This window comes from Raineyella sp. LH-20 (assembly GCF_033110965.1).
Classification (GTDB): Bacteria; Actinomycetota; Actinomycetes; order Propionibacteriales; family Propionibacteriaceae; genus Raineyella.
Genome location: NZ_CP137003.1, coordinates 3,224,469 through 3,337,955 on the forward strand (window position 1 = coordinate 3,224,469; position 113,487 = coordinate 3,337,955).

Annotated in this window: 109 protein-coding genes, 1 tRNA gene, 3 pseudogenes and 1 riboswitch (2 of these 114 running past the window's edge); of the genes and pseudogenes, 30 read left to right on the plus strand and 83 right to left on the minus strand. The window is 70.7% G+C overall.

The features are described 5' to 3' along the window. The 11 genes from tyrS to pheS all read right to left on the minus strand — a co-directional run. Nucleotides 1–1,182, minus strand: partial view of a tyrosine--tRNA ligase gene (gene tyrS, locus R0146_RS14225; protein WP_317690510.1) — the 5' portion only. It extends 87 nt beyond the left edge of the window; 1,182 of the gene's 1,269 nt are visible here — the first part of the coding sequence; the start codon lies at nucleotides 1,180–1,182; the stop codon falls past the left edge of the window. Nucleotides 1,183–1,192: 10 nt separating this feature from the next. Next, nucleotides 1,193–2,644, minus strand: a complete 1,452-nt coding sequence (gene argH, locus R0146_RS14230) for an argininosuccinate lyase (RefSeq protein WP_317690511.1) — start codon at nucleotides 2,642–2,644, stop codon at nucleotides 1,193–1,195. Next, on the minus strand, nucleotides 2,641–3,144 hold the full coding sequence (locus tag R0146_RS14235) for an arginine repressor (protein WP_317690512.1): 504 nt from the start codon (nucleotides 3,142–3,144) through the stop codon (nucleotides 2,641–2,643). The genes argH and R0146_RS14235 overlap by 4 nt, the downstream gene beginning before the upstream one ends. A 45-nt stretch (nucleotides 3,145–3,189) precedes the next feature. Next, nucleotides 3,190–4,200, minus strand: a complete 1,011-nt coding sequence (gene argF / locus R0146_RS14240) for an ornithine carbamoyltransferase (RefSeq protein ID WP_317690513.1) — start codon at nucleotides 4,198–4,200, stop codon at nucleotides 3,190–3,192. A 1-nt stretch (nucleotide 4,201) separates the two neighbouring features. Further along, nucleotides 4,202–5,413, minus strand: a complete 1,212-nt coding sequence (locus R0146_RS14245; RefSeq protein ID WP_317690514.1) for an acetylornithine transaminase — start codon at nucleotides 5,411–5,413, stop codon at nucleotides 4,202–4,204. Nucleotides 5,414–5,423: 10 nt separating this feature from the next. Next, nucleotides 5,424–6,329 carry an acetylglutamate kinase gene (gene argB / locus R0146_RS14250; protein WP_317690515.1) on the minus strand — a complete coding sequence of 302 codons (906 nt, stop codon included), beginning with the start codon at nucleotides 6,327–6,329 and terminating at the stop codon, nucleotides 5,424–5,426. A gap of 78 nt (nucleotides 6,330–6,407) precedes the next feature. Then, complete coding sequence (gene argJ, locus R0146_RS14255; protein WP_317690516.1) at nucleotides 6,408–7,559, minus strand: bifunctional glutamate N-acetyltransferase/amino-acid acetyltransferase ArgJ; 1,152 nt, start codon at nucleotides 7,557–7,559, stop codon at nucleotides 6,408–6,410. Next, complete coding sequence (gene argC / locus R0146_RS14260) at nucleotides 7,556–8,584, minus strand: N-acetyl-gamma-glutamyl-phosphate reductase (protein WP_317690517.1); 1,029 nt, start codon at nucleotides 8,582–8,584, stop codon at nucleotides 7,556–7,558. The genes argJ and argC overlap by 4 nt, the downstream gene beginning before the upstream one ends. A 271-nt stretch (nucleotides 8,585–8,855) precedes the next feature. Next, entirely contained in the window at nucleotides 8,856–9,179 is a 324-nt protein-coding gene (locus R0146_RS14265) for a hypothetical protein (RefSeq protein ID WP_317690518.1), read from the minus strand. Nucleotides 9,180–9,201: 22 nt separating this feature from the next. Further along, entirely contained in the window at nucleotides 9,202–11,706 is a 2,505-nt protein-coding gene (gene pheT / locus R0146_RS14270; RefSeq protein ID WP_317690519.1) for a phenylalanine--tRNA ligase subunit beta, read from the minus strand. After that, the gene (gene pheS / locus R0146_RS14275) at nucleotides 11,703–12,812 is read right to left on the minus strand and encodes a phenylalanine--tRNA ligase subunit alpha (RefSeq protein WP_317690521.1); all 1,110 of its coding nucleotides are present in this window, start codon (nucleotides 12,810–12,812) and stop codon (nucleotides 11,703–11,705) included. The genes pheT and pheS overlap by 4 nt, the downstream gene beginning before the upstream one ends. Before the next feature lie 193 nt (nucleotides 12,813–13,005). On the opposite strand from pheS, the gene bioA reads away from it, so the two are divergent. The 4 genes from bioA (at nucleotide 13,006) to R0146_RS14295 (ending at nucleotide 17,360) form a co-directional block, all read left to right on the plus strand. Next, nucleotides 13,006–14,379: an adenosylmethionine--8-amino-7-oxononanoate transaminase gene (bioA, locus tag R0146_RS14280; RefSeq protein WP_317690522.1), complete on the plus strand. Its 1,374-nt coding sequence runs from the start codon at nucleotides 13,006–13,008 to the stop codon at nucleotides 14,377–14,379. Continuing rightward, on the plus strand, nucleotides 14,376–15,068 hold the full coding sequence (bioD, locus tag R0146_RS14285) for a dethiobiotin synthase (protein ID WP_317690523.1): 693 nt from the start codon (nucleotides 14,376–14,378) through the stop codon (nucleotides 15,066–15,068). The genes bioA and bioD overlap by 4 nt, the downstream gene beginning before the upstream one ends. Further along, nucleotides 15,061–16,431 (plus strand): APC family permease, encoded by a 1,371-nt coding sequence (locus tag R0146_RS14290; protein WP_317690524.1) that lies wholly within the window; start codon nucleotides 15,061–15,063, stop codon nucleotides 16,429–16,431. The genes bioD and R0146_RS14290 overlap by 8 nt, the downstream gene beginning before the upstream one ends. Nucleotides 16,432–16,559: 128 nt before the next feature. After that, the gene (locus R0146_RS14295; protein WP_317690525.1) at nucleotides 16,560–17,360 is read left to right on the plus strand and encodes a hypothetical protein; all 801 of its coding nucleotides are present in this window, start codon (nucleotides 16,560–16,562) and stop codon (nucleotides 17,358–17,360) included. Nucleotides 17,361–17,435: 75 nt separating this feature from the next. On the opposite strand, the gene R0146_RS14300 is transcribed toward R0146_RS14295, so the two are convergent. From R0146_RS14300 to R0146_RS14320, 5 genes are all read right to left on the minus strand, one after another. Then, entirely contained in the window at nucleotides 17,436–18,263 is an 828-nt protein-coding gene (locus R0146_RS14300) for a TrmH family RNA methyltransferase (protein WP_317690526.1), read from the minus strand. 31 nt (nucleotides 18,264–18,294) lie between these two features. Beyond that, nucleotides 18,295–18,681, minus strand: coding sequence for a 50S ribosomal protein L20 (rplT, locus tag R0146_RS14305; RefSeq protein WP_317690527.1), 387 nt, complete (start codon nucleotides 18,679–18,681; stop codon nucleotides 18,295–18,297). Between the two features lie 42 nt (nucleotides 18,682–18,723). After that, nucleotides 18,724–18,918 (minus strand): 50S ribosomal protein L35, encoded by a 195-nt coding sequence (gene rpmI, locus R0146_RS14310; RefSeq protein WP_317690528.1) that lies wholly within the window; start codon nucleotides 18,916–18,918, stop codon nucleotides 18,724–18,726. Between the two features lie 32 nt (nucleotides 18,919–18,950). Further along, nucleotides 18,951–19,700: a translation initiation factor IF-3 gene (infC, locus tag R0146_RS14315; protein ID WP_317690530.1), complete on the minus strand. Its 750-nt coding sequence runs from the start codon at nucleotides 19,698–19,700 to the stop codon at nucleotides 18,951–18,953. 222 nt (nucleotides 19,701–19,922) lie between these two features. Beyond that, nucleotides 19,923–20,585 (minus strand): SseB family protein, encoded by a 663-nt coding sequence (locus R0146_RS14320; protein WP_317690531.1) that lies wholly within the window; start codon nucleotides 20,583–20,585, stop codon nucleotides 19,923–19,925. 105 nt (nucleotides 20,586–20,690) lie between these two features. Between R0146_RS14320 and R0146_RS14325 the strand changes: the two genes are divergently transcribed. Continuing rightward, nucleotides 20,691–21,245, plus strand: a complete 555-nt coding sequence (locus tag R0146_RS14325; RefSeq protein ID WP_317690532.1) for a hypothetical protein — start codon at nucleotides 20,691–20,693, stop codon at nucleotides 21,243–21,245. Nucleotides 21,246–21,527: 282 nt separating this feature from the next. On the opposite strand, the gene R0146_RS14330 is transcribed toward R0146_RS14325, so the two are convergent. After that, nucleotides 21,528–21,947 (minus strand): Hsp20/alpha crystallin family protein, encoded by a 420-nt coding sequence (locus tag R0146_RS14330; RefSeq protein ID WP_317690533.1) that lies wholly within the window; start codon nucleotides 21,945–21,947, stop codon nucleotides 21,528–21,530. A gap of 210 nt (nucleotides 21,948–22,157) precedes the next feature. Here R0146_RS14330 and R0146_RS14335 point away from each other — a divergent pair, with 210 nt between their 5' ends. Then, a complete protein-coding gene (locus R0146_RS14335) occupies nucleotides 22,158–22,691 on the plus strand; it encodes a hypothetical protein (RefSeq protein ID WP_317690534.1) in 534 nt (177 codons plus the stop codon). Continuing rightward, nucleotides 22,691–23,518, plus strand: a complete 828-nt coding sequence (locus R0146_RS14340) for a Cof-type HAD-IIB family hydrolase (RefSeq protein WP_317690535.1) — start codon at nucleotides 22,691–22,693, stop codon at nucleotides 23,516–23,518. The genes R0146_RS14335 and R0146_RS14340 overlap by 1 nt, the downstream gene beginning before the upstream one ends. Before the next feature lie 138 nt (nucleotides 23,519–23,656). On the opposite strand, the gene R0146_RS14345 is transcribed toward R0146_RS14340, so the two are convergent. From R0146_RS14345 to R0146_RS14380, 8 genes and pseudogenes are all read right to left on the minus strand, one after another. Beyond that, the gene (locus tag R0146_RS14345) at nucleotides 23,657–24,106 is read right to left on the minus strand and encodes a PH domain-containing protein (protein ID WP_317690536.1); all 450 of its coding nucleotides are present in this window, start codon (nucleotides 24,104–24,106) and stop codon (nucleotides 23,657–23,659) included. 17 nt (nucleotides 24,107–24,123) lie between these two features. Next, nucleotides 24,124–24,984 carry an ATP phosphoribosyltransferase gene (hisG, locus tag R0146_RS14350; RefSeq protein WP_317690537.1) on the minus strand — a complete coding sequence of 287 codons (861 nt, stop codon included), beginning with the start codon at nucleotides 24,982–24,984 and terminating at the stop codon, nucleotides 24,124–24,126. A gap of 65 nt (nucleotides 24,985–25,049) precedes the next feature. Then, the gene (locus R0146_RS14355; protein ID WP_317692421.1) at nucleotides 25,050–25,313 is read right to left on the minus strand and encodes a phosphoribosyl-ATP diphosphatase; all 264 of its coding nucleotides are present in this window, start codon (nucleotides 25,311–25,313) and stop codon (nucleotides 25,050–25,052) included. 60 nt (nucleotides 25,314–25,373) lie between these two features. Further along, nucleotides 25,374–26,609, minus strand: a pseudogene (gene mshC, locus R0146_RS14360) (cysteine--1-D-myo-inosityl 2-amino-2-deoxy-alpha-D-glucopyranoside ligase); the annotation flags it as partial. Nucleotides 26,610–26,619: 10 nt separating this feature from the next. Further along, complete coding sequence (locus R0146_RS14365) at nucleotides 26,620–27,411, minus strand: Rv2133c family protein (protein ID WP_317690538.1); 792 nt, start codon at nucleotides 27,409–27,411, stop codon at nucleotides 26,620–26,622. A gap of 99 nt (nucleotides 27,412–27,510) precedes the next feature. Next, the gene (locus tag R0146_RS14370) at nucleotides 27,511–28,083 is read right to left on the minus strand and encodes an Rv2134c family protein (protein ID WP_317690539.1); all 573 of its coding nucleotides are present in this window, start codon (nucleotides 28,081–28,083) and stop codon (nucleotides 27,511–27,513) included. A gap of 9 nt (nucleotides 28,084–28,092) precedes the next feature. Then, nucleotides 28,093–28,962, minus strand: a complete 870-nt coding sequence (locus R0146_RS14375; protein WP_317690540.1) for an Rv2135c family putative phosphatase — start codon at nucleotides 28,960–28,962, stop codon at nucleotides 28,093–28,095. Nucleotides 28,963–28,977: 15 nt separating this feature from the next. Beyond that, nucleotides 28,978–29,487 carry a flavin reductase family protein gene (locus tag R0146_RS14380; protein ID WP_317690541.1) on the minus strand — a complete coding sequence of 170 codons (510 nt, stop codon included), beginning with the start codon at nucleotides 29,485–29,487 and terminating at the stop codon, nucleotides 28,978–28,980. Nucleotides 29,488–29,627: 140 nt separating this feature from the next. Between R0146_RS14380 and R0146_RS14385 the strand changes: the two genes are divergently transcribed. Next, a complete protein-coding gene (locus tag R0146_RS14385) occupies nucleotides 29,628–30,626 on the plus strand; it encodes an aldo/keto reductase (protein WP_317690542.1) in 999 nt (332 codons plus the stop codon). 11 nt (nucleotides 30,627–30,637) lie between these two features. On the opposite strand, the gene R0146_RS14390 is transcribed toward R0146_RS14385, so the two are convergent. Beyond that, a complete protein-coding gene (locus tag R0146_RS14390; RefSeq protein WP_317690543.1) occupies nucleotides 30,638–30,865 on the minus strand; it encodes a DUF5703 family protein in 228 nt (75 codons plus the stop codon). Nucleotides 30,866–31,003: 138 nt separating this feature from the next. Between R0146_RS14390 and R0146_RS14395 the strand changes: the two genes are divergently transcribed. From R0146_RS14395 to R0146_RS14405, 3 genes are all read left to right on the plus strand, one after another. Further along, nucleotides 31,004–31,089 (plus strand) — tRNA-Leu (locus R0146_RS14395). A gap of 137 nt (nucleotides 31,090–31,226) precedes the next feature. Beyond that, on the plus strand, nucleotides 31,227–32,057 hold the full coding sequence (locus R0146_RS14400) for a class I SAM-dependent methyltransferase (protein WP_317690544.1): 831 nt from the start codon (nucleotides 31,227–31,229) through the stop codon (nucleotides 32,055–32,057). A 162-nt stretch (nucleotides 32,058–32,219) separates the two neighbouring features. After that, the gene (locus R0146_RS14405; protein WP_317690545.1) at nucleotides 32,220–33,860 is read left to right on the plus strand and encodes a glycosyltransferase family 39 protein; all 1,641 of its coding nucleotides are present in this window, start codon (nucleotides 32,220–32,222) and stop codon (nucleotides 33,858–33,860) included. A gap of 91 nt (nucleotides 33,861–33,951) precedes the next feature. Here R0146_RS14405 and R0146_RS14410 read toward each other — a convergent pair whose 3' ends face one another. Genes R0146_RS14410 through R0146_RS14425 form a run of 4 tightly spaced genes read right to left on the minus strand, consistent with a single transcriptional unit; the run spans nucleotide 33,952 to nucleotide 37,384 of the window. Further along, nucleotides 33,952–35,529 carry an ATP-dependent DNA ligase gene (locus R0146_RS14410; RefSeq protein WP_317690547.1) on the minus strand — a complete coding sequence of 526 codons (1,578 nt, stop codon included), beginning with the start codon at nucleotides 35,527–35,529 and terminating at the stop codon, nucleotides 33,952–33,954. A gap of 7 nt (nucleotides 35,530–35,536) precedes the next feature. Beyond that, nucleotides 35,537–36,862, minus strand: coding sequence for a tocopherol cyclase family protein (locus R0146_RS14415; protein ID WP_317690548.1), 1,326 nt, complete (start codon nucleotides 36,860–36,862; stop codon nucleotides 35,537–35,539). After that, complete coding sequence (locus tag R0146_RS14420; protein WP_317690549.1) at nucleotides 36,843–37,193, minus strand: metallopeptidase family protein; 351 nt, start codon at nucleotides 37,191–37,193, stop codon at nucleotides 36,843–36,845. The genes R0146_RS14415 and R0146_RS14420 overlap by 20 nt, the downstream gene beginning before the upstream one ends. Beyond that, nucleotides 37,193–37,384, minus strand: coding sequence for a hypothetical protein (locus R0146_RS14425; RefSeq protein WP_317690550.1), 192 nt, complete (start codon nucleotides 37,382–37,384; stop codon nucleotides 37,193–37,195). Before R0146_RS14425 ends, R0146_RS14420 begins: the two co-directional genes overlap by 1 nt. A 204-nt stretch (nucleotides 37,385–37,588) precedes the next feature. Between R0146_RS14425 and mqo the strand changes: the two genes are divergently transcribed. Beyond that, nucleotides 37,589–39,145 carry a malate dehydrogenase (quinone) gene (mqo, locus tag R0146_RS14430; protein WP_317690551.1) on the plus strand — a complete coding sequence of 519 codons (1,557 nt, stop codon included), beginning with the start codon at nucleotides 37,589–37,591 and terminating at the stop codon, nucleotides 39,143–39,145. Nucleotides 39,146–39,283: 138 nt separating this feature from the next. On the opposite strand, the gene R0146_RS14435 is transcribed toward mqo, so the two are convergent. The 3 genes from R0146_RS14435 to R0146_RS14445 all read right to left on the minus strand — a co-directional run bounded on the left by R0146_RS14435 (nucleotide 39,284) and on the right by R0146_RS14445 (nucleotide 40,513). Beyond that, nucleotides 39,284–39,502, minus strand: coding sequence for a hypothetical protein (locus R0146_RS14435; protein WP_317690552.1), 219 nt, complete (start codon nucleotides 39,500–39,502; stop codon nucleotides 39,284–39,286). Nucleotides 39,503–39,759: 257 nt separating this feature from the next. Then, on the minus strand, nucleotides 39,760–40,242 hold the full coding sequence (locus R0146_RS14440) for a hypothetical protein (protein WP_317690553.1): 483 nt from the start codon (nucleotides 40,240–40,242) through the stop codon (nucleotides 39,760–39,762). 10 nt (nucleotides 40,243–40,252) lie between these two features. After that, nucleotides 40,253–40,513, minus strand: coding sequence for a hypothetical protein (locus R0146_RS14445; RefSeq protein ID WP_317690554.1), 261 nt, complete (start codon nucleotides 40,511–40,513; stop codon nucleotides 40,253–40,255). 214 nt (nucleotides 40,514–40,727) lie between these two features. Here R0146_RS14445 and R0146_RS14450 point away from each other — a divergent pair, with 214 nt between their 5' ends. Beyond that, a complete protein-coding gene (locus R0146_RS14450) occupies nucleotides 40,728–41,759 on the plus strand; it encodes a metallophosphoesterase (RefSeq protein ID WP_317690556.1) in 1,032 nt (343 codons plus the stop codon). 88 nt (nucleotides 41,760–41,847) lie between these two features. On the opposite strand, the gene R0146_RS14455 is transcribed toward R0146_RS14450, so the two are convergent. Continuing rightward, nucleotides 41,848–42,996 (minus strand): cystathionine gamma-synthase, encoded by a 1,149-nt coding sequence (locus R0146_RS14455; protein WP_317690557.1) that lies wholly within the window; start codon nucleotides 42,994–42,996, stop codon nucleotides 41,848–41,850. Here R0146_RS14455 and R0146_RS14460 point away from each other — a divergent pair. Next, nucleotides 42,995–43,441 carry a GNAT family N-acetyltransferase gene (locus tag R0146_RS14460; RefSeq protein ID WP_317690559.1) on the plus strand — a complete coding sequence of 149 codons (447 nt, stop codon included), beginning with the start codon at nucleotides 42,995–42,997 and terminating at the stop codon, nucleotides 43,439–43,441. The genes R0146_RS14455 and R0146_RS14460 overlap by 2 nt on opposite strands. Nucleotides 43,442–43,559: 118 nt before the next feature. On the opposite strand, the gene dprA is transcribed toward R0146_RS14460, so the two are convergent. From dprA to R0146_RS14580, 24 genes are all read right to left on the minus strand, one after another. Continuing rightward, nucleotides 43,560–44,723 carry a DNA-processing protein DprA gene (dprA, locus tag R0146_RS14465; RefSeq protein ID WP_317690560.1) on the minus strand — a complete coding sequence of 388 codons (1,164 nt, stop codon included), beginning with the start codon at nucleotides 44,721–44,723 and terminating at the stop codon, nucleotides 43,560–43,562. After that, the gene (locus R0146_RS14470) at nucleotides 44,720–46,303 is read right to left on the minus strand and encodes a YifB family Mg chelatase-like AAA ATPase (protein ID WP_317692422.1); all 1,584 of its coding nucleotides are present in this window, start codon (nucleotides 46,301–46,303) and stop codon (nucleotides 44,720–44,722) included. The genes dprA and R0146_RS14470 overlap by 4 nt, the downstream gene beginning before the upstream one ends. A 179-nt stretch (nucleotides 46,304–46,482) precedes the next feature. Next, entirely contained in the window at nucleotides 46,483–46,866 is a 384-nt protein-coding gene (locus R0146_RS14475) for a YraN family protein (RefSeq protein WP_317690561.1), read from the minus strand. 231 nt (nucleotides 46,867–47,097) lie between these two features. Then, nucleotides 47,098–47,406 carry a DUF2469 domain-containing protein gene (locus R0146_RS14480; protein ID WP_317690562.1) on the minus strand — a complete coding sequence of 103 codons (309 nt, stop codon included), beginning with the start codon at nucleotides 47,404–47,406 and terminating at the stop codon, nucleotides 47,098–47,100. Further along, nucleotides 47,403–48,053, minus strand: a complete 651-nt coding sequence (locus R0146_RS14485; RefSeq protein WP_317690563.1) for a ribonuclease HII — start codon at nucleotides 48,051–48,053, stop codon at nucleotides 47,403–47,405. The genes R0146_RS14480 and R0146_RS14485 overlap by 4 nt, the downstream gene beginning before the upstream one ends. Beyond that, the gene (gene lepB, locus R0146_RS14490; protein ID WP_317690564.1) at nucleotides 48,053–48,820 is read right to left on the minus strand and encodes a signal peptidase I; all 768 of its coding nucleotides are present in this window, start codon (nucleotides 48,818–48,820) and stop codon (nucleotides 48,053–48,055) included. Before lepB ends, R0146_RS14485 begins: the two co-directional genes overlap by 1 nt. Before the next feature lie 79 nt (nucleotides 48,821–48,899). Next, on the minus strand, nucleotides 48,900–49,250 hold the full coding sequence (gene rplS / locus R0146_RS14495; RefSeq protein ID WP_317690565.1) for a 50S ribosomal protein L19: 351 nt from the start codon (nucleotides 49,248–49,250) through the stop codon (nucleotides 48,900–48,902). 221 nt (nucleotides 49,251–49,471) lie between these two features. Then, nucleotides 49,472–50,341: a carbon-nitrogen hydrolase family protein gene (locus R0146_RS14500; RefSeq protein ID WP_317690566.1), complete on the minus strand. Its 870-nt coding sequence runs from the start codon at nucleotides 50,339–50,341 to the stop codon at nucleotides 49,472–49,474. A 110-nt stretch (nucleotides 50,342–50,451) separates the two neighbouring features. Beyond that, a complete protein-coding gene (locus tag R0146_RS14505) occupies nucleotides 50,452–51,222 on the minus strand; it encodes a succinate dehydrogenase/fumarate reductase iron-sulfur subunit (RefSeq protein WP_317690567.1) in 771 nt (256 codons plus the stop codon). Next, nucleotides 51,219–53,222 carry a fumarate reductase/succinate dehydrogenase flavoprotein subunit gene (locus R0146_RS14510; protein ID WP_317690568.1) on the minus strand — a complete coding sequence of 668 codons (2,004 nt, stop codon included), beginning with the start codon at nucleotides 53,220–53,222 and terminating at the stop codon, nucleotides 51,219–51,221. The genes R0146_RS14505 and R0146_RS14510 overlap by 4 nt, the downstream gene beginning before the upstream one ends. 10 nt (nucleotides 53,223–53,232) lie before the next feature. After that, nucleotides 53,233–53,976 (minus strand): succinate dehydrogenase cytochrome b subunit, encoded by a 744-nt coding sequence (locus R0146_RS14515; RefSeq protein WP_317690569.1) that lies wholly within the window; start codon nucleotides 53,974–53,976, stop codon nucleotides 53,233–53,235. Between the two features lie 89 nt (nucleotides 53,977–54,065). Then, nucleotides 54,066–54,797, minus strand: a complete 732-nt coding sequence (gene trmD / locus R0146_RS14520; RefSeq protein ID WP_317690570.1) for a tRNA (guanosine(37)-N1)-methyltransferase TrmD — start codon at nucleotides 54,795–54,797, stop codon at nucleotides 54,066–54,068. Nucleotides 54,798–54,804: 7 nt separating this feature from the next. After that, the gene (gene rimM / locus R0146_RS14525) at nucleotides 54,805–55,386 is read right to left on the minus strand and encodes a ribosome maturation factor RimM (protein ID WP_317690571.1); all 582 of its coding nucleotides are present in this window, start codon (nucleotides 55,384–55,386) and stop codon (nucleotides 54,805–54,807) included. A gap of 89 nt (nucleotides 55,387–55,475) precedes the next feature. Then, nucleotides 55,476–55,733 carry an RNA-binding protein gene (locus R0146_RS14530; RefSeq protein ID WP_317690572.1) on the minus strand — a complete coding sequence of 86 codons (258 nt, stop codon included), beginning with the start codon at nucleotides 55,731–55,733 and terminating at the stop codon, nucleotides 55,476–55,478. A 2-nt stretch (nucleotides 55,734–55,735) separates the two neighbouring features. After that, nucleotides 55,736–56,182: a 30S ribosomal protein S16 gene (rpsP, locus tag R0146_RS14535; RefSeq protein ID WP_317690573.1), complete on the minus strand. Its 447-nt coding sequence runs from the start codon at nucleotides 56,180–56,182 to the stop codon at nucleotides 55,736–55,738. 194 nt (nucleotides 56,183–56,376) lie between these two features. Next, the gene (locus R0146_RS14540) at nucleotides 56,377–57,609 is read right to left on the minus strand and encodes an amidohydrolase family protein (RefSeq protein WP_317690574.1); all 1,233 of its coding nucleotides are present in this window, start codon (nucleotides 57,607–57,609) and stop codon (nucleotides 56,377–56,379) included. An 85-nt stretch (nucleotides 57,610–57,694) separates the two neighbouring features. Next, nucleotides 57,695–59,293 (minus strand): signal recognition particle protein, encoded by a 1,599-nt coding sequence (ffh, locus tag R0146_RS14545; RefSeq protein WP_317690576.1) that lies wholly within the window; start codon nucleotides 59,291–59,293, stop codon nucleotides 57,695–57,697. 152 nt (nucleotides 59,294–59,445) lie between these two features. After that, a complete protein-coding gene (ftsY, locus tag R0146_RS14550; RefSeq protein WP_411567210.1) occupies nucleotides 59,446–60,726 on the minus strand; it encodes a signal recognition particle-docking protein FtsY in 1,281 nt (426 codons plus the stop codon). Between the two features lie 70 nt (nucleotides 60,727–60,796). Next, complete coding sequence (locus R0146_RS14555) at nucleotides 60,797–61,261, minus strand: hypothetical protein (protein WP_317690577.1); 465 nt, start codon at nucleotides 61,259–61,261, stop codon at nucleotides 60,797–60,799. Nucleotides 61,262–61,390: 129 nt separating this feature from the next. After that, entirely contained in the window at nucleotides 61,391–61,987 is a 597-nt protein-coding gene (locus R0146_RS14560) for a GtrA family protein (protein WP_317690578.1), read from the minus strand. Nucleotides 61,988–62,061: 74 nt separating this feature from the next. Next, the gene (gene mutM / locus R0146_RS14565; RefSeq protein WP_317690579.1) at nucleotides 62,062–62,913 is read right to left on the minus strand and encodes a bifunctional DNA-formamidopyrimidine glycosylase/DNA-(apurinic or apyrimidinic site) lyase; all 852 of its coding nucleotides are present in this window, start codon (nucleotides 62,911–62,913) and stop codon (nucleotides 62,062–62,064) included. Between the two features lie 11 nt (nucleotides 62,914–62,924). Next, a complete protein-coding gene (gene rnc, locus R0146_RS14570) occupies nucleotides 62,925–63,740 on the minus strand; it encodes a ribonuclease III (RefSeq protein WP_317690580.1) in 816 nt (271 codons plus the stop codon). Nucleotides 63,741–63,742: 2 nt separating this feature from the next. Then, the gene (gene rpmF, locus R0146_RS14575; protein WP_317690581.1) at nucleotides 63,743–63,934 is read right to left on the minus strand and encodes a 50S ribosomal protein L32; all 192 of its coding nucleotides are present in this window, start codon (nucleotides 63,932–63,934) and stop codon (nucleotides 63,743–63,745) included. Between the two features lie 124 nt (nucleotides 63,935–64,058). Then, nucleotides 64,059–64,721: a YceD family protein gene (locus R0146_RS14580; RefSeq protein WP_317690582.1), complete on the minus strand. Its 663-nt coding sequence runs from the start codon at nucleotides 64,719–64,721 to the stop codon at nucleotides 64,059–64,061. A gap of 122 nt (nucleotides 64,722–64,843) precedes the next feature. Here R0146_RS14580 and R0146_RS14585 point away from each other — a divergent pair, with 122 nt between their 5' ends. After that, nucleotides 64,844–67,033, plus strand: coding sequence for an ATP-dependent DNA helicase RecG (locus tag R0146_RS14585; protein WP_317690583.1), 2,190 nt, complete (start codon nucleotides 64,844–64,846; stop codon nucleotides 67,031–67,033). Between the two features lie 87 nt (nucleotides 67,034–67,120). Here R0146_RS14585 and R0146_RS14590 read toward each other — a convergent pair whose 3' ends face one another. Further along, nucleotides 67,121–67,552, minus strand: a complete 432-nt coding sequence (locus R0146_RS14590; RefSeq protein WP_317690584.1) for a pyridoxamine 5'-phosphate oxidase family protein — start codon at nucleotides 67,550–67,552, stop codon at nucleotides 67,121–67,123. Nucleotides 67,553–67,669: 117 nt separating this feature from the next. Here R0146_RS14590 and rsmD point away from each other — a divergent pair, with 117 nt between their 5' ends. The 8 genes and pseudogenes from rsmD (at nucleotide 67,670) to R0146_RS14630 (ending at nucleotide 76,337) form a co-directional block, all read left to right on the plus strand. Further along, nucleotides 67,670–68,230 carry a 16S rRNA (guanine(966)-N(2))-methyltransferase RsmD gene (gene rsmD / locus R0146_RS14595; RefSeq protein ID WP_317690585.1) on the plus strand — a complete coding sequence of 187 codons (561 nt, stop codon included), beginning with the start codon at nucleotides 67,670–67,672 and terminating at the stop codon, nucleotides 68,228–68,230. Then, nucleotides 68,227–68,742, plus strand: coding sequence for a pantetheine-phosphate adenylyltransferase (gene coaD / locus R0146_RS14600; RefSeq protein WP_317690586.1), 516 nt, complete (start codon nucleotides 68,227–68,229; stop codon nucleotides 68,740–68,742). Before rsmD ends, coaD begins: the two co-directional genes overlap by 4 nt. Beyond that, entirely contained in the window at nucleotides 68,739–69,926 is a 1,188-nt protein-coding gene (argE, locus tag R0146_RS14605) for an acetylornithine deacetylase (RefSeq protein WP_317690587.1), read from the plus strand. The genes coaD and argE overlap by 4 nt, the downstream gene beginning before the upstream one ends. A gap of 109 nt (nucleotides 69,927–70,035) precedes the next feature. Further along, nucleotides 70,036–70,221, plus strand: a complete 186-nt coding sequence (rpmB, locus tag R0146_RS14610; protein WP_317690588.1) for a 50S ribosomal protein L28 — start codon at nucleotides 70,036–70,038, stop codon at nucleotides 70,219–70,221. Between the two features lie 220 nt (nucleotides 70,222–70,441). After that, on the plus strand, nucleotides 70,442–70,705 hold the full coding sequence (gene rpsO, locus R0146_RS14615; RefSeq protein WP_317690589.1) for a 30S ribosomal protein S15: 264 nt from the start codon (nucleotides 70,442–70,444) through the stop codon (nucleotides 70,703–70,705). Nucleotides 70,706–71,896: 1,191 nt separating this feature from the next. After that, nucleotides 71,897–74,113: pseudogene (locus R0146_RS14620) on the plus strand (polyribonucleotide nucleotidyltransferase); the annotation flags it as partial. Nucleotides 74,114–74,345: 232 nt separating this feature from the next. Further along, nucleotides 74,346–75,737, plus strand: a complete 1,392-nt coding sequence (locus R0146_RS14625) for a M16 family metallopeptidase (protein WP_317690590.1) — start codon at nucleotides 74,346–74,348, stop codon at nucleotides 75,735–75,737. A gap of 225 nt (nucleotides 75,738–75,962) precedes the next feature. Further along, entirely contained in the window at nucleotides 75,963–76,337 is a 375-nt protein-coding gene (locus tag R0146_RS14630; protein WP_317690591.1) for a hypothetical protein, read from the plus strand. A gap of 97 nt (nucleotides 76,338–76,434) precedes the next feature. Here R0146_RS14630 and R0146_RS14635 read toward each other — a convergent pair whose 3' ends face one another. The 3 genes from R0146_RS14635 to R0146_RS14645 form a co-directional block, all read right to left on the minus strand. Beyond that, the gene (locus R0146_RS14635; RefSeq protein WP_317690592.1) at nucleotides 76,435–77,334 is read right to left on the minus strand and encodes an aminoglycoside phosphotransferase family protein; all 900 of its coding nucleotides are present in this window, start codon (nucleotides 77,332–77,334) and stop codon (nucleotides 76,435–76,437) included. 3 nt (nucleotides 77,335–77,337) lie between these two features. Next, the gene (gene dapB, locus R0146_RS14640) at nucleotides 77,338–78,075 is read right to left on the minus strand and encodes a 4-hydroxy-tetrahydrodipicolinate reductase (protein ID WP_317690593.1); all 738 of its coding nucleotides are present in this window, start codon (nucleotides 78,073–78,075) and stop codon (nucleotides 77,338–77,340) included. Nucleotides 78,076–78,198: 123 nt separating this feature from the next. Next, complete coding sequence (locus R0146_RS14645; RefSeq protein ID WP_317690594.1) at nucleotides 78,199–78,747, minus strand: GNAT family N-acetyltransferase; 549 nt, start codon at nucleotides 78,745–78,747, stop codon at nucleotides 78,199–78,201. A 34-nt stretch (nucleotides 78,748–78,781) separates the two neighbouring features. On the opposite strand from R0146_RS14645, the gene R0146_RS14650 reads away from it, so the two are divergent. Next, nucleotides 78,782–80,470 carry a ribonuclease J gene (locus R0146_RS14650; RefSeq protein ID WP_317690595.1) on the plus strand — a complete coding sequence of 563 codons (1,689 nt, stop codon included), beginning with the start codon at nucleotides 78,782–78,784 and terminating at the stop codon, nucleotides 80,468–80,470. A gap of 34 nt (nucleotides 80,471–80,504) precedes the next feature. Here R0146_RS14650 and R0146_RS14655 read toward each other — a convergent pair whose 3' ends face one another. The 7 genes and pseudogenes from R0146_RS14655 to rimP form a co-directional block, all read right to left on the minus strand. Next, nucleotides 80,505–81,476, minus strand: a complete 972-nt coding sequence (locus R0146_RS14655; protein WP_317690596.1) for a bifunctional riboflavin kinase/FAD synthetase — start codon at nucleotides 81,474–81,476, stop codon at nucleotides 80,505–80,507. A gap of 113 nt (nucleotides 81,477–81,589) precedes the next feature. Next, the gene (truB, locus tag R0146_RS14660; protein WP_317690597.1) at nucleotides 81,590–82,549 is read right to left on the minus strand and encodes a tRNA pseudouridine(55) synthase TruB; all 960 of its coding nucleotides are present in this window, start codon (nucleotides 82,547–82,549) and stop codon (nucleotides 81,590–81,592) included. Between the two features lie 205 nt (nucleotides 82,550–82,754). Further along, nucleotides 82,755–83,177: pseudogene (gene rbfA / locus R0146_RS14665) on the minus strand (30S ribosome-binding factor RbfA); the annotation flags it as partial. A gap of 173 nt (nucleotides 83,178–83,350) precedes the next feature. Further along, entirely contained in the window at nucleotides 83,351–86,317 is a 2,967-nt protein-coding gene (infB, locus tag R0146_RS14670; protein ID WP_317690598.1) for a translation initiation factor IF-2, read from the minus strand. A gap of 137 nt (nucleotides 86,318–86,454) precedes the next feature. After that, nucleotides 86,455–86,763, minus strand: coding sequence for a YlxR family protein (locus R0146_RS16200; RefSeq protein WP_411567158.1), 309 nt, complete (start codon nucleotides 86,761–86,763; stop codon nucleotides 86,455–86,457). Between the two features lie 408 nt (nucleotides 86,764–87,171). Further along, nucleotides 87,172–88,149: a transcription termination factor NusA gene (nusA, locus tag R0146_RS14675; protein WP_317690599.1), complete on the minus strand. Its 978-nt coding sequence runs from the start codon at nucleotides 88,147–88,149 to the stop codon at nucleotides 87,172–87,174. A 2-nt stretch (nucleotides 88,150–88,151) separates the two neighbouring features. Beyond that, a complete protein-coding gene (rimP, locus tag R0146_RS14680; protein WP_317690601.1) occupies nucleotides 88,152–88,658 on the minus strand; it encodes a ribosome maturation factor RimP in 507 nt (168 codons plus the stop codon). 153 nt (nucleotides 88,659–88,811) lie between these two features. Between rimP and R0146_RS14685 the strand changes: the two genes are divergently transcribed. Continuing rightward, nucleotides 88,812–89,702 (plus strand): DUF4439 domain-containing protein, encoded by an 891-nt coding sequence (locus R0146_RS14685; RefSeq protein WP_317690602.1) that lies wholly within the window; start codon nucleotides 88,812–88,814, stop codon nucleotides 89,700–89,702. Between the two features lie 74 nt (nucleotides 89,703–89,776). Here the strand turns inward: R0146_RS14685 and R0146_RS14690 are convergent, their stop codons facing one another. The 8 genes from R0146_RS14690 to dxr form a co-directional block, all read right to left on the minus strand. Beyond that, nucleotides 89,777–90,568, minus strand: coding sequence for a sulfite exporter TauE/SafE family protein (locus tag R0146_RS14690; RefSeq protein WP_411567159.1), 792 nt, complete (start codon nucleotides 90,566–90,568; stop codon nucleotides 89,777–89,779). Nucleotides 90,569–90,570: 2 nt separating this feature from the next. After that, nucleotides 90,571–92,316, minus strand: a complete 1,746-nt coding sequence (locus R0146_RS14695; RefSeq protein ID WP_317692425.1) for a proline--tRNA ligase — start codon at nucleotides 92,314–92,316, stop codon at nucleotides 90,571–90,573. 197 nt (nucleotides 92,317–92,513) lie between these two features. Then, the gene (locus R0146_RS14700) at nucleotides 92,514–93,689 is read right to left on the minus strand and encodes a CapA family protein (RefSeq protein WP_317690603.1); all 1,176 of its coding nucleotides are present in this window, start codon (nucleotides 93,687–93,689) and stop codon (nucleotides 92,514–92,516) included. Between the two features lie 220 nt (nucleotides 93,690–93,909). Further along, nucleotides 93,910–94,776, minus strand: a complete 867-nt coding sequence (locus R0146_RS14705; RefSeq protein ID WP_317690604.1) for a GNAT family N-acetyltransferase — start codon at nucleotides 94,774–94,776, stop codon at nucleotides 93,910–93,912. Between the two features lie 16 nt (nucleotides 94,777–94,792). Then, a complete protein-coding gene (gene ispG / locus R0146_RS14710; RefSeq protein WP_317690605.1) occupies nucleotides 94,793–95,956 on the minus strand; it encodes a flavodoxin-dependent (E)-4-hydroxy-3-methylbut-2-enyl-diphosphate synthase in 1,164 nt (387 codons plus the stop codon). Between the two features lie 488 nt (nucleotides 95,957–96,444). After that, complete coding sequence (locus R0146_RS14715; protein WP_317690606.1) at nucleotides 96,445–98,862, minus strand: ExeM/NucH family extracellular endonuclease; 2,418 nt, start codon at nucleotides 98,860–98,862, stop codon at nucleotides 96,445–96,447. Between the two features lie 204 nt (nucleotides 98,863–99,066). After that, the gene (locus tag R0146_RS14720; RefSeq protein WP_317690607.1) at nucleotides 99,067–100,365 is read right to left on the minus strand and encodes a M50 family metallopeptidase; all 1,299 of its coding nucleotides are present in this window, start codon (nucleotides 100,363–100,365) and stop codon (nucleotides 99,067–99,069) included. A gap of 99 nt (nucleotides 100,366–100,464) precedes the next feature. Beyond that, nucleotides 100,465–101,706, minus strand: a complete 1,242-nt coding sequence (gene dxr / locus R0146_RS14725) for a 1-deoxy-D-xylulose-5-phosphate reductoisomerase (RefSeq protein ID WP_317690608.1) — start codon at nucleotides 101,704–101,706, stop codon at nucleotides 100,465–100,467. 243 nt (nucleotides 101,707–101,949) lie between these two features. Here dxr and R0146_RS14730 point away from each other — a divergent pair, with 243 nt between their 5' ends. The 5 genes from R0146_RS14730 (at nucleotide 101,950) to ribH (ending at nucleotide 107,383) form a co-directional block, all read left to right on the plus strand. Continuing rightward, the gene (locus R0146_RS14730; protein WP_317690609.1) at nucleotides 101,950–103,407 is read left to right on the plus strand and encodes an MFS transporter; all 1,458 of its coding nucleotides are present in this window, start codon (nucleotides 101,950–101,952) and stop codon (nucleotides 103,405–103,407) included. A 185-nt stretch (nucleotides 103,408–103,592) separates the two neighbouring features. Beyond that, nucleotides 103,593–103,723, plus strand: a riboswitch (FMN riboswitch). Nucleotides 103,724–103,878: 155 nt separating this feature from the next. Then, nucleotides 103,879–105,018, plus strand: a complete 1,140-nt coding sequence (gene ribD, locus R0146_RS14735; protein ID WP_317690610.1) for a bifunctional diaminohydroxyphosphoribosylaminopyrimidine deaminase/5-amino-6-(5-phosphoribosylamino)uracil reductase RibD — start codon at nucleotides 103,879–103,881, stop codon at nucleotides 105,016–105,018. A 2-nt stretch (nucleotides 105,019–105,020) separates the two neighbouring features. After that, nucleotides 105,021–105,650, plus strand: a complete 630-nt coding sequence (locus tag R0146_RS14740) for a riboflavin synthase (protein WP_317690611.1) — start codon at nucleotides 105,021–105,023, stop codon at nucleotides 105,648–105,650. Next, nucleotides 105,643–106,902, plus strand: coding sequence for a 3,4-dihydroxy-2-butanone-4-phosphate synthase (gene ribB / locus R0146_RS14745; protein WP_317690612.1), 1,260 nt, complete (start codon nucleotides 105,643–105,645; stop codon nucleotides 106,900–106,902). The genes R0146_RS14740 and ribB overlap by 8 nt, the downstream gene beginning before the upstream one ends. 1 nt (nucleotide 106,903) lies before the next feature. After that, entirely contained in the window at nucleotides 106,904–107,383 is a 480-nt protein-coding gene (ribH, locus tag R0146_RS14750) for a 6,7-dimethyl-8-ribityllumazine synthase (RefSeq protein ID WP_317690613.1), read from the plus strand. 195 nt (nucleotides 107,384–107,578) lie between these two features. On the opposite strand, the gene gdhA is transcribed toward ribH, so the two are convergent. The 6 genes from gdhA to tsf form a co-directional block, all read right to left on the minus strand. Next, nucleotides 107,579–108,916: an NADP-specific glutamate dehydrogenase gene (gdhA, locus tag R0146_RS14755; protein ID WP_317692426.1), complete on the minus strand. Its 1,338-nt coding sequence runs from the start codon at nucleotides 108,914–108,916 to the stop codon at nucleotides 107,579–107,581. Between the two features lie 104 nt (nucleotides 108,917–109,020). Further along, a complete protein-coding gene (gene rlmN, locus R0146_RS14760; protein WP_411567211.1) occupies nucleotides 109,021–110,169 on the minus strand; it encodes a dual-specificity RNA methyltransferase RlmN in 1,149 nt (382 codons plus the stop codon). A 114-nt stretch (nucleotides 110,170–110,283) separates the two neighbouring features. Next, nucleotides 110,284–111,078, minus strand: a complete 795-nt coding sequence (locus tag R0146_RS14765; RefSeq protein ID WP_411567160.1) for a phosphatidate cytidylyltransferase — start codon at nucleotides 111,076–111,078, stop codon at nucleotides 110,284–110,286. A 110-nt stretch (nucleotides 111,079–111,188) separates the two neighbouring features. Then, a complete protein-coding gene (gene frr, locus R0146_RS14770) occupies nucleotides 111,189–111,743 on the minus strand; it encodes a ribosome recycling factor (protein WP_317692429.1) in 555 nt (184 codons plus the stop codon). A gap of 151 nt (nucleotides 111,744–111,894) precedes the next feature. After that, nucleotides 111,895–112,605, minus strand: a complete 711-nt coding sequence (gene pyrH, locus R0146_RS14775; RefSeq protein ID WP_317690614.1) for a UMP kinase — start codon at nucleotides 112,603–112,605, stop codon at nucleotides 111,895–111,897. Between the two features lie 143 nt (nucleotides 112,606–112,748). Continuing rightward, a protein-coding gene (gene tsf, locus R0146_RS14780) for a translation elongation factor Ts (protein WP_317690615.1) crosses the window boundary here: on the minus strand, nucleotides 112,749–113,487 show its 3' portion. 77 nt of this gene lie beyond the right edge of the window; only the last 739 of its 816 coding nucleotides appear in the window; its start codon lies beyond the right edge, outside the window; the stop codon is at nucleotides 112,749–112,751.

Genomic DNA, 113,487 nt, shown 5'->3' on the forward strand with positions numbered 1-113,487 from the left:
GAGACGGGCCTCGGCGTCGGTCACCTTGATGTTGTTGATGTAGGCGCCGCCCTCGTTGATCGCACGACGCGCCGCGGACTTCGAGCCGACCACACCGGCGGTCTCCAGGACGTCCACGACGGTGGGCAGATCCGCCCCGGTGGACAGCGGCGTCAGGGAGATGTCACTGAGGACGGCCTTGAGCGTGCGGGCGTCCAGGTCGGCAAGATCGGAGCGGCCGAACACGGCCTCGGCGGCAGCGACCGCCTTGCGGGTCTCCGCCTCGCCGTGCACCAGCGTCGTGACGTCGTCGGCCAGCGCGTGCTGGGCGGCTCGCTTCCACGGCTCGTTGTGCAGGCTCTCCTCCAGCGCGGCGATCTCCTCCGCACTGCGGGCGGTGAACACCTTCACGTAGTCGATCACCTTCTCGTCCTCCGCGTTCAGGAAGAACTGGTGGAACGAGTACGGACTGAGCATGTCGGCGTCCAGCCAGATCGCCCCACCTTCCGACTTGCCGAACTTCGACCCGTCGGCCTTGGTGATCAGCGGCGTCGACATGGCGTGCACGTGCGCCCCGTCCGAACGGCGGATCAACTCCACCCCGGCGGTGAGGTTGCCCCACTGGTCGTTGCCGCCGGTCTGCATCGTGATGCCGTACGTACGGTGCAGGTGTCGGTAGTCCATCGACTGGAGCAGGACGTAGGAGAACTCGGTGTAGGAGATCCCCGACTCCAGCCGCGACCGGACCACCTCTCGGGCCAGCATCCGGTTGACCGGGAAGTGCTTGCCGATGTCGCGGAGGAACTCGATGACGTTCATCGTCGAGGTCCAGTCGTAGTTGTTCACCACCCTCGCCGCGTGCGGTCCCTCGAAGTCCAGGAACCGGCTGACCTGGGCCCGGATCTTCTCCGTCCACTCCCGTACGGTCTCCTCCGGGTTCATCACCCGCTCCCCCACCTGCCGGGGGTCACCGATCATGCCGGTGGCCCCGCCGACGAGGAGGAACGGGTTGTGGCCGGCCTCCTGCAGGCGCTTGGCCAGGATGATCTGGACGAGGTTGCCGATGTGGATCGAGGGCGCGCTCGGATCGAAGCCGACATAGAAGTTGACGGGCCCGGCCTCCAGGTGGTCCCGCAGGGCCTCCTCCTCGGTCGTCTGGGCCACCAGGCCCCGCCACTTCAGCTGATCCAGGACGTTGTTCACGGGGGCCACCCTATCGAGCCAGGAACTCCCGGGCCGATCCCATCTCGCTCGCCAGCTCCTCGAGCTGCGTACGGACCGCCGACTCCGCTGTGCCACCGCGGGCCGCACGGGAGGCGATCGCCCCCTCCACGCTGAGCACCTGGAGCACGCCCTCGCCGAGCTCGGGCGCGATCTGCGGCAGGTCCTCGGGGGTCAGGTCGGGCAGGTCGATGCCGGCCTGCTCGCAGTACCGTACGGCCGCACCGGCGATCTCGTGGGCCTGGGCGAACGGGACACGCTGACGCACCAGCCAGTCGGCGACGTCGGTGGCCAGCGAGAACCCGCGAGGGGCGAGCTCCTCCGTACGTTCCGGATGGAAAGTGAGGGTGGCGACCATCCCGGCCATCGCCGGCACCAGGACGCGCAACTGGTCGAGGGAGTCGAAGATCGGCTCCTTGTCCTCCTGCAGGTCCCGGTCGTACGCGAGCGGCAGGCCCTTGAGGGTGGCGAGCAGGCCGGCGAGGTTGCCGATCAGCCGGCCGGCCTTGCCGCGGGCCAGCTCGGCGACGTCCGGGTTCTTCTTCTGCGGCATGATGCTCGAGCCGGTGGACCACGCGTCGTCCAGGGTGGCGAAGCCGAACTCCACCGTGCACCAGGTGATCACGTCCTCACTGAGCCGGGACAGGTCGACGCCGACCTGCGCCAGGACGTACGCGCACTCGGCGACCTGGTCGCGGGCCGCGGTGCCGTCGATGGAGTTGGCGACCGAGGAGGCGAAACCGAGGTCGGCCGCGACCGCCTCCGGATCCAGCCCCAGCGAGGTGCCGGCCAGCGCCGAGGAACCGTACGGGCTCACCGCCAGGCGCTTGTCGAGATCGCGCAGCCGGTCGATGTCACGCACCAGCGGCCACGCATGGGCCAGCAGCTCGTGGGAGAGCAGGATCGGCTGGGCGTGCTGCATGTGCGTACGCCCCGGCATCGCCACTCCCAGATGCCGGTCCGCCTGGGACCGCAGTGCCTCGATCACCCCCAGCAACTCCTCGGCGACCACCCGGATCTCGTCGCGCAGGTAGGCGCGGATCAGGGTGGCGATCTGGTCGTTGCGGGACCGCCCGGCGCGCAGCCGGCCGCCGAGCTCGGCGCCGACGACGTCCATCAGGCCGCGCTCGAGGGCGCCGTGGACGTCCTCGTCGCTCGGCGCCGGACCGAACTCCCCGGTGCTGACCCGGCGGTCCAGCTCGTCCAGACCGGCGAGCATCGCGGCGTGCTCGGGACCGGTGAGCAGGCCGGCGCGGTGCAGGGCGTTGGCGTGCGCCTTCGACCCGGCGATGTCGTAGTGGGCGAGCCGCCAGTCGAACTGCGTCGACTTGCTCAGCGCGAACATCGCCTCGGCCGGGCCGCCGCTGAACCGGCCGCCCCACAGCATCCCCTCCCCGGCGTGGACGGGACCGGACGACGACGCGGCGGAGGTGGGCTGGGTCATGGGTTTCCTCCCAGGGAGAGCAGGCGGGCGGCGATGTCCTCACCGCCGGAAGGGTCACGGGTGATGACGGCGACGGTGTCGTCGCCGGCGATGGTGCCGAGGATCTCCGGCCAGGCCGCACGGTCCAGCACGGAAGCAAGGTACTGCGCCGCCCCCGGCGGCGTCCGCAGCACGACCAGGTTGGCCGAGGCGGCCGCCGAGACGAGCACGTCGGCGCACATCCGCGCCAGCCGGTCGTCGGCCTCCGCCGGGCGCGGGCGCAGGCCGGGCACCGGCCCCTCGTTGGGGACCCGGTAGACCGTCTGGTCGCCCTCCCGGACCCGCAGAGCCCCCAGCTCGACCAGGTCGCGGGACAGCGTCGACTGGGTGACCGCCAGGCCGTCCGCGGCCAGCAGGTCGGCCAGCTGGGTCTGCGAGGAGACCGGGCGGGCGGTGAGGATCTGGCGGATCCGGGACTGGCGCGCCGTCTTCGTCAACGGCACCCGGGCGGGTTCGTTCATCGGGGCACCTCGACGATCAGCAGGGCACGGATGGCGGGACGTGCTTCAGTGCCGAGCAGCAGTCGCGGCGGGATCTGCCGACCCGGCGGCGGGCGACGTGGGCACAGCCGACCCGGCGGCCGACAGGGCGCCGGGCAGACCAGCGGCCGCGGCCATCAGGTCGAGTACGGCCTTCTGGGCGTGACGGCGGTTCTCCGCCTCGTCCCAGATCACCGACTGCGGCCCGTCCAGGACCTCTGCGGTGATCTCCTTGCCGCGGTAGGCCGGCAGGCAGTGCATGACGATGGCGTCCTGGGCGGCCAGCGCCATCAGCTCGGCGTTGATCTGGTAGGGCCGGAACACGGTCTCCCGGCCCTCGCCCGACATGCCCATCGACACCCAGGTGTCGGTGACCAGCACGTCGCTGCCCTCGGCGGCGGCGCGGACGTCGGAGGTGACGCTGACGCTGCCGCCGGTGGTCGCGGCGATCCGTTCGGCGCGGGCGACGACCTCCGGGTCCGGCAGGTAGCCCTCCGGGCCGGCGAGCCGGACATGCATCCCGGCCAGCGCCATCCCGAGGGCGTACGAGTTGCCCATGTTGTTGGCCGCGTCACCCAAGTAGGTGAAGGTGAGACCGCGGGTGCCGCCCTTGTGCTCACGGATCGTCTGCAGATCGGCGAGGATCTGGCAGGGGTGGTACTGGTCGGTCAGCGCATTGATCACCGGGACACCGGCGTACGCCGCCATCTCCTCGACGCGCTCCTGGCCGGCGGTCCGCCACACGATCGCAGCGACGTGACGGCCGAGCACCCGGGCGGTGTCGGCGATCGACTCGCCGCGGCCCATCTGTGAGGCGTTGCCGTCGAGGATCATCGGGTGGCCGCCGAGCTCGGTGATGCCGACCTCGAAGGAGACTCGGGTCCGGGTCGACGCCTTGTCGAAGATCACCGCGACCGTACGTCCCTCGAAGGGGCGGCTGGCGGTCGGGTCGGCCTTGAGGGTGGCGGCGAGGTCGAGGACGGCCGACTGCTCGGTTGCGGTCAGGTCGTCGTCGGCCAGGAAGTGGCGCAAGGTCATGTCAGCCTTCCAGAAGGGTCGGGAGGACGGCGACGAAGGCGTCGATCTCCTCGGTGGTGATGATGAGCGGCGGGGCGAGGCGCAGCCGGTTGGGACGCGGGGCGTTGATCAGGAAACCGGCCGCCAGGGCCCGGTCGCTCACCGCGGGGGCGATGTCGCGGGCCAGCACGATGCCACGCAGCAGTCCGGCACCGGTGACCTCGACGATGTCGGGATGTCCGAGGGCCAGCACGGCCTCGGCGAGATGGTCCCCCATCGCCTGGACGTGCTCCAGCAGGCCGTCGCGCTCGATCACGTCCAGGACGGTCAGGCCGGCGCGCGAGGCGAGCGGGTTGCCACCGAAGGTCGAGCCGTGCGAGCCGGGGCCGAGCAGGTCGGCGGCCGGGCCGGTGGCGATGCAGGCGCCGATCGGGATGCCGGCGCCGAGGCCCTTGGCGAGGGTGACCACGTCGGGGGTGATCCCCGACGGCAGGTAGGACAGCCACCGCCCGGTGCGGGCGATGCCGGTCTGCACCTCGTCGATCCACAGCAGAGCGCCGTGCTGGTCGGTGATCCGCCGGGCCGCGCGCAGGAAGTCGTCGGAGCCGACGATGACGCCGCTCTCCCCCTGGATGGTCTCCAGGACGACCGCCGCGGTCTTGTCGTCGACCGCCTCGGCCAGGGCCGCCTCGTCGCCGTACGGCACGAAGACGACGCCGCCGGGCAGCGGCTCGAACGGCTCGCGGTAGGCGGCCTTCGACGTCAGGCTGACCGCCCCGAGCGTACGACCGTGGAAGGAACCCTCCATCGCGACGATCTTCGTGCGCCCCGTACGCCGGGTGAGCTTGAAGCCGGTGTCGTTGGCCTCCGAGCCGGAGTTGCAGAGGAACACCCGCGCCGGCGTGCCGGGGGCGTTCGCCGTGACCATCGCATCGAGCCGCTCGGACAGCTCCACCTGCCAGGGGCTGGTGAAGAGATTGGAGATGTGGACCAGCGTGCCGGCCTGGTCGCTGACCGCCGCGACGACGTCGGGGTGGGCGTGGCCGAGGGAGTTGACGGCGATCCCGCCGAGCAGGTCGAGGTACTCCCGTCCGTCGGCGTCCCAGACCCGGCAGCCCTCGCCGCGGACGAGGACCCGCTTGGGCATGCCGAAGTTGTGCATGTAGGCGTTCTCATAGCGGTCCAGCCAGCCGGCCTGGTCCGTCGTCCCGCTCGTCCCGGTGGGTTCGGTCATCCTCGTCACCTCAGTCATCGATGTTCTCCTTGTCCGCGACGACCATGGTGCCCATGCCCGCATTGGTGAAGATCTCCAGCAGCAACGCGTGCGGCACCCGGCCGTCGATCACCGTCGCCCGGTTCAGGCCACCGCGGACCGCCCGCAGACAGGCCTCCATCTTCGGGACCATCCCCGAGGCGAGCCCGGGCAGCATCTCCTCCAACTCGGAGGCGGTGATCTCGGTGATGATGTCCTCGCTGTCGGGCCAGTCACGGTAGAGGCCCTCGACGTCGGTGAGCATCACCAGCTTGTCCGCCTTGAGCGCGACGGCCAGTGCCGAGGCCGCGGTGTCGGCGTTGACGTTGAGCACCTGCCCGTTGTCGTCCGGCGCGACCGTCGCGACCACCGGGATGCGTCCGGCGTCGATCAGGTCCTGGATCGCGCGGGGACGGACGTGCACGACGTCGCCGACCAGACCGAGGTCGACGGCCTCCCCGTCGACGCTGGCCGTGCGCCGCTCGGCCCGGAACAGCCCGGCGTCCTCCCCGGAGGACCCGACGGCCAGCGGCCCGTGCTGGTTGACCAGTCCGATCAACTCGCGGCCGACCTGGCCCATCAGCACCATCCGGACGACCTCCATCGTCTCCGGCGTGGTCACCCGGAAGCCGCCGCGGAACTCCGAGGGGATGTCCAACCGCTTGAGCATCGCCGAGATCTGCGGACCACCGCCGTGCACGACGACCGGGTGGACGCCGCAACGGCGCAGGAAGACGATGTCCTCGGCGAAGGCCCGCTGGAGGTCCTCGTTGATCATCGCGTTGCCGCCGTACTTGATCACGATGGTCCGGCCGGTGTAGCGATCAATCCACGGCAGCGCCTCGATCAGGATGGACGCCTTGTCGGTCAGCGTCAGCGCCTCGACCGCCTCACTCATCACAGCCCCGTTCCTCGGCACAGGCTCGTTCCTCGGCACAGGCTCGTTCCTCGACGACGTCGGTCGGCACGGACGCGCTCACGAGGAGTACTCCGCGTTCTCCTTGACGTAGTCGTACGTCAGGTCGTTGGTCCACACGGTCGCCTCGGTGTCGCCGGCATGCAGATCCACCAGCACGTCCACCGCCCTCGGGTGCAGGTCGACCAGCTCGCGGGGCTCGCCGATCGCGCCGCCGCGGCAGACCATCACCCCGTTGAAGGCCACGTCCACCTGGTCCGGCTCGTACGCCGCGCTCGTCGTGCCGAGGGCGGAGAGCACCCGGCCCCAGTTCGGGTCGTTGCCGAAGATGGCGCACTTGAAGAGGTTGGAGCCGGTGATCGAGCGGGCCACCTGGACGGCGTCGGCCTCGGAGGCGGCGTTGACGACCCGGACGGCGATGTCGTGGCTGGCGCCCTCGGCGTCGCCGATCAGCTGCTGGCCCAGGTCGTGGCAGACCTCGGTGAGTGCGGCCCGGAAGGCTGCGGCATCGGGGGTGATGCCGGAAGCGCCGGAGGCGAGGGCCACCACGGTGTCGTTGGTGGACATGCAGCCGTCGGAGTCGAGGCGGTCGAAGGTCAGCCGGGTCGCCTCGCGGAGCGCGGGCTGCAGCTGCTCGGCCGGGACGACGGCGTCGGTGGTGATCACCACGAGCATGGTGGCCAGTCCTGGGGCGAGCATCCCGGCGCCCTTGGCCATCCCGCCGACGGTCCAGCCGTCGACCGTACGGGCGGCCTGCTTGGGCCGGGTGTCGGTGGTCATGATCGCCTCGGCCGCGGCCAGGCCGCCGTCGGTGGACAGTCCTTCCGCCGCAGTCGCCACACCGTCGAGCACGGCGTCCATCGGGAGCCGTACGCCGATCAGGCCGGTGGAGCACACCACGACGTCGCCGGCGGAGACGCCGAGCGCCTCGCCGACCTGCTCAGCGGTGCGGTGGGTGTCGGCGAAGCCGTCGGAGCCGGTGCAGGCGTTGGCACCGCCGGAGTTGAGCACGACCGCGTCGATCCGGCCGTCGGCGATCGCCTGGCGCGACCAGGTGACCGGGGCGGCGCAGATCCGGTTGGAGGTGAACACGCCGGCCGCGTCGAAACGGGGGCCGTTGTTGCGGACCAGAGCGAGGTCCTTGCGGCCGGAGGCCTTGATCCCGGCGGCGATGCCGGTGGCAGTGAATCCCTGGGCGGCGGTGACACTCACGGGGCGACTCCGATCAGTGGGAGGCCGGTGGTCTCGGGCAGACCGCAGGCCAGGTTCATGGACTGGATGGCACCGCCGGCGGTGCCCTTGGTGAGGTTGTCGATCGCCGACACGGCGACCAGCCGGCCGGCCGCCTCGTCGACGGTGACGTTGACGTGCACCACGTTGGAACCGACGATCGCGGCGGTGGCGGGCCAGGTGTTCTTCGGCAGCACGTGCACGAACGGTTCGTCGGCGTAGGCAGCGACGTACGCGTCGTACGCCTCGTCGGCGGAGACGCCGTGGATCGGTGCGGTGACCGTGGACAGGATGCCGCGCGGCATCGGCACCAGCAGCGGCGTGAACGACAGGCTGGGGTGGGTCGCGCCGAGGCGGGCCATGTTCTGCAGGATCTCCGGGGTGTGCCGGTGGACGCCGCCGACACCGTACGCGCTGGTGGAGCCCATCACCTCGGAGCCGAGCAGGTGCGGCTTGGCGGACTTGCCGGCCCCCGACGTGCCGGACGCCGACACCACGACGACGTCGTGGCCGTCGACCAGGCCGGCGGTCAGCGCCGGAAGGATGGCGAGGGTGGCGCCGGTCGGGTAGCAGCCGGGCACCGCGATCCGCGTGGTCGCGGCGAGCACCTCGCGCTGGCCGGGGAGCTCCGGCAGGCCGTACGGCCAGGTGCCGGCATGCGGGGTGCCGTAGAACGTCTCCCAGGCGAGCGGATCCTCCAAACGGAAGTCCGCGCCGCAGTCGACCACCACGGTGCCGGGGTCGAGCTGGGCGGCCACCGCGCCGGACGTGCCGTGCGGCAGCGCGAGGAAGACGACGTCATGGCCGCGGAGCGCGTCGACGGTGGTGTCCTCGATCCGTCGGTCGGCGAGCGGGGTGAGGTGACGCTGGTGCTCGCCCAGCGTCGAACCGGCCGACGAACCGGCCGTGAGGGTCCCGATCTCGACGTCGGGATGGCCGAGCAGCAGGCGGAGGACCTCCCCGCCGGCGTACCCGGTGCACCCGGCTACAGCTACGCGCAATGACATGCGCATAACTATGCCACAACATGAATGAATATGCAGCTGGTTGGAGGGATTCAGCAGGCAGCAGGCCGGAGTGCTCCGCAGACCGTACCCGTCGTGTTCATTCCCGCACGGGCGACCGAGTGGGAATGAACACGACGGGTACGGTCTGGATGCGGGGGCCGGCAGTCCCCGGGCAGAGACGATGGCTTGCCGGCCTCGGGCGGTGAGCAGCGGCCGTTGTCGGCCAGCGGGAGCGGCCGTCAGCGGGAGCAACGATCAGCGGGAGCGACGATCAGTAGCGCGCAGCGACGGCTCGGCGTCGTGCGACATGGGCCAACCAGCCCATCACGATCGCCAGGGCCGCGTTGACCACCAGGTAGACCACCCCGAAGGGCGAGGACCCAGCCGTCAGGTTGACGACCAGCGGACCGACGGCGACCAGGGCCGCCGCGGCGTACGCCCCGGACACGCTGCGTGCCAGGACGTACGCCACGACGCCGACCGCCGCCGCCCAGAAGACCAGCGCCGCCCACAGGCTGAAGGAGAAGCTCCCCACCGCCAGCAGCAGTGCGTAGAGCCCGTAGACGGCCCAAGCGACCCTGATGGCGACGGTCATCGACCGGCCCTGATCGCGGGGCTCATGCCCGCTGCACCGCCCCCAGCTCGGTGGCCACGGCCGCGACCGCGGCGTCCCGGGCGGCGATCGCCTCCTTGTCCTTCAGGGTGCGGTCGGCGGCACGGAAGCGCAGGGCGTACGCCAAGGACTTCTTGCCGGCCGGGATCTGCTCGCCCTCGTAGACGTCGAACAGCCGCACCGACTCCAGCAGCTCGCCGGCGCCGCGCACCAGCGCGGCCTCGACCGCGGCCGCGGGGACCGTGCTGTCGACGATCAGGGCGACATCCTCCTTGGCCACCGGATGGGTGGAGATCGCGGTGACCGAGCCGCCGGTGGGGGCGAGCTCGATCAGCAGGTCGAGGTCCAGCTCGGCGGCACAGGTGCGAGCCGGCAGACCGAAGGCCTCGCAGACCGTCGGGTGCAGTTCACCGGCGTGTCCCACCACCTGCCCGTCCACCGAGAGCTCGGCGCACCGCCCGGGGTGCCACGGGGCGAGGGCGACAGCCGTCCGGGTCAGCCTGAGCCCCAGCGTCCCGGCGGCGGTCTCGGCGAAGTGCACCGCGTGCACCCAACCGACCGGTTCGCCCTGGCCCGCCCATCCGGCAGGCCGCCAGGTGCCGGCCAGGACGCAGGCGAGATGGCGGGGCTGCACGGGAAGAGCAGCGGTCAGCCGGGCGATCTCCGCCTCGCTGGGCCGCTGAGCGACCGACAGTCGCGGCGCGGCGGGCCGGTCGGCTCCGCGGAAGACCTCACCCTGCTCGTACAGGGCCAGGTCGTCGAGGCCGCGGGAGGTGTTGCGCGCAACAGCGCCGAACAGCCCCGGGAGCAGCGTGGAGCGCATCGCCGGCTGGACGTCGGACAGCGGGTTGGCGAGCCGGACCAGGTCGCGGCGCGGGTCGTCGGCGGGCACGCCCATCTTGTCCAGGTCAGTGTCGGCGAGGAACGGGAAGCTCAGCACCTCGGTGTAGCCGGCGGTCGGCAGCGCGGTGTCCAGGGCACGCCTGGCCCGCTGCGAGGCGGTGAACCCGCGCCCGGACGGAGCCGGTGGCAGGACGCCCTCGATGGTGTCCAGGCCGACCTTGCGGCCGACCTCCTCGACATAGTCGTACGGGTCGACAAGGTCGGGGCGCCAGGTCGGCGGGGTGAGGGTGAGACGGTCACCGTCCCGCTCGACCCGGGTGCCACCACCCTGCAGGTAGCGGATGGTCGCCTCCTCGGACACGTCGGTGCCGAGGATCCGGGCGGGCAGGTCGAGGTCGATGGTCTGCACCGGCGCCGCCGGCACCGCGCCGACGATCGTCTCGGCGGTGTCGAGGGTGGCCCCACCGAACTCGACGAGCAGGGCGGCGGCCCGGTGGGCGGCGGCGTACGTCGCGTTCGGGTCGACACCGCGCTCGTTGCGGCGGGCGGCCTCGGAGGCCAGGCCGTGGCGACGCGAGGTGCGGGCCATCGACAGCATGTCGAAGTGGGCCGACTCGAGGATGATCTCGGTCGTCGTCTCGCGCAGCTCGGTGTGCTCCCCGCCCATCACGCCGGCCAGGCCGATCGGCCCGGAACCGTCGGTGATCAGCAGGTCGGCCGGGTCGAGGGTGCGCTGCACCCCGTCCAGGGTGGTCATCGTCTCGCCGGGCTGCGCCCGACGGACCACGATGCCGCCGCTGAGGGCGGCCGCGTCGTACGCGTGCAGCGGCTGGCCGGTCTCCAGCATCACGTAGTTGGTGACGTCGACGCCGAGCGAGATCGGACGCATCCCGCTCAGGGCCAGCCGGCGCTGCATCCAGCGCGGGCTCGGGGCCGCCGGGTCGAAGCCGGTGAGCCGCAGCGCCACGAAGACCGGGCAGCCGTCCGCGTCCTCGACGGTGACCGGGAAGCCCGCGTCGCTGGGGGCAGGCACATCGCGATCGATCACGTCGGTGAACGCCGCACCGGTCGCCTCGGCCGCCTCGCGGGCCAGGCCGCGGATCGACAGACAGTAGCCCATGTCGGGGGTGACGGCGATGTCGAGGACGTCCTCACGCAGGTGCAGCAACGGCTTGGCATCCTGGCCGACGACCAACGGGCGCCCCTCGTCGTCGGTGGCGCCGAGCACGATGATCCCGTGACCGCCGTCGTCACCGAGGCCGAGCTCGGCGGACGAACAGATCATCCCGTCGGAGAGGTGACCGTACGTCTTGCGGGAAGCGATGGCGAAGTCGCCGGGCAGCACGGCACCGGGCAGCGCGACGACGACCAGATCGCCGGCGACGAAGTTGTGCGCGCCGCAGATGATGCCGCGGTTGCCGGTCTCCGGGTCGTTGTGCTCGCCGACGTCGACATGACACCAGTTGATGACCTTGCCGTTCTTCTGCGGGGTCTTCTCCAGGTCGAGGACCCGACCGACCACCACCGGACCGGTGACGTCGGCGCCGGCCGACTCCACCTGCTCGACCTCGTGGCCGTACGTGATGAGTTCCTCGGCGAGCTCGCGGGCCTCGAGGGCCTCGGGCAGTGCGACGTACTCGCGCAGCCAGGACAGCGGGGCCTTCATCGGGCACCTCCCAGGAGAGAACGGCTGAAGCGGATGTCGCCCTCGATCATGTCGCGCATGTCGGCGGCGTCGTTGCGGAACATCAGGGTCCGCTCGATCCCCATGCCGAAGGCGAAGCCGGAGTAGACATCGGGATCGACCCCGGCCGCACGCAGCACCCGCGGGTTGACGACCCCGCAGCCGCCCCACTCGATCCAGCCCTCGGAATTGCAGGTCCGGCAGGGTCGCTCCGGGTTGCCCACAGACTCGCCGTGGCAGACGAAGCACTCCAGGTCGACCTCGGCGCTCGGCTCGGTGAAGGGGAAGTAGTTGGGACGCATCCGGGTCTTCACGTCGCCGAACATCGCCCGGGCGAAGTGCTCCAGGGTGCCGCGCAGGTGGGCGAAGGTGATGCCCTTGTCGACACACAGGCCCTCGACCTGGTGGAAGACGGGCACGTGGGTCGCGTCCAGTTCGTCGGCCCGGTAGACCTTGCCTGGGCAGATGACGTAGATGGGGGGTTCCCGGTCGAGCATCGTACGCACCTGCACCGGCGAGGTGTGGGTGCGCAGCAGGGTGTTGTTCTCCACCGGCGCCAGGTAGAGGGTGTCCTGCATCTGGCGGGCGGGATGGTCGGCGTGCAGGTTGAGGGCGTCGAAGTTGGTCCACTCGGCCTCGGCCTCGGGTCCCTCGGCGATCTCCCAGCCCATCGCCACGAAGACCTCGGCGATCCGGTCCATCAGGCCGGTGATCGGGTGCACCGCACCGGCGGGGGCCAGCTCGACGGGCAGCGTGACGTCGACCCGCTCCTCGGTGAGGACCCGTTCCAGTTCGGCGGCGCGGACGACCTCTTCGCGGGCCTTGAGGGCCTTGTTGACCTCACCACGGGCCTTGCCGATGCGCTGACCGGCTTCCTTGCGGGCCTGCGGCGGGAGCGCACCGATCTCGCGATTGGCGAGAGCGAGAGGCGAACGGTCTCCGGTGTGGGCGATGCGCGCGGCCTTGAGATCGGCGACGGTCACCGCCCCGGCAAACGCCGCCGTGGCCTCGGCAACCATCTGCTCGAGCGCCTCCGACTGCAGCGGCGTCGTTTCCACCGGGTCATAGTTCGTGTTCGGCCCTGACATGGGCTCCCCTCGCGTTCCGTACGGTCTCGGCACCGTGCCGATACCCCGGCCAAGTCTAGAAGCCAGGGACATCGGCGGCGAACCGGTGGGACCCACCCGGGGCAAGACCGACGACATGAACACTGTTCAAGACGACCTGAACAGTGTTCAATCACGGTGTTACGGTGACGCCGTCCTACGTCCGAGGAGCCCGATGTCCCTGTCGCCGACCACCGCCACCGCAGTCCGTCCCAGCACCTGTCCGCCGCCACCTGCCGACGACCTGATCCGGCGCGACCGGGCCCGGCTCTGGCATCCGTACGCCTCCACCACCGCCCCCGGACCGCTGCAGGCGGTCACGGATGCCGAAGGCGTCCGTCTCACGCTGACGGACGAGGCGGGCGTCTCCCGCCGTGTCATCGACGGCATGAGTTCCTGGTGGTGCATGATCCACGGCTACCGCCATCCGGTGCTCGACGCGGCGGTGCACGAGCAGGCCGCGCGGTTCACCCACGTGATGTTCGGCGGCCTCACCCATGCGCCGGCGGTGCAGCTGGCCGAGTCGCTCGCGGACCTGGCACCCGGCGACCTCGACCGGGTGTTCCTCGCCGACTCCGGGTCGGTGACGGTGGAAGTGGCCCTCAAGATGGCCCGGCAGTACCAGATCAGCCGCACGCAGGCGGTGGGCGGCCGACTCACCCGCACCCGGTTCGCCGCCCTGGAGGGCGGCTACCACGGCGACACCCTGGGGGCGATGAGCGTGTGCGACCCGGTGACCGGCATGCATGCCGCATTCGCGGACTCCCTGCCCCGAGAGCTCTTCCTCCCCCGCCCGCCCCGCCTCGGCGCGGCGCCCGAGGCCGTGGCGGTCTGGGCCGACCGGGTGCGGACCGTGCTGCACGACCACCGGGACGTCCTGGCCGGTGTGATCTGCGAACCGGTCCTGCAGGGCGCCGGCGGCATGTGGTCGTACGATCCGGAGGCCTTGCGGGTGCTCCGCGAGGTCACCCACGCGTACGACCTGGTCCTCGTCGTCGACGAGATCGCCACCGGCTTCGGGCGCACCGGCCCGCTCTTCGCCTCCGAAGGGGCCGGGATCGTGCCCGACGTGCTGTGCGTGGGCAAGGCGATGACCGGCGGCTACCTGACCCAGGCGGCCGTGCTGACCAGCGACCGATTCGCCCGGGCGGTCAGCGCCGGTCCACAACGCGCACTGATGCACGGCCCGACCTTCATGGCCAACCCGCTGGCCAGCGCGGTGGCTCTGGCCAGTCTCGAGCTGATCCGGGCGGGCGCCTGGCGGGCCCAGGTGCCCCGGATCGAGCAGCGCCTGGCGGCGGGCCTCGCGCACCTCACCGACTCCCCGATCGTCACCGACGTCCGGGTCCTGGGCGCCACCGCCGCCGTCGAGCTCGACCATCCGGTCGACCCGTGGATCGCCGCCCGGGCCGCCCTCGACGCCGGGGTCTGGCTGCGGCCCTTCGGCCGCCTCGTCTACACCATGCCGCCCTACATCGTCACCGACGACGACATCGCCACCATCACGGCCGCCATCGCCGCGGTCGTCCACGCCGAGGAGGCACGATGATCATCCTCGAACCGGGCGTCACCATCGTCACCGGGACGGGAACCGATGTCGGCAAGACCATCGTCACCGCGGCCCTGGCGGCGACGCTGGAGGCTGCCGGCCGGCATCCGGTCCTGGTCAAACCCGCCCAGACGGGTCTGGTCGCGGGCGCGCCGGGTGACGTCCACGAGGCTGCCCGACTCGCCGGCATCCCTGCCGATCGCCGCCACGAGTTCGTACGCCTCCCGGAGCCGCTCGCTCCCACCACTGCGGCCCGCCGCGCCGGCATCACCCCACCGACCGTCGCGGAGCATGCCACCGCCATCGCCGCACTGGCCGAGCAGCACCCGACCGTCCTGGTCGAGGGCGCCGGTGGGCTGCGGGTAGGACTCGACGCCGCGGGCGACGGCCTGGTCGAGCTCGCCGCCGCCCTCGGCGCACGGGGGCACCGGCCACGCTTCGTGGTCGTCGCCCGGCCCGACCTCGGCACCCTCAACGTCGTACGCCTCACCTGTGACGCCATCCGCGACAACGGCGGCACCGTCGCCGGCGTGGTGATCGGCTCCTGGCCCGACGAACCCGACCTCGCGATGACCTGCAACCGTGCTGAGCTCGCGGCGGCGGCCGGCGCTCCGCTGCTGGCGGTCCTACCCGCCGGCCTCGGGGCCTGCACGCGCGTCGACTTCCTCGAAAGGGTCTCCCGTGCTTGACACCACCCCCGGTCCCGTGTCGTCCGAGCAGGACGACGCCGCACTCCTGCGTCTCGGATACCGGCCCTCACTGGGGCGCAGCCTCGGCATCGGCGCCATCCTCACCTACGGCCTGTTGTTCTTCGTCCCGATGGCCCCGGTCGCCGTGTTCGGCTACGTCGCGACGATGTCGCACGGTGCGCCGGTCCTGGTCTACCTGGTGGCCGCCCTGGTGATGGGCCTGTCGGCGATCAGCTTCCGCGAGATGGCCCGGCGATTCCCGGTCGCCGGGTCAGTCTACGGCTACACCCGGCTGTCCACCGGTCGCCACCTCGGCTTCGTGGCGGGCTGGCTGGTGCTGCTGGACTACCTGCTGATGCCGGCCACCCTGGTCGTACTCGCCGCGGTGGCACTCGAGAAGGTGCTGCCCGGCGTCCCGGTGTGGGCCATCGTGGTGGGCTTCATCCTGGTCTCGATGGGGCTCAACCTCGCCGGCATCACCGTCACGACGCGTGCCGGCGTGGTGCTCCTCGCCGTCCAGTTGGTGGTCCTCCTCGTCTTCGGGGCGTACGTGGTGCGGGCGCTGGCCGCCGGGCACGCCGAGCCGGCCCTCGCCGCCGTCTGGCACCCCGGTGTCGACGTCGGCGCGGTCCTCGGGGCCGTCTCGATGGCAGCCCTGAGCTATCTGGGCTTCGACGCGGTGAACACGCTCAACGAGGAGGCCCGCGGCGGCGGCCGCACGGTCGGGCTGGCCACCGTCATCCTGCTGGTCACCATCACCGTGCTGTTCTGTGCGGAGGTGTGGGCGGCGGCCCTGGTCACGCCAGTCGCCGACCTGGCGGAGACCGACGTGGCCCGTGCCTTCTACCTGGCGGTGGAATCCGTGGCACCCGGCTGGTTCAGCACGGTGTTCACCCTGACCAGCGCGGTGCTGGCGATCTTCTCCTGCCTGGTGGTGGCCCATGCATCGACCGCCCGGCTGCTCTTCGCCATGGCGCGGGACGGGGTGCTGCCCTCGGCCCTGGCCCGCACCGACCGGCGCGGAGGGCCGTACGTCGCTGTGCTGGTGGTGTCGGCGGTCGCACTGGGCCTCGGGCTGGCCCTCGCCGGCCGGTCCGCGCTGGCGACCTCCCTGGTCACCTTCGGCGCCCTGGGGTCCTACGTCCTGCTGCACGTCTCGGTGATCGTCCGATGCTGGTGTCAGGAGCGGAGCGGCCGCTGGCTCACCCATCTCGCGGTGCCCCTGCTCGGCGCCGCCGCACTGCTGGCGGTGCTGTCACGGACCGCTCCGTTGACCCGTACGGTCGGCCTGCTCTGGCTGGCCGCGGGCGGGATCGGCTACGCACTGTCACTACTGCTCCGCTCGAAGGCTGCTCGTGGCTGACCTCCGCACCGACCCTGCCGCTCGGGCCGGCGATCCCCCCGACACCCTGCGGCACGGTGACGCCCGACGCGGTTTGTCTGCGACCTCTGCCGCCACTACGGTCGAGGTGACTATCCCCAGGAGGCGACATGGGTCAGGACGACCAGCCGACGCAGGCCTTCGGTGAGCCCGGTCGCTCCCCCGGATCGCCCACCGGCGGCGGCCCGACGCGCCGGAGCGGCGACGAACAGCAGACGCACGTGTTCGGCGGCTCCGACCAGGCCACCCGCGCCTTCCCCGGTCCGGCCGCACCGAGTGGGACCGGCCCGGCCCGAGCGTACGACGCAGGCCAGGGCGGACCGTCGTACGGCGCCGGGGAGACACCCACCGCTCAGTACGGCGCCGATGCCACCCGGGCCGCTTCCGCCGCGGACGAAGCCGACACGGGTCGGCTGCCGAGCTACCACGAGGGTGTCGACGACCAGCCGTACCGGGAGGTGCGGCACAGCTTCTACGACGCGGACTACGTGGCCCGACAGCAGGCCCAGGCCTACAACGCCCAGCCGTACGGTTCGCCGTCCTCCATCCCCCAGCCGGGTCAGCAGCCTCCGGGGGAACCACCGGTCGCCCCGCCGGCCCCCGAGGACGAGCGGCGGGGCCGGGGTCGGGCGCGGCTGATGCTGGCGCTGGGCATCGTCATCGGTCTGGTGGTGATGGGCATCGCGGCAGCCGTCCGGGACGCCACCCGCACTCCGGAGCCGGTCCCCACCGTGACGGCCACGGCCACCGTCACCGCGACCAGCACGGTCACGGTGACCCGCAGCCCGGTGATCAGCGTGCCGACCCGGTTGCCGAGCGTCTCCGCGCCGGTCCAGCTGCCGAGCACCTTCCCGAGCTTCCAGTTCCCACGGATCCCCGGTCTCAACGGCGGCGACAACGGCAACGGCTGACACAGACGACCGATCGCCCCGCCCCGACAATGTCGGAACGGGGCGATCGGTGCGTTCGCGAGCGTACGGCGGCCGTCAGGCCCCGGCGCGCTGGGCAGAGGCGGTGCTCCACAGGCAGACCGCGGCGGCGGTGGCCAGGTTGAGGCTCTCGGCCCGGCCCCAGATCGGCACCCCCACTACGGCGTCGGCCAGTGCGGCGTCCTCGGTCGGCAGCCCCCACGCCTCGTTGCCCATCACCCAGGCCGTCGGGCGGGCGAGCCGGCCGGTGGCCGCGTAGTCCTGCAGGTCGGCGCCGCCGCCGTCGGCGGCGAGCACCTGCAGCCCGGTGTCCCGCAGCCTCCCGGTGACCTCGTCGAGGCCGACGCCGGTGACGATCGGCAGGTGGAAGACCGATCCGACGCTGGCGCGGACAACTTTGGGGTTGGTCCATTCGACCGAGCCCTTGGTGCAGACGACGGCCTCGGCACCGAAGGCGTCGGCGACCCGGACGACGGCGCCGAGGTTGCCGGGATCACGGATCTGGGCGCAGACCAGCACCAGCCGGGGCGCCGCGGACACGACGTCGTCGAGGGTCGCCTCCGGCGTTGTCACCTGGGCGACGATCCCCTGCGGGGTGACCGTGTCACTCACGGTCGCGATCAACCGGGAACCCACCTCGTACACCGGGATGTGGTGGTCGAGCGCCAGATCGAGCAGGTCGGCATGCCGACCTGCCAGGTCACGGTCGACCCAGACGGCGACGGTGGCGCCGTACGTCACGGCTTCGCGCACCGCCTGGCGGCCCTCCGCGAGGAACTCACCGTCCTCCTCGCGATGCTTGCGGGTGGTGAGACGACGGACCGACCGGACCCGGGCGCCCGAGGGCTCCTGGGGTCCGGCCGGTCCGTTCTGCGCCGGCGTCATCCGACGGCCGGGATCATCGCGGCCGCGGACATCAGGCGGCGACGGTCTCCGCGGCCTCGACGGCCGGCTGGTTGTCCTTGGCGAGCTGGACCAGCTTGGCGAACGCCGGGGCGTCGCTGACGGCCAGCTCGGCGAGCATCTTGCGGTCCACCTCGATGCCGGCGTTCTTCAGACCGGAGATGAAGCGGTTGTAGGTCATCCCCTCGGCGCGGGCCGCGGCGTTGATGCGCTGGATCCACAGCTTGCGGAAGTCGCCCTTCTTGGCGCGACGGTCGCGGAAGCTGTAGACGCCGGAGTGGAGCAGTTGCTCCTTGGCCTTGCGGTACGAGCGGGAGCGCTGGCCGCGGTAACCGGACGCGCGGTCCAGGACCTCACGACGCTTCTTCTGCGCGTTCACAGAACGCTTGACGCGTGCCATGGTGGTATCTCCTTCAGTTCAAAAAGTCAGGGTGGGGGATGCTCACTTGCCGAGCAGCTTCAGGGCCTTCTTGGCATCGCCCGTCGGCAGGATGGCATCGCCGGTCAGGCGGCGGGTGCGCTTGGAGGGCTTGTGCTCGTTGAGGTGCATCTTCCCGGCCCGGCGGTGCTTGACCTTGCCGGAACCCGTCAGCTTGAACCGCTTCTTAGCACCGGAGTGCGTCTTCATCTTCGGCATCGTTGTGCTCCGTTTCTATCGCCCTGTGGCGATCACAGGTCGATATCGGGGTCCATGTTGTCGGCCGGACCCTTCTTCTTCTTTTTCTGGCCTTCCTCGGCCCGCGCACGCGAGGCGGCCTGCTCCTCGCGCTCGAGTTCCACGTCGGCCGCACGCTCGGCGGCCTTCCGTTCCTTGTCCTTCTCGTGCTCGACGCGCGCCTGCGTCTTCTTGCGCGTCGGGGCCAGGATCATCAGCATGTTCCGCCCCTCCTGCTTCGGAGGGAACTCGATGGTGCCGAACTCCTCGACGTCCTCGGCCAGCCGGCGGAGCAGGTTGAACCCGAGCTCCGGTCGGCTCTGCTCGCGACCGCGGAACATGATGGTGATCTTGACCTTGTCGCCACCCTTGAGGAAGCGGACCACGTGACCCTTCTTGGTCTCGTAGTCGTGGTCGTCGATCTTCGGTCGAAGCTTCATCTCCTTGACGAGGGCGTTCGACTGATTGCGACGGTTCTCGCGCTCCTTCTGAGCGTTCTCGTACTTGAACTTGCCGTAGTCCATGAGCTTGACCACGGGCGGCTTGGCCTGGGCGGCCACCTCGACGAGATCGAGCTCCGACTCGCGGGCCAATCGCATGGCATCTTCGATGCGTACGATCCCCACCTGCTCTCCGTTCGGTCCGACCAGGCGGACCTCCGGGACACGGATGCGCTCATTGATGCGCGGTTCAGTGCTGATGCTTCCTCCAAATTCGCGGTGCTCGCAGGGTTTCGACCCGGGGATACGACGAAGGCCCCGCATCGCGGGGCCCTGAAGGAACGCGTGGCATCGCGACGCCCACACCCGGAACGGTGGGTGATGGCTCCGCGTCCACACGACCTACCCGACGACCGGTGCCCGATCCAGGGGATCGAAAGCGTCGTACGGGTGGGAGATCAGGTCCCCACTTGTGGATCCGGCAGGCAGCCGAATCGGTCGGCGTCCAGTGTAGCGAAGGGCTGGACGAATCCCTAATCGCAGTGGTCAGTGCCGGTGATCATCGCCGTGCGGGTGATCGTGTCCGTGACCATGCTCGTGCGGGTGCTCGTGTCCGTGATGCCCATGATCGTGCGGGTGCTCGTGTCCGTGATGCCCATGATCGTGGTGGTGTCCGGAGTCCGTCTCCTCGGCGGACTCGTCCCGGGTGGCCAGCCAGCCGAAGCCGTCCTCCAGCCGGACCAACCGACGGCCGCGGCCGAGGTTGGTGAGCAGCGGCTCCTCGAGCGCCATCGGCACCGGACCCTGCAGGTCGATCAGCAGGGTGCCGGCCCCGGACATCACCGCCGCCTCGGCGACCCGGTCGAGGGTCGCCGGGATCGGGCGCGCCTGCGGGTTCCAGGCGGCCAGCGAGTCCACCCCGGTGAACGCCAGCATCGCCTTGGCGCCGTCCGCCTGCTGCAGCAGGACCGCCGACATCTCCGCATGCCGGTCGGGATCGGGGCCGTCCGGGTGCAGGTTCTCCCCGGCGGAGACGATCGGGATGAGCAACCGCGACAGGCACAGGTCGACGACCGCCTGCAGGTAGGCCTCCTGGTCGCCACTGCCGGCGGCGGCCATCACGTCGCGCAGCCCCTGGGGTGCCGACCCGTCGTCCTCGGCGAACTGCTGGTTCGTGTCGCCGAGCAGGTGGTCGTGATGTGCGGTCATGGTGCCCAAGCGTAGAGGATCCGCCCTCCCCGACCATCGCCTAGCCTGGACGACGTGACAGACGCCCGCAGACCGCGCCGACCCGGGTCCCTCTCGCCCGCCGCCATGGAGGCACTCGGCGGACGGACCGACCCGATCGAGGCACTGCATGCCGCGCACGAGTCCGCCGCGGTCCTGCTGCACGCCGGGCGGGCCTCGGGCGACCCGGCGGTGACCGAGCGTCTGGTGGCCCTGGTCGACGACATCGGGCTGGACACCCTTGCCGACCTGTGGGCTCGGCGCCCGGCCCGTACGCTCCCCGGTGCCCTGTGGCGGCTCTACGTGGTGCACACCTGGGTGCTCACCGATCCGTACGGAGCGGCCCGCGAGTACGCGGCCGGCATCCGGTTCACCGAGCCCAACCATGCGGTCGCCGGGGCCGGCGATCCGACCGGCCCCGACGAGGTGCGCCGGGTGACCGACGAGATCCTTCGCGGCGTCTTCGACGGCGACTTCGCCATCGCCCTGGAACGCGCCGCGGCCTTCTGCCACGTCGTCTCCTCCGGCCGCGCCGACGTGTCGTCCGGGCCCGAGGCCGCGGTCCAGGCGGCCCGGATGCAGACGATGGCGGAGGACCTGGCCGCCTGCGCCCGGCTGTGGCGCTCCGGCGAACTGCACTGAGCCGCTTCGTCACGTTCCGAGGGCGACGGTCCGGACCCCGGAACGCGTCGCTCCCTCCCGTCGCGTACGCTCCGCAGACTCGCCGGGCACGCCCCGGACCGGATGGTCCCCGGTTTGGGATCGCCTGCCGGGGCGACCTATCCTTTTGCACGCGTCGGGCCGTGGTAGCCCCGGGCCTCAACTTCTGCCGCTGCGAGCGGCCACTCGCCGAGAGGCGCTCCCGGTCCGACGCACTGCTTCACCGGTCCGACGCGCCCCCGGTCCGATCAGCCGCGGGCCCGATCAGCCGCGGGTCACCGGCACCTTCCGGCCGCCTGGTGACGGTTCCTCCCCCACCGGCACCCGGATCTCCAGCACACCGTCGGTGTAGCTCGCGGTGACGTCGGCCTCCGTGGCCCCTTCCGGCAGGGTGATGGTCCGGTTGAACGCGCCGTAGCGGAACTCCGAGCGGTAGGAGTCCTTCGCCTTCTGCTCCGTACGTTCCTCCCGATGGGCCCGGATCTGCAGCTTGCCACCCTCGACCGAGATGGTGACGTCCTTGTCGGGGTCCAGCCCCGGAGCCTCGGCCCGGATCACCAGGGTCTTGTCGTCGAGGTACTCCTCGACCCGCAGCAGCGCCTCTTCCTCCTCGGTCTCGAAGAACCGCTCGACCAGATCCTGCAGATCGGGCCAGGCCGGCCGAGGACGTCGCACGAGCGCCATGATGAACTCCCTTCCGCGCCGTCGCGGACGGCGCCGTTGCCGTTGTAGGGTCTGTCCGCACAGGCCCCGATTCCAGCGTCGGCCCGCTCCCGGCGACGGTCAAGCGATTCCGGGAACGGACCGACCCGACCGGCGGGATCACCCTGGTCGGAGCCGGCGGGCCCGCCCTCGGGTCGCGGCGCCGTCGTACCCCGCGGGTAGGCTGACGTCATGAATCCCACGGACATCCTGCTCTCTGCGACCCTCACGCTGGTCCTGATCGGGCTCGTGTACGCGTTGGTCAGCTGGCGTGCCGGCTACGGCGCCGGCCGCATCCTGGAAGGCCTCGGCCTCGTCGCGCTCAGCGTCGGTCTCTTCCTCTCCGGCCTGATGAAGCTGGCGTACGACCTCATCGCCGCGCTGATCGGCTGGGGCATGGCGCTGGTGTGGACTCCTCTGGTGGCCACCGGGATCGCCGCCCTCGTCCTTGCTGTGGTGCTCTGGCTCGTGTCCGGGGCGCTGAACCGCCGCGGTGTCGGGGTGCGGACCAAGGAGGCCATCCAGGCCCGGCGCGAGGAGCGCAGGGCCGCCCGGGCGGCCAAGGGTAGGCCGGGCGCTACGCCGGCGCGAAGCGCCTCCGGCGGCACGCCGGCCTCCACCAGCCGTTCCACCGCGGCGACGGGCGCCGCGCCGACCGCCGAGAAGAAGTCCGGCGACGAGTTCGACGAGATCGAGGACATCCTTCGCAAGCGGGGGATCAGCTGATGCCGGCCCGATTCTCCTGGTCGCCCCGGCTGGTGGCTTTCGACGTCGACGGGACGCTGCTCTCGTCCGACCATGACATCCTCGACAGCACCCGGGAGGCCATCGACCAGGTGCGTGCGGCCGGCGCCACCGTGATGATCGCCTCCGGCCGACCGATCGCCGGGATCCGGTTCCAGGTCGCCCGGCTGGGTCTGCCGACCGACGGCCTGGTCCTCTCCGGCTGCAACGGTGCCGTGATCGAGGATGCGACGACCGGTGAGGTGATGGCCTCCTGGCCCGTCCCCGCCCCGGTGGCGGCCCGGATGTACCGCGGGCTGCGTGGACTGCCGGTCGCCACCCTCGTGCCGGTCGGCGGGGACGTCTTCATCGAGGAGGCCGACGGCTACATGGTGCACGTCGAGGCCCACGCCAACGGCACCCGTGAGGTGCTGGTCGACGACCTCGCCACCGCCGCCCCGACCCCGCCGAAGATCCTCGTCTCGGCCCCGTACGACGTGCTGGTCGAGCACCGAGCGACGATCGACGCCCTCGGTGGTGTCGATGTCGAGACCTGCTTCTCCTCCACCTACTACTACGAGGTGAACGCGGCCGGAGTGAGCAAGGGGGCCGCCCTCGCCGCCTTCTGTGCCGCCGAGGGCATCCCGCTGGACCGGACGGTCGCGTTCGGCGACAACGAGAACGACATCTCCATGATCCGCGCCGCCGGGGTGGGCGTCGCGATGGGCAACGCTATCGACGCCCTCAAGGCGGTCGCCGACGTGGTGACGGCCAGTAACGACGACCACGGCATCGCGCAGGTGCTGGGCGGGATGACCGTCCCGGCCTGAGCCCGCCGGCCGGGTCGGCCGCCCGGCGTACGGAGCGGCCGCCTGGCGCATGGAGCGTCGACCACGGCCTGCCGCCGGACGGGCCGGTCAGGGACGGTGCCTGATCAGAGACGGTGGCTGATCAGGGACGGTGGCTGATCAGGGACGGTGGCTGATCCACAGCTCCTGCAGTCGGGCGGCGTTGAGTCGGGCGCGGTCGCCGTCCGGCGCCTGGATGGCCATCACCATCCGGCGCTGGGCGTCGCCGTCGCGATCCCGCCGGAAGGTGAAGACGTACACCCAGGGGTCGCCCTCCTCGAACCGGATGTCGGAGATCTCGTGCCAGGCGTACCGGTGCCGGATCACCCCGGTGGTGATCGTCACCCCCTCCTCGGTCGCCACGACCGACGAGAGCCCCAGTCCGAGCACGAAGACGACGATGACGAGCAGAGTGACGAGGATGAGCGCGAGCTCGGGCCAGGTCGCCTGTTGTCGAAGTTCCGGGTCCAGGAGGAACCAGGTCACCAGCGGGCTGCCCAGCATCAGCGCCGAGACCACGATGGCCGCAGCCAGCATGGCCCGCGACCGGACCCGGAGCAGCACCGGCATGGTGGCGGCTCCCCGCCTCAGAGGCGGCACGCCGCCAGGTCGGTGACCAGGATGGCCCGGGCGCCCAGGTCCCACAGGTCGTCCATCACCAAGTGGGCGTCGGCGGCCGGCACCATCGCGCGGACCGCAAACCAGCCCTTGCGGGCCAGCTCGGAGACCGTCGGGGACTCGAAACCGGGCGTCAGTGCGAGCGCCGCCTCCAGCTTGTCCTCGGAGACGTCGTAGTCCATCAGGACGTACGCCCGGGCCACCAGCACGCCCTCGATCCGCTGCACGAAGTGGTCGAGGCCCTCTGGGACGTCGCCGTTGCGCTGCACGAGGATGGCCTCGGACTGCATGATCGGCTCGCCGAAGACCGCCAGGCCGGCACGCTTGAGGGTGGATCCGGTCTCCACCACGTCGGCGATCGCGTCGGCGACGCCGAGGCGAATGGCGTTCTCCACCGCACCGTCGAGGCTGATCAGCCGGGCCGACATCGACCGCTCGTCCAGCCAGGTCTGCACCAGACCGGGGTAGGAGGTGGCGATCCGCTTGCCGTCGAGCTCCTCGACGGTCATCCGCTCCTCGCTGGGGGCGGCGAAGCGGAACCGGGTCCCGCCAAAGCCGAGGGCCTTGATCTCGGTCGCCGCGGCACCGGAATCGAGCAGCATGTCGCGCCCGGTGAAGCCGATGTCGAGGGTGCCCTCTCCGACGTAGATGGCGATGTCACGGGGCCGCAGGTAGTAGAACTCGACCCGGTTGGCCTCGTCGACCACCATGAGTTCCTTGGACTCGGTGCGCTGCCGGTAGCCGGCCTCGCGCAGCATCTGCATCGATGCCTCCGACAGGGATCCCTTGTTCGGGACGGCGACCTTGAGGAACGGACGTTCAGAGTTCACGGCCCCACCCTAATGGGGGCGCCGCGGCCCGCCCAACCCGGAAGCGTGGGCGGAACGACCGGCGCTCACAGCTTGCGGTAGACGTCCTCGAGCGTCAGGCCGGTGGCGATCATCATCACCTGGGCGTGGTAGAGCAGCTGGGAGATCTCCAGCGCGGTGGCGTCCTTGCCCTCGTACTCGGCCGCCATCCAGACCTCGCCGGCCTCCTCGATGATCTTCTTGCCGATCTGGTGCACACCGGCATCGAGCTCGGCGACGGTGCCGGAGCCGTCCGGGCGGTTGACCGCCTTGTCCTGCAGTTCGGCGAATAGGCTCTCGAAGGTCTTCACGCGATCGAGACTAGCCGACGTACGCTGCGGACCCCCGCCGACGCCAACAGCGACACCGAGCAGGGCGTCCGCGGCCAGCAGCAGCAGACCGGGCGCCGAAGCGTCGGTCCCCTCGCCCGCCAGCGCCGCCGCGGCCCAGGCGTCGACCGCGGCCAGCGCGGCGGGGGCGTCCAGGTCGTCGCGCAGGGCGGCCCGGACGGCGGCCACCGCGGCGGCGCCGTCCGGGCCGGCCGGTGCGGCGAAGGCCCTCCGCCAGGTGTCCAGCCGGTCGATCGCTGCGAGCAGGCCCGCATCGGTCCAGGACCAGTCGGCGCGGTAGTGGTGAGCGAGGATCGCCAGCCGGATCGCCATCGGGTCGACCCCGGCGGCGGTCAGCCGGGAGACCAACACGAGGTTGCCCCGCGACTTCGACATCTTCTCGCCGTCCAGACCGACCATGCCGGCGTGCACGTACGCCCGGGCGTAGCGGTGGCCGGTGGCGGCGCGGCCCTCGGCGGCGCTCATCTCGTGGTGCGGGAAGGCCAGGTCGGAACCGCCGCCCTGGACGTCGAACGTCTCGCCGAGGTAGTGCTGGGCGATCACCGAGCACTCGATGTGCCAGCCCGGCCGGCCGGCACCGAGGCGGCTGTCCCAGGAGGGCTCGCCGTCGCGGGCCATCCGCCAGACCAGGCAGTCGAACGGGTCGGCCTTGCCGGGCCGATCGGGGTCACCGCCGCGCTCGGCGAAGATTCCGCGCGCCTCGTCCTCGGACAGGTGTGAGATGGCGCCGTAGTGCGGCACCTGACGGGAGCGGAAGTACCAGTCGGCGGCCTCGACGCCCGGCGCCCCGGGGTCGAGCCGGTAGACCAGGCCGCGCTCGCCGAGCGCCTCCACCGCGTCCACGACGAGCGGGATCGCCTCGACCGCACCGATGTAGTGGCGCGGCGGGAGCACCCGCAGCGCCTCCATGTCGGACCGGAAGAGGTCGGTCTGGTCGACGGCCAGCGCGGTCCAGTCCACGCCGGTCGCCTGGGCCCGCTCCAGCAGGGGGTCGTCGATGTCGGTGACGTTCTGCACGTAGTGGACGTCGAGGCCGCGGTCATGCCAGGTCCGGTTCAGCAGGTCGAAGGCGACATACGTAGCCGCGTGGCCCATGTGCGTCGCGTCGTACGGGGTGATGCCGCAGACGTACATCCGGGCCTCGCCCGACTCCGGCCCCACCGGCAACAGACCGCCGGTGGCGGTGTCATGGACACGGACGGGCGCACTCCCGTCACCGGGGACCGACTGCAGGGCGGGGGAGCTCCAGGCACGCATGGACGGGACTTTACAGCGGCGGCCAAGGGATCGACGGCCAGGTGTCCTGCGGACCGGGAAGGGCCCCGGCGGCCAGCAACGCCTCGGCGCGGACCACCACCGCAGCGATCTCGGCACCGGTGAGCAGCCCGTCGAGCACCTCGCCGGCGACCGTACGTGTCCGTTCCAGCAGCGCCGTCTCCTCGCGGTCCAGGCAGGCACCGGCCCAGCCCCACAGCACCGTACGGAGCTTGGGCTCGACGTGGAAGCACAGACCGTGGTCGCAACCGAGCACGCTCCCCTGGCTGGGCAGCAGGTGGACGCGCTTGCGGTCGGCGTTGTTGCTCACCGCGTCGAACAGCGCCAGCCGACGCAGCCTGGGGTCGTCGCGGTGCACCAGGGTGACGTCGCGTCCGTACGCGTCGACGGCGTCGACGACGCCGAGCCAGCCCGGCGGGATCCGGTCGGCCGGCGCGAGCCCGACCAGGTCCTCGAGGTCCTCGTCGATCTCCACCCAGGTCTGCACCGCTCCCTCCCCGGCCGAGGAACGGACCAGTCGGGTGGTCGGGACGACGTCGAAGCCGGCTGCCGCGGACAGCGCGTACGCCGCAGCCTCGCGCGCCGCCAGGGTGCCGTCGGGAAAGTCCCAGAGCGGCCGCTCCCCCGCCACCGGCTTCCAGACGCAACGGACCGGCGCCTCCCCGACGCCGACGGCGTCGACCTCGGCCAGGTAGGTGGCGTTGGACGCCGTACGGATCCGGCCGAGCACCCGCAGGGTCGGTGTGGGTCTGTCGAACAGCGTTGTGGCGAGGGCGGGGTGCATCAGGTCCGTCCTTGCCGACCGGAGGCCCGGCCATCCTCGACGCGGCGCACCGTGGATCGGCGTCGCGGCCGGCGACGTGGTGGAGCGCCGACCGCTCGGTCAGTCCAGCGGATTGAGGTACCCGTTGGCGCGGGGGCAGACATGACCGTCAGGGTCCATCGGTTGGCGGCAGAAGGGGCACACCGGCCGGCCCGCGGCGATGACCGCCTGGGCACGAGCGACGAACTGCCGGGCGTACGCGGGGGTGAGGCCGATGATGCAGACGGTCCCCTCCTCGAGCTCGGCGCTGTCGATCTCCGCGAAGCCGGTGATGGCGTCCTCGACGTCGTCGGAGAACAGTTCCAGCACCACCTTGTCGTGGCGGCTGTCCCAGGCCAGGCTCATCGGCCCGATCCGGAAGTCCTCGGTGATCGGTGCGTCCAGCGGCCGGGTGTCCGCCGCACCGGCGACCGGCGGCGGGATGATGATGCTGCTGAGGGACCGGGCGGAGACCTCGTCGAGCAGGTGGGCGATCTGGTTGGCCAGCACCTCGACCTGCTGCTTCTCGCACACCAGCGAGGAGAGCCGGCTCTCCTCACGCACCTGGAGGAAGAACGTACGGTCCCCGGGCTCGCCGACGGTCCCGGCGACGAAGCGATCGGGATGGTCGTAACGGAGGGTGAACGCGGTCACAACGCCAGCCTACGTCGAGGATCGCTCGCCGGCGCGCGCCTCGGATCCGACGTCGGCGGCGGCCCCGTCGCCCCGCGACCCGGCGGCCCCGTCGCCCCGCGACCCGGCGGCCCCGTCGCCCCGCGCCCCCGGGGCTCCGTCACGCCCCAGCCCCGCCGATCTGTCGCGGCTCGTCGCCGCGGCTGCGTCACGGTCTGTCTCCGCCGCGGGTCCGGCGCCGCCGCCGACCGCGGCGTCGTCGCTCGGCCGTGGCCCGGCGGGCAGCAGGTCGCGGATCGGACCGGCGGTGCTGTTGAGGGTCAGGACGTACGGGCGGGCCGGGGTGTAGCGGATGATGCTCACCGAGGCCGGGTTGACCACCAGGCGCTGGAACTGGTCGAGGTGCAGGCCGAGGGCGTCGGCGAGGACGGCCTTGATGATGTCGCCGTGGCTCACCGCGACCCACGCCGCCTCGGCGCCGCTTTCGTCGGCGATCCGGTCCTGCCGGGCCCGGACCGCGGCGACGGCGCGTTGGGCCATCGCCACCATCGACTCCCCGCCCGGGAACCGGGCGGCCGACGGGTGCGCCTGCACGATCCGCCACAGCTCCTCGCGGGCGAGCTCGGCGAGCGTACGGCCGCTCCACTCCCCGTAGTCGACCTCGGCCAGCGCCTCGTCGACGACGATATCGGCGACCCCCAGGGCCTGGGCGGTCTCCAGGCATCGCTCCATCGGCGAGGACACGGTGGCCGCCAGAGACACCCCGGCCAGGCGTCGGCCGGCGGCCCGGGCCTGTTCCCGGCCGGTCTCGTCGAGGCGGACCCCCGGCGTACGGCCGGCCAGGATGCCGGTGGCATTGGCGGTCGTCCGGCCGTGCCGCACCAGGAGGAGGATGGTCATGGGGCCAGCGTACGGTCAGCTGTAGCGGCCGTACCGGTGTCCGAGCGGCTCGACGTCCCCGGCGAGTTCCAGTTCCTCGATCGTCGCCCGGATCAGCAGCCCCCAGCCCGCGTGCGGCGGCGCGGCGTCGACGAGGCGTACGCCCACCCAGGCCGCCGCGCCGTCGAGTCGCGGACCGTACGGGCCCGCCGTCCAGTCACCGGTGCGGAACGGGCCGCCCGGTGACGGGGCGACCCTGGCGAACGCGTCGGCGATCCGGCCCTGGCCGTGGGCGAGGACATTCACCGTCGCGGTGCCGGTGGCGCGGCAGAGGTCCCACCAGTCGCAGTCCTCGTCGACCAACGCCACGAGTTCGGCAGGGTCACCCTCGCCGACGAGGACCGAGGAGATCGTCCAGCCGTCGCGGCGGCCCGCCCCGGCGCTGGTCCACACCGTCACCGGTGCCGGCAGGTGGCCGCGCAGCCGGCGGACCGGGTCGCGCAGTTCCCGCGGAGTCGCGAACGGGTCCTCGTTGTGGATGCTCATGGGCCCAGTGTTCCCCAGGACCCACGCGGGTGGATGCTGCGGCGACCAGGTGTGGAAGCTGCGGCGACGCGGGACCGCAGCGGTCCCGCCACCAGACCGGCCGACACCCCGCGGGACCGACCCGGATTAGAGTCACGCGCATGGAACAGCGACGCGTCGGCTCCTCGGGCCTGCAGGTCTCCCGGCTCGGTCTCGGCACCCTCACCTGGGGGCGGGACACGTCCCCGCAGGTGGCGTACGACCTGATGGCGACCTACGTCGACGCGGGCGGCACGCTGATCGACACCGCTGCGGCGTACGGCGCCGGCGACGCCGAGGAGATCCTCGGCGCGTTGATGGCCCGGGAGTTCGACCGGGAGGACCTCGTCATCGCCACCAAGGCGGGCTTCGGTGTCCGCGACGGGGAACGGGCCGTCGACACCTCGGCGCGGGCGATGCTGGCCGACCTGGACGCCTCGCTGGAACGCCTCGGCACCGACTGGATCGACCTGTGGCAGGTGCATGCCTGGGGCCAGGCACCGATCGAGGAGACCCTGGCGGCGATGGACCACGCGGTGGCCTCGGGCCGGGTGCGCTACCTCGGCCTGTCCAACTTCGTCGGCTGGCAGACCGCCCAGGCGGCGTCGTGGCAGCGGGCGATCACCACCCGGACGCCGATCGCGTCCACCCAGGTGGAGTACTCGTTGATGACCCGCCGCGCGGAGGTGGAGATCCTGCCGGCCGTACGGGCGATGGGGATGGGCTTCCTGGCCTGGTCGCCGCTGGGCCGGGGGGTGCTCACCGGCAAGTACCGTCGCGGCATCCCGAAGGACTCGCGGGCGGCCGCCGAGCACTTCGCGTGGTTCGTCGACCCGTACCTGCAACCGCGGTCGCGGGCGATCGTGGACGCGGTGGCCCGGGCGGCCGACGGGCTGGGGATGGCACCGTTGGAAGTGGCGCTGCTGTGGGTGCGCGATGCACCGGGGGTGACCGCGTCGCTGCTGGGGGCGCGCACCGCTGAGCAGCTCGAGCAGTGCCTGGCGATCGAGGAGATGTCCCTGCCGGCGGAGATCGCCGCCGCCCTGGACGACGTCTCAGGCGGGCCGATGCCGTCCCGCGACGGCGCCGGCCGACCGGCCGAGCCGCCGATGCACGAGTGAGCTCGGCCCGCTCAATCGAGGAAGACCTCCCAGGTGGGACGGACCCGGATGATCCGGCGACGCACCCAGATCTCGCGGCTGCCGTCGCGGTAACGCCGCAGCCGGTGGAGCTCCCAGCCGCCGCGTTCGGCCTCCTCGGTGAGAAGCTGTCGCAGGGCGTTGCGCGACATCTCACGGCCCACCGAGAAGCGGCGTACGTCGTAGTCGCTCTCAGGACGCTGGCGGGGCTTGGGTGGCACGTCCCCCATTGTGCCGGGTGGTTCAATCCGGTGAACCGACATCCAACCCCGCGAAAACAGGGCGATTTGGCGTTCCCCGACCGGCTTGGGTATAGTCCTACATCGCTGCCCGGCACTCCTGGGCCAGCAAGCACACCTGTCCGGGTGGCGGAATTGGTAGACGCGCTAGCTTGAGGTGCTAGTGCCCGCTTTAGGGCATAGGGGTTCAAGTCCCCTCTCGGACACAACATGAAGGCCCGTCCCGATGGGACGGGCCTTCGGCATTCCGCCCCCCGCGACCTCCAGGGACGGATGACCCCGTTGCCCGATCGTCGCCCGGGGAGGTCTTGACCACGTCCCGGCCGCGTCGAACACTTTCCCCATGGACGACCCGTCGGTGCAGCGCACCAGGATCAGCGCCCTCTTCGACCGCCTCGCCCCCGTCTACGACCAGGGCCCGATCCCGTGGTTCACCCCGATCGCCGATCGGCTCGTCGACCTGCTCTCGCCTGCTCCCGGCGCAACGGCCCTCGATGTCGGTGCCGGGCGAGGCGCCGCCACCTTTCCGCTGGCCAGGGCGGTCGGCGAGACCGGACACGTCGTGGCGGCCGACATCTCGGCGGCGATGATCCGCCTCCTGACGGACTCACTGCAGGCGGCCGGGACCGCGAACGTCCGGACCCTGGTCGGCGAGGCGACGCCCCGTACGTTGCCTGCCGGGACCTTCGATCTGGTGGCCGCCTCGCTCGTCCTCTTCTTCGATCCCGACCCGGCCGGGACGCTGCGTGACTGGCTCGCCCTGCTGCGGCCCGGAGGACGGATCGGCATCAGCACCTTCGGCGCGCAGGACGTGGCGTGGCGGCACGCGGAGGCCGAGATCCTGCGCTACGCCCCGACGGTGGCAGACCCTCGGACCTCGGGCGTCGCCGGACCGTTCGCCACCCCGGAATCACTGGGTCTCCTGTTCGGCGAGGCCGGCGCGACCGAGGTCACCATCTACGAGGAACCGCTCGAGGTCGCCCTGCCCGATGCCGCCGCGTGGCGGGACTGGACGATGACCCTCGGGATGCGCCAGATCTGGGACGCGGTCCCACCGGACGAGAGCACGGCGGTCGTCGACCGGGTCGGCGCGTTGCTGGAGGCTGATCGCGGCGCCGACGGCCTGCTCCACCTGACCCAGCAGGTCCGCTACACCATCGCCCGGAAGCCCTGACCCGACCCGCCACGACGCCTCCGGGCGGCGGCACGCCCGGCCACGACGAGTTCATCCTCACCGGTACGTCGACTAACCTCGTCCCATGACCTGTGCTCCGCCCGACCCGTACGGCACACCGGCGACGCCGGTGCTGCTCGGAGGTGAAGCAGCGGGGCGCCGATGACACCGCCCCAGGACCCCACCCCGGCGGCGCGCACCCTGCCGGAGCTGTCCGGCCCCGAGGCCGCCGCGCAGAGTGCCCGTCCGCGCACCGAGCCAGGGACCACCGCCCGGTCCTCGGCGGACGCCCGACCCGCCGCCGGACCGTCCGCGGTCGCACGCCTGCGCACTGCACTCCGCAGTCGCCATCCGGGCGGCATCCCGCTGTCGCGCTGGGTGCACCTGGTCGTCGCCGTCCAGGTCGTCGTGATGACGCTCTACAGCGCGGGCTACGGCTACCAGCGCGACGAGCTCTACTTCCGGATGCTGCCGCCGGCCTGGGGCTACGTCGACCAGCCGCCGTTCACCCCGTTCCTGGTGCGGACGCTCTCGCACCTCAGCGACCACACCTGGTCGATCCGGCTCGCCGCGACCCTGGCGACGTGTCTGGCGACGTACGTCCATGTCCTGATCACCCGGGAGTTCGGCGGCGCCCGGCGGGCCCAGGTGATCTCCGCCGCGGCGTACGCCTTCGCGCTGACGCCGCTCGCGCTGGGGCACAACCTGCTGACCGCCACCATCGACCTGCCGCTGTGGGGGCTGACCGCCCTGTTCATCTGCCGCGCGGTGCTCCGCGACGACACCCGCTGGTGGATCGCCGCCGGCGCCGTCATCGGGCTCACCACCTACAACCGGTGGCTGATCATCGCCTTCGTGATGGTGCTGCTGGCCGGCATGCTGCTCGCCGGGCCGCGGCACCAGCTCACCGACCGCCGCACCTGGATCGGCGGCGGGCTGGCGCTGGTCCTGGCGCTGCCGAACCTGTGGTGGCAGGCGCAGCACGGCTGGCCGCAGCTGACCTTCGGGATGGCGCTCGCCGGGTCGAACAACGCCGACGTCCGCGGCAGCATGTGGAGCCTGTTGCCGATCATCATGGGCCCGTTCGTGCTGCCGTTCTGGGTCGCCGGGATCGTCGCGCTGGTCCGCCGGCCGGCCTGGCGCCGGGCCCGGTTCGTGATCCCCGCGCTGGTCATCTTCCTGCTCCTGATGGTGCCGGTCGCCGGCCAGGCCTACTACCCGGTGGGCATCGTCTCGGTCCTGTTGGCGATCGGCTGTGTGCCGGTGGCCGGGTGGGCCACCACCGTCCGGCGACAGCGCGTGGTGGCCGGTCTGCTGGCCGCGAACGCCCTCACCAGCATCGTCTTCGACCTGCCGGTGATGCCGATCGAGAAGAGCCCCACCCGCTACGTCAACCCGCTGGCGCTGGACGCCAGCTTCTGGCCACGCTACGTGGGCCAGGTCACCGATGCGTACCGTACGTACGCCCCGCAGAGCCCGGGCGCGACCGTGGTGCTGGCCGGCGACTACGGCGAGGCCGGGGCGATCGACCGGTACGGTCCGGAGATGGGCCTGCCCGCCGTCTACAGCGGCCACAACTCCCTGGGCTGGCTGACGCCGCCACCCACCACGGCCACCGCGGCGGTCGCGGTCGGGATCCCGATCACGACGCTGACCGACCACTTCGTGTCGTGCACCCAGGTCGGCCGCCTCGACAACGGCCACGCGATCAAGATGTTCCAGCAGGGTCAGCCGATCGTGGTGTGCGACGGCCGCCGCGATCCGTGGCCGGTGATCTGGGCGGACCTGGCCGACTGGGGCTGATTTCCCGGACGGTGACCGGCACCCGGCCGAGGCGTGGCGCCGTACGTCGGTCGTCGGTCGCCGGTCGCCGGTCGCCCAGCGAGCTTCCCGATCAGCCCTCCGCGAGCTTGCGGACGGTGTCCAGCGTGTCCGCCTCGGCAGCCGTCTTGTCCGTGCGGTAGCGCAGCACCCGGGCAAAGCGGAGCGTGACGCCACCGGGATAACGGACGGAGCGCTGCACCCCGTCGAACGCCACCTCGACGACCTGCTCCGGACGGACCGTGACGACCCAGCCGTTGTCGTCGACCTTCAGCTCGGTGAACCGCGCCGTCTGCCAGGCGAGCATCTCATCGGTCATCCCTTTGAACGTCTTGCCGAGCATCACGAATTTCGACCCGTCGCGGGCACCGAGGTGGATGTTGGAGAGCAGGCCGGACCGGCGACCGCTGCCCCGTTCGACCGCCAGGACGACCAGATCCAGGGTGTGTCGTGGCTTCACCTTTACCCAGGCCGCGCCGCGACGGCCGGCCGCGTACGGGGCTGACAGGTCCTTGATCACCACCCCCTCGTAGCCGCGCTGCAGCACGGTCGCGAAGTACTCCTGGACGGCGGCGGGCTCGGCCACCACCGTCCGCGGCACGATCGCCTCCGCCGGCACTGCGGCGGCCAACGCCGCGAACCGTTCACCGGCCGGTGCGTCGATCAGGTCACGACCGTCGAGATGCAGGACGTCGAAGAAGAAGGCGCTCAGCGGTGCGGTCGGTCCCGGCCCCGCTTGCTCGTCCGGATCCGCTTGGTCCCCCGGCCCGGCTTGCTCCCCGGGCTCCGCATGCTGACGGGTCATCGTCCGCGACCCCGTCTCCTGGAACGGGCGCGGGCGACCGTCCGGCCCGAGCAGCAGCGCCTCCCCGTCGAGCACGACGGCGTCCACCGGCAGACCGCGGACGAACCGGACGATCTCGGGGACCCGCTCGGTGATGTCGTCGAGGGACCGGGTGAAGATCGCGATCTCGTCGCCGGCCCGATGTGCCTGGATCCGGATGCCGTCCAGTTTGGCGTCGACCGCCACCGGCGCACCGGCGAAGCCGTCGAGGGCGGTGCTCACGTCCGGGGCGGGTGAAGCGAGCATCGGGCGTACGGGGCGCAGCGGCTCCAGTCGGAACGCGGCGAGCGCCGCTTCCCCACCGCCGAGCGCCGCGGCGGCCACCGGGCCGGAGAAGGCGCTGAACATCGCCGCCCGGCGCACCGTCGCGACCGGCAGCGAGGCCGCCTCGGCGATCGCTTCCAACAGCAGCGCGTCGAGGGCTCCCTGGCGCAGTTCGCCGATCACCAGGCGGCGCAGGTAGTCCTGTTCGGCGGCGGTGGCGCGCCCGAAGAGCGCGGCGACGTCCCGATCGCGAGCCCCGCCCGACCCCGGCCCGGACAGCCCGGACAGCGCCGCCATCGCCGCGTCCACCTCGGCCGGCGTCAACGACGGCGCCGCCGCCGGCTCGGGAAGGCTGAGCAGCGACCGCCAGCCGACCCCGGTCCGCCGCTGTCGCAGCCGTCCGGACAGGTAGGAGGCGACGATGTCCGCCTCGGTCGCATCCCCTGACTCGGCCAGCGCTTCGGCCAGCAGGTGGCGCTTCGCTATCCGCGAGCGGGTCGCGGTGACCGCCGCCGAGGTCTGCACGAGCCGGGTGAGCAGCATGCCCCGATCATCCCGCCCGGCGCGGGTCGCGTCGACCCCCAGCGGGTGCCGCAGGCGGCGCGTCGATCGCATCCGCGGGTGCACCGCGACGGCGCAACTCCTCACGGGCACTGTCGAACCCGCCGATCTCGAGCCCGGCCAGGGTGCTCTCCCCCACCCAGGACGTACGGCCCCGGCGCTCGACGCGCACCGCCATCCGGGCGGCCAGATGCTCGACGTCGCCCGCAACGTTGCGCTGCTGGCTGGGCAGCGGCACCGGCAGAACGTGGGCCGCGGACGGGTCGCCGGCGCCATCGACGATCACCCGCCAGCCGCGGCCACGCCCGTCGAGGTGCCACTGCCCGGGGCCGATATCGGCCCGCACCGGGCTGGTCCCTGGGTTGCCGAACCGCAGCAGCCGGCCGTCGGGGAGGCGGACGACCAGTGCGGTGACAGTCGTGGACAGCGGACCGGCGACCACCTTCCCGCCGGCGAAGGCCACGCAGGCCGCCGGCTCGGCGAAGCCCTGGGCCTGGCCCCACCACCAGGCCTCGGGGAAGCCCTCCTTGCCCCAGTTCTTCTCCCCGTACACGGCGGCACCGTCCAGGCGCCAGATCTCGCCGCCCAGGATCGCTTCACCGGCCGCCCGGCCGCCGAGCAGCCACGGATGCCAGTACTGGTTGAGCCCCGGCAGTAGCTGGAACCCGCTCGACCCTCCCAGCGCCCGGTGCGCCGGCCAGGTGTCGGCGGGATCGAGCCGGAGATCGAGTCGGGCGTCCGGCCCGAGGTCGACCCGTAGGATGCGGTCGTTCCCGACGAAGAGGTGATTCCCGGCGGACGGTGGGACCGAGGTGCGGCCGCCGCGTCGGGGCGAGACGGGGGGCAGGGGCGGGTCGGGAGGCGGGGCCGGGTCGGGCACGACTGAGAGATGCGGGTCCGACCCGGGAGACGCCGCCCCCAGACCGTACGGATCGGCCCAGGCCCCGGGCAGCGCCGCGGTGCGCAGGAAGCCGTTGCTGCCGGCCAGCGCGACGGTCGCCCACGGGCCGTGGGGACCGCGGTTGACCCCGATCAACGCGATCACGACACGGGACCGTTCGACATCGGTGAACCGCCAGAAGTAGCCCTCCATCGCGACCCCGTGAGCCCGCCGGAGGTCGCCCCAGGGGAGATCGGCGCCGGTCGCCCGGTAGGCCGCGAGTGTCCGCGCCCGGATCCCTGCCAGCCACCCCGCCGGCGACCGACCACCGCGGCCGCCCTGATCCGAGAAGCCCGATCGGTCGGCGGACCGGGAGACGTCGGTCGGGTCGCCACGGCCGCGCCGCTCGTCGGGATCAGGCGTAGCCGAGCTCATGGAGGCGGGCATCGTCGATCCCGAAGAAGTGGCCGATCTCGTGCACCACGGTGACCCGGACCTGCTCGCGCAGCTCGGCAGGCGTACGACACATCCGCATCAAGGGGGTGCGGAAGATCAGGATCCGGTCCGGCAGCACCCCCGAGTAGTCGATGCCGCGACGGTCCAGCGGGACGCCCTGGTAGAGGCCCAGCAGGTGGGGCTCGCCGAGCGGCGGTTCGTCCTCGATCACCAAGATGCAGTTCTCGACGAGGTCGAGCAGCGCCGCCGGCACCGACTCGACAGCCTCGTCGACGTACCTCTCGAACTCCTCCGCGGAGATGTCGAGCATCATCGCCTCCTCACCGGGTGGTCCATCCGGACGGTGCCGATCCAGGCCGTGCCGATCCAGGCCGTGCCGATCCAGGCCGTGCCGATCCAGGCCGTGCCGATCCAGGCCGTGCCGATCCGTCGGATCGAGCGGCCGCCGGCGTACGGTCGTACGCCGTCTGCGCCCCACCGTACGGAGCCGGTCAATGTCATTATCATCACATCGGTGCGCGGGGATGACACGCGATTGGTACGGCTTCCCACGAGGTCGTAGCGTGGGCCCAGCACATCCTTCCGGTCCGGTGGAGCCCCGCAGGCACGCGCGAAGGACGCACGGTGTCGTGCACCTGACTGCCCATGTCGGCGGGTGGCCGGTGGACACCACCCATGTTCGATAGGCAGTCGTGAGGAGCAGTTGTGGCGTTCCGCAAGCGCAGGCACAATCCAGGCAGGTGGCCGGTCGAGGCCGAGGAAGTCGATGTCGCACTCATCGGCGGTGGCGTGCTGAGCGCGACCTTCGGACTGATGCTGCACATGCTCCAGCCGGACTGGACCATCATGGGCTTCGAGCGTCTGCCGAAGGTCGCCAAGGAGTCCTCCAATCCGTGGAACAATGCGGGCACCGGACACTCCGGGCTGTGTGAGCTGAACTACACCAAGGAAATGCCCGACGGCTCGATGGACAGCTCCAAGCCCATCGACATCAACGAGCAGTTCCAGGTGAGCCGGCAGCTGTGGGCGCACTTTGTGGAGAAGGGCGTCCTCGGTCACCCGGAGACCTTCATCAACGCCTGCGCGCACATGTCCCTGGTGCACGGCGAGGAGGACATCGACTTCCTCCGTCGACGCTGGGAGGGCCTGAAGGAGAATCCGCTGTTCTCGGAGATGGAGTTCTCCGACGACCAGGAAAAGATCAAGGAGTGGGCGCCGCTGCTGATCCAGGGGCGTGACCCCCACGAGCGGGTCGCGGTCACGTACGATCCGACCGGCACCGATGTGAACTTCGGGTCCATCACCCGACAGATCTTCAACTACCTCGAGTACCACGGCGTGTTCGTGGAGACCTCGAAGGAGATCACCGACCTCAAGCAGAACTCCGACGGTTCGTGGACGCTGCGGGTGGCCGACCACCGCCGCCGCGACGAGGGCCGCGGGGCGGACAAGTTCGTCCGCGCCAAGTTCGTCTTCAACGGCGCCGGCGGCTGGGCGCTGAAGATGATGCAGAAGGCCGGGGTGCCCGAGGTCGACGGCTACGCACTGTTCCCGGTCTCCGGTGCGTTCCTGTCGACCACCGATCCGCAGATCGTCGCCACCCACACGGTGAAGGTCTACGGCAAGGCGAAGGTCGGCGCGCCGCCGATGTCCAACCCGCACATGGACGCCCGGATCATCAACACCAACCGGTCGGTCCTCTTCGGGCCGTACGCCGGGGTGGATCCGCGGTTCCTGAAGTTCGGGTCCTGGCTCGACATGCCGAAGATGATCCGCACCGGCAACATCATGGCCGTGCTCAACGTGGCCAAGGACAACGTGGCGCTGATCCGCCTGCTGTTCAGCATGATTTTCATGACCCCGGGTCAGAAGCTGCGCGAGCTGCGCGAGTTCTCGCCGAGCGCCGACATGACCGACTGGCGGATGATCAAGGCCGGTCAGCGCGCCCAGATCATCAAGACCAACTCCGACGGCCGCGGTGGCAAGCTGGAGTTCGGCACCGAGGTGATCGCCAACGAGGACGGCACCCTGGCCACCGTGCTGGGTGCCTCCCCGGGCGCGTCGACCGCCGTGCCGATCATGCTCGAGCTGCTGGAGCGCTGCTTCCCCGAGAAGATCGCGGAGTGGACGCCGAAGATCAAGGAAGTCATCCCGACCTACGGCAAGCGGCTCTCCGACGATCCGCAGCTGGCGTACGAGACGATGAAGCACACCGCTGACGTGCTGCACATCACCGGCCCGTCCGCGCCCGCCGCGAAGTGACGGCCGCACACCGACAGCACTGAGCATCCAGAGGGCGCCTCCCGTGACGGGAGGCGCCCTCTGGTCATCCTCCGAGGACGGTCACCACCGCGGACGGACGCTCCACCGCGGACAGTGGCGCCGGCGGCCGGCGACGGGTCAGTCGTCAGCCGGTCCCGCCTCGGTCCAGCCGGGGATCTCCTGCACGCGGGGTGGGTACAAGATGGATCGCGCCACGTTGTGGAAGCCGTACTCGTCAAGCAGCGTGGCCGCCTGCTTGTCCGTCAGGTCGTACGCATGGGCCAGCATGCGGACATGTTCGGTGTAGAAGGCGTGCAACTTGTCGACGCCCTTCACGAACTCGGTCTCGTTCGACATCCTCGGTCCTCTTCCTGGTCACTGTGGCGGACGTCATCGCACGTCCCGGGGCAATGGTGCCATCCCACCGGTCGAACGGAGCCGATCCGCCCGCCGGGCCGGCTCCCGCCGGCTCCGCACCTCGATCGGGATGCCGTCGACGGCCATCGTCCGGGCGACGCCCGATGCCTCGTGCCCTCCGTCGTGGGGCTCTCGGCCCTTCGGGCAATTCCCCCTCCGGACAGGCAATTGCCTCTCCTCCGGACACTTGCCGGGTGTCAATCGGGCTGGTCGAAGCCGATCACCCGGACCCCGGCAGATCCCGACGCCCACTGCAGCACCACCCGCACGCCCCGGGGGTCAGACTCGTACGATCCGACGACCACGTGTCCGGCGGTGACGGCACGGGTGAGAGCGACGGTGGTGGCGAGACCGTCCGCGAGAGGCTCCGAGGTCAGCGGGGCGATCACCAGCACGGTCGAGTCGGCGAAGACCATCCGCCCGACGGAGGACCTGGCAGCCGGTTGCATCGCGCGCAGCGGCACCGCACGGGCGGACAGCTGCTCGACCATGGCGAGCAACCGGCGGGCGGAGGCCATCTCGTCGGTCTCGGCGTCGACCCGGGCGAACATCTCGTCGAGCTCGCGCTCCTCGGTAGGGTCCAGACGATCCCGACCGCGGCGAGAGAGGGGTGGGGAGGCGATCACCACGAGCCCGATCACCACCGCCACCCCGATCAGCCAGGGCCACCAGCTCGCCATGGCCGGCATCTCAGTCCTGGACCATGGTCGTCAGCAACCGCCGGGACACCTGGCTGAACGGGGCGGCCTCGCCCTCGTCGTCGATGAGCCGCAGCAGGACCCGCAGCCGCTTGCGGACCTCCGGGCGGCTGGCATGATCAGTGAGATGGGCGACCATCCGTTCGTCGGTGTCGAGCATTGCCGCGGCCTGGCACAGGTCACGGAAACTCCAGGTCAGGGGATCGGTCGACAACAATCGGTCTCCGGGATGCAGCCATCGGACGTCGCCCATGCCTGCAGAGTACCGCCCGGTGTCCGGGCCACCCGCGCCATGGCTGACCGCCCGACGCGACGCCGAGCGTTCACGCCGAATTCAGGCGATCCCGGTGGCGGCAGCGACCGGCGCGGCGGTGGGATCAGGAGGTCGGTCCGCGGCCACGACGGCAGTGCCGCAGGCCCCGTACCGGCGACAGCAGGCTCCCGCTCGTCCCACGAAAGGTCCCTCCATGCGCGTACGCCGCCTCGGCATCGCCCTCAGTGCCGCCGCCCTTCTCGCCGCCTCTCCCCAGGCCTTCGCCGCTCCTGCCACGAATCCTGGCCAGCATCGCGGGCAGGGGCAGGACTACACCATGGCCGTGATCGGCGACGTGCCGTACGGCCAGGCCCAGATCGCCGCCTTCCCGTCCTGGATCGACCAGATCAACGCCGATCCCGACGTCCGATTCGTCACCCACGTGGGCGACATCAAGGACGGGTCCAGCCGGTGCGACACCTCGTACTTCGAGCAGATCAAGGCCGACTTCGACCGTTTCCAGGATCCGCTGGTCTACGTGACCGGTGACAACGAATGGACCGACTGTCACCGTCAGAACAACGGTGGCTACGACCCGCTGGAGCGTCTCGCCACGATCCGCTCGATCTTCTTCTCCGACCCGGGCCGCACCAACGGCCGCGCGGTGCCGATCGATTCGCAGCGCGCTGCCGGCTTCCCCGAGAACGTGAACTACGAGCGTGCCGGCCTCGACGTGGCTGCGGTGAACATCATCGGCAGCAACAACGCCACCCTGCCGTGGTCCGGGATCGGCCAGACGACGCCGAACCAGGCACAGCTCGCCGAGGAGCAGGCCCGCACCGCGAACGCCCTCGCGGTCATCGACACGGCCTTCGCCGACGCCGAGAAGAACCACCACCACGCCGTTGCGGTGATGCTCCAGGCCGACATGTTCGACCCCACCTACACGCCCACCTGGAAGGACATCTCGGCCTTCCAGCCGCTGGTGCAGCACCTGGTCGACCGTTCCGCCGCGTTCGAGGGTGAGGTCTACCTCTTCAACGGTGACTCCCACGTCTTCAACTCCGACAAGCCCCTGGCTGCGGGGTCGCGGTGGCTGTCGACGTACGGAGTCACCGGCACCGCGGACAACCTGACCCGAGTGACCGTGGACGGCTCCACCAACAACAAGGACTGGCTCAAGGTGACCGTGCACCCGTCGGCCGACCACGACGTCCTCACCTGGGAGCGCATCGCCTACAGGTGATCGCGCACCACCGGCCCCGTGCAGCAGCGCTGCGCGGGGCCGATGTCGTTCCGCGGTGTCTCGACCTTTCGATCAGCCGATTTCTCGATCAGCCGAGGGCGCGTTCCAGGTCGGCGATCAGGTCGTCGACGTCCTCGATGCCCACCGACAACCGCAGCAGGTCGTCCGGGACCGCGGAGGCGGTGCCCTCCACCGAGGCATGGGTCATCGCCGCCGGGTGCTCCACCAGGGACTCCACACCGCCCAACGACTCGGCGAGCAGGAACACCGAGGTCGCGGAGGCCACCCGGATCGACTCCTCACGGCCCCCGGCGACGGTGAAGGACACCATCCCGCCGAAGTCACGCATCTGCTGGGCAGCGACGGCGTGGCCGGGGTGCGACTCGAGGCCCGGGTAGTGCACCCGCGACACCCGCGGATGCCCGTCGAGGAACGCGGCGACCGCCCGAGCATTGGCGCAATGCCGATCCATCCGGACCGCAAGGGTCTTCATGCCCCGCATCAGCAGCCAGGCGTCGAACGGCGAGGACACGTAGCCGGCGGCGTTCTGGTGGAACGCCAGTTGCTCGGCGAGTTCCCCGTCATCGACGACGATCGCGCCGCCGACCAGGTCGGAGTGACCGCCAAGGTACTTGGTGGTCGAGTGCACCACGATGTCCGCCCCGAGCGTCAGCGGGTTCTGCAGGTAGGGGGAGGCGAAGGTGTTGTCGACGCACACCCGCGCGTCGTACGCGTGGGCCAGTGCGCTCACCGCGGCGATGTCGCAGACGTGCAGCAGCGGGTTGGACGGCGTCTCGACCCAGACCAGCTGACCGCCGGGGGCCGGCCGACGGAGCGCCTCGTCGAGCACACCCGGCTCGCACGGGTCGGCGATGACCGTCTCGATCCCCCAGGAGTCGAGCACCCGGGTGAGCAGGCGGGTGGTGCCGCCGTACGCGTCCCGGCCGAGGATGACCCGGCCGGTCGGGCGCAGCGCCGTACGCAGAACGAGGTCGATCGCCGACATGCCCGACCCGGTGATGTAGCCGTACGTCCCCTGCTCCAGCGCCGCGAGCTGGGTGGCGGCAGCGGTGCGGGTGGGGTTGCCGGCGCGGGAGTACTCGTACTCGCCACGCATTCGCCCCACACCGTCCTGGACGAACGTCGACGTGAGGTAGAGCGGCGGCACGACGGCGCCGGTGACCGGATCGGGGGTCTGGCCGGCGCGGATGGCCCGAGTACTGAAGCCGTTTTCCATGCCGCAACGGTACCCAACCCGGCGAGGCGGACCGCAGGCGTGGACGCCGACCCGGCTCCCACCAGGGCAGTTGGAAAGGAGGGGCCGGCTGACTACTCTTCCAGTGGAACGCTGCCGCCAGCGCCGACTCGCATACGTTTCCATCCCTTTCGAGCGACGGAGCAGTGAATATATGTCAACATTCCTTCACCAGGTCGAGGACAACCGGTTCGAGGCACAGATCGACGGCCAGGTCGTCGGGACACTCGCCTACAGCCTGTCCGGCAACAAGATGGTCATCGAACACACCGAGACCATCCGGGATCTCAGGGGCCAGGGCATCGCCCACCAGCTCACCCGCTTCGCTTTCGACAACGCCCGCATCCGCGGCATGGTCGTGGACCCCAAGTGTCCCCTGGCCAAGCACTTCGTGGACCTGCACCCGGAGTACACCGACGTCCTCTGACGTCCTGACCTCCCCTTCCGACCGGCGGCCCCCACCACGGGCTGGCCTTCCGAAAGCCGATTCGTCCCCTGCAGTGCCCCGTCGCCTCCGCGGCGGGGCACTGTTGGCGACCGAGGCCTCAGCGTTGGTCCAGGTGCCGGCGGGTCAGCTGCCACAGCCCCGCCTCCCGTTCCCGGACCAGACCTTTCGCCGCCAGTTCCTCGAGCTCGACCAGGCAACGCGGCACCGGCAGCGCCGCCCGGATCGAGAGTTCGTCCAGCCCCAGCGTCCCTCGCCCGGGCATCGCCTCGAGCACGAGGAGCTCGGTCTCTCCCAGCCGGTCCACTGTCGTCGCCGGCTCTTCGTGGCCGATCAGGGTGTCCTGGCCGACCGGAGAGAGCAACGCCAGAATGTCCTCAGTGCTGGAGACGAGCTCCGCCTCGTGATCACGGATCAGTCGGTTCGGGGTGGTGGACAGCCCGGACGTCACCGAACCGGGGACCGCCATCACCGGCCGACCACAAGCGGCCGCCCAGGTCACCGTGTTGCGGGCGCCGGAGCGATAGGCCGCCTCCACGATGATCGTCGCCCGCGACAACGCAGCGATCAGTCGGTTGCGCGTCAGGAAGCGCAGCCGGGTCGGGTGCTCCCCCGGTGGTAGCTCCGACACTAGCACCCCCCGCGCCGCGATCGCCTCGTAGAGGTTGGCGTGGGCGCTCGGATAGATCTGGTCGACGCCGCACGCCAGGACCGCCGCGGTCACCGCGTCCCCGCCGATCTCCCCCACCGCGAGCGCACCGCGGTGGGCTGCCGCGTCGATGCCGTACGCCGCCCCGGAGATGATCGGGATCTGCTCCCGCACCAGGTTGTGCGCAAGGTCCAGCGCCACATGCTCGCCGTAGCTCGTCGAGGCACGGGACCCGACCATCGCCACCGAGGCCCGGGCCACGTCGCTCAGCATTGCCGCCCCCCGCACCCACAGCCCGACCGGGACGCCCATCCGCTCCTGGACCGGCTCGCAGCAGGCCAGCGCATCCAACTGCTCGGGCCACTCCGGATCGCCCGGGATCACGAACCGTGCCCCTGACCTCTCGGTCAGCCGGATCGCCGCCTCCGGATCGAACACTGCGGCCCGCTGCCGCCACCTGCTGTCGGATCCGGGCGATCTCAGCGCTGACCACGCCGCCTCCACCCCGAGCGTCGCCACCGCGCGCCACATCCGAGGGTCGCCCGGCTCCACGACATGGGCCAGCGAGAATCGCGCCACCCGCTCGGTGGTCCAGTCTGCTGTCCGTGCACTCATGACAGGCTCCCCGGAAGCTGGTCGGTCTCGCCGCGACGCAGCGCCAGGGCCATCCGGAGGTCCGTCTCATCGGGGACGTCGTGTCCGGCCAGGTCGGCCAACGTCCACGCGATCCGCAGCGTCCGCTCGACCCCTCGATTACTCAGCTCTCCCCGCAGGATCGCGTCGTCGAGTCTCTCCGTGGCTCGGGGCAACGGCAGGTGGTTGCGGAGGTACGCTCCCGCGACTGCACCATTGGTGGTCCACCCGGTGCCGGCCAGTCGCCGGCGCTGACGCTCCCTGGCCTCCGCGACCCGGGCTGCGATCGCGGCTGATGATTCGGGCGCCGGCAGCTTGGATCCCAGGCCGAGATAGGCCGAGGGCGGTGGGGACATCATCACGGTGATGTCGACCCGATCGCGCAACGGTCCCGAGATCCGGCCTCGATAGCGTCGGATGGCGGTGGGCGAGCAATCACACTGCCGACCCGACACCCCGGCGTTCCCGCACGGGCAAGGGTTCAGCGCCATCACCAGCTGGAAACGGGCCGGGTAGCGCGCCTCACCGTGGGACCGAGACAGTGACACCTCCCCCGCCTCCAACGGCGTCCGCAGCGCATCCAGCACGACCGGCGCAAACTCGGCCGCCTCGTCGAGGAAGAGGATCCCCGCGTGTGCCCGCGACACGGCGCCCGGGCGGGCGATCTTGGAGCCCCCGCCCACCATCGCAGCCACCGAACAGGCATGGTGGGGAGCGGCGAACGGCGGCCGCCGCTCCAGCCCGGCGACCGCCTCGCCGATCAGCGAGGAGACCGCCGCGACCTCCAGTGCCTCGGCCACCGACAGCGGAGGCAGGATCCCCGGAAGCCGCGACGCGATCAGCGTCTTGCCCACCCCCGGAGGACCACTCAGTAACAGGTGGTGGCGGCCGGCCGCAGCGACCTCCGCCGCCCAGCGCGCCTGGCCCTGCCCGACGACGTCGGCGAAGTCCGGAGGTTCCTCGTCGGACGGCGGCTTCCCCTCCGGTCCGGCGCCGTCGAGGGACGCCTCCGCCCCGCCAGCCGCGGCAATCTTCTCGACCGCCACGAGGGCGCGGTCGGTCCGCCGGCCCGCCCTGGTGTCACCGCACAGGAACGCCACCAGCTCCCGCAGGCTCGCGACGGTATGCACCTCGATGCCCTCGACCAACGCCGCCTCCGGCCCCTGCCCGGCCGGCACCACCACACACCGGTGTCCCAGGGCGTACGCCGCCACCACCGCGGGCAGCACACCACGGACCCGCCGGACCCGGCCGTCCAGCCCCAGCTCCCCCAGCAGGACGATCCGGGCCAGCGGCTCGCCCGGCACCACACCGGCCGCCGCCAGGATGGCCGCGACGATGGCGAGATCGTGATGAGAACCCGCCTTGGGGAGACTGGCGGGGGTCAGGTTGATCGTCAACGAGGTCAGCGGCCAGACCAGACCGGTCGCGGCCACCGCGGCCCGGCAGCGATCCCTCGCCTCGTAGACCGCCGCGTCGGGCAGCCCGACCAGGGTCGTTCGGGGCAGGCCGGACGCGATCATCGCCTCGACCTCGATCTCCTGCCCGTCCATCCCGAACAGGGCGATCGAGCGGGCGGTGGCGGTACGCGGCTGCGACGGCGCCCGTCCGGGCGGCAACCCGACGTCCGCCCGCACCGTTTCGCTGACCGCAGGAGGAGCAGGCGGTGCAGTCGGGACAGGCAGCACCGTCGGGGCAGACCGTGCAGGCAGCGCCGATACCGTCGCACCGCGGCGCCCCGTCACGCCACACCTGCCAGATGGGTGACCTGGGCAGGACGGTCGCCGGTGAAGACGATGCCGATCGCGTCGAACCGCACCTCGGCATATCGGCGCCCGTGCTGGGCCAGGAAATCCACGGTGACGGCGCGCATCCGGGCGACTTTCAACGGCGTGATCGCCTCCAGCGGGTCGCCGAAATCCATGCCGACCCGGGTCTTCACCTCACACACGACGAGAACCGGGCCGCCGGGCGAATCCTCCACAGCGAAGACGTCGACCTCCCCGGCGCGGCAGCGCCAGTTGCGGGCGATGATCCTCGAGCCGTCCGCCTCGAGGATCGCCACGGCCAGGTCCTCACCGGCCACGGCCAGGGCGCGCCGCTCCTGCGTACGTTGCTGATCCATGTTCCACACCTCCACGGGGAGGGTGGGGCGGAACGGCCACCCGGCGGCCGTACGGCCCCCGATCTGTGGACGGTCGTCCGGGCATCACCCGGCCTGTGGACAGCGCCGAAGGCCCGCCGCCCGTCTCAGGACTGCACGCCCGACTCAGCCCGAGGTCACGCCACTGGGATCACGCAGCTCATCTCCGTGGCCGCAAAGACGTCCGGACCCCGACCCGGCACGGCCCCCTGCTCAGGGACGAGGCACGCTCAGGTCGGAATGGTCGATCTCCTCGATCGACACGTCGCGGAAGGTCAGCACCTTCGCGCTCTTCACGAAACGGGCGGGACGATACATGTCCCACACCCAGGCGTCCGCCATCGAGACCTCGTAGTAGACGTCACCGCCCTCGGTACGCACCTTGAGATCCACCGCGTTGCAGAGGTAGAACCGCCGCTCGGTCTCCACGGCATAGGTGAAGATCTCGACGACTGCCTTGTACTCCTTGTACAACTGCAGCTCGAGATCGCTCTCGTACTGTTCCAGGTCCTCGGCGCTCATCGTGCAGCCAGCCTAGCCGCGCGGATCACGTTGTCATAACGCATACGGTGCTGCGGGCAGGGACCGAGTTCCTCGAGGGCCTCCTGGTGTGCCCGGGTCGTGTACCCCTTGTGCTGGGCGAATCCGTAGCCGGGATATTCCTCATCCATCGCCACCATGATCCGGTCCCGGGTGACCTTCGCGAGCACCGAGGCCGCCGCGACGCAAGCCGCCACGCGGTCCCCTTTCCACAGCGCCAGGCCGGGGACGCCCAGACCGTCCACCGCGAATCCGTCGGTGAGGCAGTAGTGTGCCGGCACATCCAGCCGCAGCAGAGCACGGCGCAGGGCCTCCAGGTTCGACGGCTGGATCCCGCGTCGATCGCATTCCGCGGCCGGGATCTCCACGACCGCCCAGGCCACGGCTCGTGCTCGGATGATGTCGTACGCCACGTCACGCTGGTGCGGCGTCATCAGCTTCGAGTCCCGCAGCCCGGGGATCTCAGCCCCCTGACCGTCGTCGAGGACCACGGCAGCGGCCACCAAGGGGCCTGCACAGGCACCGCGGCCGGCCTCGTCCGCCCCGGCGACAGGACCCAGCCCTTCCGCCACCAGTGCCCGTTCGTACGCGTACAGGTCGACGTGCTCGAGGTCAGCGGACGCGGCCATCAGCAGGTGACGCCGGCCGGTTCGATCGAAGCCTGGTCCGGAGCCGGTGTGGTGGCCGCAGGGACCTGTGCGAGGTCGGTCGCCTTCGGCAGGACCTTGGTGCGGTTGAACGGCGCGAAAATGGCCCACCCCACCCCGGCAACATCGGTGAGTGGCACGAACGCATCAGCCCCCAACGGCTCGCCCGGCACGTCGTCCGCCAGATGGCACCGGGAGTCCGCGCTGGCGTTGCGGTGGTCACCCATGACGAAGATCCGACCAGCGGGCACCACCACCCGGAACCGGATGTCGGACGGCAGGACCTGCTCCCCGGACTCGGTCCGGTAGAGATACGCCTGCTCATCCACGGACTGCCCGTTGACGGTGAGGTGACCGACCGCGTCACAACACGCAACGGTGTCGCCCGGCATGCCGATGACGCGTTTGATCAAGTAGTTCTGGGAGGTGTCGGGCAACACACCGACCAGTTCCAGTGCGTGGCCGACCGGACCGCGCTTGACGACCGGCTCAGGGCCCAACCACCCCGCGGAGTCCCGGAAAACGACGACATCACCCCGATGCACCGGAACGACCTTCTGGGCAATGACCCGGTCGCCGACGTCCAAAGTGTGCTCCATCGATCCCGAGGGGATCAGAAACATCTGCCCGACGAAATGCTGCAGCACCGAGGACACCAGCACCGCGCCCACCAGGATGATCACGGCCTCCTTGACGGTCCGCCAGATCCGATCGCTGAAAGTGGGGGTGTATTCCCGGGGGTTGTCCACGGTCGTCTGTTTCCTTTCCCGGGCGCCGACGAGTCATCGCGATCGTACGCCCGGGAAACGACAACAGCGAAAAGGCGCGTCAGCGGGTGCGCTTTTCCTTGATCTTGGCGGCCTTGCCGCGACGGTCGCGCAGGTAATACAGCTTGGCCCGACGCACGTCACCGCGGCGATCGACCTCGATCTTGTCGATGATCGGGCTGTGCACGGGGAACGTACGCTCCACGCCCACGCCGAAGCTCACCTTGCGGACCGTGAAGGTCTCCTGCAGGCCACCGCCCGCACGGGCGATCACGACGCCGGCGAAGACCTGGACACGGGAACGGTTGCCCTCGACCACCTTCACGTGGACCTTGACGGAGTCACCGGGACGGAAGTCCGGGACGTCGTCGCGGAGGGATGCGGCATCCACCGCAGCGATCAGCTTGCTCATGATGTTGTCCTCGCCGGTGCCACAGGCCACCTCGCAGTCAGGATGAATGACGGCCCCTATGTCACGAACGATCCCCCTGTGGCAGGAGTCATGAGCGTACGGGCAACAGCTGAGTATTCTGCCACAGACCGACGAGACCCCCCAAATCAGGCCGGTCCGGATCAGGCCGGTCCGGATCAGGCCGGTCCGGATCAGGCCAGTCCGGATCAGGCCGGTCCGGATCAGGCCAGTCGGCGCACCGGCTCCAGCTCGGTGACCCGGTTAGCGAGAACAGGCAGTGCGACGCGGGTACGGGTCGCCTCCTCGGGGTCGAGGTCGACGATCAGCAGGTCGGGCCCCGCGCCCAGCTCGGCGACGACCGTCCCGGTGGGGTCGACCACCATCGAGTGTCCGACACCGCGCGGAGCACCGGTGGCGGTGCCCGGAGCCGTGCCCTCCGGCACCGGCTGACCGCAGGCCAGCACCCAGCTCGTCGAGTCGGCCGCCCGAGCCCGGCAGGTGAGCCGCCACTGCTCCAGCTTGCCCGGGCCGTCCTGCCAACAGGCGGCCACCACCTGGACGGTCGCGCCGGCTTCAGCGAGCGCCTTGAACAGCGCGGGGAAGCGTACGTCGTAGCAGATCGACAGCCCGACGAGCGCGCCGCCGCCCACCCGGGCCGGCACACTGACCAGGCACGGGTCGATCCCGGGGGCCACGGTGCGGGACTCCTGGAAGCCGAACGCATCGAACAGGTGCAGCTTGTCGTACCCGTCGTGGATCCCTCGCCCGGTGACCAGCAGGGTGTTGCGGATCCGCGGCGTGGACGTGCCGCTCCCCCGCCCTTCCGGGCGGTCGGGATCCTCCGGGGTGAACATGCCGGCCATCGCGACCAGATCGTGCCGGTCTGCATGGTCGGCCACCGCCCGCGCCCACGGACCGTCCACCGGCTCGGCGACGTCACGCAGACCCCGCCCGAACGCCTTCATCATCGCCTCGGGGAAGACCACCAGATCGGCGTTCTCGTCCGCCGCTCGCGCGGTCCACTCCCCGATGGTCGCGAGATTGTCGACCGGATCCGGGCCGGAGGACACCTGAGCGAGGGCGATGCGCATGCCCTCACGGTAGACCGACGGGCCCTCGTTCCGCAGCTGCGGAACGAGGGCCCGTGGTGTGACCGGATCGGATCTGACCAGATCACGGTCGACCGAGGTCGATCAGGCGGTCAGCCCAGGTGCTTGCCGTCCACCGTCGACAGCGCGCCCCACAGGTCGCGGTTGAGACGGGAGATGAACTGCAGCGGGATGCCCTTCGGGCAGACGGCGCTGCACTCACCGATGTTGGTGCAGTTGCCGAAGCCCTCGGCGTCGTGCTGGGCGAGCATCCCGAGCGCACGCGAGCGACGCTCCGGCTGGCCCTGCGGCAGCGAGCCCAGGTGGGTGATCTTGGCCGCGGTGAAGAGCATCGCCGAGCCGTTCGGGCAGGCGGCGACGCAGGCACCACAACCGATGCAGGTGGCCGCGTCGAAGGCGCGGTCGGCATCGGCCTTGGACACCGGGGTGGCGTGCGCGTCCGGGGCGGTGCCGGTCGGGGCGGAGATGTAGCCACCGGCCTGGATGATCCGGTCGAACGCGGTGCGGTCGACCACCAGGTCCTTGATCACCGGGAACGCCTTCGCGCGCCACGGCTCGACGTCGATGACATCGCCGTCCTTGAACTCCCGCATGTGGAGCTGGCAGGTCGTGGTCTGGTAGGTGGTCTGGCCACGCCCGTGCGGGATGCCGTTGATCACGACACCGCACATGCCGCAGATACCCTCACGGCAGTCGGAGTCGAAGGCCACCGGCTCCTCGCCGTTCTCGGTGAGCTGCTCGTTGAGAACGTCGAGCATCTCGAGGAACGACATGTGCTCGTCGATGTCCTGCAGCTTGTAGTCGACCATCTTGCCCGTGGAGCGGGCATCCTTCTGGCGCCATACGCGCAACGTGACGTTCACTTGTAGCTCCGTGTCTTCAGCTCGATGTTGTTGTAGACCAGCGGCTCACGGTGCAGGACCGGCTTGCCGTCCCGGCCGGCGGCCTCCCACGCGGAGACGTACAGGAACTGGTCGTCGTGGCGCAGCGCCTCGCCGTCCTCGGTACGGGACTCCGCACGGAAGTGGCCACCACACGACTCCCGACGCTGCAGCGCGTCGATACACATCAGCTCGCCGAGCTCGATGAAGTCAGCCAGACGGAGCGCACGCTCCAGTGCCTGGTTGAGGCCGACGCCCTCGCCGGTGACCTTCACGTTCTGCCAGAACTCGGCCTTCAGGTCGCGGATCATGCCGATGGCAGTGATCAGGCCCTGCTCGGTGCGCTCCATGCCGCAGTACTCCCACATGATGCGACCCAGCTCCTTGTGGATGCTGTCGACCGTGCGGGAGCCCTGGAGGGCGAGCAGCTTCTCGGTGCGTTCCTTGACCGCAGCGAGGGCCTCCTGGGCCGCCGGGTGCGAGTCGTCGATCGCCTCGAACGGCGCACCGGCGAGATAGTTCGGGATGGTCGACGGCAGCACGAAGTAGCCGTCGCCCAGGCCCTGCATCAGCGCGGACGCGCCGAGGCGGTTGGCGCCCTGGTCGGAGAAGTTCGCCTCGCCCGCGCAGAACAGGCCGGGGACCGAGGTCTCGAGGTCGTAGTCCACCCACAGGCCACCCATGGTGTAGTGGACGGCCGGGTAGATCCGCATCGGGGTCTCGTACGGGTTCTCGCCGGTGATCTGCGCGTACATGTCGAAGAGGTTGCCGTACTTGGCCTCGACCGCCTTGCGACCCATCCGTCCGATGGCCTCGCTGAAGTCGAGGTAGACGCCGCGACGGCGGACGATCTTCTCGCCGGTGACCTGGTCGACTTCTTCGATGGCCGGGCCGACGCCGCGGCCCTCGTCGCAGCGGTACTTCGCCTGACGGGAGGCGATGTCACGCGGCACCAGGTTGCCGAACGACGGGTAGATCCGCTCCAGGTAGTAGTCGCGGTCCTCCTCGGCGATCTGGCGAGGATCCTTGTCGCAGTCCTCGGCCTTCTTGGGCACCCAGATGCGGCCGTCGTTGCGCAGCGACTCCGACATCAGCGTCAGCTTCGACTGGTAGTCGCCGTGCTGCGGGATGCAGGTCGGGTGGATCTGCGTGTAGCAGGGGTTGCCGAAGTAGGCGCCGCGCTTGTGCGCACGCCAGGCCGCGGTCACGTTGGAGCCCATGGCGTTCGTCGACAGGAAGAAGACGTTGCCGTAGCCACCGGTGGCCAGGATGACCACATCGGCGTAGTAGGTCTCGATCGCGCCGGTGACCATGTTGCGCACCACGATGCCGCGGGCGCGACCGTCGGCGATGATGACGTCCTGCATCTCGTGACGCGAGTACATCGTCACCGTGCCGGCGGCGACCTGACGCTCCAGCGCCTGGTAGGCGCCGATCAGCAGCTGCTGACCCGTCTGGCCACGGGCGTAGAACGTACGGGACACCTGCACACCGCCGAACGAGCGGTTGTCGAGCAGGCCGCCGTACTCACGGGCGAACGGGACGCCCTGCGCGACGCACTGGTCGATGATGTTCGCCGAGATCTCGGCGAGCCGGTAGGCGTTCGTCTCACGGGCGCGGTAGTCGCCGCCCTTGACGGTGTCGTAGAAGAGCCGGTAGACGGAGTCGCCGTCGTTGCGGTAGTTCTTCGCGGCGTTGATGCCGCCCTGCGCCGCGATGGAGTGTGCACGCCGGGGGCTGTCCTGGTAGCAGAAGTTCAGGACGTTGTAGCCCATCTCGCCCAGCGAGGCGGCGGCGGCGCCGCCCGCCAGACCGGTGCCGACGATGATGATGTGCATCTTGCGGCGGTTGGACGGGTTGACCAGCTTGGCGTTGAACTTCCGCTGATCCCACATCTTCTCGATGGGGCTGTCCAGCGGCGCCTTGGTGTCGTGGATGTCGTTGCCCTCGAGCCAGAGGGACTCAGGAGTGGTAGTCGTCATGTCGTCCTCCTCAGGCCGTCACGGTCGGGATCGCCGGCTGGGTGATCAGGATCCAGGTGACCGGGGCGAGGAAGCCCACCCAGAGCACACCGGCGACGATCCACGCGAGCGCGTTGAGGTTGCGGCGTGCCGACGGGCCGACGTGCAGACCGATGGTCGTGAAGGCGCTCCAGATGCCGTGGCGCAGGTGCAGCAGCACCGCGGTCAGGGCGATTAGGTAGGCCAGCCAGACCCACCACTGCTCGAAGGCGAACACGACACGGGCATACGCGGAGGCCTGCATGACCGCATCGGTGCGGAGCGAGGTCGCGGTGAACTGCAGCAGGTGAGCCACCACGAACACGAAGATGATCACACCGCCCCAGCGCATGGTGCGGGACGCGTAGGTGCGCTGCATGCCACTGCGGTTCTTGCCCGACTCGTAGCGCTTGCCGACGCCGACGGCCACCAAGGACTTCTTGGTCACCACGATCGCGGAGATGATGTGCAGCGCGACACCGGCGAGCATCACGACCCGGACGATCCACAGGAAGCCACGGTGGGCCAGGATCGGCTCGAGCATGGTGCGCAGGTGCTCTGCGTACGTGTCATAGGCTGCCTGGCCCGAGAAGAGCTTCAGGTTGCCATACATGTGAAAGAGCAGGAAGCCCACCATGAGGAGGCCTGTGATTGCCATCACTGCCTTCCACACCACAGTGGAGCGCGCTGCTCGCTGCTTGGTTGTGAGAGTTGCTGTCGCCACGGCCAATACCATAGAGCACCCCACTGACCGGGGTGCGAGGCAGGGCCAAAACTGTGACCTGCCCGCGACAACGTGCCGGCGAGAAGGCCCCGGCCGGCCCGTCAGTCGGAGCGTACGTCGCTCTCGGCGAGCAGGTCGGGGCGGCGGCGCCGAGTGCGTTCCCGGGACTGCTCGCGGCGCCAGTCGTCGACCTTGCCGTGGTCGCCGGACAGCAGCACCGGCGGCACGTCCAGCCCGCGCCAACTGGCCGGCTTGGTATAGACGGGGTACTCCAGCAGGCCGTCCTGGCCCTCGGCGTACGATTCCTCCACCAGACTGTCGGGGTTGCCGATCACCCCGGGAATCAGCCGGACCACCGCTTCGATCATCGCCAGCACGGCGACCTCTCCGCCGTTGAGCACGTAGTCGCCGAGGCTGACCTCATGGACCGGCATCACCCCGCGGGCGTAGTCCATCACCCGGGCGTCGATGCCCTCGTAGCGCCCGCAGGCGAAGAGCAGGTGCGGTGCCCGCGACCACTCCTGGGCCAGGGCCTGGGTGAACGGCACGCCCGACGGGGTCGGGACCACCAGCACCGGCGGCGCCTGCGGGTCCACCAGCGCGTCGAACGCCTCGCCCCACGGCTCCGGTTTCATCACCATCCCCGCTCCCCCGCCGTACGGGGTGTCGTCGACGGTGCGGTGCCGGTCGTGGGTCCAGTCGCGCAGGTCGTGGACCGCGACGCCCAACAGCCCGGACGCCACCGCCTTGCCGACCAGGGACAGGCGCAGCGGCGCGAAGTAGTCCGGGAAGATCGAAACGATGTCGATCCGCTGGGTGGGGTCACTCTGCACCGGAGGCTCATGCACGGTCGGGCCCCTCCCCGGCGTCCGGCGCGGATCCGGCATCGGTGGTGTCCTCGGCGTCCAGGTCCGTCAGCAGTCCGGGAACGTCGGCGAGGGTCAGCGTCCCGGCGGCCAGATCGACCTGTGGGACCAGCGCGGCGACGAACGGGACCAGCCGGGTGCCCTCGTCGGTGGCGATCTCCAGCAGGTCCTGCGCCGGCAGGTGGACCACGAAGTCGACCGTACCGGCCTGTCGTCCGTCAGCGGTCAGCACCCGCAGGCCGATCAGCTGACGGTCGTAGTAGGAGTCCTCCTCCTCGGGACGTTCGGCAGGGTCGACCTCGGCGGTGAGCATCCAGCCGCGCGCCGCCTCGGCGGCCGTCCGGTCGGCGAACTCCTCGAACCGCACCAGGAGTCGCCCCTGGTGCCAGTGGTGCGCCGCGACGGTCACCACCCGTCCGCTGCCCTCGACGACCAGCCGCTCGCCCGGGGCGAACCGTCGCTCGGGCTCGTCGGTCCGCAGCTCCACGGTCACCTCGCCGCGGATCCCGTGGGGCTTGCCGATCCGGCCGACCACCACGCTGGTGCTGTCACTCATGACTTCCTCTCGAGCCTGGGAAGGGTCGTGCCCCGCAGTCGGTCGTACGACTGCGGGGCACGGAGGTCGTCCCGGGGACGTCACCGCGATCAGCGGCGGCCGTTCCCGCGGGGTCGGTCGATGTCGGCGAAATCGACCCGGACGGACTCACGTCCGGCCAGGGCGCCGACCACGGTCCGCAACGCGGTGGCGGTCCGCCCGCGGCGGCCGATCACCTTGCCGATGTCATCGGGGTGCACGTGCACCTCCAGCAGGCGACCACGGCGAAGGTTCTTGTCCTTGACGTGGACGTCCTCGGGATGCGGCACGATCCCCCGGACCAGGTGCTCCAGGGCCTCGGCGAGCACGATCAGGCCTCGGCCTCGTCGGTGGCCTCGGCCTCGGAGGTCTCCTCGGCGGCGGTCTCCTTGGTCTCGGCCTTCTTCGCGGAGAAGGCCTCCACCAGCGGCTCGCCCTTGGCATCGGCCAGCTGGGCGTTGAAGATCGCAGTCTTGTCCGCGCGCTCCGGCTGCGGGGTCACGCCGGATGGCACCGAGGTGTCGCCGGTGAACTGCTGCCAGTCGCCGGTGCGCTTCAGCAGCGCCACGACGGCCTCGGTCGGCTGGGCGCCCACGCCGAGCCAGTACTGCGCGCGCTCGGAGTTGATCTCGATGATCGAGGGATCGTTCTTCGGGTGGTACTGCCCGATCTCCTCGATGGCGCGACCATCGCGCTTGGAGCGCGAGTCCATGATGACGACGCGGTAGTGCGGGGTGCGGATCTTGCCGAGCCGCTTCAGTCGAATCTTGACAGCCACGTGTGTGGATACTCCTGTACGAATGTCCCGGAACGCCCCGGGGATGTCGGATGGGACGAGGATCGGCGTGGGGACACCGGCTCCGCGGCCCGGGTGGATCGGTGCGCCACGGCATGAGAGGGACCCGAGCACACAGATGCAACCGTCATTGTGCCACGGATCGCCGGGCTCGGTGAAATCGAGCGACGCGCGGGTCAGGCGTCCCGTTCCCCCGAGTACGGGCGGCCGCGGAGCACGACCAGGCGGGGATGGCGGACGGCACCGGCATCGCGGCGGGGATCGGTGTCGTACACCACCACGTCGGCCGACGCACCGAGCTCGACCCCGGGGACCTCCAGCCAGTCCCGGCCCCGCCAGGACGCCGCACCGAGGGCCCACTCGATGCCACCGACCTTCGCCAGCAGTGCGATCTCCTGGCCGATCAGGCCGTGCGGCAGGCTGCCTCCGGCGTCGGTGCCGGCATAGATCGGCACCCCGGCGTCCTTCGCTGCGCCGATCGTCGCGAACCGTCGGGCATGCAGGTCGCGCATGTGGGCGGCGTACGTCGGGAACTTCGCTTCCCCTCCGGCGGCGATCTGGGGGAAGGTCTCCAGGTTGACCATGGTGGGCACCAGCGCCACCTGGTTCTCCGCCATCAGCTCGACGACGTCATCGGTGATGCCGGTGCCGTGCTCGATGCCGTCGATGCCGGCCTCCACCAGGTCGACGACCGACTGCTCGGCGAAACAGTGGGCCGTGACCCGCGCCCCCAGCTGGTGGGCCCGGGCGATCGCCTCCGCCGCCACCTGCGCCGGCCAGAGCGGGGCGAGGTCGCCGGTGGACCGATCGATCCAGTCCCCCACCAGCTTCACCCAGCCGTCGCCGCAAGCCACCTGCTGCTCGACGGCCCCGACCAGATCCTCGGGATCGATCTCCTCGGCGAAGTTGCGGATGTAGCGCTTGGGCCGGGCGATGTGGCGGCCGGCGCGGATGATCCGCGGCAGGTCCTCCCGGTCGTCCGCCCACCTGGTGTCGGCCGGCGAACCGGCGTCCCGGATCAGCAGCGTTCCGGCGTCCCGGTCGGTCAGCGCCTGGCGCCGGGAGGTCTCGTGGTCGACCGCACCGTGGGAGTCGAGCCCGACATGGCAGTGGGCGTCCACCAGACCGGGCAGGATCCAGCAGTCCCGCGCCACGGTCTGCGCGCCCGTCAGCGGCCCCGCCACGAACCGTCCGCCGCTGATCCACAGGTCGACCGGCTCGTCACCGGGCAACAGCACGCCGTGCAGGTGCAGGTCGGGGGCGGGCCCGGACAGATCGAGGGCGGGCACCCGACCGTGCGGGTGACTGTGGATGTGCGGGATCCCGCCGTCGTGCGAGTGGACATGCGGCCGGGGTCCCTGGGGATGGGCCTGGGGCGGCCGGTGGTCGGCAGCGGCGGAATCGGTCATGGCACCTCCTGGGTGGGTCGGGCCCCAGTCTGGCGGACCGTACGGCCGCTGTCAGCCGTTCGGCCCCCGGCCGAGCGGCCCGACGTCAGGGGCGACGCTGCTGGCGGTCGAACATCTTCTGCAGGTCCGGCGACAGCTGGAAGTCCTGCATCGCGCGCTCCAGATCGACACCGTCCGGCGCCCCGGCCCCGAACGGCGAGGCCGTGGTCGCCTCGGTCTCGTCGTGCTCGGCCGGCTGGCCGGAGGCCCGCTTGGCGGGGTTGCCGGAGACCTTGTTCCCCTTCTTCTTCTGCTTCTTCGCCTGCTGCTTGGCCGGCCTGGCCGCCCCCGGCACGCCGGGCATCCCCGGCATCCCCGGCATCCCGCCCATCGCACCGCCGGCCATCGAGGCCATCATCTTGCGGGCGTCGACGAACCGGTTGACCAGGTTGTTGACGTCGCTGACCGCGACGCCGGAGCCCTTGGCGATGCGCGACCGGCGAGAGCCGTTGAGGATGCTGACGTCGGCACGTTCGGCGGGGGTCATCGAGAGGATGATCGCCTCGACCCGGTCGATCTCCTTCTCGTCGATGTTCTCGATCTGGTCCTTCAGCTGACCCATCCCGGGCAGCATCCCGAACACCTTCGAGAGCGGGCCCATCCTGCGGACGGCCTTCATCTGGTCGAGGAAGTCCTGCAGACCGAACTCCTTGCCACCCTTCGAGGTGGTCAGCTTCGCCGCGGCCTTGGCGGACTGCTCGGCGTCGAACGTACGCTCCGCCTGCTCGATCAGCGTCAGTACGTCACCCATGCCGAGGATGCGCGAGGCCATCCGGTCGGGGTGGAAGACGTCGAAGTCCTCGAGCTTCTCGCCGTTGGAGGCGAACATGATCGGCTTGCCGGTGACCTTGCGGATCGACAGGGCCGCACCACCACGGGCGTCGCCGTCGAGCTTGGTGAGCACGACACCGTCGAAGCCGACGCCCTCCTGGAAGGCGTTCGCGGTGTTCACCGCGTCCTGGCCGATCATCGCGTCGACGACGAAGAGCACCTCGTCGGGGCGGACAGCGGTGCGGATGTCGGCGGCCTGCTGCATCATCTCGGCGTCGATGCCCAGCCGACCGGCGGTGTCCACGACCACGACGTCGTACAGCTTGCGCTCGGCCTCTGCGATCGAGTCGCGCGCCACCTGCACCGGATCACCCACACCGTTGCCGGGCTGCGGCGCGTAGACATGCACGCCGGCACGCTCGCCGACCACCTGCAGCTGGTTGACCGCGTTGGGCCGCTGCAGGTCGGCGGCGACGAGGAGCGGGGTGTGTCCCTCGCGCTTGAGCCAGGTCGCCAGCTTGCCGGCCAGGGTGGTCTTGCCGGCGCCCTGGAGACCGGCCAGCATGATGACGGTCGGCGGTTGCTTGGCGAAACGGACCGTACGGGTCTGCCCGCCGAGAATCTCGGTCAGTTCCTCGTTGACGATCTTGATGATCTGCTGGGAGGGGTTCAGCGCCTGGGAGACCTCGGCGTTGCGCGCCTTGACCTTGACCGCATTGACGAATTCCTTGACCACGGCCAGGTTGACGTCCGCCTCCAGCAGCGCGATGCGGATCTCGCGCGCGGTCGCGTCGATGTCGGCGTCGGTCAGCCGACCTTTGCCGCGCAGGTTCTTGAAGGTCGCGGCCAGGCGGTCCTGCAGGGTGTCGAACAAGATGGTCCTCGGGTTCACTCAGCGCGGTGGTCGGTGGAGCCGACCACCGATGTCTCGGTGCTCGGCGGACGCGGCGGTCGGGCAGCACGGGGAACGTACGGACGTACGTCCCGGCGCATCTGACGTCCCAGGATACCCACCCCGGACGGGGGTCAGGACCGCGCCGGCTCCAGCAGGGCGTCGACGAAGGCAGTGGCGTCGAACGGTGCAAGGTCGTCCATCCCCTCCCCCAGACCGATCAGCTTGACCGGGACGCCCAGCTCGCGCTGCACCTGGATGACGATGCCGCCCTTGGCCGAGCCGTCCAGCTTGGTCAGGACGATGCCGGTGATCCCGATCTCCTGGGCGAACACCCGGGCCTGGGTGAGACCGTTCTGTCCGGTGGTCGCGTCGAGGACCAGCAGCACCTCACTGACCGGCGCCTTCTTCTCGATCACCCGCTTGATCTTGCCCAGCTCGTCCATCAGGCCGGTCTTGGTGTGCAGACGTCCGGCGGTGTCGACCAGCACCACGTCGACCTCCTGCTCGATGCCCGCACTGACGGCGTCGAAGGCGACCGATGCCGGGTCGGCACCCTCGGCCCCGCGTACGGTCGGCACGCCGACGCGCCCGCCCCAGGTCTCCAGCTGGTCGGCGGCCGCGGCCCGGAAGGTGTCGGCAGCACCGAGCAGCACGTCCTTGTCCTCCGCGACGAGCACCCGGGCGAGCTTGCCACAGGTGGTGGTCTTGCCGGTCCCGTTGACACCGACCACCATCACGACGGCCGGCGTCTCGCCGGCGCGCGCCACCCGCAGCGTACGGTCCAGGGTCGGGTCGACCAGCGCGACGAGCTCCTCGCGCAGCGCCGAGGCGGCGCCGGCGGGTTCGGCGACGCCCTCGACCCGCAGCCGGGTACGCAGCTTCTCGACCAGCTCGGTGGTCGGGCCGACCCCCATGTCGGAGGTGAGCAGGGTGTCCTCGAAGTCCTCCCAGGTCTCCTCGTCGAGCTTGTCGCTGGAGAGCAGCATCAGGAGTCCGCGAGCGAGCGCGTTGTTGGAACCGGCGAGCCGGGCGCGGAGCCGAGCCATCCGGGTCCGCGGCGGCTCGGGGACCTCGAGCGGGATCTCGACCGGCGGCGTGGTGACCCCGCCCTCGAGGACGGTGCCTTCGGCGGTCTCCGCCTCGTCGGGGCCCTCGGCCGGTGCCGCCTCGGGAGCCGTGGGCGCCTCGGCGGTGGATGCCTGCGGGCCGGCGTCCGGGGCGGCGGGTCGCTCCTCGACGGCCACTCCCCCCTCGGCCCCCCGCTCCGCGGCGGACGGTCCCGGACCGACCTGCGGACGGTCAGAGCCCGGCGGGAGCTTCCGCTGGGACATCGCGACGGCGACGACACCGGCGATCAGCAGGAGCGCGACGACGATGCTGACGATGATGGGCGTGACGAGCACGCTGGAGATCAGGGGCACCAACACGTCCCCCATCTTGTCACGAGCGGGCGCGTCGCCCCCCGATCACGCCCGGAGGTGGTCAGCCGCCGAAGTCCCCGGTGGACGGCAAGGAGCTGCGACGTGGGGCCGTCCGCGGATCGCCGGTGGCCCCGTCCGCTCCGGCCGGGCCCGGGGCGGCGCCGCCGGTGGTGGCTGATCCGGTGGGTGGCGCAGTGGCCGACCCGTTGGGCTGCGCGGTGGCTGACTCGACCTCGGGCGCCGCGGTGCCGTGCCCACCGTCCTGGCCGGGGTCGACCTGACCGTCCTGAGTCGCTCCGGCACGGCTGAGGCGACGACGGGTGACGGCGCGTTCCAGGCCGACCAGACGGGGCGACGGTTCGGCCTCGCCGTTCAGCTGTCGGGCGGCCCATTCGAGGCTGCCGGCGATGTCCGGGGCCTTCTCCGAGACCTCGGGCAGGCCGCCGCGCATGCCGACGACCACGACGCCGCCGATCACCACGGCGACGACCAGCGCGACGACCACGGAGATGACCACGACTCCCATGCCAGTGCCTCCCGTACGGTCAGGATCCGAGCGTCAGGATCCGTGGTGATTCCCCGTCCGACGCCACGTCGCGCCACGATTTCAGCGCCCTGACAAGCGTCGAGTGTCCCTCAGCGTACCCGGCGGGGGTCACTTGGCGGAGTCGCCGGTGGTCTCCTTGGCCCGGACGTTCTTGGCCCGGACACCGGCGAACACCCACAGTTTGCTGAGGACGAAGTTGAACGGGGTGGCCACCAGGGTGCCGATCAGCGTCGCCCAGTAAAGCAGTGTGCGGAAGCCGTTCGAGTCGTCGAAGATCTCACGCGGCAGCGCCACCGGCGAGGTCGGGTTGATCAGCAGGGTCTGCACGATGAGGTTCACCACGAAGGCGGCCACGCCGGCGGCAAGGAACGGGAAGAATCCCCGCAACCAGCCGCCGTGGTGCCGGGACCGGAAGGTCCACATCCGGTTCAACTGGTAGTTCCAGGTGTTCGCGACGAGGAATGCCACGGTCGCGTACAGGTGGTAGAGGCGGACGTTCCACGGGGTGCCGAACAGGTTGAACAGCGGCGTCTCGTAGTGCGGGTAGATCTTCTTGCAGACGATCACCACCAGCAGGTTCACCAGCACACCCGATCCGCCCACGACACCGAACTTGAAGAACTGGCGGATGGTGTAGCCGTACTTCGCCCAGAACGACTTCTGCGGGGCGCTGGTCGTGCGCGGAGCGGGAGGGGTGGTGGTCACGGTGGTGCAGGCCTATCGATCGACGGAGTGGTGGATCCGGGGCGCGGGGCCGGCGGATCAGGGGTGCCGGGGGATCAGTGACGGTTTCGGGGCTGCCGCTGACAGCGTGGACAGCGGAAGGACGAACGGTTCATGAACGCCTCCCGGCGGATCGGGGTGCCACAGCGGGGGCATGGCCGGTCCTCCTGTCCGTACGCGTTGAGGGAACGGTCGAAGTAGCCGCTCTCCCCGTTGACATCGACGTACAGGGTGTCGAAGGACGTCCCGCCCTGGTCGAGTGCCCGTCCCATGATCGTACGCACCGCCTCGAGGAGGTCACGCGCCCGGGGTGCGGTCAGCACGTCGGTGGCCTGTGCATAGTGCATCCGGGCCAGCCACAGCGACTCGTCGGCGTAGATGTTGCCGATGCCCGACACCAGGGTCTGGTCGAGCAGGGCGCGCTTGACGCCGGTCCGCCGGCGACGGAGCGCCCGGACCACCGCGTCGGCGTCGTACGCCTCCTCGAACGGGTCAGGCGCGATGTGGGCGATCTCGGGCGGTACACCGTCATCGGCCTCGCTGACCAGCAGTCCGCCGAACATTCGCTGGTCGCAGAATCTCACCTCAGGGCCCTCGTCGGCGAAAGCCAGGCGGACCCGGACGTGGGCCTGGTCGGGCGCGCCCGGCGCGTCCACCCGGAACTGTCCGCTCATGCCGAGGTGGGCGAGGACAGCCTCCCCCGAGTCGAGCGGGAACCACAGGTACTTGCCGCGCCGCGCCGGCTCACCGAACGTACGCCCCACCAGCCGGGCCGCGAAATCCGCCGGACCGCCCGGCTGGCGTCGCACCGGACGGGGATGGAGGACCTCCACCGCCGCGACCGTACGACCGACGAGGTGCGGCGCAAGACCGCGCCGCACCACCTCGACCTCAGGCAATTCAGGCATCGTCGACCATCTCAGGCGGGGTCGGTGGCCCGGCCCCCCGGAGCGGTGTCGAGCACCGCAGGGGCGGACGCGTCACCGGCCGTGTCGTCTGTCGCGGTGCCGGCGTCAGCGGCCGCGCGGGCCTCCTGCTCGGCGTGCAGCGCCCGGTAGGCCGTCTCGGCGGCCTCCTGTTCGGCGTACTTCTTCGAACGTCCGGTGCCCGGGCCGAAGAGTCGGTCACCGACCCGGACGTGGGCGGTGAACCGCTTGTCATGGTCCGGCCCGGCCGAGGTGACCTCGTACACCAGTGAGTCCGCCCCCACGTCGGCGGCGATCTCCTGCAACGAGGTCTTCCAGTCGAGCCCCGCCCCCATCGTCGCCGCTTCGCTGATCAGGTCGTCGAGGACGTGATGCACGAACGTACGGGCACCGTCGATGCCGTACTGGACGTGGATCGCCCCGATGATCGCCTCCATCGCGTCGGCCAACAGCGAGTCCTTGTCCCGGCCACCGGTGGTCAGCTCACCCCGCCCGAGGCGGAGCAGCCCACCGACGCCCAGCGTCCGCGCCACCCGAGCGAGGGCCTGGGTCGACACGACCGCGGCACGGAGCTTGGCCAGCCGCCCCTCGGCGAGATCGGGGTACGAGGTGAAGATGTGCTCGGTCACGACAACGCCCAGCACGGAATCCCCCAGGAATTCGAGCCGTTCGTTCGTCGGGATCCGGCCATGCTCGTAGGCGTACGACCGATGAGTCAGGGCGAGTTCGAAGAGCTGGGGGTCGGGTGCGACCCCCAGCTCTTCGAGAAGCTGTTCAGCTGTGGAGGCGGGTGCTACACCGCCGGTCACGATCAGGCTTCCAGGACCTGACGACGCTCACCGCGCGGGCCGTACTGGCCGCACTCGGGGCACGCGGTGTGCGGCAGGTGCTTGGCACGGCAGGCCGGGTTGGCGCAGGTGACCAGGGTCGGCACAGCGGCCTTCCACTGGGAACGACGATTCCGCGTGTTGGAGCGGGACATCTTCCGCTTGGGAACTGCCACGGGTCTCTCCTTCTGTCTCTGGGTGCATGCACGCCATCCGGTCGCGTGCAGACGCAAGCGACCACTATAGACGTCGGCACACCGGGGGTGCAAACGGCGCAGGGTCGGCGCCGGATGAGGTGACTCAGTCGTCGACCGCGCCCGGACGGCCCTCGTCGCCCGCGGCCTCGTCCGGCACGTGGTCGGTGTCGTCGTCCCCGTTCTCGTCGTCCTCGTCCGCCTCGTTCCGGTCCGACCCGGCCCAGCCGCTCAGCGCACCCCAGCGGGCATCGGTCGCCGGGCCGTGGGTGTGGTCGGGATCCTCGTTGAGGTTGGCGCCGCACTCCGGACACAGACCGGCGCAGTCCTCGCGGCACAACGGCGTGAAGGGGAGGTCCAGGACGACCGCATCGCGCAAGGTGGGCTCGAGGTCGAGCAGTTCCCCCTGCATCCGGGCCAGGTCCTCGTCATCGTCGTCGACGCTCTGGTCCTGATAGAGGAAGAGCTCCTGGAGGTCGACCTCGGTCTCGTCCTTCAGCGGGGTGAGGCAGCGGGAGCACTCCCCTTCGAGACGTACGGTCGCCAGACCTGTCACCAGCACACCCTCGCTGACTGATTCCAGCCGCAGGTCCAGGTCGATCGGGGCTCCGGTGGGGATGCCGATGAGCGCGTTCCCGATGCCCTCCGGGGCGGGCACGGACTCCCGGACCTCACGCAACGCCCCGGCCCGGCGCCCCAGGTCATGGGTGTCGAGGACGAGCGGGGATCGGGCGTCCAGGTGGCCGGCGGACGTGCGGTGGGTGGTCATGGTGGGAGTGTATGTCCCGGGCGTCGCGGCCGGTGCGCGCGACGGCGGCCGGCCGATGTCTGCACCCTCTCCTACGCTGGAGACCGGACGGGACGTGCGGACCCGACCGGGAGGGACGATCGATGACGGCGCTGGGCGGCTGGCGGTCCGAGACGTACGCGGCGCTGGACCAGCGGATCGGTCTGGTCGTCGGTGCTCAGGAGAAGGCGTTCACTGCGTTGGGACTGCACACCGTCGGCGACCTGATGCACCACGTTCCTCGCCGCTATGTGGTCGGGACGGAGCTGAGCGACCTGTCCGACCTCCAGGTCGGCACGCACGTCGCGCTGCTGGCCCGGGTCGCCGAGGTGCACCCGCATCCCGGTCCGCCGGGAAAGAAGAGCCGCGGACGACTCGAGGTGCAGCTCACCGACGGCCGCCACCGGCTGTCTGCCACCTTCTTCGGCGCCAACCACCTGCTGGACTGGTGGCAGCGCTCCCTCACGCCAGGCGCCCGTGGCATCTTCTCCGCGAAGGTCGGCGAGTTCCGGGGCCAGCCCCAGCTGGGTCACCCCGACTACGTGATCGTCGACGAGCAGGGCTTCTTCGTCGCAGGCTCGGACCGCAACCGGTCGATGGCCAGTGTGTTCCGCGGCGGGCCGATCGGCATCTACCCGGCCAGCGCCAAGCTGCCGACCTGGGACATCGCCGAGGCGGCCGGTCTGGCCTTGCACGCCCTCGGCGACCTGCCCGATCCGTGGCCGTCCTGGGTCCGTGAGCGAGCAGAGCTGCCGCCTCTCAGCGAGGCGCTGCAGGCGGTGCACCGGCCCTCCACGCTGGCCGAGGTCGACGCCGGACTGGCCCGCCTCGCCTTCGACGAGGCGCTCGAGGTCCAGCTCACCATGGCCTATCGGCGCGCAGACCGCACCCTGTTGGCCGCGGCGCCGCGCCGGGCGGCCGATGGCGGACTGCTCAGCACCTTCGACGCCCGCCTGCCGTTCGAGCTCACCGACGGCCAGCAGCAGGTGAGCCGGGAGATCGAGGCCGACCTCGCCGGGGACGTGGCCATGCAGCGCCTGCTCCAGGGCGAGGTCGGGTCGGGCAAGACGGTGGTCGCGCTGCGGGCGATGCTCGCGGTGGTCGATGCCGGCGGCCAGGCCGCCCTGCTGGCACCCACCGAGGTGCTGGCGGTGCAGCACTACCACTCGATCACCACGATGCTGGGCGACATCGCGGCCGGCGGGATGCTCGGCGGCACCCGGGTGACGCTGCTGACCGGATCGATGACCGGCGCCCAGAAGAAACGCAGCCAGCTCGCGATCGCCTCCGGCGAGGCGGGGATCGTCATCGGCACCCACGCGCTGCTCTCCGAGGCCGTCCAGTTCGCCGATCTGGGTCTGGTGGTCGTCGACGAGCAGCATCGCTTCGGGGTGGAGCAGCGTAACGCCCTGACCGCCAAGGCCGACCTGCACCCGCACGTCCTGGTGATGACCGCCACGCCGATCCCACGGTCCGTGGCGCTGACGATCTACGGCGACCTGGAGGTGTCGACCCTCCGCGAAGTCCCCGCCGGCCGAGCCGACGTCATCACCACCGTCGTCGACGTCACCGCCCACCCTCGGTGGGTCGACCGGGCGTGGGAGCGGGCCCGGGAGGAGGTGGCGAACGGACGCCAGGTCTTCGTCGTCTGTCCACGGATCTCCCCCGAGGGCGACGCGGTCGACCCGGTCAATGGGTGGTCACTGGAGGAGGTCGTCGACCGGCTGCACCGTACGCCCCTGAACGATGTACGGATCGGTGTGTTGCACGGTCAGTTGCCGACCGAGGAGAAGGACCGGGTGATGGCCCAGTTCTCCGCCGGTGACCTCGACGTCCTGGTGGCAACGACCGTGATCGAGGTCGGCGTGGATGTGCCGAATGCGTCGATGATGGTGATCTGCGACGCCGCCCGGTTCGGCATCTCCCAGCTGCACCAGTTGCGCGGACGGATCGGCCGGGGTCGGTTTCCCGGGCTGTGCCTGCTGCTCGCCGCCACCCGGGAGGAGAGTGGCGCGGAGAACAGCATGGCACGCCTGGAAGGACTCGCCGCCACCCGCGACGGCTTCGCGCTGGCGGACCTCGACCTGGAACAGCGCCGTGAGGGCAACGTGCTCGGCACCACCCAGGCCGGGGCCCACACCGGGATGCGACTGCTGAACGTGACCCGAGACGCCGACCTCATCGGCTTCGCCCGCGACATCGCCGAGCAGGCCGTCCGTGACGATCCCGAGGCCGCCACGCCGGGGTTCCACGACGCCATCCGCCGGATGGAACTGGTCAGCCTGGACGAATGACCGGCCATCGATGACGGCTCGATCGTCGGCACCGACCAGTGACCCCGGCGGGCGGGTCTTGTCGACGCCGGGGTCACCGCCCAGGGCTCAGAGGTGCCAAGCCTCCGGCTCGTCGCCGAATCGGAACCGCCGGCCGGAGACGTAGCGCGGCCGGATCCGTACGTAGATGGTCTTGATGGTGGGCACCCAGGGACGCAGTGGCAGCTGCTCCACCCGCTCGACCTCCGCCGGGTCCTCGAGCACCTCCGCGTCGCCGTGCACCACGATGCTCCAGCCACCCTCGCCGGCGTACGCATCGACCTCGAAGGCGACCCGCGAGTTCACCGTCAGCTCGAAGAGCTTGCTGCCCTGGGCGGTGCGGAAGACCACCGTCTCCCCGTCCAGAACGTAATTGACCGGGAACATCTCGATGTCATCACCGATGGTGGTGGCCAGCCGCCCGAGCGGCTCCTGTGCCAGCAGGGCCCAGGCCTCCTCGTCGCTCATCACCGTGACTGCTTCGTTCTCGACGTACGCCATGACCGCTCCCTCCGTGACCCGGCCAATGGGCGGCTCACCACGGGCCGCACTGCACCGGTGACCCGGAGTTTATCCAGCGGGCGGGGCAGCAGGAGCGTCCTCGGTAGCCTGTCGGATGTGACACGCATCATCGCCGGATCCCACGGTGGCCGACGCCTCACCACCCCACCGGGGGCCCGGACCCGCCCCACCACGGACCGGGTGCGGGAGGCGGTGTTCTCCGCACTGGAGTCCTGGTCGGCCGACGGGCTGACCGGGCTGGCCTTCCTCGACCTCTACGCCGGCTCCGGCGCGATGGCCCTGGAGGCGGCCAGCCGCGGTGCCCGACCCGTGACGGCGGCCGAGTCGGACCGACGCACTGCGGAGGTGATCCGGCGCAACGCCCGCGAACTCGGTCTGACGATCGATCTCCGGACGACGCCGGTGGAGGAGCTGCTGGCCGGCACTGCTCCCCGGGCGTACGACATCATCTGGGCCGATCCGCCCTACCCGGTGCCGACCGAACAGCTGGAGCAGGTGCTCGGCCGGGTCTGGGCCACCGGTTGGCTCGCCGCCGACGGCCTGCTCGTGGTCGAACGATCCTCCCGCGACCGGGACCCGCAGTGGCCGGACGGCATCGATGCCTGGTCGCGTCGCTATGGTGAGACAACGATCCACTACGCCCAGGAGGCCCGGTGAAGGTCATCTGCCCCGGCTCGTTCGACCCGGTGACACACGGTCACCTCGACATCATCGAGCGCTCCGCCCGATCCTTCGACGAGGTGGTGGTCGGGGTCGGTCGCAACACGTCGAAGAACGGACTGTTCACCCTCGACGACCGACTGTCGATGCTCACCCAGGCCTGCGCGCATCTGCCGAACGTGATGGTCGACCCGATCGACGGCCTGCTCGCCGAATACTGCCGGACCCACGGCGTGGGCGCCATCGTCAAGGGACTGCGGTTCGCCTCCGACTTCGACTACGAGCTGCAAATGGCCCAGATGAACAAGCAGCTCACCGGCGTGGAGACGATCCTCCTGCCGACGGCGGCCCAGTGGTCCTTCGTCTCCTCCACCCTGGTGCGCGAGATCGCCCTGATGGACGGCGATGTCTCCACCTTCGTCCCGGACTTCGTGGTGACCGCCCTCAAGGTCCAGGCCGACCACCGACGCAACGAGGCCGCGGCACCCGGTGAGGAGGCAACGTCATGACCCGGCCCTGGGGACGCCTCGACGACCGCGCCGTCGCTTGGCTCGAGCGGCTGCTCACCCACGACACCACCAGCAGACTGTCCAATCTCCCGGTGGCCGAGCTGATCGCCGACGAGTGCCGCACCCTCGGCATCGCCGTGCAACTGCGCCCCGACGCCACCGGTCGGAAGGCCAATCTGATCGCCACCCTGCCCGCCGCCGACGGCACCACCGACGGCGGCATCGCACTCAGCGGCCATATGGACACCGTGCCCGTCGACGGTCAGGAGTGGACCTCCGACCCGTACGCCCCAGAGGTCCGCGACGGCCGGCTCCAGGCCCGCGGCGCGGCCGACATGAAAGGTTTCCTGGCCCTGGTCACCGCCGCGCTGCCGCGGTTCGCCGCCGCCCGGCTGGCCGAGCCGGTGCACCTGGCCTTCACCTTCGACGAGGAGCTCGCGGCCCGTGGCGCGGCCCAGATGATCGGCGATCTCGCCGCGCTGGGCGTACGGCCCCGCGCCTGCATCGTCGGCGAGCCCACCTCGATGCGGGTGATCACCGGGCACAAGTCGGTCACCATCGTCCGGATCGATGTCCGGGGCCGGTCCGCCCACTCCTCACTGCCCGCATCCGGCTGCAATGCCGTCGAGTACGCCGCCCGGATGTGCACCGCCTTCCGGGCGATCACCGACGGCTGGCGCACCGAGGGGCCGTACGATCCCGACTACGGGGTGCCGTACTCCACCGGAGGGATCATGACGATCGACGGTGGGACCGCCCGCAACATCGTTCCTGAGCGGTGCACGGTGGTGCTGGAGTTCCGCACCGTCCCCGCCGTCGAGCCGACCGACGTCGTCGCCCGGCTGCGGGAGGAAGCTGCCGAGCTCACCCGGCAGATGCAGGCCGAACAGCCCGGCACCGGGATCGACGTGGTTGTCGAGGACATGGTGCCCACCCTCGCCACCACGCAGGACTCGCCCGCCACCCGCGCCGCGATCGCCTACGGTGGGATTCCCAGCGACGAGCACGTGACGTACGGCACCGACGGCGGCGCCTTCCACGCCGCGGGGATCGAGACGGTGATCTGCGGTCCCGGCGACATCGCCCAGGCCCACGGGGTGGACGAGTACGTCGAGATCCGCCAGCTCGAGGCGTGCCAGGACTTCCTGGCGACGATGCTCGACCGCCTGTCCGTCGCCCACTGAGCCGGGATTTCCCAGATCCGGGCGGGTCCGCTAGTCTGTACCGGTTGCTATCGTGCCGTGATCCGTACGACACGACGGGACTGACACGTTTCCAGAAGGAGAACCACCAATGGCTGCCGTATGTGACGTCTGCGCCAAGGGCCCGGGCTTTGGACACAACGTGCCTTGGTCGAAGAAGAAGACGAATCGTCGTTGGAACCCGAACATCCAGCGCGTCCGCGTGACGATGAACGGGACGACCAAGCGCATGAACGTGTGCACCTCCTGCCTCAAGGCCGGCAAGGTCTCTCGCTGACCCTGCCCTGACGGGATCCGCGACCGGCCCCCGTCATCGGGTCACTCCGCAACGGAGTGCCCCACCCGCTCCGCCCACGGAGCACCGCTCCCCCGGGAGCATTTCGACCCAGTCGGCACCGAGCCGGCGACCTGTCCCCCTGCCGTTCGATCGGCCGCGGAAGCCCAAGAGCTGTGACCACTCAGCGCCGCGCAACGGGAATGACGAAAGGAGTGCAGCCATGGATGCTGCCGAGAAGCAGAAGATCATCGATGAGTACGCGACCCACCCCGGCGACACCGGCTCCCCGGACGTCCAGGTGGCCCTGCTCACCAAGCGCATCGCGCACCTGACCGAGCACCTCAAGGAGCACAAGGGTGACCACCACTCCCGTCGTGGCCTGATGCTCATGGTCGGCCAGCGCCGTCGTCTCCTCAACTACATCGCGAAGAACGACATCGAGCACTACCGTGCGCTGATCGCTCGCCTGGGTCTGCGTCGCTGACGCCACCGACGCACTGATCTCGCCGAGGCGGTCCCCTGCGGGGGGCCGCCTCGTCGGCGTTCCGCGGCGGGCGGCCCATCGGGGCGCGTCACGGCCTGGGGGCGTCGTCATGGCTCGGGGGCGTCGTCATGGCTCGGGGGCGTCGTCATGGCTCGGAGGCGTCGTCATGGCTCGGAGGCGTCGTCATGGCTCGGAGGCGTCGTCATGGCCCGGGTGCCATCGTCCGGGGACATAGTCATCGCCTAGAGGCGTACGTCATCGCCTGAGGACACCCGGGGCACCGAACCGACGACACAGCCTGCGGATCCGCACCCCGGGTGCTCCCGGCGCACTACACCGGGAAGCCACGACCCGGCCGCCACGTCGAGGCACTGTTCCTGGGAGCACAACCGGGGGCATGAGGAACCGCCGCCCGGGCACCGAGGTCAGCGGAGCACTGCAGGAAGAATGTCGATGGCCATCCAAGCGATGAGGGGCCACAGCCGGGGGCGGAGGAGCGTGGCACGGACCTCGGGGGCACTGAAGCCACCCGTACGCCGACGATTCTCAGCATCCCCGATGTTCGCCACGTTCCCCGACCGCATTTGCCCGTATTGGATCGGTGAAGATGGCGAGCGTCGGCCTTCGTGAGAATCGTCGGTCGACCTGAGGAAGGTCGGGGACCCGCAGGTCAACACGCGCCCCGACCGTGGCCACGAGTCACCGCCGCCGCGACAGACCACCTCCACCCCCGCCCGACCGAGGCGCGTCGAGCCGACGACCCCGGCACAGTGCCGCAGACCCACCTCCCCCGCCCGACCGAGGCGCGTCAAGCCGACGACCCCCGGCACAGTGCCGCAGACCCACCTCCCCGCCCGACAGAACCACCTCGAGCCGACCATCCCCGGCACAGTGCCGCAGACCCACCTCCGCGCCCGACGGAGCGCCATCAAGCCGCAGAGTCGCCGCTTGTCCACCGAGTCCGGTACAGTGTGATCGGCTTGTGATCTCCACAGCCCCATGTCCACGCCGTACGCAGGGCCCGGTCGCTTCGGGAGTCCTCGGTCCTCGGTAGTGGTCTTCGGGAAGCGCCTGCCGTCGCCGGACCATCCGGTGGTCAGGCAGCGGCGTACGCCCGCGGACCTCGATCGAAGACCGGTCTCCAGCCACGGACCGGCCGTGTGCCCTGCGGCGCACACGAAAGGAGTCCCCATGGAGGGACCCACCGTCCATTTCGCCGAAGCCATCATCGACAACGGCTCCTACGGCAAGCATGTCGTCCGCTTCGAGGCGGGCGCCCTCGCCCAGCAGGCCGACGGCTCCGCTGCCGTCTACCTCGACGGCGACACCATGCTGCTGTCGGCCACCAGCGCCGCGAAGCACCCGCGGGAGGGCTTCGACTTCTTCCCGCTGACCGTCGACGTCGAGGAGCGGATGTACGCCGCGGGCAAGATCCCCGGCTCGTTCTTCCGTCGTGAGGGTCGCCCCGGCACGTCCGCCATCCTGACCGCCCGGCTGATCGACCGCCCGCTGCGCCCGTCCTTCGTCAAGGGCCTGCGCAACGAGGTCCAGGTGATCATCACCGTCCTGGCGCTCAACCCCAACGTCCGCTACGACGTCGTGGCGATCAACGCCGCCTCGATGTCCACCCAGATCGCCGGCCTGCCGTTCTCCGGCCCGATCGGTGGCGTTCGCGTCGCCCTGATCGGCGACCAGTGGGTCTGCTTCCCGACCGTGGAGCAGGACGCCGAGTCCACCTTCGAGATGGTCGTCGCCGGCCGGGTGCTGCCCGACGGTGACGTCGCCGTGATGATGGTCGAGGCCGGTGGCGGTGAGCACATGGTCGACCTGATCAAGGCCGGCAAGAAGGCCCCGACCGAGCAGGTCGTGGCCGAGGGCCTGGAGGCCGCCAAGCCGTTCATCAAGGTCCTCTGCGATGCGCAGGCCCGGCTGGCCGCCGAGATGCCGAAGGAGCAGCGGGAGTTCCCGGTCTTCGCCGACTACCGCGACGAGGTGTACGCGGCCGTCGAGGCGCTCGTCGCCGACGAGATGCGCGAGGTGATGGCGATCCCGGCCAAGCTGGAGCGCCAGGACCGCGAGGACGCGCTCAAGGCGAAGGCCATCGCCACCGTCGGCGAGACCTTCCCCGAGGCCGAGGCCGAGATCAAGGCCGCGTTCAAGTCGGTGCAGAAGAAGATCGTCCGGCACCGTACGCTCACCGAGGGTGTCCGGATCGACGGCCGCGGCGTGCGCGACATCCGCGCCCTGTCGGCCGATGTCGAGATCATCCCCCGGGTGCACGGTTCGGCGCTCTTCCAGCGCGGCGAGACCCAGATCCTGGGCGTCACCACGCTGAACATGCTCGAGATGGAGCAGAAGATCGACACGCTGGCGCCGGAGAACACCAAGCGCTACATGCACCACTACAACTTCCCGCCGTACTCCACCGGTGAGACCGGCCGGGTCGGCTCCCCGAAGCGGCGCGAGATCGGCCACGGTGCACTCGCCGAGCGTGCCCTGGTGCCGGTCATCCCGAGCAAGGAGGAGTTCCCGTACGCCATCCGTCAGGTCTCCGAGGCGCTGGGCTCCAACGGCTCCACCTCGATGGGCTCGGTCTGCGCCTCCACCCTCTCGCTGCTGAACGCCGGCGTGCCGCTGCGCGCCTCGGTGGCCGGCATCGCCATGGGCCTGATGAGCGAGGAGATCGAGGGCGAGACGAAGTACATCGCGCTGACCGACATCCTCGGCGCCGAGGACGCCCTGGGCGACATGGACTTCAAGGTCGCCGGCACCCGTGACTTCGTCACCGCGCTGCAGCTCGACACCAAGCTCAACGGCATCCCGTCGGAGGAGCTCGCCAAGGCGCTGCTGCAGGCCCGTGAGGCCCGGATGGTGCTGCTCGACGTGATGGGCGAGGCCATCGGCGAGCCGGACGAGATGAGCCCGTACGCTCCGCGGATCATCACCATGCACGTGCCGGTCGACAAGATCGGTGAGGTCATCGGCCCGAAGGGCAAGGTGATCAACCAGATGCAGGAGGACTCCGGCGCCAACATCTCGATCGAGGACGACGGCACCATCTACATCGGTGCGACCACCGGCGAGGCCGCCGACGCCGCCCGTTCGATGATCAACGCGATCGCCAACCCGACGATGCCGGAGGTCGGCGAGCGCTACCTCGGCACCGTGGTCAAGGTCGTCAACTTCGGCGCCTTCGTGTCCCTGCTCCCCGGCAAGGACGGCCTGCTGCACGTCACCAAGCTGCGTGAGCTCAACGGCGGCAAGCGGGTCGAGAACGTCGAGGACGTCGTCAAGGTCGGTCAGAAGATCCAGGTCGAGGTCACCGAGGTCGACGACCGCGGCAAGCTGTCCCTCGCCCCGGTGGTCGAGGCCAAGCCGGAGGCCGCCGAGGCCGACCCGGCCGACGACGACGTGGTCGAGGGCACCGACGAGGGCGACGGTGCGGCCGAGCAGCCGAAGTCCGACCGCGCCCCGCGGCGCCGTCGGCGCACCCACCGCAAGCCGGCCGAGTCCGGCGAGTCCGAGGACACCGGTTCCGAGGACTGATCCAGGCCTGTGGTCCGAGCGTCGCCCCTCCGTCTCCGTACGTGAGGGGCGGCGCCCGTTCCGGAGCCTTTTCCCCTGCCCGTCCCTGACGTGGGTGGGCGGCCATCCGCTTCCCGGCCGCTCGTATCATCGAAGGAAGGCCCCCTGGTGGGGCCCGCTCCCCTGCCCCGCTCCCCTGTCCCGGAGGTTCACCATCACCCGTCCCCTGCTGTCGGCCGACGACCTGGCCGGCGATCTGCGCCGTACGACCCTGCCGGGCGGCCTGCGCGTCGTCTCCGAACGCTTGTCTCACACCGCCGCGTTCAACCTCGGCTTCTTCGTCGGTGTCGGGTCGCGGCGCGAATCGCTGGCCCTGCACGGTGCCTCGCACATGCTCGAGCACGTGCTGTTCAAGGGCACCCCGCGGCTGAGTGCCGAGGAGATCTCCGCCTCCATCGAGGGCGTCGGCGGCGACCTCAACGCGTACACCTCCAAGGAGCACACCTGCTTCTACGCCCGGCTGCTCGCCGAGGACGCCGACCGAGCCGTCAGCGTGATGTCGGACATGCTCGCGCATTCGCTGATCGAGCCCGAGCACTTCTCCTCGGAACGTACGGTCGTCCTGGAAGAGATCGCGATGGGCAACGACGATCCCGGCGACGTCGCCCACGACCTGTCGGCCCGCCGGCTGTACGGGCCCAGCGGCCTGGCCAAGCCGGTGATCGGGTCGGTCGAGAGCATCCGGGCGATGGACCGCGACGCCGTGGTGGAGTATTGGCTGGCCCAGTACCGCGCCGACGACATCGTGGTGAGCGCCTCCGGGGCGGTCGACCACGACCGGCTGCTGGAACAGCTCGCCCCACTCGACCAGGCATTGGCGCGTCGGCAGGCGCCGAAGACGGCGACCGAGGCGGAGGCGGCCGCGGTCGCCGAGCCGGGGATCGTCGTGCAGACGCGTGACTTCGAACAGCTCGAGGCGGTGATGTCCTGGCCGGGGCTCGCCCTGCTCGATCCGCGTCGGGCCGCGCTGGACGTGCTGGTCACGGTGCTGGGCGGCGGGATGTCGGCGCGGCTGTTCGTCGAGGTGCGCGAGAAGCGCGGACTCACCTACAGCATCGACGCCAGCGAACTCGCCTACACCGACGCCGGGCAGGTCAGCATCGAGTGGGCCTGCGCTCCTGAACGGCTCCAGCAGATCGTCGACGTCGTCCGCTCCGTCCTCGACGACGTGCTGACCCACGGCATCACCGGCACCGAACTCGCCCAGGCGAAGGGACAGATCCGCGGCCAGACGCTCCTCGGCCTGGAGTCCCCCTCGGCGCATATGTCCCGCAACGGACGTACGGTGCTCCAGGACGACCCACGCACGGTCGGGGAGATCCTTGCCGCCGTCGAGGCGGTCACCCTCGAGGACGTGCATGCCTTGGCCCGGGATACCTTCAGCTCGGAGCCGACCCTGGCTGTGGTCGGGCCGTGGGATGAGGATCGTACGATCTCGGTGGGCTGAGCCGCTCCGGGGTCCGTCGGGTGCCGTGAGTTGGGGTGCGAGTGCAACTCCCGGTTGTCGACACAATCCGGTGACGCGCAGCATCAAAGTGACTCCGTTGCATTATTGCATGGACAACCGGCGACTGCCTGGGGCACGAGAGCGACCGCGGCAGCCATTTCGTCCACTCGTAACGTCGCCAAGTAGTTTTTTTGAGACTTTTCCAGCGTGAGAGTCGGGGCCATCGTGAGCGAATTTCTGTGGGTTATCGGCGGCCTTGCCGTGGTCGTGATCGTTGATCGACTTGCGCTCCGCGCCGAGGCCCGAGGCTGGATCTACTGGCGGCGAGCACGTGGTCGTGCGATCGCCAACGCCGCAATGGGTGGACTGACGGAGGCCCTCCAACCAAGCCAGATTCACTACGTACAAGAAATGAAGCAGGATCGGAAGACGTCCGCCGCTCGCGGACAGGGACCAGAAATCGAGGACGCGCCGTCGCAGGTCCCCGGGGCGGCCATCGAAACGCCGCAGGTGATGATGGACGCCAGCATGGTCACGACGGGCGCTTGGGCGGACGGTCCTCGCGTAGCCATCCATCGCGATCATGGCGCGGACGCGTGATGAGTGAGCTGCCAAAGCGCACAGCGCAGCCTCTACAGCGAGACTCCCGCACGCCGCTGCCGACCCTACAGCCGACCTAGGGCTGCCCGGGGGCTGTCTAGGTCAGATTCGCCCGCGCATCCTCCACCATGCCGGAGAAATTACGCCGACTGACGGGGTCGGCGATCAGGGCGGTCAGGATCACCACCGCCCAGCCGGCGGCGCGGTCCCAGATCGCCGGGTCGTACGTGCCGGTGGCGTCGGCGACCTCCCGGAAACGGGCGAAGCCCTCGGCGTCGAAGCTGAGCCGTCCGGTGGCGAGGTCGACGGCCGGATCGCCGGCGGACACGTCGCCGAAGTCGATCAGCCCGACCAGCCACCCGTCCCGCTGGATGATGTTGCGGGCGTGGGTGTCGCCATGGATCCACAGCGGTGGCCCGGGCCACTCCGGTGCTCCGAGCGCCCGATCCCAGTGCTCCCGCAGTGCTGCGGTGTCGGCGGCACCCAGATAGCGCAGAACGGCGGGCCAGCGATCGGCCACCGGCGCAGCCCGGGATGCCAGCGGCACGCTGCGATACGGATTGTGCGGGGCCTGGCGTGGCGCCGGACGGTGCAGGGCCGCTAGGGCATAGCCCAGCGGAGCGGCGATCGGGCGCCGGTCCGGCAGCGGGACAGTGGACAGGTCGGTGCCCTTGATCCACGGCACGATGGTCCAGCGCCGGGGGAAGACCAGACTGGGCTCGCCGCAGAACACCGGGATCGGGACCGCGAGGCCGAGCTTCTGCAGCGGTGCCGCGGCGGTCTCGACCCAGGCGATCTCGTGCTCGACGAGCCGGGCGGCGAGGTGACTCAACGGGAGGCGTACGACGTGACTGTCGCCCACGGCGAACATCACGTTGTCCCAGCCGTGCCCCACCAGGGTCACCGGCGCGCCGGCCAGGTGGGACAGGTCGTCGGGAAGCTGGGAGGCCAACAGGCGGCGCACCAGCCTCGCGTCGATCAGCGGGGAGTCCGGCACAGGTCAGATCCCCAGCAGTCCTTCGATGCCCTCGGTCAGCCCGGGCCGGGAGCCGACGGCGCGGACCGCCGCCAGCACGCCGGTCATGTACGAGGTGCGGGCCATCGAGTCCTCGCGGATCGTGAGCGTCTCCCCCGGGTTGCCGAGCAACACCTCCTGGTGGGCGAACAGGCCCCGCTGGCGGACGCTGTGCACGTGGACCCCATCGACGACCGCGCCGCGCGCCCCGTCCAGCTGGGTGGCGGTCGCGTCCGGCGACGGCCCGACCCCGGCGGCGGCCCGGGCCGCGGCGATCCGGCGGGCGGTGGTCACCGCGGTGCCCGACGGCGCGTCGACCTTGTCCGGGTGGTGCAGCTCGATCACCTCGACGCTCTCGTAGAACTTCGACGCCTCAGCGGCGAACTTCATCATCAGCAGCGCGCCGATGGAGAAGTTGGACGCGATGATGGCGTTCGTCCCCGGGCGGGCGGCCAGCCAGCCGCGGACGGTGTCGAGCCGCTCCGGGGTGAACCCGGTGGTGCCGACCACACAATGCACCCCGTGCGCGATGGCCCACTCGAGGTTGCCCATCACCACGTCGGGCACGGTGAAGTCGACCACCACGTCGGCGTCCGCCACCGCGGCCCGGTCGTCACCGTGGTCCACCGTGGCGCCCAGGACGAGGTCGGGTGCCGCCTCGACCGCCGCCACCACCTCACGGCCCATCCGGCCGTTCGCTCCGAACACCGCCACTGTCGTCATCGTTGCTCCTCGTCAGGTTCTGTCGGTCGTCGTTCGTTCACATTGTGAGGTGAGCGTCGTCACCTGTCGCCCGGTCTCCGCGGACGCGATCCGGCGGTCGGGTCGTCCGGCGCTGGGCCGGCGTCAGTCGGTGATCCGCACCCGGAGTCGTACCTGCTTGATGGTGAACGATTCGTCGTCGGCGGTGAACCGCTGGGTGGCCCCGTCCGGACGCCAGCCGGCCGACTCGAGGAACGCCCGCAGCGGGTCGTTGGTGGTCCGCACCCACCAGGAGGCCGTACGGAACCCGTCGGAGCGCAGCGTGTCGATCAGCGCGTTCATCAACCGGGAGCCGTGGCCGTTGCCGCGGGCCGGCGGATCGACGGCGAACTCGGCCACCAGCCCGTCGCCGGGCTCGGCGTCCTCGTCGTCGCTCGGCGCGGTCGCCGCGAAGCCGACCACCCGCTCGCCCTCGAGCGCCACCAGCACCCGGCAGCGTGCCTCAGGCGGAGCGACGATCGCTCCGTGCCAGGACTCGACCATCGACTGCAGATCGCTGTCGACGAGCAGCGCGTCACGCTCGGCGGGGCTCCACTCCTGCACCCAGGCCCGGCGCTGGATCGGCGCGATCGCCGCAGCCTCCGCGGGCCAGGCGGTACGTACGTGCAGCAGCGAGGCGGTGTCGTCGGTCACCCCTCCAGGCTAGTCGGTGGGCTAGGCTGTGCTGGTGTCACCATCCGGTTTGAAGACCCCGCCCGCCCTCGCCCCCGGCACCCTCCGTGTCATCCCGTTGGGCGGTCTGGGCGACATCGGGCGGAACATGACGAGCTTCGAGATCGACGGACAGTTGCTGCTCGTCGACTGCGGGGTGCTCTTCCCGGAGGACGACCACCCTGGCGTCGACCTGCTGCTGCCGGCCTTCGAGATCATCCAGGACCGCCTCGACGACGTCGTCGGCCTGGTGCTCACCCACGGCCACGAGGACCACATCGGCGCCGTCCCCTACCTGCTGCGCCAGCGCCCCGACCTGCCGCTCTACGGCAGCAAGCTCACCCTGGCCCTGGTCGAGGCGAAGCTGAAGGAGCACCGACTGGCCCGCGAGGCCGTGCTCAAGGTGGTCGGCGACGACACCCGGGTGCAGGTCGGCAACTTCGACCTCGAGTTCATGGCGGTCAACCACTCGATCCCCGACGGTCTCGCCGTGGCGATCCGGACCGCGGGCGGCACCGTGCTGCACACCGGCGACTTCAAGATGGACCAGCTGCCCCTCGACGGGCGGATCACCGACCTGCGCCGCTTCGCGAAGCTCGGCGAGGAGGGCGTCGACCTGTTCATGGTCGACTCGACCAACGCCGAGACCCCGGGCTTCACCCCGCTGGAGAAGGACATCGCCCCGGCGATGGAGCGGGTCGTGGCCACCTCGGAGCAGATGATCATCGTCACCTGCTTCTCCTCCCACGTGCACCGCGTCCAGCAGGTCCTCGACGTCGCCCACCTGTACGAACGCAAGGTCGTCTTCGTCGGCCGCTCGATGGTGCGCAACATGACCGTCGCGGCCGATCTGGGCTACCTGACGGTGCCGAAGGACACCCTGGTCGACCTCAAGGACATCGACCGGGTGCCCCGCGAGGACCTGATCATCGTGTCGACCGGGTCGCAGGGCGAGCCGCTGTCGGCGCTGGCCCGGATCGCCAACCAGGAGCACCCGGTCATCCACCTGGACCGCGGCGACACCGTGCTGCTGGCCTCCTCGCTGATCCCCGGCAACGAGAACGCCGTGTTCCGGGTGATCAACGGGCTCGCCAAGCTCGGCGCCACCGTGGTGCACAAGGGCAACGCGATGGTGCACGTTTCCGGTCACGCGAGCTCCGGTGAACTGCTCTACTGCTACAACATCGTCCGCCCGGCCAATGCGATGCCGGTGCATGGCGAGCCCCGTCACCTGATCGCCAACGCCGATCTGGCGGTGGCCACCGGGGTGCCCCGCGACCGTGCCCTGGTCTGCCAGGACGGCTCCGTGGTGGACCTGCGCAACCACCGCGCCCGGATCGTCGGCCAGATCGACGCACCGTACATCTTCGTCGACGGCACGACGGTGGGTGACATCTCCGAGAGCCAGCTGACCGACCGCAAGATCCTCGGCGAGGAAGGCTTCATCTCCGTCATCGCGGTCGTCAACACCCGCTCCAACCGGCTGATCTCGGGCCCGGACATCCACGCCCGCGGATTCGCCGAGGACGACGCGATCTTCGACGAAGTGCGCTCGGAGGTCGCCGACGCGCTGCGGTCCGCACTGGAACAGGACGTCGACGACGTGCACCGACTCCAGCAGTCGGTGCGCCGGGTGGTCGGGCGCTGGGTGAACAAGACCTACCGTCGCCGCCCGATGATCCTCCCGGTGATCATCGAGGCCTGACCCGTCCGTCGGGCCCCGTGGGGGCCCGACGCGGTCAGGACCGTACGCCGAGGACCGTACGGATCCGGTCGACGTCGTCGTTCATCTGCGCGATCAACGCCTCGATGCCGTCGAACTTGACCTGGCCGCGGATCCGCGAGACGAACTCGACCCGGATCCGCACCCCGTAGAGCTCGAGATCGGTGCGGTCGAGGACGTACGACTCGACCCGCAGCTGGCGGCCGTCGAAGGTGGGGTTGCGGCCCACCGAGATCGCCGCCGGCAGGGCCGGCCGGTCGGGGCGGTCGATCCGGCTGAGCCAGCCGGCGTACACCCCGTCCGCCGGGGCCGCCCGCAGGTCCGACACGTCGAGGTTGGCGGTTGGGAAACCCAGCTCGCGCCCGCGCTGGTCGCCGCGCACCACCGTGCCGGCGAAACTGAACGGCCGTCCCAGCATGGCCTCGGCAGCCTCCAGATCACCCTCGGCGAGCGCCTCCCGGATCCGGGTGGACGAGGTCCGCTCGGCACCGTCGGTGGAGTGCACCGGGCTGGCCAGCGGGCTCGCGTGCAGCGGGTCCGTCGGCGCGGCATCGGCGTGCAGCGGGCTGGTGACCAAGTCGATCGCCGTCACCTCGAACCGGCCCCGGCCGAGTTCCCGCAAGGTGTCGACGTTGCCGGCGGCACGGTGGCCGAACCGGAAGTTCTGCCCGACGACCACCCGGGCCGGGGAGAGCGGCAGCAGCACCGAGGAGACGAAGTCCTCCGGGCTCTGCTGGGAGAACGCCTTGGTGAACGCGACGACCTCGACCCGGTCGGCGCCGGCCGCACGGAGCAGCTCGACCCGCTCGTCGAGATCGCACAGCAGCTTCGGCTCGTGTCCGGGCCGCACGACGCTGAGCGGGTGCGGCCAGAAGGTCATTGCGATGACGGGAAGCCCGGGCTCCAGTCCTCTGGCGTGTGCGAGGACCGCTCGATGGCCCAGGTGGACACCGTCGAAGTTGCCGATGACGACTACGCTCTGGCTCACATTCCTCCTCGTCCACCAGCGGTCGGGATTCACCTGCCTGATCGTAGCCGCACCGCCGCTGACGACACGATCGGTGGCCGCGCCCGGAAGGCCGGCCGGAGATGGCCTCGCCATCAGTGCGGAGCGAACACCGCCTCGGGACGCGCGTCCGGGCCGACCTGACGATACAACGCCAGGAACGTCCCGTCGGGCCCGTAGAGCGCGGTGAGGCACGCCGGCAGGCTGAGACCGCGCAGAGCGCGTCCGTACCCCACCTCGTCGGCAGCCGCCTCGTCGAGGTCCAGTGACGGGAAGCAGGACCGCACCGCCTCGTCCATCGCCAGCACCGCCAGGGGGGATGCGTCGGCATCCTGAGCCGCGGCATCCTGAGCCGCGGCGTCCCGAGCCGCACGATCCCGCTCGGGCAGGCTCTGCGCCATGTCGAGGTCGAAACCGCCGACCCGGGTGCGGCGCAGCGCGGTGAGGTGTCCCCCGGTGCCGAGCGCCTCGCCCAGGTCGCGGGCGAGGGCCCGGACGTACGTTCCGGTGGAGCACTCCACGGTGACGTCGAGGTCGACCACTGCCACGCCGTCGATCTGCCCGTCGCGGCGGGCCAGCAGGTCGAATCGCGACACGGTCACCGGGCGGGCGGCCAGTTCGACCTGTTCCCCGGCCCGGACCCGGGCGTAGGACCGCTGGCCGTCGACCTTGATCGCCGAGACCGCCGAGGGACGTTGGGCGATGTCGCCGGTGAGGGCGGCCATCGCCGTACGGATCGCGGTGTCGGTCGCCCCGACCGCCCCGGCGGAGGCGACGACCTCACCGTCCGCGTCGTCGGTGACGGTCGTCTGCCCGAGCCGGATCGTGGCGTCGTACGCCTTGTCGTGCAGCGCCAGGTGACCGAGCAGCCGGGTGGCCCGGCCGACCCCGAGGATGAGCACACCGGTGGCCATCGGATCGAGCGTGCCGGCGTGGCCGACCTTGCGGGTGCCGAGGAGCCGACGGACCCTGGCCACCACGTCGTGAGAGGTCAGGCCCGCCGGCTTATCGATGACGAGGAGCCCTGAGGGGCCCTGGTCGGTCGCAGCCGCCACGGACTCAGTCGCGTTCGACGAGGTCAGACGGATCGACTGCGCCGGGGGCGTCGGCCTGGTCGTCCAGGTGCGCCGGATCGTCGTCGGCCTGGGCGAGGCCACCGACGGCGGCCTCGACGGCGGACGTGTCTGGTGCTCCGGCCGTGTCTGCGTCATCCGCGTCCGGGTCCACGTCCTCGTCGGTGTTCTCGTCCTCGGTGTCCTCGTCCTGTTCGTCCTTGCGACGGTACGGGTCCGCCTCGCCGGCGTACGACGCGGTCTCCCGCTGTTCGGCGATCGCGGCGTCACCGGCCTGGGCGCGGGCCAACAGGTCCTCGATGCTCGCCACGGACTCCGGCAGGGCGTCCAGCACGAAGGCGATCGACGGGGCATAGCGCAGCCCGAGCCGCTTGCCGACGGTCGACCGGATCAGACCGGTGGCCGACCGCAGTGCCGCGGCGCTGCCCGCCCGGGCCGCCTCGTCGCCGTAGACGGTGTAGAAGACGGTCGCCTCACGGGTGTCGCCGGTGAGACGTACGTCGGTGATGGTGACGAAGCCGAGTCGCGGGTCCTTGATCCGCTTCTCGAGCATCTGGGCGACGATCGATTTGATCTGGTCGGCCAGCTTCAGCACGCGCGGGTTCGGCATGCCGTGTCCTTTCGTTTCGATCGGAGCCGCTCCCCCGGGACCCGGAGATCCCGGACTGACCCCGGCAGGGCCGTGGGCTGCCCGCGCCGTGGGGCCATAGGGAGACCCTATGACCCCACAGGCGGACATCGAGAGGAGCGGCCAGGACTGTCCTGGTCCTCAGCAGACCGAGATCAGTCGCGCGGCTTCTCCCGCATCTCGTACGTCTCGATGATGTCGTCCACGCGGATGTCGGAGTACCCGGAGAGGGTCAGACCACACTCGAAGCCCTCGCGGACCTCGGTCGCATCGTCCTTCTCCCGACGCAGGGTGTTGATCTCCGTGTCCGCCACCACGACGCCGTCCCGCAGCACCCGCGCCTTGGCGTGGCGCCGCATGATGCCGTCCTGGACCATGACACCGGCGATGACACCGACCTTGGAGGACTTGAAGATCTGACGGATCTCCGCCTGACCGAGCACGACCTCCTCGAAGATCGGCTTGAGCATGCCCTTGAGCGCGGCCTCCACCTCGTCGATCGCCTGGTAGATGATCGAGTAGTAGCGGATGTCGACGTTCTCCTGGTCGGCGAGCTGAGTCGCCTTCCCCTGGGCACGCACGTTGTAGCCGATGATGACCGCGCCGGAGGCCGACGCCAGGCTGACGTTGGTCTCGGTGATGGCACCCACACCGCGGTCGATGATCCGCACCGAGATGTCCTCGCCGACGTCGATCTTTAGCAGCGCGTCCTCCAGTGCTTCGACCGAACCGGCCGAGTCGCCCTTGAGGATGAGGGCCAGCTCCTGCGTCTCGCCCTTCTCCATCTGCTCGAAGATCTGGTCCAGCGTCTTGCGCCGGGCACCCATCGCCTGCTGCGCCGCACGCTTGCGCGCCTCGCGCTGTTCGGCGATCTGGCGGGCCATCCGGTCGTCCTCGACGCACAGGAAGGTGTCCCCCGCGCCGGGTACCGAGGTCAGACCCAGCACCTGCACCGGCATCGACGGCAGCGCCTCCTCGACCGAGTCGCCGTTGCTGTCGATCATGGCGCGGACACGGCCGTGGGCCGCCCCACACACCACCGAGTCGCCGACGTGCAGCGTGCCGCGCTGGATCAGCACCGAGATGACCGGGCCGCGGCCCTTGTCGAGGTGCGCCTCGATGGAGACACCCTGCGCCGGCATGTCCGGGTTGGCCCGCAGGTCCAGGGAGGCGTCCGCCGTCAGCACGATCGCCTCGAGCAGGTCGTCCAGACCGGCGCCGGTCACCGCGGACACGTCGACGAACATGGTGTCGCCGCCGTACTCCTCGGGAACCAGACCGTACTCGGCCATCTGGCCGCGGACCTTCTGCGGATCCGCCGCCGGCTTGTCGATCTTGTTCACCGCGACCACGACAGGCACATCGGCGGCCAGCGCGTGGTTCAGCGCCTCGATCGTCTGCGGCATCACGCCGTCATCGGCGGCCACGACCAGCACCGCGATGTCGGTCGACTTGGCACCACGGGCACGCATGGCGGTGAACGCCTCGTGACCAGGGGTGTCGATGAAGGTGATCCGACGCTCGGTCTCGTCGACCTCGGTGGCCACCTGGTAGGCACCGATGCTCTGGGTGATGCCACCGGCCTCCTTGGCCACCACGTTCGAGTGGCGGTAGGCGTCCAGCAGCTTCGTCTTGCCATGGTCGACGTGACCCATGACGGTGACGACCGGCGGGCGGGCCTCGAGGTCCTCCTCACCGCCCTCGTCCTCACCGAACTCGATGTCGAAGGACTCCAGCAGTTCGCGGTCCTCGTCCTCAGGCGAGACGACCTGGATGGTGTAGTCCAACTCGGCACCGAGCAGCTGCAGCGTGTCATCGGCCACCGACTGGGTCGCGGTCACCATCTCGCCCAGCGAGAACAGCACCTGCACCAGGGCCGCCGGATCCACACCGATCTTCTCGGCGAGGTCGGACAACGACGCGCCACGACGCAGCCGTACGGTCGCGCCCTCACCCTTGCGGATGCGCACGCCACCGATCGTCGGTGCTTCCATCTCGTCGAACTCTTGACGACGCTGCTTCTTCGACTTGCGTCCACGACGCGACGGGCCACCCGGACGCCCGAAGGCACCCTGCGTGCCGCCACGACCGCGGCCACCGCCACGACCCTGCGGGCCACCGGTGCTCGGGCCCGTGCTGGGACCGCCGCCGAAACCGCCGCCGGGACGACCGGGACCGCCGGCACGACCACGACCCGGGCCGCCGGTGCGACCACCACGACCCTGCTGGCCGGCCGGAGCCAGCTGCGAGGAGTGGTGCTTGGGCATCATCGCCGGGTTGGGACGCGGCATGCCCGCCGGAGACGGACCACCGGGACGGGCGCCCGCCGGACGCGGACCACCGGGGTGCTGACCGGGACCCGGACGGCCACCGGCCTCCGGACGGCCACCCTCGGGGCGCGGACGCCGCTGCTGGGTGCCCATGCCCTGGGCCGAGGCGAACGGGTTGTTGCCCGGACGCGGACCACGGCGCGGACCGGGGGTCGGGGCGCCACCGGGCCCGGGCTTCGGGGCCCCGGGACGGGGACCCGGACGGGCGCCGGGCTTCGGCGCACCGGGACCACCCGGACGGGCGGAGGTGCTGCCCGGACGCGGAGCGGCACCGGGACGCGGGCCGGGCGCGGCGGGACGCGGAGAGGACGCGGGACCTGCGGCAGGACGCGGGGCACTCGGACGGGGCGCCGGACGCCCGGCGGACTCGCCACCGGCGTGCGGGCGCGGGCCCGGGCGGGCGCCGCCCTGCGGGTGGGCTACGGGGGCCTCGGGGCGAGCAGGGCGCTGCGCCGGGGGCTCGTGGGGCACCGGACGCTCCGTGTGCTCCGGTGCGGCAGCATGGGCTGCCGGGCGGGGGGCCGCAGGACGCGGCGCGGTCGACCCGGACGCCGCAGGACGCGGCGCAGCCGGGCCCGGCGCCGCAGGACGCGGCGCGGGCCGGGGGGTCGGCTTGGGTGCGGGGGCCGCAGACGAACCGCCCATCTTCTCCTTCAGTCGTCGGACCACGGGCGCCTCGATGGTCGACGACGCCGACCGAACGAACTCACCCATGTCGTTCAGGGTCTTCAGGACTTCCTTGCTCTCGACTCCGAGCTCCTTGGCGAGCTCGTAGACACGGACCTTTGCCACTACTCTCCTCTGCGGTCCGGTCAGTCGAGCCGGACCAGCTAGTTGACGTGCTTGCTCATTGATGAGTACTCATCGAGTGGTCATGAGCGTTTGCCCACTTTCTGGTTCCGCCCGGCCGGGCGGCCGGGTGTCGTCACTCACTCAGATCCGGGTGGCGCGTGTCGACCCTCGGATGCGAGGGTGGCCAGTAGGCCGGCCACCTGTTCGCCATCGACGTGGGTGATACGCAGGGCTCGACCCACGGCGCGGCGCCGCATCGCCAGGTCACAACAGTGGGGGTCGGGGTGCACCCAGGCGCCTCGACCCGGAGCAGTCCCGTCGGGGTCGAGGGCAACACAGGAAGCCGTACGATCCCAGACGAGGCGCACCAGTCCGGACTTGGCGGACCGCCCACGACATCCGACACACGTACGTTCGGGCACATGTGACGACGGAGGACGGACCACCGTCAGAGTTTAGCGGACAATCTCCGCACGGACGAATCCCCGGCCCGGATCGTGCGATCATCGGCCCGCGCACCCCACCACACGTGCGATCCTCCCGCCCCCGCGCCCCGCCCCCGCGCCCCACCACACAAAGGGACGTGACCCCGGCAACGGGGGTGATGCCCGGCGCGACAGGTCTGCCGACGCCACTGAAAGACGTTTCCCAGCGGTTTCACAGCCTGGCCCCAGCGGTCGCCCAGTCCCGGTTGACAGGCTTCGAAGCGTTGAAGGGCGCCCACGGTTACCCCCCCGAACCGTGGGCGCCCTTCACGCGTGTCCGGAGCCGATTGCCGCGCCCCCTGGACAGCGACATCGGCCCCGCCCCCCCGGGCGGGCCGAAGGGACGGGGCCGGGACACACCGTCGGCCGTCAGTGGCCGGCGGCCTCGTTGTCCGGATGGATGTCGATCCGCCAGCCGGTGAGCCGGGCGGCCAGTCGGGCGTTCTGGCCCTCACGGCCGATCGCCAGCGACAGCTGGTAGTCGGGCACGACCACCCGCGCGGCCCGGGCCGCCGGATCGACCACGGTGACCGAGGCGACCTTGGCCGGCGACAGGGCGTTGCCGACGAAGACGGCCGGGTCGTCCGACCAGTCGATGATGTCGATCTTCTCCTCGTTCAGCTCGTGCATCACCGCACGCACCCGCTGGCCCATCGGACCGATGCAGGCGCCCTTGGCGGAGACGTCCGGCCGGTGGGAGCGGACGGCGATCTTCGTACGGTGCCCCGCCTCACGGGCCAGCGCCTTGATCTCGACGACACCCTGTTCGATCTCCGGGACCTCCCGCTCGAACAGCTTCTGCACCAGCTGCGGGTGGGTCCGCGACACCACGACCTGCGGGCCGTGGGCTTCCTTGCGCACCGCGACGACGTACACCCGCAGCCGGGTGCCGTGCCGGTAGTCCTCCCCCGAGACCTGCTCGGCCGGCGGCATGATCGCCTCGATGTCACCGAGGTCGACCCGGACCACCCGGTTGTCGCGGTCCTGCTGGACGGTGCCCATCACGACGTCGCCCTCGATGGCGGAGAACGTGCCGTACTTCTTCTCGTCCTCGGCGTCGCGGATCCGCTGGAAGATCACCTGGCGGGCGGTCGCGGCGGCGATCCGGCCGAACCCGGCGGGCGTGTCGTCGTACTCACCGACGACGGTGCCCTCCTCGTCCTTCTCGGGGGCGATGACGGCCACCTTGCCGGACTTGCGGTCGAGGAGGACGCGGGCACCGGGCACCGGGTTGTCCGTCTTGTGGTAGGCGGTGAGCAGCGCCTCCTCCAGGGCGGAGACCAGCACCTCCAGCGGGATCTCCTTGTCGTGCTCGATCGCCCGCAGCGCAGCCATGTCGATGTCCATGATCAGTCCTCCTCCTTGTCCTGGCGCTTCATCTCGACCTGGACACGTGCCTTGGTGATGTCGGCGTACGCACAGCGCCGCTCGACCGCGGTCCCCTTGCCGGGACGCGGGTCCTCCGGCTCGATCAGCAGGTCGACGCCCTCGGCGTCGCTCGCCACGATCCGGGCCTGGAAGGTCTCCCCCTCGGTGGTGGTGATCCGCACCAGCCGGCCGGCATTGCGTCGCCAGTGCCGCGGCAGGGTGAGCGGGCGATTCACACCGCGCGAGGACACCTCCAGGGTGTACGCACCGGCCCCGGTCGCGTCGGCCTCGTCAAGCGCGTCGGACAGGTCCCGGGACGCCTCGGCGATGTCGTCGATCAACGGGCCGTGGCCCTCGGGGCCGTCACCGTCCACGGTCACCCGCAGCAGCACACGCTTGCCCGCCGGGATGATGTCCAGTGCGTCGAGCTCGAGCTCGTGGCGGGCGAGCACCGGCTCGATGACCGCGATGAGTTGCCGTTCGTCCATGGGTGCTCCTGATCCGATTGTGGAATGCGGTTGTCGGCCGTGCCGTCCGGGGCGGTCCTGCCGTGACCGGCCTCGGGCGCTGCAGGGGTCGTCGGCACCCTGCACCCGCACGATCCGTGCAGGCAAGCATACCCGTGCGCTACCGTTCGGCCTGTGCTGACGCGTCGAGGAATGCTGGTCACCGCCGTAGGCAGCGTGCTGGCCGGTGCCACCGGATGCTCCCGGCGGAACCCGACCATCATCGGTCGTCCGAGTGCCGCGCCGTCGGTGACCTCCGCCGCCGCAGCGGTCGATCCCGGCCCGTACGCCGCACTCGCGGCCGGTCTGGCCGCCGCGGTCCGCGGTGGCGCCGCGGGCACCGACCGGCTGGGCGACTACCGGGATCGGGCCGCGAGCGCGTTCGATGCCCACGCCTCGCTCCTCGCGGCCACCAGCAGGCCCGGCACCGCGCCCGGCGGTGGCCTGGCCGACGCGGCCGGCGCCGCGGCCGGCCGCTTCCTCGCCGCGCCCGCCCGTGGGGTGCTCGCAGCCCGGCTGGCGTCCGCCGGAGCGTACGCCGCCGCGGTCGGCTCCCTGGCCGGCGCCACCGCCCCGCGGACCCCGACCGACGCCCCCTCGTCCGACACGATCGCCTCCCTGGGGGACGCCGAGGCGATGTCAGCCCTGGTGGCGCAACTGCACGCTGCGATCTTCGCGGCCCAGGCCGCCGTCGCCCAACTGTCCGGCGAGGACGCAGCGTGGGCCAGAACTCTGCTGTCCCACCACCTCGCCGCCCGGGACGGACTCGCCGCCGAACTGGGCCGGCGCTCCGTCCGGGTGCCGGTCGCCGCGGTGGCGTACGCCATCGACCGGCCTACCGACACGGCCTCGGCGGTCGCCCTGCTGGCGCGGGTCGAGGCGGCGGTGCTGCCGGACGCCTGCCGACTGGTCCGTGCCGCCACCGACGAGACGGTGCGCACGCTCGGCGCCACGACCCTCGAGGACGCGGCGGTCGCGGTGGCCCGCTCCGGCGGCGCACTGCCGGTCTGGCCCGGCTGGGCCTGAGCCGTACGCATCGTCCTCGAGCCGGCCCGCGCGGGGCGCGGAGGCCACCGGCGCAGCGGCGGGTCAGCGGAACTTCAGCGGAACTGCATCACCAGGTCGTACGACAGGCGGACCACCAGCGCGGCGACCACCACCAACAGCACCTTGCGGATGAAGGCGTTGCCGTGCCGCAGCGCCATCCGGGCGCCGGTCACGCCGCCGGTGACGTTGGCGGCGGCCATCATCAATCCCAGCGTCCAGTGGATGTGCGGCGCGAGCGTGACGATGGCGGCCAGATTGGTGGCGACGTTGGCCAGCTTGGCCCGGGCGCTGGCCGCCAGGAAGCCATGTCCGAGCACCCCGACGATCAGGATCATGAAGAAGGTGCCGGTGCCCGGCCCGAGGAAGCCGTCGTACAGGCCGACGCCGAGGCCGATCGCCGCGGAGCGGACCGCCAGGCCCGCGCCGGTGTGGCGTACGTGCGACTCCAGCCCGAACTGCGGGCGCCGCCACAGGTAGCCGCCGACCACCACCAGGGCGACCAGCACGAACGGGGTGAACCACTGCTTCGGCAGCAGCGTCACCAGCCGTGCGCCGACCGCCGACCCGAGCGCCGCTCCGACCATCAGCGGCGCCGTGTCACGCCAGTCGACCCGGATCGTCCGCAGATACGTCGCCGTGGCCGTGCTGGTCCCGGCGAACGAGGAGATCTTGTTGGTGCCCGAGATGGTCGCCACCGGGGTGTCGGCGGGCAGCCCGAGCAGCAGGGCGGGCAGCTGGATCAGCCCGCCGCCACCGACGATCGCGTCCACCCAGCCCGCGACGAAGGCCACGCCGACAAGTCCGGCGACGATCCACGGGGAGATCCCGGCGAGGCCCTCGAGCACGGTCAGCCGCGGACCGCCGCGACGACCCGATCCACCACCTCCGCGACCGGCACCTCCTCCGAGGTTCCGGTGGCGCGGTCGCGCAGCTCCACCAGGCCGGACGCCAGGCCCCGGCCGACCACGACGGTGGTCGGCATGCCGAGCAGCTCGGCGTCGGCGAACTTCACTCCGGGGGAGGCCTTGCGGTCGTCGAGCAGCACCGCGATCCCGGCGGCGTCCAGCGCGCCGGCGAGCTCGGCGGCGTACGCGGCGATCTCGGCACCCTTGCCGGTGGCCACCACCTGCACGTCGTACGGGGCGAGGGCGCGGGGCCAGCACAGGCCCTTGTCGTCGCAGGTGTGCTCGGCCACCGCGGCGACGGCCCGGGAGACGCCGACACCGTACGAGCCCATGGTCACCGTGACCTGCTTGCCGTTCTGGTCGAGCACCTTCAGCCCGAGCGCGTCGGCGTACTTGCGGCCGAGCTGGAAGATGTGGCCCATCTCGATGCCGCGGGCCAGCTGCAGCGGCCCGGAGCCGTCCGGCGAGGCATCGCCCTCGCGGATCTCGGCGACGTCGATGACGCCGTCGGAGGTGAAGTCGCGCCCGCAGACCAGGTCGAAGACGTGGCGCTGATCGGCGTCGGCGCCGGTGATCCAGCGGGTGCCCTCGACGACCCGGGGGTCGGTCAGGTACTTCACGCCGGAGGCGTTCTTCTCCCCCAGCACGCCGGGGCCGATGTAGCCCTTGACCAGACTCGGGTAGGCCGCGAAGTCCTCCTCGCCGAACGGCACCGCGACGGCCGGCTCGACCTGCGCCTCGAGGCGCTTCTCGTCGACCTCGCGGTCACCGGGCAGGCCGATCGCCAGCGGCTCCTTGGTGCCGTCGGGGTACTCCAGCATGAACACGACGTTCTTCAGGGTGTCGCCGCCGTGCCACGGCCGGTCGGCGCGCCGCTGCAGGTCGTTGGCGACCTGCACCAGGGCGTCGATGGTGGTCGAGGCCGGGGTGTCCTCGACGTGCGCGGCCGGCACGTCGTCGTACGGCAGCGGGGCCGGGCTGCCGATCCGGACCGCCTCGACGTTCGCCGCGTAGCCGCCGGGCGAGCGGACGAAGGTGTCCTCACCGTTCTCGGCGACCGCGAGGAACTCCTCGGAGGCCGAGCCGCCCATCGCCCCGGACATCGCCTGGACGATGGCGTAGTCCAGCCCGAGCCGGTCGAAGATCCGGATGTAGGCGGCGCGGTGCTTGTCGTACGCCGCCTGCAGGCCGGCGTCGTCGATGTCGAAGGAGTACGAGTCCTTCATCACGAACTCGCGGCCGCGCAGCAGACCGGCGCGCGGCCGGGCCTCGTCGCGGTACTTGGTCTGGATCTGGTAGAGGGTCAGCGGCAGGTCCTTGTACGAGGAGTAGAGGTCCTTCACCAGCAGGGTGAACATCTCCTCGTGGGTCGGGCCGAGGAGCATGTCGTTGCCCTTGCGGTCCTGGAGCCGGAAGAGGTTCGGGCCGTACTCGACCCACCGGTCGGTCAGCTCGTACGGCTCCCGCGGCAGCAGCGCCGGGAAGTGCACCTCCTGGGCGCCGATGGCGTCCATCTCCTCGCGGACGATGTCCTCGACCTTGTGCAGCACCCGCAGCCCGAGCGGCAGCCAGGTGTAGATGCCCGGCGCGGCGCGACGGATGTACCCGGCACGCACCAGCCAGCGGTGGCTGGGCACCTCGGCGTCCGCCGGGTCCTCGCGGAGGGTGCGGACGAACAGCGCGGACATCTTCGTGATCACAAAGGGCTCCCAGGGTCGACGGACAGGCAGACTCTACCGCGCGCCGTCCCCGGGCCGACCACGGTGACCGGCGTCGCCGCGGGTGCCGGACGAGGTCAGCCGACCGTGATGCCCTCGGCACTCCGGGGGTCCAGGCGGGATCAGCCGACCGTGATGCCCTCGGCACTCCGGGGGTCCAGGCGGGATCAGCCGACCCTGATGCCCTCGGCGCCCCGGGACCGCACCGCGGCCATCGTGCGGTCCCGGGCCCGCTCCAGGGTCATCCGGTCCACCCCGGTCGGCACCGGCACACTGCCGTCCAACGCGGCGGTGACGTGCACCAGGCGGATCGGCCGTCCGCCGGCGTACGGGGTGACGTACGTCGGGATGGCGGTCGGGTCAGTGGCCTCGAACCTCCCCGACGAGGTCTCGGTGAAGGTGAACCGCGCGGTGATGCCCTCGAAGGTGGTCGGCTGGCTCGTCGACTGCTGGGCGATCTGGTTGCCGAGCCCGTAGACCACCCAGGTGCCGTCGACCTTCTCCCACGGCTGGACGGTGTGCGCGTGGTGGCCGTACACCAGGTCGAACTCACCGGAGTCCGCCAGCGCCTTGGCCTCGCCGAGCTGGCCCGGCGTGGGGGCGGTGACGTACTCGGTGCCGTCGTGCAGCGCCGCCAGCACGATGTCCGCCCCGGCGGCCCGGGCGGCCCGCGCCTTCACGATCATCGCTGCCGGGTCGATCAGGTCGACCGCCCACCGCTGGCCGCTGGGCAGCTGGAAACCGTTCAGGCCGTACGCCGCCTCGACGACCGCGATGCGGACCCCGGACGCCGTCGTACGGATCGCCGGAGTGCGCGACTCCTCCTCGGTGGCGTACGCCCCGGTGGTGGTGATCCCCGCCTCACGGAAGGTGCTGACCGTACGGGCGATCCCGGCGGTGCCGGCGTCCAGCGAGTGGTTGCTGCCGATCGTGCACAGGTCGTAGCCCGCCGCGGCGGCACCGGCTGCCACCTGGGGCGGCACGGCGAAGGTCGGGTAGTTGAGGTAGGGCCCGCCCGCCGGAGCCACCGGGACCTCCTCGTTGCAGACCGCGAGGTCGGCGCCGCTGATCACCGGCGCCATCGAGCCGAACATCGTGCCGAAGTCGTAGTCGTCGGCACCGGTCCGGCCGGCGGCCCGGGCGTCCGCCTGCGCCGAGGTCCAGGTGGTGTTGTGCCACAGCAGGTCACCGGCGAGCACGACGGTGACCGTACGCGGCGCAGCCGTCGGCGAGGCGGGGACGTCCGGGGTCGGCGCCGGGGCGGACCCCGGAGCGGGACGGGGCGCGGTGCAGCCCGTCAGCAGTGATCCGACCAGCACGATCCCGGTGACGATGGCGCGCACGGGTCGACGATGACTGCGCATGATGTCCCTTTCCCCACGTCTTCCCCACGTCCCCCACGGGACGTCGGCGGGGCCCATCGTCGCACTCCCATCGACGGTACGACGACGCATCGGCGCCCGCGGACAGCACCGCGGCACGCCCTGCGAGAAGGTGTCGGACGGCCCGCGCCGAGCCCGCGACCGGCGTCAGTACAGGACCGGCGTCAGCACCGGACCGGCGTCAGTACAGAACGGTGGCGAACTCCCCCACCTGCCGCATTCCGGCCCGTCGATAGGTCGCCAGCGCCGGCGTGTTGAAGTCGTTCACGTAGAGCGTCACCAGCGGCCAGCGCTGCCGGGCGTGGCGGATCACCGCCGCCATCGCCGGAGCGGCGATGCCCTGGCCACGCCGGTCCGGCGCGACCCAGACGCCCTGCACCTGGCAGACGCTGGAGGTGGCCGAGCCGATGTCGGCCTTGAAGAGGATCCGGCCGTCCTCGACGATGGCGTACGACCGGCCCTGCTGGATCAGCGAGCGGATGTAGATCCGGTAGGAGACGTCCGAGCCGCCGACCGACGGCTCCTGGCCGACCTCCTCGGTGTACATCGCCACCGCCGCGTCCGCGTACGGCTGCCACAGGTCCAGGGAGACCTGCTGCACCCGGGGATCGACGGCGATGGGCGGGTCGTCGTCGCTCAGCATCACCGGCTGGCGGGCCCGGACGTCGCGGGCGTCGGCCCAGGTGGACCCCCACCGTCGCGACAGTTGCTCGTAGAGGGCGAGGGCCGCCGGGGCCGGTCCGATGATCGACGACGCGGTCCGCTGGTAGCCGGCGAACGCTGCGAAGGCCGCGCACGCCCGGGCGTCGGCGTGCACCGGCACCATGTTGGATCCGGCGTGCAGCATGGCCCGCAGCTGCCCGCCCTCCTCGAATCCCCAGACCGGGCAGCCGAGGGTCACCCGATCCAGTCCGCCGGTCCGGATCCGGGAGCCCACGTACACGTTGTCCACCGGATCGCGGCGCAGCAGGCCGAGTGCGGCCGGCAGGTCGTCCGCACCCAGCGTCCGTACGCCGAAGGTGGTGGAGGGTCGTACCGGTGCCGACATGATGCCCGCCGTCCGATCAGCCGACGCTGACGACCGGGGATCCCACCGGCTGGTCGGCATCGGATGCCGACTCGGCGGTCTCGGCGAGCCGGTTGGCCTCCTCGATCAGGGTCTCCACGATCTGGTCCTCGGGGACCGTCTTGACGACCTGGCCGCGGACGAAGATCTGGCCCTTGCCGTTGCCGGAGGCGACGCCCAGGTCGGCCTCGCGGGCCTCACCGGGGCCGTTCACGACGCAGCCCATCACGGCGACGCGCAGCGGGACGGTCATCCCCTCCAGGCCCTTGGTGACCTCGTCGGCGAGGGTGTAGACGTCCACCTGGGCACGACCGCAGGACGGGCAGGAGACGATCTCGAGGTGGCGCGGCCGCATGCCGAGCGACTCGAGGATCTTCACCCCGACCTTGACCTCCTCGACCGGCGGCGCGGACAGCGACACCCGGATGGTGTCGCCGATGCCCTGGGCGAGGAGTGCGCCGAAGGCGACAGAGGACTTGATCGTGCCCTGGAACGCCGGGCCGGCCTCGGTGACGCCGAGGTGCAGCGGGTAGTCACAGGCCTCGGCGAGCAGCTGGTAGGCGCGGATCATCACCACCGGGTCGTGGTGCTTCACCGAGATCGCGAAGTCACGGAAGCCGACCTCCTCGAACAGTCGGGCCTCCTGCATCGCCGAGGCGACGAGGGCCTCCGGTGTGGCCGAGCCGTACTGCTCCATGATCCGCTTGTCCAGGGAGCCGGCGTTGACGCCGATCCGCAACGGCACCTGGGCATCGGTCGCGGCCTTGGCGATCTCGGCGATCTTGTTGTCGAACTGCTTGATGTTGCCTGGGTTGACCCGCACGGCGGCGCAGCCGGCCTCGATCGCCTGGAACACGTACCGTGGCTGGAAGTGGATGTCGGCGACGACCGGGATCTTCGACTTCTTGGCGATGATCGGCAACGCGTCGGCGTCGTCCTGGCTGGGGACCGCGACACGTACGATGTCGCATCCGGCCGCGGTCAGCTCGGCGATCTGCTGGAGGGTCCCGTTGATGTCGGTGGTCTTCGTGGTGGTCATGGACTGCACCGAGACGGGGGCGTCGCCACCGACCTCGACCGTGCCGACCCGGAGCTTGCGCGTGACATGGCGCGGAGCGAGCTGGATCGGGGCGGGAGCGGGCATTCCGAGACTTGTTGCCATGCGACAAGAGTAGGCCAACCTCACCAGTGTGACGCTCGGCAGAGATGAGCCGAACCCGACACCACCACGAAGACACGGACGCAGCCGAAGACACGGACGCAGCCGCGGGACGCCGACCGCCGCGGTCGGGGACGCAGACGGAACCACCGGGGACGCAGTCGGAACCGCCGACCGGGACGCGGAGAGGAACGGCAGGTGGTTGCCTTCAAAGTTTCCATAGGGCTGCCCTATGGAAACTTTGAAGGCAACCACTTCCACGCCCGGGACGACAACCGGGGTGAGGCGGGTGAACGACGACGCCGGGTGAACGACGAGGCCGTGGCCGACGAGGCCGTGGCCGATGAGGCCGGTGAGCGGTGGGTGGGGCCAGTGAGACACGTACGTCCTCACCGGCCCCACCCCGATTCGCCCGCGCCGCGGTCGGGGGCGCACCGCGGCGCGGCCCGCCGCGACAGCACCGCTTGCTCGGCCCGCCGCGACGACGGGACTCAGCCCTTGGCGCCCTTGGCGGTCAGCCCCACCACCAGCGGGTCATGGTCGGAGGTGGCGACCGGATCGGTGGTGTAGAAGTCGGTCACGTTGTAGCGGCGACGCGAGTACTGCATCGCGATCGCCTCGTCGGCGTTGATGTCCCACACCTGGGCACCGGTGACCATCTTCTGGGCCTTGCCGTTCGCGAGGACGTGGTCCAGCGACCCCATCCGGCCGGAGAACTGGTAGCTCGTCGCGGTCGGGTCCAACTCAGCGGCGAGATCGGCGTAGCCGGCCTTCGCGAAGACCTGGATCGGATCCTCCTTGGCGTACGCGTTGAAGTCGCCCGCCAGGAACACCGACGTGTCCGGGAACACCTGGTCGACCCAATCGGTCAGCGCGGTCGCCTGGGCCACTCGCGACGGGTTGGACAGGCCCTGGCCGGTGCCGTCGTCCTCGCCGGAACCCTTCGACTTGAAGTGGTTGGCCACCACGACGAACGGCGAGCCGGCATTGCGCATCTTGAACTGCTGGGCCAGCGGCTGGCGGGCGTTGGCGAACGCCGGATCGATCAGGATCTGCGAGGCGCCGTTCAGCTGCACCCGGTCCGGGTTGTAGATGAACGCGGTGCGGATGACGTCCTCGGTCGGCGGCACGACGGTCGGCGAGGGGACGTACGCCCACCTGCCACCGGCGGCGTTCAGCGCGTCGACCAGGATCGACAGCGACGTGTCACGGCTCTGGCCCGGCAGGTAGCTGATCCGGGCGGAGTTCTCGATCTCCTCCAGCGACACCACGTCGGCGCCGAGGCCGTTGATCGCGTTGACGATCTTGGCCTGCTGGTCGTCGAAGGCCTGCTGGGTGTAGGCCCCGCGCACCTGGCAGTAGTTGGTCGCGACCGGGGTGCCGTTGCGGTCCTTGTACGCCTGGCAGCCGGCCTCGTCCTCACCCAGGTCGGTGAAGTAGTTCAGCACGTTGAAGGTGGCGATCCGTACGTCGCCGCCGACGGCCGGGGCGGTCGTCTCGCGGTCGTTCTGCGACACCACCGGATCCTGGTCGTCGGTCGGGCCGACGATCTGGCCGGTCGGCTGGAAGTTCCACTGGAACCGGTAGTCGAGGATGACTGGCTTGTCGAACACCACGTGGGAGCCGGTCCGCATCGGCTCGGTCTGCGACAGGTACGGCAGCGGGGTGTTCTTCGCCGTCGCGTTGTTCATGTAGTCCCAGCTGGAACCGTCGTCGAGGGTGATGTACTTCTTCAGGTTCTCCGCCTCGTACCCGGCCGCCTTGTCGGGGGTGACCACATCGGTGGCCGTACGCAGCGGGGCGTCGCCGGCCGCCAGGCCGATCTGGCCGTACTGGTTCAGCTGGTAGTTGTTCGTGATGGTGTAGCCGCCGAGCGGCTTGACCAGCATGCCCTCGTACGCCTCCTTGTCGGCATCGGTCACCGGCACGGTGGCCAGTTCGGTCACCGCGACCGGGGCGCAGTCGGCGGCCGGGGAGACCGTGAGGCCGCCGCCGATCTCGGTCAGCCCGTTGTACTCGGTCACCGTGCCGGCGACGGCGTAGCAGGATCCGACCGTGACGTTGGCGCGGCCGTACACGAAGACGCCGTCGGAGGCCTGACCGGCGGCCTTCGGGGTGCCGCCGGTGCCCGGCGTCTGCAGGTAGAAGCCGTTGAAGCCGCCGGTCGGGTAGACCGCGGTGACCACGCCCCGGGTGCTGACCTTCTGGCCGGTGAGCGGCGAGGCGTTGCCGGTGCCCTGGATCCGGTCGATCGGGGTCGTCGGGGCCGGGTCGGTGGTGGGCGACGGGCTGGGCGACGGGCTGGGGCTGGGCTCGGTGCCGCCGATCGCCTGGCTCTGTGGCGACGGGGCCCCGACGGTGAAGTCGGCGGCGTTGTCGTCGGTGTCGGCGAAGTTCGTCCGGGAGGCCGAGGTGGTGTTGCTCAGGCCGGGGGCGGGCGCGCCCTCCCGCTTGGTGGCGGTGGCGCCGAAACCGATCAGGTCGACCGTCGCACCGGAGGCGTCGAGCAGCGCGACGGATCCGGCGGTGGCGCTCATCGCCGCGGCGCAGGTCGCGTTCGGCGTCGGCAGCGGGGTCGTCCCGCCGCTCCCCTTGGCCTCCTGGACCAGGTAGTAGGTGGCCGGTGCCACGGTGCCTGACAGGGCACAGCTGTTGCCCAGGTTGCCGGCGGCCGAGTAGTAGTTCACCGTCCAGCCGGTCAGCGAGATCGGGGCGGTGGTCGGGTTGTAGAGCTCGACGAAGTCGTTGGTGTAGGTGGCGCCGCTGTTGCCACCACCGCCGTACACCTCGTTGATCAGGACGTGGTCGGAGGCGGCACGAGCGGGGACGGAAGCCAGCGGGGCGAGGACCGCCATTCCACCGAGCACCGCCGCCAGCCCGGCCGCGGCCACGCGGGGGCGAGAGGACATGGAGCACTCCTTGAGAAGATGGTGAGACCGCCGGTCAGACTATGGCCGGGGTCACGCCCGATCGACCCTTCGGAGCGCCCCGGAGGAAGAATTCACCCGGGGTTCCCCCACCATTCGACTACCCGTGGCCAACCCGCGGCCGGCCCGGGCACGGTGGGCTCAGACGAACCGGCCGGGCTCGCCGGGCTCGCAGAGACGCTGGGCTCAGAAGAGCCGCACCGGGGCCACCAGGTCGGCGATGACCAGCACCAGCCCGGCCACCACCACGAAGGCGGTCACCAGCCACGACACCGGCAGCAGCCTGGTGGTGTCGAACGGTGCCGGGGTGGGGCGTCGGCGGAGCCGGGCGATCAGGTGACGTACGCCGTCCCACAGCGCCCCGGCGACATGACCGCCGTCCAGCGGTGGCAGCGGAACGATGTTGAACAGTGCGACGAAAAGGTTGACCGATCCCAGCAACTGCGCCACCACGGCCACCTTGTTGGTGGAACTGAGCCGGTCGGTGGTGACCACCTCACCCGCCACCCGGGACGCGCCGACCACGCTGACCGGGCCGTAGATGTCACGCGGCTGCCCGGTGACCAGGCCGACGGCGGTGTGCCAGACCTTCACCGGGAAGCCGACCAGGGCGACCGCCGACTGCTCGGTCATCGTCCACATGTCCTTCAGGACGGCGACCGGGCCGCCACGCTGCACCTCGGTGTTCGGTGAGACGCCGAGGAAGCCGGCCTCCACATTGCGCCCCGGGTCGACCCTGCTGGGCACACCGGTGGTGACAGTCGGGACGGTCGGCAGGGTCAGCGTCTGCCCACCGCGCTCGACCACGACGGTGGCGGGCGCGGACAGGTTGTCACGGATCAGGGTGGAGAACTGGTCCCAGTCGGTGAGCCGGCGCCCGTTGAAGCTGACGATGACGTCACCGGCCTGCACTCCCATCGCGGCGGCCGGCGTACGGGGATCGCCAGGCTGACAGGTCTGGTCGGTGCGGCTGGCCGGGACGACGCACTCCGACACCGACGCCACGGTGAGGGTGGGCCGGGCGATGCCGACGGTGGCGGTGACGCCGAGGAAGAGCAGGAAGGCCAGCAGCAGGTTCATCGCCACCCCGCCGGCCATGATGATCAGCCGCTGCCACACCGGCTTCTGGTAGAAGAGGGTGCCGTCGTCCTCCGGGGTGATCTCCTCCCACTCGTACGCCCGGGCATCCTCGGCGATCTGCTGGAAGAAGTTGCTGCCGCTCGCCTTCACCCGGTTCTCACCGGGCGCCGGCGGGTACATCCCGACGAGTCGTACGTAACCGCCGAGCGGCAGCGCCTTCACGCCGTAGTCGGTGGAGCCGACCCGGCGCTTCCACAAGGTCTTGCCGAAGCCGACGAAGTACTCGGTCACCTTGACCTTGAAGAGCTTGGCGGGGATCAGGTGTCCGATCTCGTGCAGCGCGATCGACGCCATGATGAGGGCGAAGAACACCAACGCCCCGAGCACGTACCACACCGTCTGCATCCGCGTCCTGTCCCTCGCTCCAGCGGCGTCCCTCGACGCCATCTCCGTCCCGTGACCGACCCGGATGCGGGTCCGTCCGTAGTCTCGGCGCCGGGGGCCTCACCCGCGGGTGCGGGCGCGTGCCGCCCGGCGGGCCCACGCATCGGCGGCGAGCACCGTCTCCACCGTGATCCCCCGGTCGTCGACGTACCGTGACCCGACAGCGTCGGAGTCGTCCTCGGCGTCGGCCGAGACACCTCCCGAGACGTGCTCGGTCAGCACGTCCGCGATGGTGTCCACGATGTCGAGGAAGCCGATCCGTCCCTCGCAGAACGCATCGACGCACACCTCGTTCGCCGCATTGAACACCGCCGGCGCGGTCCCCCCCAGTGTGCCCGCCCGCCGGGCGAGTTCAACCGCAGGAAAGGCCTCGGCGTCCAGCGGCTCGAAGGTCCAGGCCGCCGCGGCGGTCCAGTCGACCGGCGCCGCAGCACCCGCCACCCGGTCGGGCCAGGTGAGGCCGAGGGCGATCGGCAGCTTCATGTCGGGCGGGGAGCACTGCGCGATCAGCGCCCCGTCGACGTACTGCACCGCGGAATGCACGAACGACTGCGGGTGCACCACGACCTGGATCCGGTCCAGCGGCATGTCGTAGAGCAGCCCCGCCTCGATCAGCTCCAGTCCCTTGTTGACCAGTGTCGCGGAGTTGATGGTGATCACCCGGCCCATCTGCCAGGTCGGGTGGGCCATCGCCTGGTCCGGGGTGACCTCGGTGAGCTCGGCCCGCGTACGGCCCCGGAACGGACCGCCGGAGGCGGTGAGCACAAGCTTGTCGACCTCGTCGGTGCGTCCGGCGCGCAGGCACTGGGCGAAGGCGGAGTGCTCGGAGTCCACCGCGACGAGCTGCCCGGGGGCCGCCGCCTCGGTGACCAACCGACCGCCGATCACCAGCGACTCCTTGTTGGCCAGCGCCAGCGTGGTGCCGGCCCGCAGCGCGGCCAGGGTGGGCAGCAGCCCGACCGAGCCGGTGATCCCGTTGAGCACGACGTCGGCGGCCTCGGCGGCCAGCTCGGTCGCCGCGTCGGGACCGGCGATGATCCGCGGGAGGCGTACGTCGCCGCGATTCCACCCGCGCTGCTGCGCCGCGGCGTAGAGGGCGAGCTGCAGGTCCTGGACGGCGGTCGGTCGGGCCAGGGCGACGGTCCGCGGGGAGAACTCGAGCACCTGCTCGGCCAACGTGGCGATGCTGCCGCCGCCGGCGGCCAGCCCCACCACCCGGAACCGATCCCGGCGGGAGGCGATGACCTCCAGCGCCTGGGTGCCGATAGAGCCGGTGCTGCCCAGAATGATCACGTCACGCACTCGTCCAGTCTCCCACGCGCAGTGGCCCGGACATTCCCCTGACAGGGACCCGGGCAGACCGCCGGAACGACCTCAGCACGTTCTTCAGCCCGGAACACTCCGCTGTGACTGACGTCACACACCCTCAGAGTCATCTCAGCCCCGCCGACGCGGGGCCCGCGGACCCTGCAGCGGGCGAGCGGACTCCAGGTCACCGAAGGCCGCGCCAGCGCCGACGACGGACCCCTGACCCTGGGAGACCCCATGGAAAGTACGACCTCGCTCCGCCCGCGGAGCATCCCCGACATCCCGGCCGACCCGACGAAGGAGGCCCGGACAGCGATCTGGGTCGCCGCCATCGCGGGCCTGTCCCTGCTCTTCGACGGCTTCGACCTGACCGTCTACGGCACCGTCCTGCCCGGCCTGGTCAAAGGCGGCAGCGACGCCCTCGGCTGGTGGTCCAGCGGCCTCAGCGGCGGGCAGCCCATCCCGCCGGCCATCGCCGGCCAGATCGGCTCGTACGCCTTGGTGGGCGTGATGATCGGCTCGCTGACCGCCGGTGCGATCGGCGACCGGATCGGCCGGAAGAAGCTCATCCTGGTGGGCATCGCCTGGTTCTCGCTCGGGATGTTCGCCTCCGCCTTCGCCACGTCGATCGCCTTCTTCGGCACCCTGCGACTGCTCACCGGCCTCGGCCTCGGCGTCCTGCTCGCCACGGCCGGGGCGACGATGGCCGAGTTCGCCCCCGCGGGCAAACGGAACTTCTACAACGCGATCGTCTACTCCGGCATCCCCGCCGGCGGTGTGCTCGCCGCCCTGCTCGGCCTCGCCCTGCTCAACCAGATCGGCTGGCGGGGGCTCTTCATGCTCGGGGCCACCCCGATCCTGTTCCTCTTCCCGATGGCCCTGACGATGCTCAACGAGTCGCCGCGCTGGCTGCTCTCCCGCGGCAGGGTCGACGAGGCGGTCGCGATCTCCCGCCGCACCGGCATCCCGCTCACCGAACACCAGCAGTTCGGCGGCGTCCCGGTGGCGGAGGACCTGCATCTGGAACAGAAGACCGGCTTCGCCGGCATCTTCTCCCGTCGCTACCTGGTCGGCACCGTCTTCCTCGGCTTCATGAGCTTCTCCGGCCTGCTGCTCACCTTCGGGCTGAACACCTGGCTGCCGGCCATCATGGGCGGCCACTTCCAGGAGGCCGGGATGGGCGCCGACGCCGCCAAGCGGTACGGCCTGATCTTCCTGCTGCTGCTCAACGGCGGCGCGGTCGTCGGAGGCCTGATCGCGTCGATGGTCGCCGACAAGGCCGGCCCGCAGCGGGTGATCATCACCACCTTCACCCTGGCGGCGCTGTCGCTGACGCTGATGACCTTCGGCTTCCCGATCGGGCTGCTGCTGGCCTCCATCGCCGTCGCCGGCGTGGGCATCCTCGGCACCCAGGTGCTGATCTACGGCTTCACCTCGAACTACTACGCCACCCACGTACGGGCCGCGGGTGTCGCCTGGTGCTCCGGCTTCGGACGCCTCGGCGGCATCCTCGGCCCGCTGATCGGCGGCTGGCTCGCCGCCGCCGGCGTCGCCGGGGACACCGCGTTCTACGTGTTCGCCGGGGTGGCCCTCTTCGGCGCCCTGATGACCGTCCTGGTGCCACGGCCGGCCAAGGGGCACTCCGACCGCGAACAACTCGAGGCTGAGCAGGACGTCGCCGGCGTCGCTGCCTGATCGATCCCCGGAGGGTCCGATGCCCTCCGGTCGCCACGGACCGAGGGTCGGCGTCCTGCGGGACGCCGGCCCTCGGTCGGGCGCGCTGCTACGACGACCCGAGGAACGGGACGGTCTTCGCGGCTGACACACGGGATGATCGTCGGCCACTGGGGCGGACGTCGCGTGCGTGGTAGTCTCAGGGCCACGTGCTCCGGGGTCGGTGTAATTCCGAACCGGCGGTGACAGTCCGCGACCCGGCCGCCCTCCACGGCGGTCGGTTGACCTGGTGGAATTCCAGGACCGACGGTGAAAGTCCGGATGGGAGGCGCACGCGTACGTGGCGACCGGCCGACATCCGTCGGCGGGTGCTGCGGTGGTGACCGCACCTGGGTGTGACCGCATCTGGGTGAGGACGTATCGCCACTGCGTCACGTGCCGGGAGTCTTCCCATGATCGCCCCGGGGTCCCGTCAGGACCTGAGGAGGGGCGATGAACCGGTCGGATGCCGTCGACGGCCCGGCACCGTACGCCGATGAGCCGGCTGCCGCTGCGTCGCGAGCGGCCGCGCCCGACGTCCCGGACCCCACCGCGTCGTACGCCACGGAACGGCGCGTCGCCGCCGATCGTGTCCACCTGCGCCGGGCGATCGCCCTGGCGCTGCACTCCCCCCTCCCGGATCCCAATCCACGGGTCGGCGCGGTGCTGGTCGCCCCCGACGGCACCGTCGTCGGCGAGGGCTGGCACCACGGCGCCGGCACTCCGCACGCCGAGATCGAGGCTCTGCGGGCAGCGGGTCACGCCGCTCGCGGCGTGACGGCGTACGTCTCCCTGGAGCCCTGCAACCACACCGGCCGCACCGGCCCGTGTGCGGTGGCACTGGCCGAGGCCGGAGTGGCGCGGGTGGTGTTCGCCCAGCCGGACCCCAATCCGACCGCCGCCGGCGGCGGCGACACCCTGCGCGCGGCCGGGGTCGAGGTCAGCGGGGGCCTGCTCGCGGACGAGGCCGAGGCGGTGAACCGGGTCTGGACCCGGGCGGTGCGCCTCGGCCGGCCGTACGTCACCTGGAAGGTGGCCGCCACCCTGGACGGCCGGACCGCGGCGGCCGATGCCACCTCGCAGTGGATCACCTCCGCCGCCGCCCGCGCGGACGTGCACCGGCTCCGTGCCGCCTGCGACGCGATCCTGGTCGGCACCGGCACCGCGCTGGCCGACGATCCTCGGCTGACCGTCCGTGACGTCGACGGGCGACTGACCGGCCGCCAGCCGCTGCGGGTCGTCCTCGGCGACCGACCCGTGCCGGCGACGGCGCAGCTGCACTCGGCCGAGGCGGAGACACTCTTCGTCCCGGGCCACCGGCCGGCGACGGCGCTGTCCCAGCTGCACCGGGCCGGCATCCGGCACGCCTGGCTGGAGGGCGGCGCGACGCTCGCGGCGGCCTTCCTGCGCGACGGCCTGGTCGACGAGATCGTCGTCTACCTCGCCCCGACCCTGCTCGGCGCCGGCCGGCCGATGGTCGGCGACCTCGGCATCGGCACGCTCGCCGACGCCATCCACCTGGACCTGGTCGACATCACCCCCGTCGGCCCCGACGTACGACTGATCCTGGCCCCGGCCGGGAGGAAGGAATGACCATGTTCACCGGCATTGTCGAGGAGATCGGCGAAGTCGTCGACGTACGGCCCGGGCAGGACTCCGCCGTGCTGCGCATCCGCGGCCCGCGAGTGGTCACCGATGCCCGTCACGGCGACTCGATCTGCGTCAACGGCGTCTGTCTCACCGTCACCGACCTCGACGCGGAGACCTTCTCCGTCGACGTGATGGCCGAGACCCTCGACCGCTCCGACCTCGGAGCGCTGCGACCGGGCGCCCCGGTGAACCTGGAACGGGCGATGTCGCCGGGCGGCCGACTGGGCGGACACCTGGTGCAGGGCCACGTCGACGGCACCGGCACCGTACGCTCCCGCACACCCGGCGAGGCCTGGGAGGTCGTCGAGATCGGCCTGCCGGCCGAGCTGTCGCGCTACCTGGTCGAGAAGGGCTCGGTCACCGTGAACGGGGTGTCGCTCACCGTGGTCGGCGTACGCCCCGACGCGTTCACCGTGTCGCTGATCCCGACCACCCTCACCGACACGACGTTGGGCCGGCTGCCGATCGGCGCGACGGTCAACCTCGAGGTCGATGTCATCGGCAAGTACGTGGCGACCTACCTGGACCGGATCGGCACCGGGTGGGCGCACCAGAACGGAGGAGATCATGAGTGAGTCGGTGACCAGGTTCAGCCCGATCGACAGGGCGCTGGAGGAGTTGCGGCAGGGTCGTCCGGTGCTCGTCCTGGACGACGAGGACCGGGAGAACGAGGGGGACATCATCCTCTCGGCGCAGACCCTCACCGAGGAGTGGCTCGGCTGGACCATCCGGCACTCGTCGGGCTACCTGTGCGCGCCGATGTCACGGGACCGCGCCGACGCGCTCGAGCTGCCGCTGATGGTCTCCCGCAACACCGACCCGCTGCGCACCGCCTACACGGTCTCCTGTGACGCGGCGACCGGGGTCACCACCGGCATCTCCGCGCACGACCGGACCCGTACGCTGCACGTGCTCGCCGACCCCGAGTCGGGGCCGGCCGCGCTGATCCGCCCCGGCCACATCCTCCCGCTGCGGGCCCGCGATGGTGGCGTCCTGGAGCGACGTGGCCACACCGAGGCCGCCGTCGACCTGTGCCGGCTGGCCGGTCTGGAGCCGGTCGGCGCGATCGGCGAACTGGTGCACGACGACGGCTCGATGATGCGTACGCCCGACGTCCTTGCCCTGGGCGCGGCCGAGGGCCTGGCGGTGATCACCATCGCCGAGCTGGCCAGCTGGCGGGAGACCCACGATCGGGTCCGGCGCGACGCGATGACCCGGCTGCCCACCGCGCAGGGCGAGTTCACCGTGGTCGGCTACCTCGATCTGCAGACCGGGGCCGAGCACGTGGCGCTGATCAGCCCGCGCGGGCTGCGCGGCCGCGACGGCAGCGTGCCGGCCGTCCGGGTGCACTCCGAATGCCTGACCGGCGACGTCTTCGGCTCGCTGCGCTGCGACTGCGGACCCCAGCTCCAGCAGTCCCTCGCCACGGTGGCCGAACAGGGCGGCGCCGTCGTCTATCTACGCGGGCACGAGGGCCGCGGGGTGGGCCTGCTCGCCAAGCTGCAGGCCTATCACCTGCAGGACGAGGGGCTCGACACGGTCGACGCGCAGACCCGCCTCGGGCTGCCGGTCGACGACCGCGAGTACGGCGCCGCCGCAGCGATCCTGTACGACCTCGGAGTGACCCGGCTGGAGTTGATGACCAACAACCCGGACAAGGTCCGCGCCCTGCGGACCGCCGGGATCGAGGTCACCGCGGTCGCCCCGTCGTGGACCCAGCCGACGCCCGACAACGAGTTCTATCTGCGCACCAAGCGCGACCGCATGGGCCACCGCATCCTGCTGGACGGTGTGCCGCACTCCATCGCCACCCCCCAGGAGGTCTGACATGGCCGGTTTCGGCTCCCCGCACATCACCGCGAACGGCACCGGACGGCGGGTCGCCGTGGTGGGCGCGCAGTGGTACCCAGAGGTCACCGATCAGATGGTCGCCCGCGCCACCGCCGCCCTGGCGGAGCACGGGGTCAGCGACATCACCGTCGTCCGGGTGCCCGGCACCTTCGAACTGCCGGTCGTCTGCCGGCGCCTCGCCGACCGCTTCGACGGGCTGGTGGCGCTCGGCGTCGTCGTCCGCGGCGGCACGCCGCACTTCGACTACGTCTGCGAGGCGGCCACGATCGGCCTGACCCAGGTCGCCGTCGACACCGGCGTCCCGGTCGGCTTCGGCGTGCTCACCTGCGACGACGAACAGCAGGCGCTGGACCGGGCCGGCCTGCCCGACTCGACCGAGGACAAGGGCTACGAGGCGAGCATCGCCGTGCTGGCCACGCTGGACGCCCTCGACGCGGTGCCGGCCGGCCGCGACTGACCCCGGTCCCGCAGACGACCATCGGCCTGCGCACGATCATCGGCCCGCGCACGATCATCGGCCCGCGCACGATCATCGGCCCGCGCACGACCATCGGCCGGCCCCGTCCCCCGAGGGACAGGACCGGCCGATGTGGTCGAGCGGGGTGGTCGGCCGGCGACGGCGTACGTACGCCACCGCCGGTCGACCGGCGGATCAGACGACGCCCTGGTCGAGCATCGCGTCGGCGACCTTGACGAAGCCCGCGGCGTTCGCGCCGAGCGCGTAGTCGCCCGGGCAGCCGTAGCGATCGGCGGCCTCCAGGCAGCGGGTGTGCAGGTTGCTCATGATCGTCTCGAGCCGCGTCGCGGTCGTCTCGAAGGACCAGAACTCCCGGCTGGCGTTCTGCTGCATCTCGAGCCCGGAGGTCGCGACGCCACCGGCATTGGCGGCCTTCGCGGGGCCGAACTTCACGCCGGCCTGCTGGAAGGTCTCGATGGCGTCCGGGGTGCTCGGCATGTTGGCACCCTCTGCGACGAGCTTGACGCCGTGCTTGACCAGCGTGACCGCGTGGTCGCCGTGAATCTCGTTCTGGGTGGCACAGGGCAGGGCGATCTCGACCGGCACGTCCCAGACGCTTCCGCCGGTGACGAACCGGGCCCCCGGGCGCAGCGCCGCGTAGTCGGAGACCCGACCGCGCTCCTCCAGCTTGACCCGCTTGAGCAGCTCGAGGTCGATGCCGTCCTGGTCCACCACGTAGCCGGACGAATCGGAGATGGTGATCGGCTTGCCGCCCAGCTGCTGGGCGAGCTCGATCGCGAAGATCGCCACGTTGCCCGACCCGGAGACCGAGATGACCTTGCCGTCGAGGGACTGGCCGTCCATCCGCAGCATCTCGGTGACGAAGTGGACCAGGCCGTAGCCGGTCGCCTCGGTGCGTGCCAGCGAGCCGCCCCAGGTGAGGCCCTTGCCGGTGAGCACGCCCGCCTCGAACCGGTTCGTCAGCCGCTTGTACTGCCCGAAGAGGTAGCCGATCTCGCGGCCGCCGACGCCGATGTCGCCGGCCGGGACGTCGGTGTACTCACCGATGTGGCGGGACAGCTCGATCATGAACGACTGGCAGAAGCGCATCACTTCGTTGTCGGACTTGTCGTGCGGGTCGAAGTCGGAGCCGCCCTTGCCGCCGCCCATCGCCAGACCGGTCAGCGAGTTCTTGAACACCTGCTCGAAGCCGAGGAACTTGATGATGCCGGAGTAGACCGTCGGGTGGAAACGGAGACCGCCCTTGTACGGGCCGAGCGCGGAGTTGAACTCGACGCGGTAGCCGCGGTTGACGCGGACCCGGCCGGAGTCGTCGATCCAGGGGACACGGAACATGATCTGTCGTTCCGGTTCGACGATGCGATCGAGGATGGCCGCCTCGATGTACTCAGGGTGCTGGGCGAAGACCGGTCCGAGGCTCTCGAGCACCTCGTGGACGGCCTGATGGAACTCTGGCTCCCCCTGGTTGCGGCGTACGACCGTGTCGTAGACCACCTGCAGATTCCTGCGCAGCGCTTCAGGGCTCAATTGTTTCTCCTCCTCCAGTGATCACCGGGCGAATCGAGGTACGCCGACGCCTCTCCCGTTGCGTCGCGTACGACCGGACCTGCTGTCCGTTATCGCGCCGTTGCGGCCAACTGGCCGCACGCTCCGTCGATCTCGCGACCGCGGGTGTCCCGGATGGTCACCGGGACGCCGTGGGCCTCCAGCCGACGGACGAACTCCTGCTCGTCGTGGCGGCGCGACGCCGTCCACTTCGACCCAGGGGTCGGATTCAGTGGGATCAGGTTCACGTGGAACCAGCCCCAGTCGCCCCGCTTCTTGAGCTCACGGGCGAGTCGGTCGGCACGTTCGGCCTGATCGTTGACGTTGCGGATGAGCGCGTATTCGATCGAGACACGACGCTTCGTCGCCCGCGCATAACGCCAGGCGGCATCCACAGCCTCCGCGACCCGCCACCGATTGTTGATCGGCACGAGGTCGTTACGCAATTCGTCGTCCGGAGCGTGCAGCGACAGGGCGAGGGTGACCGGCAGGCCCTCCTCGGCGAGCTTGTCGATCCCGGGCACCAGGCCGACGGTCGACACGGTGATCCCCCGCGCACTCATCCCCAGCCCGTCGGGCTGGTCGGCCAGCAGCGTACGGATCGCGCGGATGACCGTGGCGTAGTTCGCCAGCGGCTCGCCCATGCCCATGAACACGACGTTGCTGACCCGGCCGGTCGCTCCGGGGATCTCCCCCGCCGCGAGGCGCGCGTTGGCGTCGACGATCTGCGCCACGATCTCGGCCGCGCTGAGGTTGCGCTGCAGGCCGCCCTGGCCGGTGGCGCAGAATGGGCAGGCCATCCCGCAACCCGCCTGGGAGGAAACACACACGGTCGTACGTGCCGCAGATCCCCCCGAGGCGGGGTAGTGCATCAGGACCGACTCGACCATCGACCCGTCGTGCAGCTTCCAGAGCGTCTTGACCGTGGTCCCGGCGTCGGCAGTCAGCGCGCTGACCTCCTCCAGCAGCGGCGGGAACAGGGCGTCGGCGATCTCCTGGCGCCGGCCCGCCGGGATGTCGGTCCAGTCGGCCGGGTCCGCGGTGGAGTGGACGAACCAGTGCCGGGACAGCTGCTGGGCGCGGAACGCCGGCAGGCCCAGCGCGGCGACGGCGGCCTTGCGCTCCTCGACGCTCAGGTCCGCCCAGTGCACCGGCGGTTTCCCGCGGCGCGGCGCGGCGAACACCAACTGCGGGTGCGCACGCGGTCCCGGGTCCGACACCGACGGTTCGCCGGCCGCGCGGTCTCCGTCCGGGCGTACGTCCTGTCCGGGCGCGGCGGCAGCGTCGGGCGAGGCAGCGTCGGGCGAGGCAGTGGGTCGAGAGGAGGTCACGGGTCAGGCTCCGGGGATGAGGAAATGCATGAGGATCCAGGCGGTCGGCGCGGACAGCAGCATCGCGTCGATCCGGTCGGTGACGCCGCCATGGCCGGGCAGGAAGTCGCCCATGTCCTTGATGCCCAGGTCGCGCTTGATCAGCGATTCGACCAGGTCACCCAGGATGGCCGCCCCGACGAGGACGACACCGATCAACGCTCCGACCCACCAGGTGCTGCCGAGGACGAAATGGCCGACCAACGTGCCGAATGCGGTCCCCAGGACGACCGACCCGACGAACCCTTCCCAGGTCTTCTTCGGGCTGATCGTGGGCGCCATCGGGTGGCGGCCGAGGAGCACGCCGGCGACGTACCCGCCGGTGTCGGAGCAGATCACCGTACCCAGCCACAGGAAGACCCGGGCGGCACCGGAGTCCTCCCCCACCAGCAGGCTGGCGAACGCACCCATCACCGGCAGGTAGGCGATGATCAGCATGCTCGCCGCGGTGTCCTTGATGAACCCCTCAGCGCCGCGAGGGATGCGGACCAGGAACGCTGCCAGCACCGTGGCACCGAGGCACACCAGCAGGTAGGTGGCCGCGTGCCGGGTGGTCTGGGTGAGGATCAGGTACGAGCCGGCCATCATCGCGATCAGGCCGACCTCGATGACGAGGATCGCCGACGTCATCCCCACCTTGCGCAGGGCTTGGTGCACCTCCACCGCGGCCATCCCGATCAGGGTCGCGGCGAGGATGACGAAGCCCGGCAACCACCACAGCAGACTGGCGATGAGGATCCCCGCCAGGACGACCCCCACGGTGATGGCGGCCGGAAGATTCCGGCCGGCCCGCCCCGATCCGGGAACGGGCGTGCCGTTCGCCGGACCGGGCCGCAGAGAGCCGGACGGTGACCCCGAGTCCGACAAGGTCAGACCTCGAGCAATTCTGCCTCTTTGGCCTTCAGCAGCTCGTCGATCTGGTCGGTGTACTTCTTGGTGGTCTTCTCCAGCTCGGCCTCGGCGCGCTTGCCCTCGTCCTCGCCGATCTCCTTGTCCTTGACCAGCTTGTCGATGGCCTCCTTGGCGGCCCGGCGGGAGTTGCGTACGGAGACCTTGGCGTCCTCGGCCTTCGTCTTGGCGACCTTGGTGTACTCCTTGCGCCGCTCGGCAGTCAGCTCGGGCAGCACACAACGGATCGAGATGCCGTCGTTGGACGGGTTGACGCCGAGGTCGGAGTCACGGATGGCCTTCTCCACGGCGTTGACCGCACTGCGGTCGTACGGCGTGATCAGGATCATCCGCGCCTCGGGCACGGTGAACGAGGCCAGCTGCTGCAGCGGCGTCGGCGTGCCGTAGTACTCGGCGGTCAGCTTGTTGAACATCGCAGGATGGGCCCGCCCGGTCCGGATGGCGGCGAACTCCTCCTTGGCGAACTCGACTGCATGGTCCATCTTGGACTTCGCTTCGGTGGTGATGTCGCCGATCACGAGGGGGTTCCTTTCTGCTTGCGGCGGAGGTGCCGCGTGTCGGGGCGGCCGGTCCCGGGGGAACGGGAACGGCCGAGCCGCAGGATGTCGGATGGCTGCGGCCGGTCCAGTCTCTCAGAGCGCCCGTCGCGATGACGGGCGCCGCGCGTCACTTGTGGACTACAGTACCGATCCGCTCGCCGTTCACCACGCGCATGATGTTGCCCTCGGTGTTGAGGTTGAAGAAGATCATCGGCAGATCGTTGTCGCGGGCGAGGCTGACGGCCGCCGCGTCGGCGACCTTGAGGTCGCGGGCGAGGTACTCGTCGTACGTCAGTTCGTCGTACTTCGCGGCGTGGGAGTTCGTCTTCGGATCGCAGTCGTAGACGCCGTCCACCCCCATCTTGCCCATCAGCAGCGCATCGACGTGCATCTCCAGACCGCGCTGGGCAGCCACCGTGTCAGTGGAGAAGTACGGCATGCCGGACCCGGCGCCGAAGATCACCACCCGGCCCTTCTCCATGTGCCGGTCGGCCCGACGCGGGATGTACGGCTCGGCCACCTGGCGCATTTCGATGGCGGTCTGCACCCGGGTCGGAACGCCGGCCTGCTCACAGAAGTCCTGCAGCGCCAAGCAGTTCATCACCGTGCCGAGCATGCCCATGTAGTCGGCGCGCTCCCGCTCCATCCCGGCCTGCTGCAACTCGACGCCGCGGAAGAAGTTGCCGCCGCCGACCACGATGCACACCTGCACCCCGGCCCGTACGACATCGGCGATCTGGTGGGCGATGGAGTCGACGACCCGCGGGTCGACGCCGACCTTGCCCCCTCCGAAGGCCTCACCGGACAGCTTCAGCAGGATGCGATGGTACGAGCTCATGGATGGTCTCCTGTCAGGGGCATCGGATGCGGGGGCGGGTGCGGTAGCTGAGCCTAGGCGATGCAGGGCGCCCGACGTGACCGGGCCTCCATGCGACAACGTGCGCCACGAGGGAATCCCTCGTGGCGCACGTCGTGGTCGGATCAGGCGCCGGCTTCGAAGCGAACGAAGCGGCTGACCGTCAGGCCGGCCTTCTCGAGCATCGTGCCGACGGTCTCCTTGGTGTCGGAGACCTCGGACATCTGCTCCAGCAGGACGACATCCTTGAAGAAGCCGTTGACGCGGCCCTCGACGATCCTCGGGATCGCCTTCTCGGGCTTGCCCTCCTCCTTGGCGATCTCCTCGGCGATGATGCGCTCCTTCTCCACATCCGCCGCCGGGACCTCGTCACGGGTGAGGTACTTCGGCGCCATCACCGCGATCTGCATCGAAGTGCGGTGCGCCGTGTCGTCGTTGTCACCCTCGAACTCGACCATCACGCCGACCTGCGGGGGCAGGTCGGAGGAACGACGGTGCATGTAGACGTTGGTCTTGCCGTCGAAGTACGCCACGTTCTTCAGTTCCAGCTTCTCGCCGATCTTGGCGGCCAGCTCCTGGATGGCCTCCTCGACGGTGTGGCCGTCGGAGAGCTTCGCAGCGTTGGCAGCGGCGACGTCGCCCGCCTGGGCCGCCTCGACGGCCTCGGCGATGGTGTCGGCGAGGGCGATGAACTCCTCGTTCTTGGCGACGAAGTCGGTCTCGGAGCCCAGCTGGATGAGGGCGCCGCCCTTGTTGGCGACCAGACCGTTGGAGGCCTCGCGGTCGGCCCGCTTGGCGGTCTTGGCCTGGCCGGCGACGCGCAGGATCTCGACGGCCTTCTCGAAATCGCCGTCAGCCTCGGTG

Excerpts from the sequence above, each read along its gene's own strand:
- argH (WP_317690511.1), bottom strand. The coding sequence starts at position 2,644 with ATGACCCAGCCCACCTCCGCCGCGTCGTCGTCCGGTCCCGTCCACGCC.
- R0146_RS14235 (WP_317690512.1), bottom strand. The coding sequence starts at position 3,144 with ATGAACGAACCCGCCCGGGTGCCGTTGACGAAGACGGCGCGCCAGTCC.
- argF (WP_317690513.1), bottom strand. The coding sequence starts at position 4,200 with ATGACCTTGCGCCACTTCCTGGCCGACGACGACCTGACCGCAACCGAG.
- R0146_RS14245 (WP_317690514.1), bottom strand. The coding sequence starts at position 5,413 with ATGACCGAACCCACCGGGACGAGCGGGACGACGGACCAGGCCGGCTGG.
- argB (WP_317690515.1), bottom strand. The coding sequence starts at position 6,329 with ATGAGTGAGGCGGTCGAGGCGCTGACGCTGACCGACAAGGCGTCCATC.
- argC (WP_317690517.1), bottom strand. The coding sequence starts at position 8,584 with ATGTCATTGCGCGTAGCTGTAGCCGGGTGCACCGGGTACGCCGGCGGG.
- R0146_RS14265 (WP_317690518.1), bottom strand. The coding sequence starts at position 9,179 with ATGACCGTCGCCATCAGGGTCGCTTGGGCCGTCTACGGGCTCTACGCA.
- pheT (WP_317690519.1), bottom strand. The coding sequence starts at position 11,706 with ATGAAGGCCCCGCTGTCCTGGCTGCGCGAGTACGTCGCACTGCCCGAG.
- pheS (WP_317690521.1), bottom strand. The coding sequence starts at position 12,812 with ATGTCAGGGCCGAACACGAACTATGACCCGGTGGAAACGACGCCGCTG.
- bioA (WP_317690522.1), top strand. The coding sequence starts at position 13,006 with ATGTCCCTGTCGCCGACCACCGCCACCGCAGTCCGTCCCAGCACCTGT.
- bioD (WP_317690523.1), top strand. The coding sequence starts at position 14,376 with ATGATCATCCTCGAACCGGGCGTCACCATCGTCACCGGGACGGGAACC.
- R0146_RS14295 (WP_317690525.1), top strand. The coding sequence starts at position 16,560 with ATGGGTCAGGACGACCAGCCGACGCAGGCCTTCGGTGAGCCCGGTCGC.
- R0146_RS14300 (WP_317690526.1), bottom strand. The coding sequence starts at position 18,263 with ATGACGCCGGCGCAGAACGGACCGGCCGGACCCCAGGAGCCCTCGGGC.
- rplT (WP_317690527.1), bottom strand. The coding sequence starts at position 18,681 with ATGGCACGCGTCAAGCGTTCTGTGAACGCGCAGAAGAAGCGTCGTGAG.
- rpmI (WP_317690528.1), bottom strand. The coding sequence starts at position 18,918 with ATGCCGAAGATGAAGACGCACTCCGGTGCTAAGAAGCGGTTCAAGCTG.
- infC (WP_317690530.1), bottom strand. The coding sequence starts at position 19,700 with ATGCGGGGCCTTCGTCGTATCCCCGGGTCGAAACCCTGCGAGCACCGC.
- R0146_RS14320 (WP_317690531.1), bottom strand. The coding sequence starts at position 20,585 with ATGACCGCACATCACGACCACCTGCTCGGCGACACGAACCAGCAGTTC.
- R0146_RS14325 (WP_317690532.1), top strand. The coding sequence starts at position 20,691 with ATGGAGGCACTCGGCGGACGGACCGACCCGATCGAGGCACTGCATGCC.
- R0146_RS14330 (WP_317690533.1), bottom strand. The coding sequence starts at position 21,947 with ATGGCGCTCGTGCGACGTCCTCGGCCGGCCTGGCCCGATCTGCAGGAT.
- R0146_RS14335 (WP_317690534.1), top strand. The coding sequence starts at position 22,158 with ATGAATCCCACGGACATCCTGCTCTCTGCGACCCTCACGCTGGTCCTG.
- R0146_RS14340 (WP_317690535.1), top strand. The coding sequence starts at position 22,691 with ATGCCGGCCCGATTCTCCTGGTCGCCCCGGCTGGTGGCTTTCGACGTC.
- R0146_RS14345 (WP_317690536.1), bottom strand. The coding sequence starts at position 24,106 with ATGCCGGTGCTGCTCCGGGTCCGGTCGCGGGCCATGCTGGCTGCGGCC.
- R0146_RS14365 (WP_317690538.1), bottom strand. The coding sequence starts at position 27,411 with ATGCACCCCGCCCTCGCCACAACGCTGTTCGACAGACCCACACCGACC.
- R0146_RS14375 (WP_317690540.1), bottom strand. The coding sequence starts at position 28,962 with ATGACCATCCTCCTCCTGGTGCGGCACGGCCGGACGACCGCCAATGCC.
- R0146_RS14380 (WP_317690541.1), bottom strand. The coding sequence starts at position 29,487 with ATGAGCATCCACAACGAGGACCCGTTCGCGACTCCGCGGGAACTGCGC.
- R0146_RS14385 (WP_317690542.1), top strand. The coding sequence starts at position 29,628 with ATGGAACAGCGACGCGTCGGCTCCTCGGGCCTGCAGGTCTCCCGGCTC.
- R0146_RS14400 (WP_317690544.1), top strand. The coding sequence starts at position 31,227 with ATGGACGACCCGTCGGTGCAGCGCACCAGGATCAGCGCCCTCTTCGAC.
- R0146_RS14405 (WP_317690545.1), top strand. The coding sequence starts at position 32,220 with ATGACACCGCCCCAGGACCCCACCCCGGCGGCGCGCACCCTGCCGGAG.
- R0146_RS14410 (WP_317690547.1), bottom strand. The coding sequence starts at position 35,529 with ATGCTGCTCACCCGGCTCGTGCAGACCTCGGCGGCGGTCACCGCGACC.
- R0146_RS14415 (WP_317690548.1), bottom strand. The coding sequence starts at position 36,862 with ATGAGCTCGGCTACGCCTGATCCCGACGAGCGGCGCGGCCGTGGCGAC.
- R0146_RS14420 (WP_317690549.1), bottom strand. The coding sequence starts at position 37,193 with ATGCTCGACATCTCCGCGGAGGAGTTCGAGAGGTACGTCGACGAGGCT.
- R0146_RS14425 (WP_317690550.1), bottom strand. The coding sequence starts at position 37,384 with ATGACATTGACCGGCTCCGTACGGTGGGGCGCAGACGGCGTACGACCG.
- R0146_RS14435 (WP_317690552.1), bottom strand. The coding sequence starts at position 39,502 with ATGTCGAACGAGACCGAGTTCGTGAAGGGCGTCGACAAGTTGCACGCC.
- R0146_RS14440 (WP_317690553.1), bottom strand. The coding sequence starts at position 40,242 with ATGGCGAGCTGGTGGCCCTGGCTGATCGGGGTGGCGGTGGTGATCGGG.
- R0146_RS14445 (WP_317690554.1), bottom strand. The coding sequence starts at position 40,513 with ATGGGCGACGTCCGATGGCTGCATCCCGGAGACCGATTGTTGTCGACC.
- R0146_RS14450 (WP_317690556.1), top strand. The coding sequence starts at position 40,728 with ATGCGCGTACGCCGCCTCGGCATCGCCCTCAGTGCCGCCGCCCTTCTC.
- R0146_RS14460 (WP_317690559.1), top strand. The coding sequence starts at position 42,995 with ATGCCGCAACGGTACCCAACCCGGCGAGGCGGACCGCAGGCGTGGACG.
- R0146_RS14455 (WP_317690557.1), bottom strand. The coding sequence starts at position 42,996 with ATGGAAAACGGCTTCAGTACTCGGGCCATCCGCGCCGGCCAGACCCCC.
- dprA (WP_317690560.1), bottom strand. The coding sequence starts at position 44,723 with ATGAGTGCACGGACAGCAGACTGGACCACCGAGCGGGTGGCGCGATTC.
- R0146_RS14475 (WP_317690561.1), bottom strand. The coding sequence starts at position 46,866 with ATGGATCAGCAACGTACGCAGGAGCGGCGCGCCCTGGCCGTGGCCGGT.
- R0146_RS14480 (WP_317690562.1), bottom strand. The coding sequence starts at position 47,406 with ATGAGCGCCGAGGACCTGGAACAGTACGAGAGCGATCTCGAGCTGCAG.
- R0146_RS14485 (WP_317690563.1), bottom strand. The coding sequence starts at position 48,053 with ATGGCCGCGTCCGCTGACCTCGAGCACGTCGACCTGTACGCGTACGAA.
- rplS (WP_317690565.1), bottom strand. The coding sequence starts at position 49,250 with ATGAGCAAGCTGATCGCTGCGGTGGATGCCGCATCCCTCCGCGACGAC.
- R0146_RS14500 (WP_317690566.1), bottom strand. The coding sequence starts at position 50,341 with ATGCGCATCGCCCTCGCTCAGGTGTCCTCCGGCCCGGATCCGGTCGAC.
- R0146_RS14510 (WP_317690568.1), bottom strand. The coding sequence starts at position 53,222 with ATGACGACTACCACTCCTGAGTCCCTCTGGCTCGAGGGCAACGACATC.
- R0146_RS14515 (WP_317690569.1), bottom strand. The coding sequence starts at position 53,976 with ATGGTATTGGCCGTGGCGACAGCAACTCTCACAACCAAGCAGCGAGCA.
- rimM (WP_317690571.1), bottom strand. The coding sequence starts at position 55,386 with ATGAGTGACAGCACCAGCGTGGTGGTCGGCCGGATCGGCAAGCCCCAC.
- R0146_RS14540 (WP_317690574.1), bottom strand. The coding sequence starts at position 57,609 with ATGACCGATTCCGCCGCTGCCGACCACCGGCCGCCCCAGGCCCATCCC.
- R0146_RS14555 (WP_317690577.1), bottom strand. The coding sequence starts at position 61,261 with ATGGGAGTCGTGGTCATCTCCGTGGTCGTCGCGCTGGTCGTCGCCGTG.
- mutM (WP_317690579.1), bottom strand. The coding sequence starts at position 62,913 with ATGCCTGAATTGCCTGAGGTCGAGGTGGTGCGGCGCGGTCTTGCGCCG.
- R0146_RS14580 (WP_317690582.1), bottom strand. The coding sequence starts at position 64,721 with ATGACCACCCACCGCACGTCCGCCGGCCACCTGGACGCCCGATCCCCG.
- R0146_RS14585 (WP_317690583.1), top strand. The coding sequence starts at position 64,844 with ATGACGGCGCTGGGCGGCTGGCGGTCCGAGACGTACGCGGCGCTGGAC.
- R0146_RS14590 (WP_317690584.1), bottom strand. The coding sequence starts at position 67,552 with ATGGCGTACGTCGAGAACGAAGCAGTCACGGTGATGAGCGACGAGGAG.
- argE (WP_317690587.1), top strand. The coding sequence starts at position 68,739 with ATGACCCGGCCCTGGGGACGCCTCGACGACCGCGCCGTCGCTTGGCTC.
- rpmB (WP_317690588.1), top strand. The coding sequence starts at position 70,036 with ATGGCTGCCGTATGTGACGTCTGCGCCAAGGGCCCGGGCTTTGGACAC.
- rpsO (WP_317690589.1), top strand. The coding sequence starts at position 70,442 with ATGGATGCTGCCGAGAAGCAGAAGATCATCGATGAGTACGCGACCCAC.
- dapB (WP_317690593.1), bottom strand. The coding sequence starts at position 78,075 with ATGACGACAGTGGCGGTGTTCGGAGCGAACGGCCGGATGGGCCGTGAG.
- nusA (WP_317690599.1), bottom strand. The coding sequence starts at position 88,149 with ATGGACATCGACATGGCTGCGCTGCGGGCGATCGAGCACGACAAGGAG.
- rimP (WP_317690601.1), bottom strand. The coding sequence starts at position 88,658 with ATGGACGAACGGCAACTCATCGCGGTCATCGAGCCGGTGCTCGCCCGC.
- R0146_RS14695 (WP_317692425.1), bottom strand. The coding sequence starts at position 92,316 with ATGTCCGCGCTGTTCGTCCGCACCCTCCGCGAGGACCCGGCGGACGCC.
- R0146_RS14705 (WP_317690604.1), bottom strand. The coding sequence starts at position 94,776 with ATGTCGGCACCGGTACGACCCTCCACCACCTTCGGCGTACGGACGCTG.
- ispG (WP_317690605.1), bottom strand. The coding sequence starts at position 95,956 with ATGGCAACAAGTCTCGGAATGCCCGCTCCCGCCCCGATCCAGCTCGCT.
- R0146_RS14715 (WP_317690606.1), bottom strand. The coding sequence starts at position 98,862 with ATGTCCTCTCGCCCCCGCGTGGCCGCGGCCGGGCTGGCGGCGGTGCTC.
- R0146_RS14720 (WP_317690607.1), bottom strand. The coding sequence starts at position 100,365 with ATGCAGACGGTGTGGTACGTGCTCGGGGCGTTGGTGTTCTTCGCCCTC.
- R0146_RS14730 (WP_317690609.1), top strand. The coding sequence starts at position 101,950 with ATGGAAAGTACGACCTCGCTCCGCCCGCGGAGCATCCCCGACATCCCG.
- ribD (WP_317690610.1), top strand. The coding sequence starts at position 103,879 with ATGAACCGGTCGGATGCCGTCGACGGCCCGGCACCGTACGCCGATGAG.
- R0146_RS14740 (WP_317690611.1), top strand. The coding sequence starts at position 105,021 with ATGTTCACCGGCATTGTCGAGGAGATCGGCGAAGTCGTCGACGTACGG.
- ribB (WP_317690612.1), top strand. The coding sequence starts at position 105,643 with ATGAGTGAGTCGGTGACCAGGTTCAGCCCGATCGACAGGGCGCTGGAG.
- ribH (WP_317690613.1), top strand. The coding sequence starts at position 106,904 with ATGGCCGGTTTCGGCTCCCCGCACATCACCGCGAACGGCACCGGACGG.
- pyrH (WP_317690614.1), bottom strand. The coding sequence starts at position 112,605 with ATGAGCTCGTACCATCGCATCCTGCTGAAGCTGTCCGGTGAGGCCTTC.